The organism is Aeromonas mytilicola subsp. aquatica (assembly GCF_044336385.1).
GTDB classification, from domain to species: Bacteria; Pseudomonadota; Gammaproteobacteria; order Enterobacterales; family Aeromonadaceae; genus Aeromonas; species Aeromonas rivipollensis.
Map to the genome: position 1 here is coordinate 1,765,279 of NZ_CP172298.1, position 115,343 is coordinate 1,880,621.

78 protein-coding genes (2 of these 78 only partly in view) are annotated in these 115,343 nt (G+C 61.4%); 52 read left to right on the forward strand and 26 right to left on the reverse strand.

Annotated features, from left to right (window positions below; translation table 11 throughout):
* The 3 genes from ACFWHB_RS08350 to ACFWHB_RS08360 all read left to right on the forward strand — a co-directional run.
* Positions 1-687, forward strand: partial view of a substrate-binding periplasmic protein gene (locus ACFWHB_RS08350; RefSeq protein ID WP_395949926.1) — the 3' portion only. The gene continues 63 nt to the left of window position 1, outside the view; 687 of the gene's 750 nt are visible here — the last part of the coding sequence; the start codon falls outside the window, past its left edge; the stop codon is at positions 685-687.
* Positions 688-773: 86 nt separating this feature from the next.
* On the forward strand, positions 774-1,781 hold the full coding sequence (gene btuC / locus ACFWHB_RS08355; protein ID WP_371161391.1) for a vitamin B12 ABC transporter permease BtuC: 1,008 nt from the start codon (positions 774-776) through the stop codon (positions 1,779-1,781).
* Positions 1,768-2,553 (forward strand): ATP-binding cassette domain-containing protein, encoded by a 786-nt coding sequence (locus tag ACFWHB_RS08360; RefSeq protein ID WP_395949927.1) that lies wholly within the window; start codon positions 1,768-1,770, stop codon positions 2,551-2,553. Before btuC ends, ACFWHB_RS08360 begins: the two co-directional genes overlap by 14 nt.
* Positions 2,554-2,746: 193 nt before the next feature.
* Here the strand turns inward: ACFWHB_RS08360 and ACFWHB_RS08365 are convergent, their stop codons facing one another.
* On the reverse strand, positions 2,747-3,811 hold the full coding sequence (locus tag ACFWHB_RS08365; protein WP_106886447.1) for a 3-deoxy-7-phosphoheptulonate synthase: 1,065 nt from the start codon (positions 3,809-3,811) through the stop codon (positions 2,747-2,749).
* Positions 3,812-3,952: 141 nt separating this feature from the next.
* Between ACFWHB_RS08365 and ACFWHB_RS08370 the strand changes: the two genes are divergently transcribed.
* On the forward strand, positions 3,953-4,333 hold the full coding sequence (locus ACFWHB_RS08370; protein WP_106886448.1) for a diacylglycerol kinase: 381 nt from the start codon (positions 3,953-3,955) through the stop codon (positions 4,331-4,333).
* 211 nt (positions 4,334-4,544) lie between these two features.
* Here the strand turns inward: ACFWHB_RS08370 and serA are convergent, their stop codons facing one another.
* From serA to ACFWHB_RS08390, 4 genes are all read right to left on the reverse strand, one after another.
* Positions 4,545-5,777 carry a phosphoglycerate dehydrogenase gene (gene serA / locus ACFWHB_RS08375; RefSeq protein WP_025327397.1) on the reverse strand — a complete coding sequence of 411 codons (1,233 nt, stop codon included), beginning with the start codon at positions 5,775-5,777 and terminating at the stop codon, positions 4,545-4,547.
* A 456-nt stretch (positions 5,778-6,233) separates the two neighbouring features.
* Entirely contained in the window at positions 6,234-6,887 is a 654-nt protein-coding gene (rpiA, locus tag ACFWHB_RS08380) for a ribose-5-phosphate isomerase RpiA (RefSeq protein WP_163153787.1), read from the reverse strand.
* 171 nt (positions 6,888-7,058) lie between these two features.
* Positions 7,059-7,655 carry a 5-formyltetrahydrofolate cyclo-ligase gene (locus tag ACFWHB_RS08385; protein WP_163153789.1) on the reverse strand — a complete coding sequence of 199 codons (597 nt, stop codon included), beginning with the start codon at positions 7,653-7,655 and terminating at the stop codon, positions 7,059-7,061.
* 237 nt (positions 7,656-7,892) lie between these two features.
* Positions 7,893-9,239, reverse strand: coding sequence for a Na+/H+ antiporter NhaC family protein (locus ACFWHB_RS08390; RefSeq protein WP_395949928.1), 1,347 nt, complete (start codon positions 9,237-9,239; stop codon positions 7,893-7,895).
* Between the two features lie 321 nt (positions 9,240-9,560).
* On the opposite strand from ACFWHB_RS08390, the gene dapB reads away from it, so the two are divergent.
* From dapB to ACFWHB_RS08420, 6 genes are all read left to right on the forward strand, one after another.
* Positions 9,561-10,373 carry a 4-hydroxy-tetrahydrodipicolinate reductase gene (gene dapB, locus ACFWHB_RS08395; protein WP_139745168.1) on the forward strand — a complete coding sequence of 271 codons (813 nt, stop codon included), beginning with the start codon at positions 9,561-9,563 and terminating at the stop codon, positions 10,371-10,373.
* Between the two features lie 668 nt (positions 10,374-11,041).
* Positions 11,042-12,178 carry a glutamine-hydrolyzing carbamoyl-phosphate synthase small subunit gene (gene carA / locus ACFWHB_RS08400; RefSeq protein ID WP_163153793.1) on the forward strand — a complete coding sequence of 379 codons (1,137 nt, stop codon included), beginning with the start codon at positions 11,042-11,044 and terminating at the stop codon, positions 12,176-12,178.
* Positions 12,179-12,194: 16 nt separating this feature from the next.
* The gene (carB, locus tag ACFWHB_RS08405) at positions 12,195-15,419 is read left to right on the forward strand and encodes a carbamoyl-phosphate synthase large subunit (RefSeq protein WP_395949929.1); all 3,225 of its coding nucleotides are present in this window, start codon (positions 12,195-12,197) and stop codon (positions 15,417-15,419) included.
* 527 nt (positions 15,420-15,946) lie between these two features.
* On the forward strand, positions 15,947-17,605 hold the full coding sequence (gene leuA / locus ACFWHB_RS08410) for a 2-isopropylmalate synthase (protein ID WP_395949931.1): 1,659 nt from the start codon (positions 15,947-15,949) through the stop codon (positions 17,603-17,605).
* Positions 17,606-17,863: 258 nt separating this feature from the next.
* A complete protein-coding gene (locus ACFWHB_RS08415; protein ID WP_171273627.1) occupies positions 17,864-18,769 on the forward strand; it encodes a GGDEF domain-containing protein in 906 nt (301 codons plus the stop codon).
* Between the two features lie 142 nt (positions 18,770-18,911).
* Complete coding sequence (locus ACFWHB_RS08420) at positions 18,912-20,081, forward strand: DUF1615 domain-containing protein (RefSeq protein WP_395949932.1); 1,170 nt, start codon at positions 18,912-18,914, stop codon at positions 20,079-20,081.
* A gap of 75 nt (positions 20,082-20,156) precedes the next feature.
* On the opposite strand, the gene ACFWHB_RS08425 is transcribed toward ACFWHB_RS08420, so the two are convergent.
* Genes ACFWHB_RS08425 through ACFWHB_RS08435 form a run of 3 tightly spaced genes read right to left on the reverse strand, consistent with a single transcriptional unit; the run spans position 20,157 to position 23,604 of the window.
* Complete coding sequence (locus tag ACFWHB_RS08425) at positions 20,157-21,731, reverse strand: TIGR04141 family sporadically distributed protein (RefSeq protein WP_395949933.1); 1,575 nt, start codon at positions 21,729-21,731, stop codon at positions 20,157-20,159.
* Between the two features lie 50 nt (positions 21,732-21,781).
* The gene (locus tag ACFWHB_RS08430) at positions 21,782-22,633 is read right to left on the reverse strand and encodes a nuclease-related domain-containing protein (protein ID WP_395949934.1); all 852 of its coding nucleotides are present in this window, start codon (positions 22,631-22,633) and stop codon (positions 21,782-21,784) included.
* Between the two features lie 41 nt (positions 22,634-22,674).
* The gene (locus ACFWHB_RS08435) at positions 22,675-23,604 is read right to left on the reverse strand and encodes a hypothetical protein (protein WP_395949935.1); all 930 of its coding nucleotides are present in this window, start codon (positions 23,602-23,604) and stop codon (positions 22,675-22,677) included.
* 387 nt (positions 23,605-23,991) lie between these two features.
* Between ACFWHB_RS08435 and ACFWHB_RS08440 the strand changes: the two genes are divergently transcribed.
* From ACFWHB_RS08440 to ACFWHB_RS08450, 3 genes are all read left to right on the forward strand, one after another.
* Positions 23,992-24,642 (forward strand): DedA family protein, encoded by a 651-nt coding sequence (locus ACFWHB_RS08440; protein WP_106886458.1) that lies wholly within the window; start codon positions 23,992-23,994, stop codon positions 24,640-24,642.
* Between the two features lie 275 nt (positions 24,643-24,917).
* Positions 24,918-26,213, forward strand: a complete 1,296-nt coding sequence (locus ACFWHB_RS08445; RefSeq protein WP_162520135.1) for a DEAD/DEAH box helicase — start codon at positions 24,918-24,920, stop codon at positions 26,211-26,213.
* Between the two features lie 91 nt (positions 26,214-26,304).
* Positions 26,305-26,958, forward strand: coding sequence for a DUF2913 family protein (locus ACFWHB_RS08450; protein WP_395949936.1), 654 nt, complete (start codon positions 26,305-26,307; stop codon positions 26,956-26,958).
* 139 nt (positions 26,959-27,097) lie between these two features.
* On the opposite strand, the gene ACFWHB_RS08455 is transcribed toward ACFWHB_RS08450, so the two are convergent.
* Positions 27,098-28,084, reverse strand: a complete 987-nt coding sequence (locus tag ACFWHB_RS08455) for a questin oxidase family protein (protein WP_395949938.1) — start codon at positions 28,082-28,084, stop codon at positions 27,098-27,100.
* A 66-nt stretch (positions 28,085-28,150) separates the two neighbouring features.
* On the opposite strand from ACFWHB_RS08455, the gene soxR reads away from it, so the two are divergent.
* Both soxR and ACFWHB_RS08465 read left to right on the forward strand, forming a co-directional pair.
* On the forward strand, positions 28,151-28,615 hold the full coding sequence (soxR, locus tag ACFWHB_RS08460) for a redox-sensitive transcriptional activator SoxR (protein WP_395949940.1): 465 nt from the start codon (positions 28,151-28,153) through the stop codon (positions 28,613-28,615).
* Positions 28,616-28,671: 56 nt separating this feature from the next.
* Positions 28,672-29,250 (forward strand): O-methyltransferase, encoded by a 579-nt coding sequence (locus tag ACFWHB_RS08465; protein WP_395949941.1) that lies wholly within the window; start codon positions 28,672-28,674, stop codon positions 29,248-29,250.
* 86 nt (positions 29,251-29,336) lie between these two features.
* Here ACFWHB_RS08465 and ACFWHB_RS08470 read toward each other — a convergent pair whose 3' ends face one another.
* On the reverse strand, positions 29,337-30,752 hold the full coding sequence (locus tag ACFWHB_RS08470; RefSeq protein ID WP_106886465.1) for an FAD-dependent oxidoreductase: 1,416 nt from the start codon (positions 30,750-30,752) through the stop codon (positions 29,337-29,339).
* 12 nt (positions 30,753-30,764) lie between these two features.
* Positions 30,765-35,222, reverse strand: a complete 4,458-nt coding sequence (gltB, locus tag ACFWHB_RS08475; RefSeq protein WP_395949942.1) for a glutamate synthase large subunit — start codon at positions 35,220-35,222, stop codon at positions 30,765-30,767.
* A gap of 600 nt (positions 35,223-35,822) precedes the next feature.
* Here gltB and ACFWHB_RS08480 point away from each other — a divergent pair.
* The 9 genes from ACFWHB_RS08480 to ACFWHB_RS08520 all read left to right on the forward strand — a co-directional run bounded on the left by ACFWHB_RS08480 (position 35,823) and on the right by ACFWHB_RS08520 (position 63,031).
* Positions 35,823-36,767, forward strand: coding sequence for a TIGR01212 family radical SAM protein (locus ACFWHB_RS08480; protein WP_163149233.1), 945 nt, complete (start codon positions 35,823-35,825; stop codon positions 36,765-36,767).
* A gap of 362 nt (positions 36,768-37,129) precedes the next feature.
* Positions 37,130-39,274, forward strand: a complete 2,145-nt coding sequence (locus ACFWHB_RS08485; RefSeq protein WP_106886467.1) for a type I secretion system permease/ATPase — start codon at positions 37,130-37,132, stop codon at positions 39,272-39,274.
* Positions 39,267-40,682 carry an HlyD family type I secretion periplasmic adaptor subunit gene (locus ACFWHB_RS08490; RefSeq protein WP_025327371.1) on the forward strand — a complete coding sequence of 472 codons (1,416 nt, stop codon included), beginning with the start codon at positions 39,267-39,269 and terminating at the stop codon, positions 40,680-40,682. The genes ACFWHB_RS08485 and ACFWHB_RS08490 overlap by 8 nt, the downstream gene beginning before the upstream one ends.
* Before the next feature lie 35 nt (positions 40,683-40,717).
* Positions 40,718-42,049, forward strand: a complete 1,332-nt coding sequence (locus ACFWHB_RS08495) for a TolC family outer membrane protein (protein ID WP_139745157.1) — start codon at positions 40,718-40,720, stop codon at positions 42,047-42,049.
* A 99-nt stretch (positions 42,050-42,148) separates the two neighbouring features.
* Positions 42,149-42,919 (forward strand): transglutaminase-like cysteine peptidase, encoded by a 771-nt coding sequence (locus ACFWHB_RS08500; protein ID WP_393936867.1) that lies wholly within the window; start codon positions 42,149-42,151, stop codon positions 42,917-42,919.
* Between the two features lie 3 nt (positions 42,920-42,922).
* On the forward strand, positions 42,923-44,848 hold the full coding sequence (locus tag ACFWHB_RS08505; RefSeq protein ID WP_106886470.1) for an EAL domain-containing protein: 1,926 nt from the start codon (positions 42,923-42,925) through the stop codon (positions 44,846-44,848).
* Between the two features lie 268 nt (positions 44,849-45,116).
* Positions 45,117-61,628 (forward strand): retention module-containing protein, encoded by a 16,512-nt coding sequence (locus ACFWHB_RS08510; RefSeq protein ID WP_395949943.1) that lies wholly within the window; start codon positions 45,117-45,119, stop codon positions 61,626-61,628.
* 87 nt (positions 61,629-61,715) lie between these two features.
* Positions 61,716-62,273 carry a hypothetical protein gene (locus ACFWHB_RS08515; RefSeq protein WP_139744669.1) on the forward strand — a complete coding sequence of 186 codons (558 nt, stop codon included), beginning with the start codon at positions 61,716-61,718 and terminating at the stop codon, positions 62,271-62,273.
* A 56-nt stretch (positions 62,274-62,329) separates the two neighbouring features.
* Positions 62,330-63,031, forward strand: a complete 702-nt coding sequence (locus ACFWHB_RS08520) for an SIMPL domain-containing protein (RefSeq protein WP_139744668.1) — start codon at positions 62,330-62,332, stop codon at positions 63,029-63,031.
* A 227-nt stretch (positions 63,032-63,258) separates the two neighbouring features.
* On the opposite strand, the gene ACFWHB_RS08525 is transcribed toward ACFWHB_RS08520, so the two are convergent.
* The gene (locus ACFWHB_RS08525; protein WP_395949944.1) at positions 63,259-64,635 is read right to left on the reverse strand and encodes an amino acid permease; all 1,377 of its coding nucleotides are present in this window, start codon (positions 64,633-64,635) and stop codon (positions 63,259-63,261) included.
* Positions 64,636-64,990: 355 nt separating this feature from the next.
* Between ACFWHB_RS08525 and ACFWHB_RS08530 the strand changes: the two genes are divergently transcribed.
* Positions 64,991-65,284 (forward strand): hypothetical protein, encoded by a 294-nt coding sequence (locus ACFWHB_RS08530; protein WP_395949945.1) that lies wholly within the window; start codon positions 64,991-64,993, stop codon positions 65,282-65,284.
* Positions 65,285-65,393: 109 nt separating this feature from the next.
* On the opposite strand, the gene ACFWHB_RS08535 is transcribed toward ACFWHB_RS08530, so the two are convergent.
* The gene (locus tag ACFWHB_RS08535) at positions 65,394-66,206 is read right to left on the reverse strand and encodes a posphoenolpyruvate synthetase regulatory kinase/phosphorylase PpsR (protein WP_042649732.1); all 813 of its coding nucleotides are present in this window, start codon (positions 66,204-66,206) and stop codon (positions 65,394-65,396) included.
* A 308-nt stretch (positions 66,207-66,514) separates the two neighbouring features.
* Here ACFWHB_RS08535 and ppsA point away from each other — a divergent pair, with 308 nt between their 5' ends.
* Positions 66,515-68,887, forward strand: coding sequence for a phosphoenolpyruvate synthase (ppsA, locus tag ACFWHB_RS08540; RefSeq protein ID WP_395949946.1), 2,373 nt, complete (start codon positions 66,515-66,517; stop codon positions 68,885-68,887).
* Positions 68,888-69,134: 247 nt separating this feature from the next.
* On the opposite strand, the gene ACFWHB_RS08545 is transcribed toward ppsA, so the two are convergent.
* Both ACFWHB_RS08545 and ACFWHB_RS08550 read right to left on the reverse strand, forming a co-directional pair.
* Positions 69,135-69,596: a serine protease chaperone gene (locus tag ACFWHB_RS08545; RefSeq protein ID WP_234675761.1), complete on the reverse strand. Its 462-nt coding sequence runs from the start codon at positions 69,594-69,596 to the stop codon at positions 69,135-69,137.
* A gap of 18 nt (positions 69,597-69,614) precedes the next feature.
* The gene (locus ACFWHB_RS08550) at positions 69,615-71,489 is read right to left on the reverse strand and encodes a serine protease Asp (protein WP_395949947.1); all 1,875 of its coding nucleotides are present in this window, start codon (positions 71,487-71,489) and stop codon (positions 69,615-69,617) included.
* Between the two features lie 303 nt (positions 71,490-71,792).
* Here ACFWHB_RS08550 and modF point away from each other — a divergent pair, with 303 nt between their 5' ends.
* A complete protein-coding gene (gene modF / locus ACFWHB_RS08555) occupies positions 71,793-73,256 on the forward strand; it encodes a molybdate ABC transporter ATP-binding protein ModF (protein ID WP_395949949.1) in 1,464 nt (487 codons plus the stop codon).
* A gap of 2 nt (positions 73,257-73,258) precedes the next feature.
* Here the strand turns inward: modF and ACFWHB_RS08560 are convergent, their stop codons facing one another.
* Complete coding sequence (locus ACFWHB_RS08560) at positions 73,259-73,798, reverse strand: isochorismatase family protein (RefSeq protein ID WP_395949950.1); 540 nt, start codon at positions 73,796-73,798, stop codon at positions 73,259-73,261.
* Positions 73,799-73,882: 84 nt separating this feature from the next.
* Complete coding sequence (locus ACFWHB_RS08565) at positions 73,883-74,269, reverse strand: VOC family protein (protein WP_290029626.1); 387 nt, start codon at positions 74,267-74,269, stop codon at positions 73,883-73,885.
* 354 nt (positions 74,270-74,623) lie between these two features.
* On the opposite strand from ACFWHB_RS08565, the gene ACFWHB_RS08570 reads away from it, so the two are divergent.
* Complete coding sequence (locus ACFWHB_RS08570; RefSeq protein ID WP_289985894.1) at positions 74,624-75,445, forward strand: MetQ/NlpA family ABC transporter substrate-binding protein; 822 nt, start codon at positions 74,624-74,626, stop codon at positions 75,443-75,445.
* An 84-nt stretch (positions 75,446-75,529) separates the two neighbouring features.
* Here ACFWHB_RS08570 and ACFWHB_RS08575 read toward each other — a convergent pair whose 3' ends face one another.
* Positions 75,530-76,252, reverse strand: coding sequence for a phosphatase PAP2 family protein (locus ACFWHB_RS08575; protein WP_163157881.1), 723 nt, complete (start codon positions 76,250-76,252; stop codon positions 75,530-75,532).
* 292 nt (positions 76,253-76,544) lie between these two features.
* Here ACFWHB_RS08575 and ACFWHB_RS08580 point away from each other — a divergent pair, with 292 nt between their 5' ends.
* From ACFWHB_RS08580 to dedD, 7 genes are all read left to right on the forward strand, one after another.
* Entirely contained in the window at positions 76,545-77,666 is a 1,122-nt protein-coding gene (locus tag ACFWHB_RS08580; RefSeq protein ID WP_395949951.1) for a 4-phosphoerythronate dehydrogenase, read from the forward strand.
* 155 nt (positions 77,667-77,821) lie between these two features.
* Entirely contained in the window at positions 77,822-78,838 is a 1,017-nt protein-coding gene (locus tag ACFWHB_RS08585; RefSeq protein WP_111911552.1) for an aspartate-semialdehyde dehydrogenase, read from the forward strand.
* 315 nt (positions 78,839-79,153) lie between these two features.
* Positions 79,154-81,247 carry a FimV/HubP family polar landmark protein gene (locus ACFWHB_RS08590; RefSeq protein ID WP_395949952.1) on the forward strand — a complete coding sequence of 698 codons (2,094 nt, stop codon included), beginning with the start codon at positions 79,154-79,156 and terminating at the stop codon, positions 81,245-81,247.
* Positions 81,248-81,408: 161 nt separating this feature from the next.
* On the forward strand, positions 81,409-82,218 hold the full coding sequence (truA, locus tag ACFWHB_RS08595; RefSeq protein WP_163148640.1) for a tRNA pseudouridine(38-40) synthase TruA: 810 nt from the start codon (positions 81,409-81,411) through the stop codon (positions 82,216-82,218).
* 118 nt (positions 82,219-82,336) lie between these two features.
* Positions 82,337-83,200, forward strand: a complete 864-nt coding sequence (accD, locus tag ACFWHB_RS08600) for an acetyl-CoA carboxylase, carboxyltransferase subunit beta (protein WP_025327347.1) — start codon at positions 82,337-82,339, stop codon at positions 83,198-83,200.
* A gap of 2 nt (positions 83,201-83,202) precedes the next feature.
* Positions 83,203-84,459 carry a bifunctional tetrahydrofolate synthase/dihydrofolate synthase gene (gene folC, locus ACFWHB_RS08605; protein WP_395949953.1) on the forward strand — a complete coding sequence of 419 codons (1,257 nt, stop codon included), beginning with the start codon at positions 83,203-83,205 and terminating at the stop codon, positions 84,457-84,459.
* Positions 84,460-84,736: 277 nt separating this feature from the next.
* Positions 84,737-85,522 carry a cell division protein DedD gene (gene dedD / locus ACFWHB_RS08610; protein WP_395949954.1) on the forward strand — a complete coding sequence of 262 codons (786 nt, stop codon included), beginning with the start codon at positions 84,737-84,739 and terminating at the stop codon, positions 85,520-85,522.
* Positions 85,523-85,634: 112 nt separating this feature from the next.
* Here dedD and ACFWHB_RS08615 read toward each other — a convergent pair whose 3' ends face one another.
* The 3 genes from ACFWHB_RS08615 to ACFWHB_RS08625 all read right to left on the reverse strand — a co-directional run bounded on the left by ACFWHB_RS08615 (position 85,635) and on the right by ACFWHB_RS08625 (position 89,187).
* Positions 85,635-85,991: a TusE/DsrC/DsvC family sulfur relay protein gene (locus ACFWHB_RS08615; protein ID WP_041204294.1), complete on the reverse strand. Its 357-nt coding sequence runs from the start codon at positions 85,989-85,991 to the stop codon at positions 85,635-85,637.
* 154 nt (positions 85,992-86,145) lie between these two features.
* On the reverse strand, positions 86,146-88,281 hold the full coding sequence (gene yccS / locus ACFWHB_RS08620) for a YccS family putative transporter (protein WP_395949955.1): 2,136 nt from the start codon (positions 88,279-88,281) through the stop codon (positions 86,146-86,148).
* Positions 88,282-88,530: 249 nt separating this feature from the next.
* Entirely contained in the window at positions 88,531-89,187 is a 657-nt protein-coding gene (locus ACFWHB_RS08625) for a Bax inhibitor-1/YccA family protein (protein ID WP_290029636.1), read from the reverse strand.
* A 314-nt stretch (positions 89,188-89,501) separates the two neighbouring features.
* On the opposite strand from ACFWHB_RS08625, the gene ACFWHB_RS08630 reads away from it, so the two are divergent.
* From ACFWHB_RS08630 to ACFWHB_RS08685, 12 genes are all read left to right on the forward strand, one after another.
* Positions 89,502-89,663, forward strand: a complete 162-nt coding sequence (locus ACFWHB_RS08630; RefSeq protein WP_395949956.1) for a hypothetical protein — start codon at positions 89,502-89,504, stop codon at positions 89,661-89,663.
* 63 nt (positions 89,664-89,726) lie between these two features.
* Complete coding sequence (locus tag ACFWHB_RS08635) at positions 89,727-90,167, forward strand: hypothetical protein (RefSeq protein WP_395949957.1); 441 nt, start codon at positions 89,727-89,729, stop codon at positions 90,165-90,167.
* A gap of 1,133 nt (positions 90,168-91,300) precedes the next feature.
* A complete protein-coding gene (locus ACFWHB_RS08640) occupies positions 91,301-91,804 on the forward strand; it encodes a transcription termination/antitermination NusG family protein (protein ID WP_395949958.1) in 504 nt (167 codons plus the stop codon).
* An 85-nt stretch (positions 91,805-91,889) separates the two neighbouring features.
* Positions 91,890-92,180, forward strand: coding sequence for a FaeA/PapI family transcriptional regulator (locus ACFWHB_RS08645; RefSeq protein WP_395949959.1), 291 nt, complete (start codon positions 91,890-91,892; stop codon positions 92,178-92,180).
* Positions 92,181-92,511: 331 nt separating this feature from the next.
* Positions 92,512-93,066, forward strand: coding sequence for a fimbrial protein (locus ACFWHB_RS08650; RefSeq protein WP_111911536.1), 555 nt, complete (start codon positions 92,512-92,514; stop codon positions 93,064-93,066).
* A gap of 374 nt (positions 93,067-93,440) precedes the next feature.
* Positions 93,441-93,935: a fimbrial protein gene (locus tag ACFWHB_RS08655; RefSeq protein WP_111911534.1), complete on the forward strand. Its 495-nt coding sequence runs from the start codon at positions 93,441-93,443 to the stop codon at positions 93,933-93,935.
* 9 nt (positions 93,936-93,944) lie between these two features.
* On the forward strand, positions 93,945-94,637 hold the full coding sequence (locus ACFWHB_RS08660; protein ID WP_204356796.1) for a fimbrial biogenesis chaperone: 693 nt from the start codon (positions 93,945-93,947) through the stop codon (positions 94,635-94,637).
* 12 nt (positions 94,638-94,649) lie between these two features.
* The gene (locus ACFWHB_RS08665) at positions 94,650-97,211 is read left to right on the forward strand and encodes a fimbrial biogenesis usher protein (protein WP_395949960.1); all 2,562 of its coding nucleotides are present in this window, start codon (positions 94,650-94,652) and stop codon (positions 97,209-97,211) included.
* Positions 97,212-97,279: 68 nt separating this feature from the next.
* Positions 97,280-98,389: a fimbrial protein gene (locus tag ACFWHB_RS08670; RefSeq protein WP_395949961.1), complete on the forward strand. Its 1,110-nt coding sequence runs from the start codon at positions 97,280-97,282 to the stop codon at positions 98,387-98,389.
* A gap of 10 nt (positions 98,390-98,399) precedes the next feature.
* Positions 98,400-98,921 (forward strand): fimbrial protein, encoded by a 522-nt coding sequence (locus ACFWHB_RS08675; protein WP_106886499.1) that lies wholly within the window; start codon positions 98,400-98,402, stop codon positions 98,919-98,921.
* Between the two features lie 276 nt (positions 98,922-99,197).
* Positions 99,198-102,557 (forward strand): Ig-like domain-containing protein, encoded by a 3,360-nt coding sequence (locus ACFWHB_RS08680; RefSeq protein ID WP_395949962.1) that lies wholly within the window; start codon positions 99,198-99,200, stop codon positions 102,555-102,557.
* Between the two features lie 367 nt (positions 102,558-102,924).
* Positions 102,925-103,179, forward strand: coding sequence for a DUF6719 family protein (locus ACFWHB_RS08685; RefSeq protein WP_395949963.1), 255 nt, complete (start codon positions 102,925-102,927; stop codon positions 103,177-103,179).
* Between the two features lie 132 nt (positions 103,180-103,311).
* Here the strand turns inward: ACFWHB_RS08685 and prpF are convergent, their stop codons facing one another.
* From prpF to prpB, 5 genes are all read right to left on the reverse strand, one after another.
* The gene (prpF, locus tag ACFWHB_RS08690) at positions 103,312-104,514 is read right to left on the reverse strand and encodes a 2-methylaconitate cis-trans isomerase PrpF (RefSeq protein ID WP_395949964.1); all 1,203 of its coding nucleotides are present in this window, start codon (positions 104,512-104,514) and stop codon (positions 103,312-103,314) included.
* Between the two features lie 152 nt (positions 104,515-104,666).
* The gene (acnD, locus tag ACFWHB_RS08695) at positions 104,667-107,297 is read right to left on the reverse strand and encodes a Fe/S-dependent 2-methylisocitrate dehydratase AcnD (RefSeq protein WP_395949965.1); all 2,631 of its coding nucleotides are present in this window, start codon (positions 107,295-107,297) and stop codon (positions 104,667-104,669) included.
* Positions 107,297-107,449, reverse strand: coding sequence for a hypothetical protein (locus ACFWHB_RS08700; protein WP_162627285.1), 153 nt, complete (start codon positions 107,447-107,449; stop codon positions 107,297-107,299). The genes acnD and ACFWHB_RS08700 overlap by 1 nt, the downstream gene beginning before the upstream one ends.
* Positions 107,449-108,609, reverse strand: coding sequence for a bifunctional 2-methylcitrate synthase/citrate synthase (prpC, locus tag ACFWHB_RS08705; RefSeq protein WP_106886504.1), 1,161 nt, complete (start codon positions 108,607-108,609; stop codon positions 107,449-107,451). The genes ACFWHB_RS08700 and prpC overlap by 1 nt, the downstream gene beginning before the upstream one ends.
* A 64-nt stretch (positions 108,610-108,673) precedes the next feature.
* On the reverse strand, positions 108,674-109,573 hold the full coding sequence (prpB, locus tag ACFWHB_RS08710) for a methylisocitrate lyase (RefSeq protein WP_234676239.1): 900 nt from the start codon (positions 109,571-109,573) through the stop codon (positions 108,674-108,676).
* Between the two features lie 368 nt (positions 109,574-109,941).
* On the opposite strand from prpB, the gene ACFWHB_RS08715 reads away from it, so the two are divergent.
* The 5 genes from ACFWHB_RS08715 to ACFWHB_RS08735 form a co-directional block, all read left to right on the forward strand.
* Positions 109,942-110,922 (forward strand): quinone oxidoreductase family protein, encoded by a 981-nt coding sequence (locus tag ACFWHB_RS08715; protein WP_395949966.1) that lies wholly within the window; start codon positions 109,942-109,944, stop codon positions 110,920-110,922.
* Positions 110,923-110,995: 73 nt separating this feature from the next.
* On the forward strand, positions 110,996-111,844 hold the full coding sequence (locus ACFWHB_RS08720; RefSeq protein WP_395949967.1) for a TauD/TfdA dioxygenase family protein: 849 nt from the start codon (positions 110,996-110,998) through the stop codon (positions 111,842-111,844).
* Between the two features lie 81 nt (positions 111,845-111,925).
* Positions 111,926-112,978: a 3-keto-5-aminohexanoate cleavage protein gene (locus tag ACFWHB_RS08725; protein WP_106886508.1), complete on the forward strand. Its 1,053-nt coding sequence runs from the start codon at positions 111,926-111,928 to the stop codon at positions 112,976-112,978.
* A gap of 190 nt (positions 112,979-113,168) precedes the next feature.
* Complete coding sequence (locus tag ACFWHB_RS08730) at positions 113,169-114,494, forward strand: MFS transporter (protein WP_395949968.1); 1,326 nt, start codon at positions 113,169-113,171, stop codon at positions 114,492-114,494.
* Positions 114,491-115,343: the 5' portion of a DsbA family protein gene (locus tag ACFWHB_RS08735; RefSeq protein ID WP_395949969.1), read on the forward strand. Its footprint extends 131 nt past the window's final position; only the first 853 of its 984 coding nucleotides appear in the window; it begins with the start codon at positions 114,491-114,493; its stop codon lies off the right edge, out of view. The genes ACFWHB_RS08730 and ACFWHB_RS08735 overlap by 4 nt, the downstream gene beginning before the upstream one ends.

A 115,343-nucleotide genomic window follows, 5' to 3' on the forward strand; every position in this document is an offset into this window, starting at 1 on the left:
ATGGCAAACGGAGCGCCAACCCTGACGGTGGTGACCGATGTCTGGCCCCCGTTTCGCATGCTCGCGCAGAACGACGAGTTCCATGGTCTGGATATCGACATTCTGCGCCAGTTGCAGGCTCGCAGCGGCATAGCGCTCACCCTCAAGCGGGTGCCCTGGGGACGGGCACTCAAGCAGATGCAGACAGGTCAGGCGGACTTGATGATAGGGTTGGCCCACACCCCGGAGCGGGCGGCCTTCATCGATTACCTGCAACCTGCCTATTACCAGTGCCGGCCAGCCTTCTACGGCAAGGCGGCGGCGGTGGCCACCCTGAAAACCTACGAGGATCTGCGCGGCAGGGAGATAGGCTATGTGCTCAACTCCGCCTATTTCGCCCCCTTCGACGACGACGGCCAGCTCGACAAGCACGGGGTGCCCACCGAGGATCAGTTGCAGCGCATGGTGGAGCGGGGCCATCTGCCCCTGATGATAGGCACCGACTGCCAGGTGGATTACGCCCTGAGCCAGCGCAACGACGCCGGTCTCATCAAGGCGGACTATCGCCCGCCCCATCCTGTGGTGCTCTATCTGGGCATGAGCAAGCACTCACCTCACCATGATCTCGGGCCTGCACTGGCGCAGGCGTTGCAGACCATGGTGGAGAGCGGCGAGATAGAGGCGCTGGCACGGCCTTACCAGCCTTGACCTTGGGTGGTAACGCGCTGTTATCATGCAGCTTTCCTGCTGGCCCCCGGTTCGGGGCGGCACCTGTCTCATTTCGGGGATCCCGCGTGTATCTCGCTCTCATCCACCGCCAGCAGCGCTGGCAGCGCCACTGGCTGCTCGCCCTGTCGCTGCTGGTCCTGTCCCTCTTCCTGCTCTCCCTTGCTCTGGGGGAGTTCGTGCTGCTGCCCTGGCAGCCCCTGGGGGAGCTGGAGCTGCGTATCTTGCTGGAGCTGCGCCTGCCGCGGGCCCTGCTGGCCTTGCTGGCGGGGGCGGCGCTCGCCTGTGGCGGGGCCGTGCTGCAGGTGATGCTGCACAACCCTGTGGCCGAGCCCGGCCTGCTCGGTGTCTCGAGCGGGGCTGGCCTCGCCGCCATGGTGGCGATGGCGGTGGCCAAGTCCCTCGGCGTCTATCTGCCGGGCTGGGGGTTGTCCCTCGCGGCCTTTGGCGGCGCCCTGGTGGTGACCATGCTGCTCATCCACCTGGCGCGGCGGGCCGGGCTCGGCCATACCCGGTTGCTGCTGTTCGGGGTGGCCATCGGCATCCTCACCAATGCGGCCATGACCTGGCTGATGTACTTCGCCGACGACGGCTCCCTGCGGGAATTCATGTTCTGGATGATGGGCAGCCTCTCCTATGGCAGCCAGCAGCTAGCCTGGTGGTGGCTGGTGCTGCCGCTGACCCTCGGCTGGCTCTGCTGGCAGGGCAGGGCGCTGCAACAACTGCTGCTGGGGGAGACCCAGGCCCGGTTGATGGGGATGAACGTGGACAGGATGCGGGTGAGGCTGGTGCTGGCGGTCTGCCTGCTCACCGGGGTCGCGGTGTCCCTGTGCGGTGTCATCGGTTTCGTCGGCCTGGTGGTGCCTCACCTGCTGCGGCTGTGCGGCGGCAGCGATCAGCGCTTCCTGCTGCCCGCCTCGGCGCTGGGAGGGGGCGCCCTGCTGCTGGGCGCCGATCTGGTGGCGCGCTCGGCCCTTAGTGCCGGTGAGCTGCCCATTGGCGTCATCACCGCCTCGGTCGGGGCGCCGCTCTTTATCTACCTGCTGCTGAGGCAAGATGCCGATGTCTCCCGTTAAGTCCTCCCCCGATCCCCTCTGGCTGCTGGAGGCGCGGGCCCTCGGGATCCCCGCGCGGCTCGCGCCACTGGATCTCGCCTGGGCCGGGGGCCAGCTGGTCGCCCTGCTCGGCCCCAACGGCAGCGGTAAGTCGACCCTGCTCGGTGCCCTGGCGGGTATTCTGCCCGCCGAAGGCGCCGTGCTGCTGGGGGGGGAAGTGCTCACCGACCTGAGCTGGCCCGAGCTTGCCAGGCGCCGCGCCATGCTGCCCCAGCGCCAGCCCCAGCTGTTCCATATCCCGGTGTTCCAGGTGCTGAGCCTGGGACTGGATGAAGAGGGGTTGCCCGAGGTACAGGGCAGGGCGGTGGCCGAGATCTGCGCCGCGCTCGAGCTGGATGCCCTGCTGGCGCGGGACTTCAGCCGCCTCTCCGGCGGTGAGCAGCAGCGGGTGCTGATCGCCCGCACCCTGCTGCAACTGTGGCCCGGCCTCAACACTGATGGACGGGTGCTGCTGCTGGACGAGCCCCTGGCGGGGCTGGATCTGCACCATCAGCTGGCCCTGCTGCGGCTGCTCAAGCGCCTCTCCCGGCAAGGTCTGTTGGTGGTGATCGCCATCCACGACATCAACCTGGCCATCGACTGGGCGGATCGCATCCTCTGCCTGCAACAGGGTCGGGTGGTGAGCGAGGGGGGCGTCGATGTCATCGACGAAGCCTTGCTGGAGCGGGTGTTCCAGATAAGGACGGATCGCGTCGAGGCGGCCGGCCGCATCTGGTTTATGCCGAGCTTGTGAGGCGGGCTTCCCCCTCATCCCCAGCCCTTCTCCCGCAAGGGGAGAAGGGAGCCGCTCCGTATACAGCATTGATAACCTGCAGAGGCTGAGCGACGCCGAGAAGGGGCCGAGTGAGTCACTGTGAAAATGAAAAGAGCCAGGCATCTGTGATGCCTGGCTCTTTGAATTGGTAGATAGCGCGTTGAGCGGTTGCTCAGGCTTTCTGCTTGTCCAACCGCACCTGGGCCGCTTCGGCCAGCATGGCCAGCAGGGTTTCTGTGTCTTCCCACGACAGGCAGGCATCGGTGATGCTCTGACCAAAGGTGACGGCGCAGCCGTTCTCCACGTCCTGACGTCCTTCCACCAGGAAGCTCTCGGCCATGATGCCGGCGATGCCGGTGCGGCCGCGGCGCAGCTGATCGCAGATATCCTGCGCCACCAGCAGCTGGCGACGGTGATCCTTCATGCTGTTGCCGTGGCTGAAATCCACCACCAGCCGCTCGGGCAGGCCCACATCGGCCAGGGCCTCACAGGCCTCGTCTATGCTGGCGGTGTCGTAGTTGGGCCTGTGGCCGCCACGGAGGATCACGTGGCCATAGGGGTTGCCGGCGGTGCGGTAGATGGTCATCTTGCCGTCCTTGTCCGGGGAATAGAAGATGTGGCTGTGGCGGGCGGCGCGCACCGCATCGATGGCGATGCGGGTGTTGCCGTCGGTGCCGTTCTTGAAGCCCACCGGGCAGGAGAGGGCGGAGGCCATCTCGCGGTGTACCTGGGATTCTGTGGTGCGCGCCCCTATGGCGCCCCAGGTGATGAGGTCGCTGATGTACTGGCCGGTCACCATGTCGAGGAATTCGGTGGCGGTGGGCATGCCCATCTCGTTGATGTCCACCAGCAGCTGGCGGGCCAGCTTCAGCCCTTCATTCACGTCGAAACTGCCGTCGAGGCGCGGATCGTTGATGAGCCCCTTCCAGCCGACTATGGTGCGCGGCTTCTCGAAGTAGGTGCGCATCACTATGCACAGGCTCTCTTTATATTGCTCGCGCAGGGTGTTGAGGCGCTGGGCGTATTCGCGCGCGGCGGCCGGATCGTGGATGGAGCAGGGGCCGACGATGACCAGCAGGCGCTGATCCTCACCGGCCAGAATGGCTTCTACATCGTGGCGGGCATCCAGCAGATTCTGGGCGACGGTGTCGTTTAACGGGAAGGCGTGCGCCAGCTCGCTCGGAGTGATCAGAGACTCCAGGCGACGGGTGCGCAATTCATCGGTGTGAATGGACATACGACTCTATTCTCGAGTGAATAAGGGGGGCGGGATGCCAAAATGCAAGGGGATAAAATAAAGCAAAACTCCCCCGATGGAAACCTTGGGAGGCTCTGATAGGATGTGAGCCTAAAAGCCATTTCAAATGAGGTAGTTATCGTGGCAAAGCCAGGCGCGACCGGGGTCACCCGCATCATTAACGCAACCGGTTACAGCATGAAGGGTCTCAAATCGGCCTGGATTAACGAGGCGGCCTTCCGTCAGGAGCTGGTGCTTGTCTTGGCTCTGATGCCGCTGGCCGGCTGGCTCGGCGACTCCCTCAACGAGATCCTGCTGCTCATCTGCATCAGCTGGCTGGTGGTGATCGTCGAGGTGCTCAACTCCGCCATAGAGGCGGTGGTGGATCGCATCGGCTCAGAGCATCACGAGCTGTCGGGGCGCGCCAAGGATCTCGGCTCCGCCGCCGTCTTTATCGCCCTGGCCCTCAATGCCCTGGTGTGGGGCGCCTTGATTGGCCGTAATCTGCTGGGGTGGTGGTAGAGCACCTATCTTGTGGGTGAGTTTGCACCTTCTCCCTCTGGGAGAGGGCAGGGTGAGGGTTGTATCTTCTCGCCCCTCATCCCCAACCCTTCTCCCGCGAGGGGAGAAGGGGGCAAAGGAGCAAAGATGCGGACGTGCGTTGAGCATCGCGGCATAAAAAAGCCCGTCATCGAGACGGGCTTTTTGCTGGCCGAGCAACCGGCTCAGGGCATCAGTGCAGGATCCGGGCACGTATGGTGCCGTTGATCTCCTTGAGACGGGAGAGTGCCTTCTCGCTGTGCTCAGTCTCCACGTCGATCACCACATAGCCGATCTCGCTGCTGGTCTGCAGGTACTGACCGGCGATGTTGATCCCCTCGTCGGCGAAGATCTGGTTGATCTGGTTCATCACGCCCGGCTGGTTGCGGTGGATGTGTAGCAGACGGCTGGAGCCCTTGTGGCCCGGCAGTGAGACTTCCGGGAAGTTGACGGCGGAGAGGGTGGAGCCGTTGTCTGAGTATTTGACCAGCTTGTTGGCCACTTCCAGACCTATGTTCTCCTGGGCTTCCTGGGTGGAGCCGCCGATATGGGGGGTCAGGATGACGTTGTCCAGGCCACGCAGCGGGGTCAGGAACTCCTCGTCGTTGGACTTGGGCTCGCTCGGGAAGACGTCGATGGCGGCGCCGGAGAGGTGACCGCTCTTGATGACGTCGGCCAGGGCATCGATGTCCACTACGGTACCGCGGGAGGCGTTGATGAAGATGGCGCCCGGTTTCATCATGCGCAGCTGCTCGGCGCCGATGAGATCCTTGGTGGAGGCGGTCTCCGGCACGTGCAGGCTGATGACGTCAGACATGTTGAGCAGCTCCACCAGGTTCGGCACCTGGATGGCGTTGCCCAGCGACAGCTTGTTCTCGATGTCGTAGTAGTAGACCTTCATGCCGATCATCTCGGCGATGATGCCAAGCTGGGTACCGATGTGGCCGTAGCCTATGATGCCGAGCTTCTTGCCGCGGGCTTCCACCGAACGGTTGGCGAGCTTCTCCCAGACGCCGCGATGGCACTTGGCGTTCTTCTCGGGGATGCCGCGCAGCAGCAGCAGTATCTCCCCCAGCACCAGTTCGGCCACGGAGCGGGTGTTGGAGAAGGGGGCGTTGAAGACGGGAATGCCGCGCACGTGGGCGGCATCCAGGGAGACCTGGTTGGTGCCGATGCAGAAGCAGCCGATGGCGACCAGCTTGCCAGCGGCATCCAGCACCTTCTCGGTGATCTGGGTGCGTGAACGCAGGCCCACGAAATGCACGTCACGAATGCGCTCGATCAGCTCCTCTTCCGACAGTGAGGTCTTCAGATACTCAACATTGGTGTATCCGGCTGCCCGAAAGGTCTCTACCGTGTTGGGATGCACTCCCTCCAGCAGCAGTACTTTGATCTTATCCTTGTCCAGCGAAAACTTGGCTGTCATGACGTTCCCTCTATTGTTTGAAAATGCGTTCAGGCTTGCAGTGTGAAGAAAACCGTAAAGTAGCAAAAACGTTTGGGAGAGGGAATATTTGTGACGAAAGTCAAATTCTTTGAAGTTATCAACGTTTTTTGCAGCCTGCTTGGTGCAACCCATTGAGCCATAAATAGAAACGGCGCCATCAGGCGCCGTTGTCCATTCGCGGGGGCAATAATGGGGTCTGGTGACCCCGCGTGCCCTCCGACAGTCAGCCTTATTGCGTGACGACGCCCTCTGGCGTGCCAATCAATACCACGTCAGCGCCGCGATGGGCGGAAGATAGATCGTTGGTGACCACGCCGACCATGGCAGATGCCTTATTGGGTGACGACCCCATCCGGAGTACCGATCAGTACCACGTCAGCGCCGCGGTGGGCGGAAGATAGATCGTTGGTGACCACGCCGACCATGGCAGATGCCTTATTGGGTGACGACCCCATCCGGAGTACCGATCAGTACCACGTCAGCGCCGCGGTGGGCGAATAGGCCGTTGGTGACCACGCCAACGATGGCGTTGAGCTGCACTTCCAGCCCTTTGGCGTCTGTGATGGCCATGCCCTTGACGTCCAGAATGATGTTGCCGTTGTCGGTCACCACACCCTCACGCCAGACCGGGTTGCCACCAAGCGCGCGGATCTCGCGGGCCACGTATTCACGGGCCATGGGGATCACTTCGACCGGCAGCGGGAACTGGCCCAGCACCTCGACTGTCTTGGTGTTGTCGATGATGCAGATGAACTGGTCGGCCACGGCGGCGACTATCTTCTCGCGGGTCAGGGCGGCGCCACCGCCCTTGATCATGTCGCGGGTTCCGTTGATCTCGTCGGCACCATCCACGTAGACGGAGAGGGCATCGATGTCGTTGAGATCAAACACCGGGATGCCGAAACCCTTGAGGCGCTCGGTGGAGGCGATGGAGCTCGATACCGCGCCCTTGATCTCGTCCTTCATGGTCGCCAGTGCGTCGATGAAGTGATTGACGGTAGAGCCGGTGCCCACCCCGACTATGGTGCCGGGTACCACGTATTTGAGCGCAGCCCAACCGGCCGCCTTCTTCATTTCATCTTGAGTCATGATGGATCCTTATGGAAAAAGCGGGCGCATTATATCCAAGCATCCTGCCCAGAGCGACCATGGCGGTCACGTTCCGGGGCAAAAAGTCCCAAGATGTAAATCGTTTGCCTGTTTATTGAGCCAAGGGGCGGGGGAAGGGGAACCTGCCCCCCGGCAGCAGGGCAGAGCCTGCTAGGAGAAGCGCCAGCAACGGGCGGGGGTGATGATCTGGGGCAGCGGCACGTCCCACTGTGCCTGGGGCACGGACTCCACCTGCTGGCAGTCGTGGGCGAGCCCCAGGGGCCTTGGGCCCAGCCCGTGTTCGTGCCAGCAGGCCAGGGTGCGATCGTAATAGCCGCCCCCCATGCCGAGCCGGTTGCCCTCGGCATCGAAGGCCACCAGCGGGGTGCAGATAAGATCCAGCATGCTGTGGGGCAGCACCTGCTGCACATCGAGCTCGGGCTCGGCGATGCCATAGCGGTTGCGGGTCATGGGGCTGGTGGCGGTGTAGCGCAAGAAGAGCAGGTGACCCGGGGTGAAGGGGTGCAGCACCGGCAGGTAGACCTCTTTGCGCTGGCTCCAGAGCCAGTGAATGGCGGGCAGGGGATCGAGCTCGCCGTCATTGGCCAGATAGAGGGCGATGCGTCTGGCCCCCTGGATCTCGGGGTGTTCCTGAAAACGCGTGACCAGTTGCTGGGCCGCCGCCTGCTGCTCGGCCTGACTCAGGCTCTTTCTGCGTTGGCGGATGAGTTGGCGCAGGCTCTGCCGCTCGGGTTGGGTATCCGGCATGGGGGCTCCTGTGGTGGGGCTAAAGGGCTGGGTTACCTTAACAAGGGGCCATCGGGATGAAAAGCGGGGAAGGGACTGTGCCGGGATCTGGCCGAGGACGATGGGATCGTCCCCGGCCAGCGAGGGCTGTGACTCAGCTCTGGGGGGAGGGCTCGGCCGCCGTACGCAGCTGATGCTTGACGAACACCGCGATTATGGCGGCCAGCCCCATTGCCCATCAGCGGTAGAAGCTGATGATCAGGCGACCTGTCGACTATCGGCGCCGCCGCGTACCTGATGCTTGATAAAGACGGCGATTATGGCGGCCAGGGCCAGGGCCATGGGGTAGAAGCTCATGCTCACCACGGCCAGGGGGGAGAGGGCGAAGATGGATCCCAGCAGCAGCGCCTGGGCGCCCCAGGGGATCAAGCCCTGCACCACGCAGGAGAAGATATCCAGCATGGAGGCGGCGCGGCGCGGGGTGACCCCGTGATGCTCAGCCAGATCCCGGGCCACCTTGCTGGCGACTATGATGGCCACCGTATTGTTGGCGGTGCAGAGGTTGGTCAGCCCCACCACGCCGGCGATGCCGAGCTCGGCCGCCTTCTCGTTCTGCTCGCCGTCATGATGACGGGTGAAGCGCGCGATGAGGGCGGCGATGCGGGCGCTGATCCAGGCAAGGCCTCCCTGGCGCTCCATCAGGGCGCCGAGGCCGCCGATGAGCATGGAGAGCAGGAAGATCTCCTGCATGCTGGTGAAGCCCTGGTAGATGTCCTTGCTGAACTGGCCCAGGGGATAGCCTCCGATCATGCCAACGCCACCGGCGGCCAGTATGCCAAGGCCGAGCACCACGAAGACGTTCATGCCACCGAGTGCCAGCACCAGGATCAGCAGGTAGGGCATCACCTTGAGCAGGTCCGCGCTGGCGTTGGCGGCAGGGGCCTCACCGGTGGAGCCCAGCAGCAGGTAGAGCAGGATCACCAGCACGGCGGCGGGGGCGGCAATCTTGACGTTCTCGCGGAACTTGTCCTTCATCTCGCAGCCCTGGCTGCGGGTCGCCGCTATGGTGGTGTCCGAGATGATGGAGAGGTTATCGCCGAACATGGCACCGGAGAGAATGGTGCCCGCCATCAGCACGGGGTCTATGCCGGTGGCCTGGGCGACGCCGAGGGCCACGGGGGCCACGGCCCCTATGGTGCCCATTGAGGTACCCATGGCGGTGGCAATGAAGGCGGAGATGAGGAAGAGCCCCGGCAGCAGGAACCAGCCCGGGATCAGGGAGAGGCCGAGGGCGACGGTGGCATCCACCCCGCCGGTGGCCTTGGCCACGGTGGCGAAGGCGCCCGCCAGCAGATAGATGAGGCACATGGCCATGATGTTGCTGTCACCCACCCCCTTGAAGAAGGTCTCAAGGTTGCGGTTGAAGCCCTCTTTGCCCAGCATCAGCGCCAGCATGACGGCGGGCAGGGCGGCCACGGGGGCGGGCAACTGGTAGAAGGCGAACTCGACCCCCTGCAGGGTCAGCCAGGTGCCGGTACCGATGAAGAGAGCAAGAAAGACCAGAAGGGGCAGCAGGGCTCTGGCACTGGGTTGGGTCTGGATCATGTGTTCCTCGAAACTTGAACAATGACCTCCTGTCGCAGCCTGTGTTGGCCCGAGTATGCTCGGACACAGGGTAGGCATCCTGCCGCTATGGGGGGCTTACAGTAGTGAGTCGGGGGCACCTGGTCAAGATAGACGTCCAGATGGATAAGCCTTTTTCTCTTGCGATTCTGATGTGCTGATTTAATCCGTCAATTATTCGGAGTTAATAACTACTTGTTGTTGATATGGCGGCGTCGTGCGAGCGGCCACGGAAGGCTTTTCAAAGCCGGCGCGGGCTGGTAAAACGGTCTCTTTCCATAATAAAGAGATGAGAGGGTGGAGATGGACAATCCGATCCGTGTGGCCGTGATGGGCTGTAATGGTCGTATGGGCAAGGTGCTGCTGGAGGCCATCACCAACGCCGAGGGCGTGGTGGTGGGTGCGGCGCTGGAGCGACCCGGCTCTGCCGTGATAGGCCTGGATGCGGGTGAACTCAATGGCCTGGGCCGACTTGGGGTCATCATCAGCGACAGCCTGGACAAGGTGCGCGATGAGTTCGATCTCATCATCGACTTCACCCGTCCCGAGGTGACCCTGGCCAACCTGGCCTTCGCCCTGGCCCATGGCAAGCAGATGGTGATAGGCACCACCGGCTTTGATGAGGCAGGCAAGGCCGCGCTGCATGAGGCGGGCAAGCAGATCGGCATCGTCTTCGCGTCCAACTACTCGGTCGGCGTCAACCTGGTGTTCAAGCTGCTGGAGCAGGCCGCCAAGGTGATGGGGGATTACACCGACATCGAGATCATCGAGGGGCACCACAGGCACAAGGTGGATGCACCGTCCGGCACCGCGCTCTCCATGGGGGAAGTGGTGGCCAAGACCCTCGGACGTGACTTGAAAGAGTGCGCCGTCTATGGCCGCGAGGGGATCACCGGCGAGCGGGATCGCAACACCATCGGCTTTGCCACCATTCGCGCCGGGGATCTGGTGGGGGAGCACACCGTCATGTTTGCCGACATCGGCGAGCGGGTGGAGATAAGCCACAAGGCCTCGAGCCGTCTGACCTTTGCCAATGGCGCCGTGCGGGCGGGCAAGTGGCTCGGCCAGCAGGGGGCGGGTCTCTACGACATGCAGGACGTACTCGACCTGAAATAGTACACAGCGGGAGCCCGACCAGGGCTCTCCTCTCTACGTTCAGGTTGTCAGACCCCGGCTCGCCGGGGTTTTGTTTATGGTTTTTGTAAAAACAAGCGTTAAACACCGCTTTTGTGGTGAACCTGCCTAAATCTCCCCCTTCCCATTTCTTCGCCACACTCATGCGACAAAAATGTCATCAGAGGGTAACGGGATTGGGTCTCAATCTCCCCTGTAGTCCGCTTTTTTCACATCTAGTAAAACAGACTAAAAATGCAATCAAAGAAAAACGTTTTCTATTTTTCTTGGTCAGTTTTCTATCGCCAAATGGCGCTTTTTGGCTTTCGTTGTTTGTTTTTTAAATTCATATTCATCTGTTTATTAACGATAAAATATCGATTTTTGTCTGTTGGGTGGCATGGGTGCGTGCTTTTGTTTCGGGTTTTGGCTTTTCTTTTGGGGGAGGGGGTTGCAAAGCGCCTTAGTGCATAGATAATGGGTAATGTTGCTTGTTTATTGAATTTAGATGCATTTCAAACGAGAAAAGACGTTGAAATGCGATCGTTTTTAAGTAGAATGCGCCCAATTTGCCAGAAATCTGCCGGGTTTGAGCCCTGTTTCAAACAGCGTCCGGACCCGCAACACCCAGGTAAATTGCTGAATTTAAAGCTAAATAACTGGAGGTTGTCTTGAATCACACTGCATTGCTAGTGCTGGAAGATGGAACTGTGTTCAAAGGCGTGTCGATAGGCGCCGAGGGATGTTCCGTTGGTGAAGTGGTTTTCAATACGTCGATGACGGGCTATCAGGAAATCCTCACCGATCCCTCTTATTCCCGTCAGATAGTCACCCTCACTTACCCCCATATAGGCAACACCGGCACCAACAGCGAAGATGAAGAGTCCAGTCAAATCCACGCGCAGGGATTGATCATCCGGGACCTTCCGATACTTGCCTCCAATTTCCGCAATCAGCAATCCCTCTCCGATTACCTCAAGTCTCACAACATCGTTGGCATCGCCGACATCGACACCCGCAAACTGACCCGCATCTTGCGCGAAAAAGGTGCCCAGGCCGGTTGCATCCTGGCCGGCAAGCAGCTCGATGAAGCCCATGCCCTGAGCCAGGCCCGCGCCTTCCCCGGCCTCAAGGGGATGGATCTGGCCAAGGAAGTGACTGTGTCTGACGCCTACGCCTGGACCGAAGGCAGCTGGCAGCTCGGCAAGGGGCACGTTACCCCGGCGGCCGATGAACTCAAGTACCACGTGGTGGCCTACGACTTTGGCGTCAAGCGCAACATCTTGCGCATGCTGGTGGACCGTGGCTGCCGCCTGACAGTGGTGCCGGCCAAGACCCCGGCCGCCGAGGTGCTGGCGATGAACCCCGATGGCATCTTCCTCTCCAACGGCCCCGGTGACCCCGAGCCGTGCGACTACGCCATCGAGGCCATCAAGACCTTCCTCAATACCAACACCCCTGTGTTCGGCATCTGCCTGGGTCACCAGCTGCTGGGTCTGGCCTCCGGCGCCAAGACGGTCAAGATGAAGTTCGGCCACCACGGTGCCAACCACCCGGTGAAAAGCCTGGACGACAACACAGTGATGATCACCGCCCAGAACCACGGGTTTGCGGTGGACGAGAACAGCCTGCCGGAGTGCCTGCGTGCCACTCACGTCTCCCTGTTCGACGGCTCCCTGCAAGGCATACATCGCACCGATCGTCCGGCCTTCAGCTTCCAGGGTCACCCCGAAGCAAGCCCGGGCCCCCACGATTGTGCCGGTCTGTTCGACCACTTTATTGAATTGATTAAGCAGTATCGCGCCTAAGAGGATAAAGAGAGCCATGCCAAAACGTAACGACCTACAGAGCATCCTGATCCTCGGCGCCGGCCCCATCGTCATCGGTCAGGCCTGCGAATTCGACTACTCCGGCGCCCAGGCCTGCAAGGCCCTGCGCGAGGAGGGATACCGCGTCATCCTGGTGAACTCCAACCCGGCCACCATAATGACCGACCCCGAGATGGCGGACGCCACCTACATCGAGCCCATCACCTGGGAAGTGGTGCGCGAGATCATCAAGAAAGAGCGTCCGGATGCCGTACTGCCCACCATGGGTGGCCAGACCGCGCTCAACTGCGCGCTGGATCTGGAGAAGCACGGTGTGCTGGCGGAGTTCGGTGTGGAGATGATTGGTGCCACCGCCGATGCCATCGACAAGGCGGAAGATCGTCGTCGCTTCGACATCGCCATGAAGAGCATTGGCCTGGAGTGCCCGCGCGCCGGCATCGCCCACAACATGGAAGAGGCGTGGAAGGTGCAGCAGATGGTCGGCTTCCCCTGCATCATACGTCCCTCCTTCACCATGGGCGGCTCAGGTGGCGGCATCGCCTACAACACCGAAGAGTTCGTCGAGATCTGCGAGCGCGGCCTGGATCTCTCCCCGACCAAGGAGCTGCTCATCGATGAGTCCCTGATCGGCTGGAAAGAGTACGAGATGGAAGTGGTGCGGGATCGCAACGACAACTGCATCATCGTCTGCGCCATCGAAAACTTTGACCCCATGGGCATCCACACCGGTGACTCCATCACTGTCGCGCCAGCCCAGACGCTGACCGACAAGGAGTACCAGCTGATGCGCAACGCCTCCATGGCGGTGCTGCGCGAGATCGGTGTCGAGACCGGCGGCTCCAACGTCCAGTTCGGCATCAACCCGAAAGATGGCCGCATGGTCATCATAGAGATGAACCCGCGGGTCTCCCGCTCCTCCGCGCTGGCCTCCAAGGCGACCGGTTTCCCCATCGCCAAGATCGCCGCCAAGCTTGCCATAGGTTACACCCTGGACGAGCTGATGAACGACATCACCGGCGGTCGCACGCCGGCTTCCTTCGAGCCGGCGATTGACTACGTAGTCACCAAGATCCCGCGCTTCAACTTCGAGAAGTTTGCCGGTGCCAACGACCGTCTCACCACCCAGATGAAGTCCGTGGGCGAAGTGATGGCCATAGGCCGCAACTTCCAGGAGTCCCTGCACAAGGCGCTGCGCAGCCTCGAGACCGGCAAGACCGGCTTCGATCCCATGGTGGACCTCAATGCCCCCGACTCCCTGACCCGTATCCGCCACGAGCTGCAGGATGCCGGTTGTGACCGTATCTGGTACATCGCCGATGCGTTCCGCGCCGGCCTCTCCATGGACGGTATCTTCAAGCTGACCAAGATTGACCCCTGGTTCCTGGTGCAGATAGAAGAGCTGGTGAAGCTGGAAGAAGAGGTAAAAGAGCGCGGCATGGCCGGGCTCGATGCCGACTTCCTGCGCGCCCTGAAGCGCAAGGGCTTTGCCGACGCTCGTCTCGCCAAGATCCTCGGCGTGGCCGAGGGCGAGGTGCGCAAGACCCGTGCCCGTCACAACATCTTCCCGGTCTACAAGCGGGTCGATACCTGCGCCGCCGAGTTCGCCACCAACACCGCCTACATGTACTCCAGCTATGACGAGGAGTGCGAAGCGGCCCCGACAACTCGCGACAAGATCATGATCATCGGTGGCGGCCCGAACCGTATCGGTCAGGGCATCGAGTTTGACTACTGCTGCGTGCACGCGGCCCTGGCCCTGCGCGAAGACGGTTACGAGACCATCATGGTCAACTGCAACCCGGAAACCGTCTCCACCGATTACGACACCTCCGACCGTCTCTACTTCGAGCCGGTGACCCTGGAAGACGTGCTGGAAATCGTGCGGGTCGAGCAGCCCAAGGGCGTCATCGTCCAGTACGGCGGCCAGACCCCGCTCAAGCTTGCCCGTGCCCTGGAAGCGAACGGCGTGCCTGTCATCGGCACCAGCCCGGATGCCATCGACCGCGCCGAAGACCGCGAGCGTTTCCAGTCCGCCGTCGAGCGCCTCGGCCTCAAGCAGCCGGAAAACGGCACAGTCACTGCCCTGGAGCAGGCGGTGCAGGTAGCCGCCCGCATCACCTACCCCCTGGTGGTGCGCCCCTCCTACGTGCTGGGTGGCCGCGCCATGGAAATCGTCTATGACGAGCAGGACTTGCGCCGCTACTTCGCCGAAGCCGTGAGCGTCTCCAACGAGTCACCAGTACTGCTGGATCGCTTCCTCGACGACGCCACCGAGGTGGACGTGGACGCCATCTGCGACGGCGTGGACGTGGTCATCGGCGGCATCATGGAGCACATCGAGCAGGCCGGTATCCACTCCGGTGACTCCGCCTGCTCCCTGCCGCCCTACACCCTGTCCAAGGCCATCCAGGACGAGATGCGCGAGCAGGTACGGAAATTGGCGCTGGAGCTTGGCGTGGTGGGCTTGATGAACGTCCAGTTCGCGGTCAAGGACAACGAGATTTACCTCATCGAGGTGAACCCCCGTGCCGCCCGGACAGTACCCTTCGTCTCCAAGGCCACAGGTGCGCCGCTGGCCAAGATTGCCGCCCGCGTCATGGCCGGCCAGAGCCTGCAGGATCAAGGTTTCACCACCGAGATCATCCCGCCCTACTACTCGGTCAAAGAGGTGGTGCTGCCCTTTGCCAAGTTCCCGGGTGTCGACCCGCTGCTGGGGCCGGAAATGCGCTCCACCGGCGAGGTGATGGGGGTGGGCAGCAGCTTCGCCGAGGCCTATGCCAAGGCGCAGCTGGGGGCAGGTCACCAGGTGCCGAGCGAGGGTCGTGCCCTGCTCTCGGTGCGCCACGGCGACAAGGAGCGGGTGGTCAACCTGGCCGCCAAGCTGCTGGAGCTGGGTTATGACCTCGACGCCACTCACGGCACCGCCGTGACCCTGGGGGAGGCGAGCATCAACCCGCGTCTGGTGAACAAGGTGCATGAAGGCCGTCCGCACATTCTGGATCGCATCAAGAATGGCGAGTACACCTACATAGTCAACACCGCCGAGGGCCGTCAGGCGATTCAGGATTCCAAGCAGCTGCGCCGCGGCGCCCTGCAGCACAAGGTGGCCTACACCACCACGCTGCACGCGGCCTTCGCCACCTGCATGGCCATCAGTGTCGATGCCACCGCCAACGTGAACTCGGTGCAGGAGCTGCACCACAAGGTCAAGCACCGCTAAGGTGCGCGCAGTCAGGGCCGACTCTTCCGGCCCTGAAGCAAGCCTGTCAACACCCCGCCAGCGATGGCGGGGTGTTTCTTTTGGCGGGGGCGGCGGATCCCGAGCGCATGGGCCCCTTATGCACGAGGTGACGTAAATAGCGAGGGTGAAGGGTGATAAACGCCCTTAAATAGACTAAACGAAATCATAAATTGCCTATTAAGTGCCATTGGTAACAATCTTCGCAATCACTCACCCCGAACGCCTCCCTATACTGGTTTCTCATCACATGCGTGAGCAAACAAGGTCGTCCGCACCGGCAAGCATTCAGTGTCAGAGGGTTGCGAGAGGATCAGGGCCAGCGGCTTATCCAGCCAGCCTGGCCGGCCCCTTCCACCGATAGGGACCAATGGAAACCGGCTGTGGGGTAACCGCCGCACCGCCAGTCAGGGCCAGCGTTATCGCGCCAGCCCGCTCCCCCTCCTTGCCCCCTCTGTTACCTGCCCGGTCGCCTGGCACCTCAGCATATCTGCCAAGGGAATCTGAATATGAGCTTCGATCATCGCAAATACCGCCCTGCCCCCGTCATCGCTCTGGCGGACCGTCAATGGCCCAACCGGGTGATGACGCAGGCGCCGCTCTGGTGCGCCGTGGATCTGCGGGACGGCAACCAGGCGCTGGTCGAGCCCATGACGGTGGCCCAGAAGCTGCAAATGTGGGCCCTGATGACCCATGTCGGCTTCAAACACATCGAGGTCGGCTTCCCCGCCGCCTCCCAGCCGGACTTTGACTTCGTGCGGGAACTCATCGAGCGGGATCTTATCCCGGAGGACGTCACCATTCAGGTGCTGGTTCAGGCCAGGGAAGATCTCATCGCCCGCACCTTCGACTCCCTCAAGGGGGCCAAACGCGCCATCGTCCATGTCTACAACTCGGTCAACCCGACCCAGCGCAACTATGTGTTCAACACAGATCGCGAGGGGGTCAAGGCCATCGCCGTGCAGGGTGCGCGCTGGGTGCGGGAATACGCGGCCAGGAATCCCGGCACAGAGTGGAGCTTCCAGTATTCCCCCGAGAGCTTCAGCAGCACAGAGGTGGAGTTCGCGGTGGAGGTGTGTGACGCCGTCATCGACGAGTGGCGCGCTGCCTCCCGCCCCATGATCCTGAACCTCCCCGCCACGGTCGAGGTGAGCACCCCCAACGTGTTCGCGGATCAGGTGGAGTGGTTCTGCCGCCACCTCAAGGCGCGCCCCGAGGTGAGCATCTCCATCCACACCCACAACGATCGGGGCTGCGGGGTGGCCGCCGCCGAGCTGGCGGTGCTGGCGGGGGCCGATCGCATCGAGGGCACCCTGCTCGGCAACGGCGAGCGCACCGGCAACATGGACATAGTCACCATGGCCATGAACCTCTACAGCCAGGGGATAGATCCCGAGCTGGACTTGTCGGACATGGATGCCATAGTCGCGACCGTGGGGGCCTGCACCCAGATTGCCCTGCACCCGCGCCACCCCTATGCCGGTGAGCTGGTCTACACGGCGTTTTCCGGCAGCCACCAGGATGCCATTCGCAAGTCCCTGGCGGCCGAGAAGCCCGATGCCTACTGGGATGTAGCTTATCTGCCCATAGATCCTGCCGATCTGGGCCGCAGCTACGAGGCGGTGATCCGTATCAACAGTCAGTCCGGCAAGGGGGGGGTCACCTATCTGCTGGAGCGCGACCTTGGCCTGCAACTGCCGCGCTGGCTGCAGATCGACTTCAGCCGCCGGGTACAGGCGCAAGCCGAGGCAAGCAGCAGCGAGATCAGCCCGGAGCAGATCCGCGCCCTGTTCGAGCAGCACTACCTCGAGCCGCTGCACGGTTATCGCATCGGCCGCTTCCAGCTCGGCCACGACAGTCAGGAGACACTGCGCCTCGAGTTGCAGACCCCGGACGGCAGCTTGCAGCTCTGTGGTGAGGGGGAGGGGGCCATCACGGCCCTGGTCAACGGCTGGGAGCGCCAGACCGGCATGCACATTGACGTGCTCGACTACTCGGAACATGCCCTCTCTGCCGGCACCGAATCGCGCGCCGCCGCCTATGTGCTGCTGAGCGTCGACGGAATGCGCATGTGCGGGGTCGCCATAGGCCGCGACGTGGTCAACGCCTCCTTGCAGGCGGTGATCAATGGCGCCGCCCAGATCCGCGCCCTGCGCCAGAGTGCATGAGGGGCGGGCGGGCCAGCCCCTTGAAGGATGTCTTCCACACCGCCTGTGCCAGGGGGTAGCCGGCGGCAACAGGGCGGCGCACAGTGGAAAATGGTACCAGGATCCCTTCAGCACTGTGCTGAGGGGATTGTTTTTTATGGAAAAATCGGCTCACAATACGAGCGCCGTGCGGCCAGGATTGGCCTTGCGGTTCATTGGGTGCTGGCGGCTGAGTGCAGCCGCCAGGGATAGAGACAATGCAGGTTTGGAGCCATAACGATGATGAAGACTCCCCTCAGGTTATCCGTACACCCCGCCAGGTTCTTCTCGCTCTCCCCTGGTCGCCGCCTCGCCCTGCTGAGCCTGCTCTGCCTGTTGCTGCTGACGGGGGGCCTGGATGCCGCGAGCTTCGAGCGCCTGCCCGAGCATAACCTCTACACCATCGGCGCCCTGGCCGAGGCCATCAATGTGCTGACCCTGCTGTTCATGTTCTGGGTGGTGCAGTGTGCCCAGATCTCGAACCGGACCTACCTGTTTCTCTGCGCCGGTCTGGGGAGCTGGCTGGTGTCGGGGACCATAGATCTGGTTGACGAGGCCTACTTCCAGCCCTGGTGGCTCTCCACGGTGGAAGACAGCCTGCGCACCCTCGGCATGCTGGCCACGGCCTGGGGCGTGCTGCTGATGGTGCAACAGATGTATGGCGTCCAGACCCGGCTGGCCTCGCTCGCCATGTCCGACGAACTGACGGGTCTCTCCAATCGCCGCGCGTTTCGCGCCGTGCTGGAAACCCATGTGGATCAGGGGACGCCGCTGCTGCTGCTGGATCTCGATCACTTCAAGCAGATCAACGATCGCTACGGCCACGGCATAGGTGACAATGTGCTGCAGGAATTCAGCGCCTTGCTGTGTCAGCACTGCCCGCCGGATGGGGTGGTGGCGCGTCTGGGTGGCGAGGAGTTCGCCATCTGGCTGCCCGGCATGCTGAGCGACAAGGCCCAGGCACTGGCGGAGCAGATAAGAGCCGCCACCGAGGCTCTGGTCGCCTGCGAGGAGATAAGGTTTACCGTGAGCATCGCCGTCGGCATAGGCCAGGCGGGGGAGGCGGTCGAGGCGCTGGTCAAACGCACCGATCTCGCGCTCTACCGGGCCAAACACCTGGGGCGCAACCGGGTCGAGCTGGCGTGATGACGCCAGGGGATGCCGCAGCCCCGGGCCCTGGCCGCTCTGCCGCCTTCAGATTGCCCGCACCATCCACTACAATGGCCACCTGTTTGCATTCGGGGCCCGTCATCCGGCATGAGGGGCCCGCACTTTATCGGAAGCCCTCATGATCCCCTCTCGCCCTTTGTCTTTCTCCCCCTGGCGCCTCTGCGCACTGCTGGCTGCCGCCGTGCTGGCGGGCTGTGCCAGTGAACCGACACCCCCTTCTCCTACTGTCGAGGAGGCCGCCGCCATCGCCAAACAACCCAAGGCGATGCAGCCGCGCAAGCCTGCGGACATGAAGAGCCGCATAGTGCGCTTCCTGCCGCGTCAGGTACAAGACAAGCCGGGCTGGGCCAACGACGTGGTGACGGCGCTCAGCACCCAGGGGCTGACGGTGAACGATCACAATGTCTGCTCAGTGCTGGCGGTGGCGGAGCAGGAGGCCACCTATCAGGCCGATCCCGTGGTGCCCGGCCTTGGCAAGATAGCCTGGAAGGAGATCAACGCTCGGGCCGCCAAGCTGCTCATCCCCGAGTTCGTGGTGCGCACCGCCCTCTCCATCAAGTCCCCTACGGGCAAATCCTACGCCGCGCGCATAGATGCCCTTCGCACCGAGCGGGAGATGAGCGAGATCTTCGAGGATATGATAGGGGCCGTGCCCATGGGCAAGCAGCTCTTTGGCAACCTCAATCCGGTGCGTACCGGGGGCCCCATGCAGGTGAGCGTGGCCTTTGCCGAGGCCAACGCCCGCGGCTACCCCTATCCCGTCAAGGAGTCCATCCGCCACGAAGTCTTTACCCGCCGGGGCGGCATCTGGTTTGGCACCAAACACATCTTCGGCTATCCCGCCGACTACCCGGACACCCTCTACCGTTTCGCCGACTTCAATGCGGGCTGGTATGCCAGCCGCAACGCCGCCTTCCAGGCCGCGGTGAGCCGGGTCAGCGGCAAGCCCCTGGCCCTGGACGGGGATCTGGTCCGCTACGACTCCGACCAGCCCGGCAAGACGGAGCTCGCGGTGCACAGCATCGCCAGCCGCGTCAACATGAGCAAGCAGGCCATCCACCAGAGCCTGCTCAAGGGGGATAGTGCCGACTTTGCCCAGACCGACCTCTATCACAGGGTCTTTACCCTGGCCGACAAGCAGGCGGGCAAGCGCCAACCCCGCGCCGTGCTGCCCGGCATCCAGCTGAAAAGCCCCAAGATCACCCGCAACCTCACCACCGCCTGGTTTGCCAAGCGGGTGGATGACAGGGAGCAGGCCTGCGTCAGGAAGATGGCGACCATTCGCTGACAGTCAGAGATAACAAGGGCGGCCAAGTGGCCGCCTCGGTTTTTCATATTTCAAGGTTAAGGTTATGCACCATATTTATATTGATGTTTTAAGTCGGCTTCTACTTGAATGGATCTTTGCTATTTCAACCTTAAACCCCATGTTAGTTAATCTTCTTGCATGATGACGTAAATTTACTTTTGAAAAAAATGGTAAGTGTAGCTCACCAGGAGTACCCTGCATTATTGCTAATACCACCCTGTATTTTCTAGGTGAGTCCTCATTGTTAAATCTAAGGCTGAGATAAGTATCCTCTAAGTATTTGTTTACTTGAGGTTGAACTGATGGATCATTCATCAAACAGTCAATTGCAACTGATGCTTGCGCAAATAGATGGCTCAATACTGATGATGATGAATACTTTTTGACATGAATAAACGCATTACACTGTGAAAATAGATCGCAAAATTCAATTCTGTTACCTGTGTTTATTGGTCTGATTAATTTTCTGTCCAACAATGCAAAATTTTCTCCATCTGCCACAGTTATTAGGTACTCTGCCTCATTCATGCCATTAAAGTCAGGGAAGTCAATGTCTGCTCTGTCCATCCCCTCAAAGAAGCTATTTATTGACTCTGAGAAGTCACTATTAACCCTATACCAATACTCGTCATTAAGAATATATGTTTCATTGCCTAATAGTACCTCTGCATTCAAACAATGATAAACTGACCATGAGCCAACCTCTTGTTCGGAAGCATTGAATCTCTTTATTTTTCTTCGCTTCAGGGAATCCACGGATATTGGTTTCCGCATATGGGCTTCTTTGATTAAGATATTTAGATTTAACTCATTATGAAAGCAGGGTGAGTGATTCTTTGAAGAGCGATAGACGAATCCAGATAGGTCACTATAATCAATAACCTCAGGTGGGGAAATCCAAATATTTTCAAGAAGCCCATCATTTATAGATGACATAATATTATCATTTAACATACCAACTAACGTTGGGTCTGATATAGGTTGAATGAAATCAACCCATGGGTATTTCTCTTTATAAGTTTGCTCTTTATATGCTGAAATCAATCTATCTGCGATATCAGGTAGTGATGCTAATTCTACATCAGTATATAAAGATACAGCATCACTTCCTGATACAACTTCATTCATTTCATTGTCATTTTCTATAGATGCACATATAGACTTCAATATCTCCTGATCAAACTCAAAGTCGAAATCATTGACGTTGGTGCTTTTTGATGTTTGAGATTTTGTTTTTAATGAAACACGATCAAGAGTAGATTTATCTATAGATTTTATCTTTTCAGCGTCACCTATATTTAATGCTACTCGGAGACCAAAGCCTCTTTCTATCATATGGGAGTAGAGCATCGATTTACCATATCCAAAAGTGAATGCTAGATGCCTTTTCTCTGAAGGGATAATTAAAAGTCCTTTTAACGATTTTGTGCTGAAATTAAAATCTTCAATGCCTTCAATTGAGTTGAATAATTCAGCCCATTTAGGGGTATTAAATGACTCACTTAGATAAAGAACACACTCTCTCTCGGCAATGATGAATGTAATTCCTTTGGGAACCTTCTTGGGGTCAACAGCGTTTTTTGCATCTACGCCCTCCTTGATTAAATAAGCTATGGTGTTTAATTTCATAAGGCATTCCATATGAATGTGATGATTAAATTAGATATGTTTCTCTTAATCTAAAAACTGGAAATCCCTCGGCATGTGGGGTATCCGCTGCATCCCCAGAACTGATTGCCTCTGTTTTCTCCCCGGCTGGCGGTACGCAAGACCATGGCATTGCCACATCTGGGGCAAGTCGGACTTGGGTCACCGAGCGGTTGGGCGGTGACAGGGGAGGGCGCGGTCCTCTTTTCGTCAGGCACTGCCGGGGCGGAAAGCTGCTTGCGTGGCGCTTCGCTGTGACGCGCCTTCAGCTGGGCCACATGCTGCCTGTGGGTCTGCCAGTTGGCTGCCAGCCGTCCCTGCTGGATGGTCTCGACCACTTGCATGACCTCGGCAGGGGTCAATACCTGGGTGGTTTTTCCTTTGATATGGCGGATCAACCCGCGGTTCATCACATTGTCCGGCATGGGGGTCTTGAAGGTGCAGTCGCCAATAAAATAGATGACGGAGTGGAGTTGATGATCCGCCACCCCCAGCAGGGAGTTGAGGGTCATCATGTGCAGGTGGTTCTGGTGCAGGGGATTCTGGAAGCTATGTTTGCGGCGATAGATCTGCTGGGTCCAGCTTTTGTGGGCCGGATTGCCGAATATCCAGCCTTTCATGTTCTTGGTTTCAATCACGAAGATCCCGAAGCGGGAGACGATCACATGGTCGATCTGGGTGCTGCCCTGAGGGATGGGCAGGGTCACGTCCTTGAGCAGGTGATACTCCCGCTGGTCGAGAAAGAGCCGGATGCTGAGGTTGATAAACCACTCCCCGAGCATGCCCTTGAACCAGGGGCTTTTGACGAGGGTCGCCAGCAACAGCAGTGGCAACAGATACCAGAGCTGGCCGAGCAAGGGGTAAATAACGGCAAAGAAGTCCATTTCATGTCTCCATGATGCCAACTGTTCGAGTGACGGTATCGCTAGAAACTCATCGCCAGCCCGATGGAGTAGCCGCTGGTGTTGTGGCTGAACATATAGCGGGCCACCAGCCGGGTGCGGGTGATGAAGATGTCGTACTTGCTGCTGTCGAGCTCGAACCCGAGGCCCAGGGAGTTGAGGCTGTTGAAGCCGAGCAGGCCTCGTTGCTCTCCCAGGTATTCGGTTCTGGCCCCCTCCAGCACATAGCGCAGCGGGCGATCCAGCAGGGTCCAGGTGAAGAGCGGAGCCCGGCGACGCAGGTAGAGGCCGAGGTTCTCCGCCTCGGCCTGACCTGTGATGCTGTCGGCGGTGCCGGTGAAACTCTGCAGGTGCTGATAGGAGTAGCGCAGCTCGACATCTATGTCCTGTGGCTTGGAGAAGAGCTCGTAGTCGAGCATCAGGGATCCCCCCAGGCCATACACATTGAGCCGGCCGCCGTCGAGGAAGTCGAGGTTCCTGCCCGTTCTGTGCTGGATCAAGGCGGCGCCGATGCGCAGATCGCTCGCGACTGTGCCCAGGGTGAAGTTGGCGATGGGGCGCAGCACCAGGTTGCCGCCAAAGCGGTCACGGTGCAGGCTGAAGTCCCAGCCGATGCCGCCGGTGGCGCTCAGGCTGTTCCATTTGGTGGGGATGGTGCGGGTCTCGTTGCCATCGGTGAACACGAACTGGGGATCGTAGCGGCTGTAACCCAGGGTGCCCTCCAGATAGATGGGGAAGCCCTCGCTCATGGTGGCGCCGCCGCCGAGCTGGGTGATGGTCAGGGCCGAGCTTTCGTTGGTGCCACCCCCTATGTCCAGGTTGCTGGCGGTGATGTCCGGCACCACAGTGAAGCTCATCAGGGAGACGACCGCATTGGCCCGCTGCTGAACCAGGGTCCCGTCATTGGCCTGAGCGGCCTGGTTGAAGAGCCCGAGCCCGCTCAGCAGAAGCATGCTTACATGAAGATAAGAAGAGGGGGGATGCGCCATACCTAGCTCCGTGGACCTCCTCGTCCACTGAGGAGTCCTTACACTGTAACGGTTTTTCTGGCGCCATGGCAGCCCGGCTCAGTGCCAACTGACTATATTCTTTGCGGTTTTGCGGCTAAGGCCCAAGGGGACTCCCGGGGCGAGATCACCTTGCCGCCAGCGCACCGGGCTGGCGGGGCCGGATGACGGAGTATCCACATAAATGGCAGACATTAATTTATTGTTCAGTTCCCCGGGTGTATAACGGGCCTCCCGCAGGAGCTTATGGGGGTGGTACCAGGGAGGGGTGGCCAGACCGGGCCTTTGGGCCGTCATGACGGATGCGCATTACGTTGATGGGAGTCATACCAGATGCAGGACATGCTGCTTGCCATATGGCATCAGGACTTTGAGCAATTAATACAACTGCAGGCGGTCGGTCTGCTCGTCACCTGTCTGGTGGTGATCCTCTTTCTCGAATCGAGCTTCGTCTTTTTGCCGCTGCCGGGGGACAGCCTAGTGCTGCTGGCCGGTGGTCTGGTGGGTATGGGAGTGCTCGGGCCCGAGGTGGTGTTCCTCTATCTGCCCCTGGCCGCCGGCGTCGGCAGCGTGATGGCGTATTGGCAGGGCCATGCGCTCCATGGTACCCGCTTCATGGGCCAGGTGGAGCGGGTGATCCCGGAAGGCAGCCTGCCCCGCGCCTCCCGGCTGCTCGAACGCTATGGCTTCTGGGCCATGTTCGTCTCCCGTTTCATCCCCTTCGTCAGGGTACTGACGCCCATGCTGATGGGGATCTCCCGCCTGAACCTGCTGCGGGTGGCCATGACCAGCTTTGCCAGCGCCTTCCTCTGGGCCCTGGCCCTCAGCATGGTCGGCAAGTTCATGATGGCGACGCCGCTCTTGGCCGATCACCACGAGCTGTTGACCAAGTGCCTGCTGGTGACCTCCTTCGCCCTCTTCGTCATCGCCGTGGCCGCCATCGGCATGCGGCTGCTCAAGCGCTCGACCAAGAGAGCGCGCTAAGCACGAGGACATAGGGGGAGCGGCCTGCCCCCCGTCCCTTGTCCCCAAGCCGCCCGTGTCAGGCGGCTCGCCCCGGTGGCGTAAAAATACAGGCCATTTGAGGCGGAAATCCTGATGCCTATCTGTTACACTTCGCGCCCGCCATTTTCCGGCTCATCTTCTGACGTTATGTCAGACCCAGCCGTCCTTGGCCCCAAGCCTCGCCGAGGCCGTGCCACATGCCGGCCCAGGCCACTTAAGCCAACTACAGCTCAGCTGGAACACAGGAACCCATTATGAGATTTGAATCGTTCGATTTTGCCCCCGAGATTTTGCGTGCCGTCTCAGAGTGCGGTTATCAGGAGATGACCCCTGTGCAGCAGCAGGCGATCCCGACCATACGCCGTGGCAGCGACGTGCTGGCCAGCGCCCAGACCGGGACCGGCAAGACGGCGGCCTTTGCGCTGCCCATACTGCAACGTCTGGTGGATAACCCGGCCCCGGCCCAACCTTCCAACGCCCGGGTGCTGATCCTTACCCCGACCCGCGAGCTGGCCGCCCAGGTGGCGAGCAACATCAACGACTTCGCCAAGTATCTGGACATCAGCGTGCTGACCCTGGTCGGTGGTGGCAAGCAGGACGTGCAGGCCCGCAAACTCAAGGCCGGTGCGCACATCATAGTGGCGACTCCGGGCCGTCTGCTCGAGCACCTGACCGCCTGCAACCTCAGCCTCTCCGGTGTCGAGACCCTGGTGCTGGACGAAGCGGATCGCATCCTCGACATGGGCTTCAGTGCCGATGTGCAGCAGATCCTGCAGGCTGTGAACAAGACCCGTCAGAACCTGCTGTTCTCCGCCACCTTCTCCGACGCCGTGAAGAAGCTGGCCAACCTGATGCTCGACAGACCGCAGATCATCAGCGTCAACAAGCAGAACTCCACCGCCGATACCGTCAGCCACACCGTCTATCCGGTCGAGCAGAAGCGCAAGCGCGAGCTGCTCTCCGAACTCATCGGCAAGCAGAACTGGCAACAGGTGCTGGTGTTCGCCAGTACCCGCGAGAGCTGTGACGTGCTGGTGGAAGAGCTGAACCTCGACGGCATCAAGTCCGCCGTGGTCCATGGCGAGAAGGCTCAGGGCAGCCGTCGCCGCGCCCTGCGCGAGTTCATGGAAGGCAAGGTACGGGTGCTGGTCGCCACCGAAGTGGCCGCCCGTGGTCTGGACATCCCGGATCTGCAGTACGTGGTCAACTACGATCTGCCCTTCCTGGCGGAGGATTACGTCCACCGCATCGGCCGCACCGGCCGCGCCGGCAAGAGCGGCATGGCCGTCTCCTTCGTCAGCCGCGAAGAGGAGCGCACCCTGCTGGAGATCGAGGCGCTGATCGGCCAGAAGATCCGCCGCATCATGGTGCCGGGCTACGAGGTGAGCAGCCGTGACGAGCTGATCAAGCAGTTGCAGGAGCGCCGCCGTTTCGGCAAGCGCCCGCAGCGGGAAGACAACGCCGCCGCTCAGGTAATGGCCGAGGCCAAGCTGCAGGGCCAGCGCCTCAAGCGTCTGGCGGCCGCCAAGAAGCCTCGCCAGTCGAAGTAAGCGGACAAGATGATGCAGGGGAGCCTTGGCTCCCGACTCAAGGCGCCGTTGGCGCCTTGATGCTGTTTACCGATCACCCAGAGGACGTGCGATGATCCCGCCAGTCAAGAACCCGCAAGATTACAATCAGGCCCTGCTCGACATGGCCACCCAGAGCCTGGCCGAGCTGGCCCGTACCGCAGAGCAGAAGGCGGGCAAGCGCACCCCGGCGCAAGAGAGCCACTTCCTCTGCACCTGGATGGCGGACTCCCTCAAGGAGAAGCGCTTCTCCCGCCTGGTGATGGAGGACTTGAAAGCCTGGGTGCAGCTGGGTCGCACCCTGGGAGCCGGAGCAGATCTCAAGGGGCTGCTTTCGCGCATCGTCTGCCAGTACGGCCGGGCCATGGCCGAGCCCGGGCAGTTGGGCGCCAGGCTCACCACCCTGGTCGCCGAACTGGAGAGCGCGGGTTGGCTGGTGTTTACCGACAGCGAACTGAGCGCCAAACAGCGGCTGCTGAGCCAGGGTCAATCCAGCCTGGTCATCTCGGCCAGCGAGTATCAGGGCCATATCGAGGGGGGAGAGCTGGTGAAGCCTCTCACCCTCTATGTGCGCGGGGATGAAAAACAGTTGGCACAGGCGGCCTTCAAGCAGGGGCTGCTGCTGAGCCAGGGTGACAAGAAGGCCACCCTGGTCAAGCACCACAAGGCCTACCGTCTGGTGCCGGGCAATGCCCAGCCCGCCCTGGCGCTGCTGGCCGAGGGCTGAGCCTGATCGGCGCCATGGTGCTCATGCCTCTCTCACTACCCCGGCCCTGTGCCGGGGTTTTTTATGGCAGGCCGCCAGCGGGAATGGCGGCAGGGTGAGCTGACTCTGATCCAGGATCCGCCGCGACCTGTCGTCTGCGCTATGACGCGCCTTGGGGGAGGGGAGACGCCGCGCCGAGCAATCCCACAGCGCGGGCGGCGATCGCCAGATAATGGGGCGAGCGGGCCTGCTCCCGCCAGCAGCAGTGCACCAGCTTGATCACGTGGTCGTCCAGGCTCTCGATCGCCCGCGGCAACACCTGCGCCCAAGCCAGCCCAGTTGTATCCGGCCAGCGCTGGGCCTGCAGCCCTGGCGCCCCGACTGTGACGTAGGCAGCGGCCACCGCCTGCCACATCAGGCGCTGCCAGGCGTCTTTCAGCTCATCCGGCAGGTGACGGGTGACTATGGCGGCGGCCCGGCTGCCGGTCACCAGATGCAAGACGGTGAAGTTGCCGGTCTGCCAGTAGAGGGGCAGGGCGGCCTCGGCCTGCTGTGCCAGCACATCCTGCCCGTTATCGAGGCTTCGCGGCAGCGACTCCGGCCAGCGGGGATCGGCCGCCACCTGGCGCAGGCGGGCGGTGATCCAGTCTCCCTCCCAGCGTGACCCCTCCCAATGGGCCGCCAGCCCCGCCAGCAGGCGGGTGACGTCCCGGCTAGGGGCCCCCGTGCCAGCAGGCAGGATCAGGGCCTTGCACTGCCAGGCGGCCAGCGCCGCCGCCTGCTCTCCCAAGTGGCCGTTTTCCAGCGCACAGGCGAAGCGTATGAGGGGATGGAAGGCGCCTCCTGCCGGGGAGAAACGCTGCGCCAGCAGCTCTTCGAAGCATGGCAGCCAGCCCTCTTCGGCAAACCGGGTCCGCAGTTGCTGGCGCAGTGCCACGAACAGGGTCTCCTCCTCTTCGCCCTGGTTGTTCTCCCCGGCGGGCAGGGCTTGAGTGGTCTGCCAGTGGGTAAAGAAGCGCTGCAACTGCCGGGGGCTGGCCCCCATCTCGTGCAGGGCGTGCAACGCCATGGGACAGTGGTTGGTGGTGCCGCGACCATTGAGGGCGAAGGCCTGGTTGGCATCGAGCAGAGCGTAGAGATGATCCATTAGCGTTTGACTCCTTTTGTCAGGGGAGACAGGATTATGCAAGTTGAAGTTAACTTGAGATCAAGGATGAGATCGGATCGTAAGTGGCTGGTCATAGGCCAGATAGCCAAACGTGCCGGCGTGAACGCCAGCGCCCTGCGCTTCTACGAGCAGAAGGGGCTGATCCAGAGCCTGCGCAGCGAAGGCGGCCGACGTCTCTACCCGCAGGATGTCCTTCGTCGTATCGCCTTTATCCGGGTGGCGCAAGGGATGGGCTTAAGCCTCGAGGAGATAGCAGGGGCCCTCAGCGGGTTGCCCGATGGTCGCACGCCGGATCGCCACGACTGGGATCGGATCGCCGGTCAGTGGCAAACGCTGCTGGACAGCCGCATCGCCGCCCTGCAACTGATGAAGCGCAAGCTCAGCGCCTGCATCGGCTGTGGCTGCCTGTCGCTCGAGCATTGCGCCCTCTACAACCCGGAGGACAGGGCCGCAGGTCAGGGGAGCGGCCCTCGTTACTTGCTGGGGGATCTGCCGCCCGCCATCGATTGAACCGCGCAGGCCATGGGCAGTGCCGGGTCAGCCTGGATGACTTTCAAGGGGGAAACATGGATCTGGAGCAACTCAAACGGGAGCTGGAGCGATTTGGCAAACAGCATGACGAGGCGCAGCCATCCCGGGGCGGCAAGATGCTCAACATCACCCGTGACACCGGCGAACTGCTGGCGCTGCTGGTGCAGACGAGGGGCGCGCAGGCGGTGCTTGAGATAGGTACTTCAAACGGTTACTCCACCCTTTGGCTGGCGGAAGCGGTGAAGAGACTGGATGGCCGGGTCACCACCATAGAGCTGGGCGAGAGTAAACGGGCCATGGCCGCCCTCAACTTTGAGCACGCCGGACTCGAACCCTGGATTGATCAGCTGGCGGGGGAGGCCGGCAGCCTGTTACCCAGCCTGCCGACGGCGGGTTATCAGCTCATCTTCCTAGACTCTGATCGCCAGCACTATCAGGGATGGTGGCCTGAAATACAGCGCCTGCTCGCCCCTCGCGGCCTGCTGGTGGTGGACAATGCCATCTCCCATGAGAGCGAGATGCGGGACTGGATGGCGCAGGTGAGGCGCGATCCCGATTTTCTGACCTCGCTGGTGCCGGTGGGCAAGGGGGAGTTTCTGGTGGTGAGACGCTAGGGCGCATCACCGAGAGTCAAGCATAAAAAAACAGCCCCGCAGATGCGGGGCTGTTTGCTGGGAGGAGGTGAACCTTAGATGGCAGATTAAACGGCCAGGTAGTCCATTATCCCTTCGGCGGCCTTGCGGCCCTCGTAGATGGCAGTCACCACCAGATCCGAGCCGCGCACCGCATCGCCACCGGCAAACACCTTGGGATTGCTGGTCTGGAAGGCATGCTCGGCCTTCTCGGGGGCCTTGATCCTGTCCCGGCTGTCGAGCTCGATACCGTGATCACGCATCCAGGGCTGGGGGTTGGGCTGGAAGCCAAACGCCATCACCACCGCATCGGCTGCCAGCACCTGTTCGGAGCCCTCGATCACCACAGGATTGCGACGGCCATTGGCATCGGGCGCACTGAGCTCGGTGCTCACTACCTTGATGCCGCAGGTGCGGCCCTGGGCGTCCAGCTCCACGCCGACCGGCTGGAGGTTGAACATGAATTCCACCCCTTCCTCCTGGGCGTTCTTCACCTCCCGCTTGGAGCCCGGCATGTTCTCGGCATCGCGGCGGTAGGCGCAGATCACCCGATCGGCCCCCTGGCGGATGGCGGTGCGCACGCAGTCCATGGCGGTATCGCCACCGCCCAGCACCACCACCTGTTTGCCGGCGAAGTCGATGTAATCGGCCTGTGCCTTCTCAAAGCCCAGCAAGCGGTTAGCGTTGGAGATGAGGTAGGGCAGGGCGTCGTAGACTCCCGGCGCCTCTTCGTTGGCAAAGCCGCCCTTCATGTACTTGTAGGTGCCGACCCCGAGGAAGACGGCATCGAACTCGCCCAGGAGGTCGGCGAAGGTGACGTCACGACCCACTTCGGTCTCGAGACGGAACTCCACCCCCATGCCCTCGAAGATCTCGCGACGGCGCTGCATCACCTCTTTCTCAAGCTTGAAGGAGGGGATGCCGAAGGTCAGCAGGCCGCCGATCTCCGGATACTTGTCAAACACCACTGGGGTGACGCCATTGCGCGCCAGGACGTCGGCACAGGCGAGGCCGGCGGGGCCGGCGCCGATGACGGCGACCCGTTTGTCGGTCTTCACCACCTTGGAGAGATCCGGGCGCCAGCCCATCTCGAACGCCTTGTCGGTGATGTATTTTTCGATGTTGCCTATGGTCACGGCGCCGAATCTGTCGTTGAGGGTGCAGGCACCCTCACAGAGTCTGTCTTGCGGGCAGACCCGGCCGCACACCTCCGGCAGGCTGTTGGTCTGGTGGGAAAGCTCCACCGCCTCCAGGATGCGTCCCTCGTTGGCCAGTTTCAGCCAGTTGGGGATGTAGTTGTGCACCGGGCACTTCCACTCGCAATAGGGGTTGCCGCAGTCGAGGCAGCGATCCGCCTGCATGCCGACCTGGGCCTGGTTGAAGGGCTCGTAGATCTCCACAAACTGGATCTTGCGGATCTTGAGCGGCTTCTTGGGCGGGTCGACCCGCTGGACATCGATAAACTGGAATACGTTCTGGCTCATAGGGTTCCCTCCTTATTGCGCCTGGATTCTGAGTTCTGCACTAGAGCGGCTGGTGTGGCCAAGCAGGGACTTGACGTCGCTGGACTTGGGCTTGATCAGCCTGAACTTGGGCACATAGGAGTCGAAGTTGGCCAGGATCTCCTCGGCGCGCGAGCTGCCTGTCTCGTTGAGGTGCGCCGTGATGATGCCGCGCAGGTGCTCCTGATGGATGGCAAGATCCGCCACGTCCAGCAGTTCCACCAGCTCGGGGTTGGTGCGCTTGGCAAAGTTGCCGCACTCGTCGAGCACGTAGGCAAAGCCGCCTGTCATGCCCGCCGCGAAGTTGACGCCCGTGGTACCGAGTATGGTGACGATGCCGCCTGTCATGTATTCACAGCCGTTGTCGCCTATCCCCTCGACCACCGCGAGGGCCCCTGAGTTGCGCACCGCGAAGCGTTCGCCCGCGGTACCTGCGGCGTAGAGCTTGCCGCCGGTGGCGCCATAGAGGCAGGTGTTGCCTATGATGGCCGCCTCATGGGACTTGAAGGCCACGCCGACATGGGGTTTGACCACCAGCTTGCCGCCGGTCATCCCCTTGCCCACGTAGTCGTTGGCATCGCCGGTGAGTATCATCTCGAGGCCACCGGCGTTCCAGACGCCGAAGCTCTGGCCTGCGGTACCGTTGAAGTGGACCCGCACCGGATCGGCGGCCATGCCCTGGTTGCCGTGACGTTTGACTATCTCGCCGGACAGGCGCGCACCCACAGAGCGATCCGTGTTGCGGATGTCGTAGCGGAACTCGCCACCGCTCATGTTTTCCACCGCCTCCAGCAGGTCGTCCACCATCTTGAGGTTGAGCGGGCCCTTGTCGAAAGTCGGGTTGTGCTGCTGGCTGAACAGGCTGGAGCCTGCCGGTGCCACCGGGCTTGCCAGAATGCCGGACAAGTCCAGCTTGGCCTGACGGGCGGTGAGGCCGGGCAGGGCCTCCAGCAGATCGGTGCGACCGATGAGGTCGGTGAGCTGGGTGACGCCGAGCTCTGCCATCAGCTCGCGGGTCTCTTCGGCGATGAACTTGAAGTAGTTCATCACCATCTCCGGCAGGCCGGTGAAGTGCTCGCGACGCAGCTTCTCATCCTGGGTGGCGACGCCGGTGGCGCAATTGTTCAGGTGGCAGATACGCAGGTATTTGCAGCCGAGCGCCACCATGGGGCCGGTGCCGAAGCCGAAGCTTTCGGCGCCGAGGATGGCCGCCTTGATGATGTCCAGACCGGTTTTGAGACCGCCATCCACCTGCAGCCGCACCTTGTGGCGCAGGCCGTTGGCCACCAGGGCCTGTTGGGTCTCGGCCAGCCCCAGCTCCCAGGGAGAGCCGGCGTATTTGACCGAACTGAGCGGGCTGGCGCCTGTGCCACCGTCATAACCGGAGACGGTGATGAAGTCCGCATAGGCCTTGGCCACGCCGCAGGCGATGGTGCCGACGCCGGGCTCGGACACCAGCTTGACTGACACCAGGCAGTCCGGGTTGATCTGCTTGATGTCAAAGATGAGCTGGGCCAAGTCCTCGATGGAGTAGATGTCGTGGTGCGGCGGCGGGGAGATCAGGGTCACGCCGGGCACGGAATAACGCAGCTTGGCTATCTGGGCCGTCACCTTGTCACCGGGCAGCTGGCCACCTTCACCGGGCTTGGCGCCCTGGGCCACCTTGATCTGCACCACGTCCGCGTTCATCAGGTAGTGGGGGGTGACGCCGAAGCGCCCCGAGGCCACCTGCTTGATGCGCGAATTCTTCTCGGTGCCAAAGCGCTTGGGATCTTCACCGCCTTCGCCCGAGTTGCTCTGACCGCCGAGGCGGTTCATGGCCACCGCCAGCGCCTCGTGCGCCTCAGGGCCCAGCGCGCCTATGGACATGGCGGCGGAGTCGAAGCGGGGGAACAGCTTGGCGGCGGGCTCAACCTGCTCCAGCGCAACCGGCGTCGTTCCCTGCTTGAGGACGAGCAGATCGCGCAAGGTGGCGACGGGGCGTTCGTTCACCAGGCGGGCGTACTCCTTGTAATCGGCGTAGTTGCCGGAGCGCACCGCCACTTGCAGGGTCTGCACCACGTCCGGGTTGTAGGTGTGGTACTCGCCGCCGTGGACGAACTTGAGCAGCCCGCCCTGGGTCAGCGGCTTGCGGCCGAGCCAGGCCTGGCGCGCCAGATTGACCTGATCCTGCTGGATGTCGGTGAAATCGGCGCCCTGAATGCGGCTGGAGACGCCGCGGAAGCAGAGCTCGACCACGGAGCTGGACAGACCCACGGCTTCGAACAGCTGGGAGCAGCGGTAGCTTGCCACAGTGCTGATGCCCATCTTGGACATCACCTTGTAGAGGCCCTTGTTGATGCCGTTGCGGTAGTTGAGCATGGCCTGGCGCAGGCTCATCTTCAGCACCCCTTCCTCGACCTGTTTGGCCAGGGTCTCGTAGGCGAGATAGGGGTAGATGGCGGTGGCGCCAAAGCCCAGCAGCACGGCGAAGTGGTGCGGGTCGCGCACGCTTGCGGTCTCCACCAGGATATTGGCGTCGCAGCGCAGGTTGTTGTCCACCAGGGTGCGTTGCACCGCGCCCACCGCCATGGCAGCCGGAATGGGCAGGGTGCCGGCACTGATGTCTCTGTCAGACAGCACCAGCAGCACGGTGCCATTGCGCGCCTTGTCGGCCGCGTCGGCACAGAGCCGCTCCAGCGCTGCCTGCAGCCCCTCTTCGGGCTGGTAGTTGAGGCTCAGCACAGCATGGCGGTAGTGTTCCCCTTCCAGTGCCAGCAGCTGGTGGAAGTCGGAGTAGAGCAGGATAGGCGACTGGAACAGCACCCGGTGGGCGTGGCCGAAGGTCTCGTTGAACACGTTCTGCTCGCGACCTATACAGGTGGCCAGCGACATGACGTGATTCTCCCGCAGCGGATCTATGGGCGGGTTGGTCACCTGGGCGAACATCTGGCGGAAGTAGTCGTACAGGGTACGCTGGCTGGAGGAGAGCACTGCCATCGGGGTGTCATCCCCCATGGAGCCCACCGCCTCCTGGCCGTTCTCGCCGAGCACGCGGATGATTTGATCCAGCTCCTCGTAGGAGTAGCCGAACAGTTTCTGATAGGTCTTGAGCTGATCGTCAGGGAGCTCGCGGGCGCCTGTGCTGGCGTCATCCATCTGCTCGAACGGCACCAGTCGCTTGCAGTGCTTGTCCATCCACTGCTTGTAGGTGTGACGGCTCTTGAGATCGTCATCGATCTCGAAGCTGGTCCACACCTTGCCGTTGCTGGTATCCACCACGAACAGCTCGCCCGGGCCGACCCGGCCCTTCTCCAGCACTTCGTCCGGGGTGTAGTCCCAGGTGCCCACTTCGGAGGCCAGCGTGATGAACTTGTCCTTGGTGATGACGTAGCGGGCCGGGCGCAGGCCGTTGCGGTCCAGGGCGCAGGTGGCGTAGCGGCCGTCGGTCATGACGATGCCGGCGGGGCCATCCCAGGGCTCCATGTGCATGGAGTTGAAGTCATAGAAGGCGCGCAGGTCGTCATCCATGTTCGGGTGCTTCTGCCATGCAGGCGGGATCAGCAGGCGCATGGCCCGGAACAGGTCCATGCCACCGGCCAGGAAGAGATCCAGCATGTTGTCGAGGCTGGAGGAATCCGATCCCGTGGTGTTGACGAAGGGGGCCGCCTCTTGCAGATCCGGGATAAGCGGGGTGGCGAACTTGTAGCTGCGCGCCTTGGCCCACTGGCGGTTGCCGGCGATAGTGTTGATCTCGCCGTTGTGGGCGAGGTAGCGGAACGGCTGCGCCAACGGCCAGCGCGGGCTGGTGTTGGTGGAGAAGCGCTGGTGGAACACGCAGATGGCGGCCTGCATGCGGATGTCGGCGAGATCCAGATAGAAGCGCGGCAAATCCACCGGCATGCACAGCCCTTTATAGACGGTGACCAGGTTGGAGAGGCTGACCACATAGAAGTAGTCGTCGCTGATGCGCTTCTCGATGCGGCGGCGCACTATATAAAGGCGGCGCTCGAGATCCTTGTCGACCCAGCCTGGCGGCGCGTTGACAAAGACCTGTTCAATGCTTGGCAGGGACGCCTTGGCGATGGGACCGAGCACATTGGTATCGATGGGCACCTTGCGCCAACCGACCAGACTCAGGGTCTCTCTTTCCAGCTCCTCGTCGATGATGTCGCGGGTCTGCTGGGCCAATACGGGGTCCGGGTTCAGGAACAGCATGCCGACCGCATAGTTGCGGCCCAGGTGCCATCCCTTCTCTTCGGCGACAGCGCGATAGAAGCTGTCCGGTTTTTGCAGCAGCAGACCACAGCCATCGCCGGTCTTGCCGTCGGCGGAGATGCCGCCGCGGTGCTGCATGCGAGCCAAGGCTGACATCGCGAGACGGACAAGCTTGTGGCTGGCTTCCCCTTCCATGTGGGCCAACAGGCCGAAGCCACAGTTATCCCTCTCCAGCTTTGGATCATATAGTGACATTGCATTTCTCCCTTGCTCGGCCTTCCACCGCAAACTGCATAAATTGCGATTGGCTCTTGTGGTTCCGTCCGCCTGAGGTGGCGAATCTCCAAACTAATGGGATTTTCGGGCAAGGTCAATTGGACATCCCGCTTGTTTGCAATGTTACACCGCCATAACAAAATGTGGGTTTCAGAGACTCAATCCAGTTTTTGCTATACAAAAATCCATTAACTTTACTTTTTAAAGTTGATTGAACTGATAATGGTGGATTTGGTGGTTGACTGCTTTGCGGCGCTGAACTGTAGTAATTTTACCAATTCATCCCGACGGGGGTGGGCGGGGATCACATTTCAGGATCCTGCGTCTTGCATTTATCCGGATGCGGGCTAAGCGAGATTTTTGCAGTGCTAACAGCCGGTTAGAGGGGAGGCATAGTTCCACTTTTCCCTCTTTGTCGAAGGTCTGTGGTTTCCAAAAGTAACCTTAATACCCTGTCTGTGGGTATTTATCGCACGCAATGTGAATATTTATATGGTTTTTGGGGGCGGGACGGCTTGATCCAGCTCAGCCTGGCGGGGAGCCTCTGCCAGTACAATGACAGCTCATATCGGAGGTGTCATGCAGTTACACGAACTCATCAATACATTCGGCCAGGATCTCAAGCAGCGCCACGGCCAGAAGATCCACAAACTCTCCATTCACGGCGCCTTCACCTGCCCGAACCGGGACGGCACCCTGGGCCGCGGCGGCTGCACCTTCTGCAATGTCTCCTCTTTCGCCGACGAATCGACCCAGCAGCTTTCTGTCGTGCAACAACTGCTGGCGCGCCGGGACGAAGTGACCCGTGCCAAGCGCTATCTCGCCTACTTTCAGGCCTATACCAGCACCTATGCCGAGGTGGAATACCTGCAACGCATGTATGAGGAGGCGTTGTCGGTCAGCGACATGGTGGGGCTCTGTGTCGGGACCCGGCCCGATTGCGTGCCGGATGCGGTGCTGGATCTGCTGGCGGGCTATCAGGCCCGTGGCTACGAGGTGTGGCTGGAGCTGGGGCTGCAAAGTGCAAGCGACAAGACACTGCAGCGCATTAACCGGGGCCACGGCTACGCCGCCTATGCCGACGCGGTCGAGCGAGCCCATCGGCGCGGTATCAAGGTCTGTGCCCATCTGATTGTCGGTCTGCCCGGTGAGGTGCCCATGGATAGCCTCGATACCCTGCATCGCATCGTTGCGACCGGGGTCGAGGGGATCAAGCTGCATCCGCTCCACGTGGTGGAGGGGAGCACCCTCGGCAAGGCGTGGCAGGCAGGGCGGCTGGAGGTGCTGACGCTGGAACACTATGTGGAGGCGGCTGTGGCCATGATCCAGCACACGCCCCCCGAGGTGGTCTATCACCGCATCTCGGCGTCGGCACGCCGTCCGACCCTGCTGGCCCCAGCCTGGTGTGAGAATCGCTGGACCGCCATGGCAGAAATTGCCGCTGAACTGACTCGATCAGGCCCCCAGGGGGCTGCCCTGGGCCGACCCTTCTCGCTCGCTCCTTTTAATGAGTCACAACTCTAATTTCATTAAAAAAACAGAGGGTTATTAGATGAAATTCAGTCTTTGCAGTATAGTTTCGTTCAAGTCGCCTTGATAAGATGGTCGGCTTGAAAAAGATATTGTTATCAATAACTCTTTAGTAATTAATGGACCGGGCAGGATATCTCGCACTCCTTGCCGTCATCAGATGACGTGTGTGGCTCCTCTCTTCCCGGTTTGACGATGTGTGAGTCTGGCGATGGCATTGGATGTCACTGCCCAGTGCGCTAATTGGGTTGTCGGTTCGCGATGATGGGATCTGCTCTGCATTCACAGGTCGCCACCAGGTTCCGGGTGATGATTTCCCTGCGACAACCGTCTGAATCATGTTTTGACAGGATGCTATGCAAGCAGAAACCAGCCATATAGATGAACTATTGGAATGCCTGGTCTTTTTGACCCGTTTTTATGGCGTACCCAATAGTCAGGATGCCCTCACCACGGGCTTGCCACTGGTCTCGGGCCGTCTGAGTACGGCACTCTTCAGTCGCGCTGCCGAGCGTGGCGGTTTGTCCGCCCGTGAGGTGATCCAGCCACTCGAAAACATCTCTCCCCTGCTGTTGCCCTGCGTCTTGCAGACGCGGCAGGGCGGCGCCTGCATCCTGCTGGAGTGGAACAAGGACAGGAGCCAGGCCAAGGTCATCTTCCCCCAGGCCGGTGATGCGGCGCAGTGGGTCAGCACAGCCCAGCTGGGCGACGAGTACAATGGTCGGCTGTTCTTCGTCAAGAAGCAGTTCAAGTTCGATGAACGCTCCCCCAAGGTGCTGGAGACCCGGGACGGTCACTGGTTCTGGAGCACGCTGTTTGAATCTCGCGGCATCTATCGCGATGTGCTGATTGCCTCCATTCTCATCAACCTCTTTGCGGTGGCCAGCCCTCTGTTCACCATGAATGTCTACGACAAGATCGTGCCCAACCTGGCGTTCGACTCCCTCTGGGTGTTGGCGGTAGGGGCTATGGTGGTGTTCACCTTTGACTTCGTGATGCGCCAGTTGCGCAGCTACTTCATCGACATTGCCGGCAAGAAATCGGATGTGCTGCTGTCGGCCAAGATCTTTGCCAAGGTCATGGGGATGAAGATGGAGTCCCGTCCTGCCTCGACGGGGGCGTTCGCCAAGCATCTGCAGGAGTTTGAATCGGTACGGGAGTTCTTCACCTCCGCCACCGTATCGACCCTGATTGATCTGCCGTTTGCGGTGTTCTTCCTCTTCATCATCTGGCTGTTTGCCGGTGTCATGGTGGTGGTACCCATCGTCGCCATGCTGATCCTGGTGGCCTACAGCTTCTATATCCAGGCACCGCTCAAGCAGTCCATCGAGGAGGGCTCCCGCCTGGCCTCCCAGAAGAACGCCAACCTGATCGAAAGCATCTCCGGCCTCGAGACCGTCAAGATCTTCGGCGCCGAGAGCATGTTCCAGCACCGCTGGGAGCAGGCTGTGTCCCACATATCGACCTGGGGCGTGCAGACCCGTCGCATCACCAACTCCATGTCCTCTCTGGCGAGCTACATCCAGCAGGTGGTGACCGTGGGGCTGGTCATCGTCGGGGTCTACCAGATCTCCGAAGGGCTGGTGACCATGGGGGGCATGATCGCCGCCGTCATGCTGTCCAGCCGCGCCATCGCTCCCATGGTTCAGCTCTCCGTGCTGTCGACCCGCTACAACCAGGCCAAGTCTGCTTTGGAGATCCTGGAGAAGATCATGATGACGCCGGGCGAGCAGGAGGAGGGCAAGCAGTACATTCACCACCCCATCATCCAGGGCCGCATCGAGTTCGAAAACGTCTCCTTCAAATACCCGGGCATGGAAAGCAGCACACTGCACAACATCAACCTGCGCATCGAGCCGGGGGAGAAGGTGGCCATCATAGGGCGGATCGGGGCGGGCAAGACCACCCTTGAGAAGCTGCTGATGGGGCTCTACCGACCGACGGACGGTCTGGTGCGCCTCGATGGCTTCGAGCTGGATCAGCTGGCGCCGGCCGCCATCCGTCGCAACATCGGCTGTGTGCCGCAGGACGTGACTCTCTTCTTTGGCTCGGTGCGAGACAACATCATGCTGGGCAACCCGCTGGTGGATGATGCCCGGGTCGTGCGCGCCGCCAAGCGGGCCGGCGTCACCAACTTTACCAATCGGGATCCCAATGGGCTGGACCGGCAGATAGGCGAGGGAGGGCGTCAGCTCTCGGGTGGTCAGCGCCAGGCCATTTTGCTGGCTCGTGCCCTGCTCAACGATCCCCCCATCCTGGTGATGGATGAGCCAACGTCCAACATGGACAACCAGTCAGAGATGCATGTGAAGCAGGAGCTGGCAAGGCTGGGTCCTGAAACCACGCTGATCCTCATTACCCACAAGACCTCCATGCTGGATGTGGCCTCCCGGGTCATCGTCGTGGAACAGGGGAAGATAGTGGCTGACGGCCCCAAGGAGACGGTGCTGCAACAACTGAAGGAAGGCAAGGTGCGGGTGCAGGAGACGGCCAATGGCTAACAACTGGTTCAAGAAAACGGCACCAGACACAGTGTTGCCCGCCCCCGAGCACCTCGAGTATGTCGACGACGGTGCCGCCGCCGTCTTGCTGAGCACGCCAACCCGCGCCAAGGTGCTGCTCTGGGCCTGTTTCCTGTTCTTCATGAGTGCCATCATCTGGGCCGCCTGGGCCGAGCTTGACGAGGTCACCGTCGGCCAGGGCAAGGTCATTCCATCTCGCCAACTGCAGGTGATCCAGAACCTGGAAGGGGGGATCGTCAAGGAGATCTTCGTCAAGGAGGGGGACATAGTCGAGGAGGGGCAGCCTCTGCTGCGCATAGACGATACCCGCTTCAAGTCGGATTTTCGCGAGCGTGAACAGGAGCTGGTGATCCTCAAGGGCGACATCGCCCGTCTGCGTGCAGAGATCCGCAGTGTGGTGGTCAAGAGAGAACCCAACCTCGGCTGGCGTGAGCAGGTGGTCATCGACAAGCAGCCTATCGTCTTCCCCGAAGGGTTCGAGAACGTCTTTGCGGAATACGTGGCCCGTGAAAAGTCGGTACAGGACGAGCGGCTCAACAATTTGAACAACCAGCTCTACATTCTCGGTCAGCAGATCGAGCAGAAGGAGCAGGAGACCATAGAGCTCAATGCCAAGATACGGACAGTGAGTCGCAGCGTGGATCTGGCCCGCCAGGAGTTGAACATCAGCCGGCCTCTCGCAAAAGAGGGTATAGTTCCTCAAGTGGAGCTAATTAAACTGGAGCGGCAGGTCAACGAGATGCAGGGCGAGCTGGAAGCCAACCGCCTGCTCATCCCCAAACTCAACTCGGTGCTGCGGGAGACCATCTCCAAGCGCAATGACATCGCCTTGAAGTTCAGAGCGGACTCCCAGACCGAGCTCAATGAACGCCAGGGCAAGCTGAGCCAGTTGTCCGAAGGCCAGGTCGGTCTGCGGGACAGGGTCGATCGTACCAGCGTGATAGCGCCGCTCAAGGGCACCATCAAGAAGCTCAAGATCAATACCCTGGGAGGGGTCGTACAGCCTGGCATGGATCTGATGGAGATAGTGCCGCTGGAGGACACCCTGCTGGTGGAAGCCAAGGTATCACCCAAGGACATAGCCTTCCTGCGACCCGGGCTGGAGGCCGTGGTCAAGATAACCGCTTATGATTTCACTGTTTATGGAGGTTTACATGGCAAGGTTGAACAGATAAGTGCCGACTCGATCCAGGATGAGGAGGGCAACTCCTTCTATCTGGTTCGGGTGCGTACCGAGAAGAGTTATCTGGGCGATGAGCTTAACGCACTTCCCATCATCCCCGGTATGTTAGCCAGTGCAGATATCATTACTGGCAAAAAAAGTGTCCTAGACTACTTGCTCAAGCCCATCCTGCGGGCTAAGCAGTCGGCACTGAGAGAACGATAAGCCAACAATCTAAAAACAACATGACTGGAGATACCATGAAGAAGACGATTGTTGCCATGCTGGTTAGTGGCACCATACTGTTCCCGGGCCTGAGCCAGGCACAGACACTGGAACAGTCAGTGGCACAGTCACTGGCTACCCATCCGAAAATCAAGGAAGCTTTTGATCTCTATCAGGCACGACTGTACCAGCATGATGGAGCCAAGGGCGGCTACTATCCCACCATAGATCTGCGTGGCGGCGTTGGTTACGAGAAGACCGACAGCCCCTCGACCCGTGCGGCACCTGCCAACTCGCAGACGATCGATGATTCCATGACTCGTAAAGAGGCCGGGATCAGCCTGCGCCAGATGCTGTTTGACGGCTTCGATGTCAGCAGCAACGTGGCCCGGACCGATGCCGCAGCCCAGGCCCAACGTCTGGCCATGATCTCCGAGGCGGAGAACACGGCGCTGCGTGTGGCCGAGGTGTACCTCAACATGCTGCGTCAGCAGGAGATCCTGGAGCTGTCCAAGCAGAACCTGGAAACCCACGAGCAGATCCGCAGCGACATCCAGAAACGGACAGACTCAGGTTTGGGCTCGACCGCGGACCAGACCCAGATCGATGGTCGTGTGGCACGTGCCTACTCCAACCAGGCGGCCGCGGAGAACAACTATCGGGATGCCGAGAGCGAGTTCATCCGGGTCGTGAATGAGGTGCCCAAGGATCTGGTGCAGCCAGCTCCCAACAGCCAGTTGATCCCGGCCACTCTGGAGGACGCGCTGAAGACGGCCACCGAGGTTCACCCGACCCTGCTGTCCTCCCTGCAAGACATCGAAGAGGCCAAGTATCAGCATGAAGGATCCAAGTCCGGGTTCTACCCGAACGTGGCCTTCGAGGTGGATCAGAACTGGAACGAGGACATCGATGCGGTCAAAGGACGCAACGACGACCTCACCGCCATGGTCCGGATGCGTTACAACCTGTTCCGTGGCGGCTCCGATCTGGCTGAAAGCAAGGCCACCTCGGCACTCTATTCCCAGGCAAAAGACATTCACCTGAATGCCTTCCGTCAGGTGGAAGAGGGGACCCGCCTCGCCTGGAATGCCAAGGAGTCGCTGGCCAAGCAGAAAGTCTTCCTGAAAGAGCACGTGGACGCCAGCTACGACACCGTACAGGCGTACAAGAAGCAGTTTGGTCTGGGACAACGGACCTTGCTGGACGTGCTGAACACGGAGAACGAACTGTTCGAGGCTCGCCGCAGCTACATCACGGCCGAGTATGACTCCCTGCTGGCGGATTACCGTATCCTCAATGCCACCGGGGGACTGCTCAATGCCATGAATGTACAGCAGCCCGCTGATTGGCAGGCCAACAACAACTGATGGTCATCGTGCTGATGCCATATCAGTCAGAAGAAATGGCTGCAGCTTGCTGCAGTCATTCTTTTATGTATTTGGCTTTCAACTGAAGATTGCAATGGCATGCCGCAGGGGAAACATGTGACATCGTGGTGCAAGGCAGGGGGCCGCGGGCTCTTCTGGCCAGCATGGCTCATCCGCCCCGTGCAGCGTTGGCGGCTCCAGCTGTTGTGGCTGGTGCTGCTGTCTATCCCTCTGCTGCTCAGCGCCAGCCAGCCCTTGTCGTCGGAAGATCTGAAGCTGGTCAAGCGGGCGGAGGAGACCTATGGCCCTCGTGCAGGCAAGCGGGTCACCAGCTGGCGCACGCTGGCCATGCAGAACCGGGCTGCGGGTCTGACGGAGCGACAGAAGCTGGAAAAGGTGAACCAGTTTTTCAATCAGATGCGGTTTATCGATGACATCAAGCTGTGGCGCAAGAAGGATTACTGGGCGACCCCGCTGGAATTTTTGGGGGCGGCTGGCGGAGATTGTGAAGACTTCAGCATTTCCAAATACTTTACGCTGCTGGAGCTTGGCATCCCGGATGAAAAAATGCGGATGGTATATGTCAAGGCATTGGATTATAACCAGTTTCATATGGTTGTTGCCTATTATGAGACGCCCGCATCAGTGCCTCTCATTCTGGACAATCTCGTCGGCGCCATTCGCCCGGCCAGTCAGCGGGCGGATCTGGTGCCAATTTACAGCTTTAACGGTAGTCACTTGTGGTTGATGAAGGCGCGTGGTCAAGGGGAACTGGCCGGGCAATCATCCCGCTTGGGATTATGGACTGACTTACGCAATCGCATGACTTCAGGGCGATTGGCTCGGCCTGTGGTGAATTTGGATGATTAACCTATGACGCTCTACAGACAACTATTGGCAACCATGCTGTTACTGTTCGGATTGCTGTTTGCCGCCACCTACTGGGTACAGTTCAATTCGACCCGCAACTATCTGGCGCAACAGCAGGAGACCACAGTCATCAACACCTCCACCGCCCTGGGTCTGGCGTTGACGCCTTATCTGGAGAACGGGGACAAGGTGAGTGCCGAATCCGTCATGAAGGCCGTGTTCGACGGCGGCTACTATCGACTGGTCCGCCTCGATCTGCTGGCTTCCAAGGATGTCATCGAACTGGAAAACAGCAGCAACATACAGGGAGTGCCGCAGTGGTTCATCGAGCTGGGCCTCTTCCCTGAGGTATCCAACGAATCCATTCTGACCTCGGGCTGGTTGCAACTGGGCAAGCTGAAGATAGTGGGCCATCCGGGACAGGCCTACTACGAGCTCTGGAAGGGGATGAGCGAGCTGGCGACCTGGTTCCTGGTGGGCTTCCTGATCACCACCATTCTGCTGATGCGGGCACTCAACTACCTGCTCAAACCGCTCAAGCTCATCTGCGAGCAGGCGGTCGAGATAGAGCTGCACCACTTCGGACACACCATTCCCGAACCCAAGAGCCGCGAGTTGAAACAGGTGGTGCAGGCCATCAACACCCTCTCGAGCAAGCTGGCGGTGCAGTTCAAGGAGCAGGCCGATGAAGCCGAGAACCTGCGCGCCCGGGTCTATGTGGATGCGGTCTCCGGGCTCGGCAACCGCTCCTACTTCGTGGGACAGGTCAATGCCTGGATCGCCGAAGCGGGACAGGGGGGCGTCATGCTGGTGGCCGTCGACATGCTGGACGATCTCTATCGTGAGGAAGGCTATGCGGCGCGGGACAACATGGTCAAGTCCATCGCCCAGGTGCTCAGGGAGCTGCTGGACGGCTGGGATGGTGCGGCGCTGGCCCGGATCTCGGCCACCGAATACGCCCTGCTCTGTCCTACCGATGATCTGTCACAGCTCAAGGATCTGGCGGAGCTTATCAATAGCCGTATCGCCGATCTGGTGGTCAATCCCATGGGTGAGAGCGGTGCGCTCTCCGTGGTCGGGATCGCCGGCCGTGATGGCGATGATGACCTCTCCGCCCTGCTGACCAAGGCGGACAATGCGCTGGGCAAGGCGCGCAACGAGCGACGGGGTGCCGTCGTCATGGAAGGGGGCTCGGATCAGGGGTTGATGGGGCGCCTGGCCTGGCGTGATCTGGTACAGGATGCAATGGCCCGAAACCTGTGGCGCTTCAAGGCGCAGCCTGCCTGTCGCTTCGATGATGGTACGCGCCTGCATGCCGAGCTGTTCGCTTCCATCTCGCGGGATGGGACCGACTATTTCGCAGGCCAGTTCTTGCCCGCCATAGAGCAGTTCCAGATGGGGGCCGAGTTTGACAAGGCCGTTCTGGAAGCTTGCGTGCCCCTGTTCAAGCAGCAATCCGAGCTGGTGCTCGCGGTCAACATCACCGCAGGGTCGCTCTGTTCGGATGAGTTCCTGACCTGGCTGAGCGGCTATCTGGCTGTGAATGGCGAGTTGAAGGAGAGACTGCTGTTCGAGATCCCTGAGGCTGCCATCATGAAACACAAGCAGCATGTGACCAACCTGGTCGAGGTGCTGCGAGAGCAGGGCTTCCTGTGGGGGGTCGATCACTATGGTCGCCACTTCCAGTCCCTCGGATATCTGGAGGAACTGGCCCCTGCCTACGTCAAGGTGGATCATGGCTATACCAGCCAGGTCATGGAGCCGGGAGCCGATACCTCCTTCCTGGCTGCGGTCTGTCGGGCAGCCCACAATGCGGGTGTCACGACCATCGCCACCCGAGTGGAGGATCAGCAGCAGGTCGAGGTGCTGGCCAGTCTGCACATAGACGGTTATCAAGGCTTCGTTCATCCGGCATTCCCACTGCCGTGAATTACGCTATCATATTGAAAGGGCCCCAATGAGGGCCCTTTTTTATATCCATTTAGAATATATGAAGGTGCTTTGCTGCGATGAACATGCAGAAGGGCTGAAAGGCGAGTTGTTAGTGTATTGATTTGTCTGTGTAAAAAATATTCATTCGATTCGCTGCATCGGATGAAGCCAAACAGATTCAATGTTGTACATTTTTGCAACTGAAGCTCGATGGGCGCGCATCTAGAGTGTAGGCATCAAGATCTGTCACCCTGGAGCAATGGATATGCGCACCCAAATCATCGACAAAACCGTCGTCGTCTCTTCCGTGGAAGGCAATGTTCAGATCCTGCTTGCCGATGGCAGCAGCCGTCCTCTCCAGCCTGGCGAGATATTGCAACCGGGCGCCAAGCTCAATATTGCCGACGATGCGAAATTGATGTTGGCACCCTACGATGACAACCCCGGGCAGGCCGCAGCTGCCCCCGCCGAGACAGATACACCGGCCGAAGGGCAACCCTCATCATCGGCCGAGAACAGCAACCTCCCTCCAGAAATTGCGGCCTTGCAAGAATCCATCCTGCAAGGGGTCGACCCGACCAAGGACTTTGAAGCCGCCGCAGCCGGCGGGGCGCCTGCCGCTGGTGGGGGTGGCGGCATCGGCGGGGTCGCGGGGGCCAGTGGCAACGGCGGCTTTGTCGTCATCGATCGTGTCGGTGATGCGACCATAGCCGAGGCCGGATTTGATACCAGTTATGACGCCTTGCTCGATCAGAATGTGCTGCAGGAAGACGATCTTCTGCCAGAGAATGAGCTCGATGATCTGGATGAATCTGAAGTCACCCAGGAAGACCAAGCCATCAGTGGCAACCTGCTGCTCAACAGCAGCAACTCGGATGGCCCTCAAGACACATCGATTGTTTCCTATAGCTGGGGCAGCAACATCGGCATTCTGGCCGGTGTCGAGAGCTCATTGGACGGGATAGGCACCCTCATCATCAATGCCGACGGCTCCTACACCTTCACTCCGGCACTCAATTACACAGGCCCTGTGCCGCCAGCCAACTACATAGTGACAGATGGCGACGATACCAATAACTCCATTCTGACCATTACCATTACCCCCACGGATGAAACAGTCTCCTTGGGCGGGCTGCAGGTCGAAGGGGGCGAGCTTGTTCTGAATGAAGCGGCACTGGCCGATGGCAGCAGCCCGGATGCTGCTGGCCTGACCAAGAGCGGCGCCTTCACCTTCAACGCGGCAGATGGCATCCAGAGCCTGGCTCTGGGTGGCGTGGTACTCATCAGTAACGGTCAGGTCATCAGCAGTTTCCCGCAGGCGATCCCGAGCCCTCTGGGCAATCAGCTGTTGGTGACAGGCATCAGCTACAACCCGGTGACAGGCGCCGGCACTGTGACCTACAGCTACACCCTGAGCGATAACGAGGCTCACACCCAGCCTGCCAATGACACTGCCCTGACCGAGAGTTTCAACGTCGCGCTGACGGACAGCGACGGTGACAGCACCAGCGCCAGTCTGGATGTGGTGATACTGGATGACGTACCCAGCGTGCGCCTGCTCCCTGGGGCCGGTGAGCTGGGTGTGGTCAGCGTGGATGAGAGCTTGCCTGCCTTGGATGGTGCAGACAGCGATGGCATAGGTAGTGCGACCCTGGCGGCAGCCGTGGTGCAAGCCCAGTTCAGCCATGCCTTCGGTGCGGACGGGGCGGGCAGCATCGGCTACAATCTGGCCCTCAGCGGCAGCAATGTGGCGAGCGGCCTCTATGCGGTTGATCCGCAGGCCGCCAATGGCCAGGGCACTCAGATAGTGCTCAATCAAGTGGGCAATGTCATCACCGGCAGCGCCAACGGGGTGAGCTACTTCACCCTCACCATAGATCCGGCCACTGGCGCCGTGACCCTGAACCTGCTGGACAATGTCTGGCACGGCAATACCGGCAATCACGATGACAGCGTCAGCCTGACGTTGAACAGCGGTGTGTTGACCCTGGTGCAGACAGTGACCGATGCCGATGGCGACAACGCCAAGGCCAGCATCGATCTGGGGACCGGCGGCGTGTTCCGCTTCGAGGACGATGGCCCGGCTTCAGGCTTGGCCGTCGAGTTCCAACGTCCAGGCTCCATTGTGGTGGATGAGAGCCTACCAGTCCTGGATGGGGCAGGTAGTGATGGTATTGCAAGCGCGGTGTTGAGTGGTGCCGCCGTACAGTCCCAATTTACTCATGCCTTCGGTGCGGACGGGGCGGGCAATATCGGCTACAACCTGGCCCTCAATGGCAGCAATGTGGCAAGCGGCCTCTATGCGGTTGACCCGCTGGCCGCCAATGGTCAGGGCACTCAGATAGTGCTCAATCAAGTGGGCAATGTCATCACCGGCAGCGCCAACGGGGTGAGCTACTTCACCCTCACCATAGATCCGGCCACTGGCGCCGTGACCCTGAACCTGCTGGACAATGTCTGGCACGGCAATACCGGCAACCACGATGACAGCGTTAGCCTGACCCTGAACAGCGGTGTACTGACCCTGGTGCAGACAGTGACCGATGCCGATGGCGACAACGCCAAGGCCAGCATCGATCTGGGCGTCAACGGGACGTTCCGCTTCGAGGACGATGGCCCGACCGCAGGACTGGCCGGTGAGGCCCCGAGTCTGGGGTCGGTGAAGGTGGATGAGAGCCTGCCGGCGCTGGGCGGTGTGGGCGGTGACGGTATCGTCAGCGCGACCCTGGCTGCCGCTACGGTGCAAGCCCAGTTCAGCCATGCCTTCGGTGCGGACGGGGCGGGCAGCATCGGCTACAACCTGGCCCTCAATGGCAGCAATGTGGCGAGCGGCCTCTATGCGGTTGATCCGCAGGCCGCCAATGGTCAGGGCACTCAGATAGTGCTCAATCAAGTGGGCAATGTCATCACCGGCAGCGCCAACGGGGTGAGCTACTTCACCCTCACCATAGATCCGGCCACTGGCGCCGTGACCCTGAACCTGCTGGACAATGTCTGGCACGGCAATACCGGCAACCACGATGACAGCGTCAGCCTGACCCTGAACAGCGGTGTGCTGACCCTGGTGCAGACAGTGACCGATGCCGATGGCGACAACGCCAAGGCCAGTATCGATCTGGGCGTCAACGGGACGTTCCGCTTCGAGGACGATGGCCCGACCGCAGGACTGGCCGGTGAGGCCCCGAGTCTGGGGTCGGTGAAGGTGGATGAGAGCCTGCCGGCGCTGGGCGGTGTGGGCGGTGACGGTATCGTCAGCGCGACCCTGGCCGCCGCTACGGTGCAAGCCCAGTTCAGCCATGCCTTCGGTGCGGACGGGGCGGGCAGCATCGGCTACAACCTGGCCCTCAATGGCAACAATGTGGCGAGCGGCCTCTATGCGGTTGATCCGCTGGCCGCCAATGGTCAGGGCACTCAGATAGTGCTCAACCAAGTGGGCAATGTTATTACTGGCAGCGCCAACGGAGTGAGCTACTTCACCCTCACCATAGATCCGGCCACCGGTGCCGTGACCCTGAACCTGCTGGACAATGTCTGGCACGGCAATACCGGCAGTCACGATGACGGTGTCAGCCTGACCCTGAACAGCGGTGTGCTGACCCTGGTGCAGACAGTGACCGATGCCGATGGCGACAACGCCAAGGCCAGCATCGATCTGGGCGTCAACGGGACGTTCCGCTTCGAGGACGATGGCCCGACCGCAGGACTGGCCGGTGAGGCCCCGAGTCTGGGGTCGGTGAAGGTGGATGAGAGTCTGCCGGCGCTGGGCGGCGTGGGCGGTGACGGTATCGTCAGCGCGACCCTGGCCGCCGCTACGGTGCAAGCCCAGTTCAGCCATGCCTTCGGTGCGGACGGGGCGGGCAACATCGGCTACAACCTGGCCCTCAATGGCAGCAATGTGGCGAGCGGCCTCTATGCGGTTGATCCACTGGCCGCCAATGGCCAGGGCACTCAGATAGTGCTCAACCAAGTGGGCAATGTCATCACCGGCAGCGCCAACGGGGTGAGCTACTTCACCCTCACCATAGATCCGGCCACGGGCGCCGTGACCCTGAACCTGCTGGACAATGTCTGGCACGGCAATACCGGCAACCATGATGACAGCGTCAGCCTGACCCTGAACAGCGGTGTGCTGACCCTGGTGCAGACAGTGACCGATGCCGATGGCGACAACGCCAAGGCCAGCATCGATCTGGGGACCGGCGGCGTGTTCCGCTTCGAGGACGATGGCCCGACCGCAGGGCTGGCAACTCAGGCCCCGAGTCTGGGGTCGGTGAAGGTGGACGAGAGTCTGCCGGCGCTGGGTGGCGTGGGCGGTGACGGTATCGTCAGCGCGACCCTGGCCGCCGCTACGGTGCAAGCCCAGTTCAGCCACGCCTTCGGTGCGGACGGGGCGGGCAACATCGGCTACAACCTGGCCCTCAATGGCAGCAATGTGGCGAGCGGCCTCTATGCGGTTGATCCGCTGGCCGCCAATGGTCAGGGCACTCAGATAGTGCTCAACCAAGTGGGCAATGTCATCACCGGCAGCGCCAACGGGGTGAGCTACTTCACCCTCACCATAGATCCGACCACGGGCGCCGTGACCCTGAACCTGCTGGACAATGTCTGGCACGGCAATACCGGCAATCACGATGACAGCGTCAGCCTGACCCTGAACAGCGGTGTGCTGACCCTGGTGCAGACAGTGACCGATGCCGATGGCGACAACGCCAAGGCCAGCATCGATCTGGGCGTCAACGGGACGTTCCGCTTCGAGGACGATGGCCCGACCGCAGGACTGGCCGGTGAGGCCCCGAGTCTGGGGTCGGTGAAGGTGGATGAGAGTCTGCCGGCGCTGGGCGGCGTGGGCGGTGACGGTATCGTCAGCGCGACCCTGGCCGCCGCTACGGTGCAAGCCCAGTTCAGCCACGCCTTCGGTGCGGACGGGGCGGGCAATATCGGCTACAACCTGGCCCTCACTGGCAGCAATGTGGCGAGCGGCCTCTATGCGGTTGATCCGCTGGCCGCCAATGGCCAGGGCACTCAGATAGTGCTCAATCAAGTGGGCAATGTCATCACCGGCAGCGCCAACGGGGTGAGCTACTTCACCCTCACCATAGATCCGACCACGGGCGCCGTGACCCTGAAGCTGCTGGACAATGTCTGGCACGGCAATACCGGCAATCACGATGACAGCGTCAGCCTGACCCTGAACAGCGGTGTGCTGACCCTGGTGCAGACCGTCACCGATGCCGATGGCGACAATGCCAAGGCCAGCATCGATCTGGGCGTCAACGGGACGTTCCGCTTCGAGGATGATGGTCCGACCGCAGGACTGGCCGGTGAGGCCCCGAGTCTGGGGTCGGTGAAGGTGGACGAGAGCCTGCCGGCACTGGGCGGTGTGGGCGGTGACGGTATCGTCAGCGCGACCCTGGCCGCCGCTACGGTGCAAGCCCAGTTCAGCCACGCCTTCGGTGCGGACGGGGCCGGCAACATCGGCTACAACCTGGCCCTCAATGGCAGCAATGTGGCGAGCGGCCTCTATGCGGTTGATCCGCTGGCCGCCAATGGCCAGGGCACTCAGATAGTGCTCAATCAAGTGGGCAATGTCATCACCGGCAGCGCCAACGGGGTGAGCTACTTCACCCTCACCATAGATCCGGCAACGGGTGCCGTGACCCTGAACCTGCTGGACAATGTCTGGCACGGCAATACCGGCAGTCACGATGACAGCGTCAGCCTGACCCTGAACAGCGGTGTGCTGACCCTGGTGCAGACAGTGACCGATGCCGATGGCGACAATGCCAAGGCCAGCATCGATCTGGGGACCGGCGGCGTGTTCCGCTTCGAGGACGATGGTCCGACCGCAGGGCTGGCAACTCAGGCCCCGAGTCTGGGGTCGGTGAAGGTGGATGAGAGTCTGCCGGCGCTGGGCGGCGTGGGCGGTGACGGTATCGTCAGCGCGACCCTGGCCGCCGCTACGGTGCAAGCCCAGTTCAGCCATGCGTTCGGTGCGGACGGGGCGGGTAACATCGGCTACAACCTGGCCCTCACTGGCAGCAATGTGGCGAGCGGCCTCTATGCGGTTGATCCGCTGGCCGCCAATGGCCAGGGCACTCAGATAGTGCTCAACCAAGTGGGCAATGTCATTACCGGCAGCGCCAACGGGGTGAGCTACTTCACCCTCACCATAGATCCGGCCACTGGCGCCGTGACCCTGAAGCTGCTGGACAATGTCTGGCACGGTAATACCGGCAGCCATGATGACAGCGTCAGCCTGACCCTGAACAGCGGTGTGCTGACCCTGGTGCAGACAGTGACCGATGCCGATGGCGATAACGCCAAGGCCAGCATCGATCTCGGGACCGGCGGCGTGTTCCGCTTCGAGGACGATGGCCCGACGGCCGGGTTGGCAACTCAGGCCCCGAGTCTGGGGTCGGTGAAGGTGGACGAGAGCCTGCCGGCGCTGGGCGGCGTGGGTGGTGACGGTATCGTCAGCGCGACCCTGGCCGCCGCTACGGTGCAAGCCCAGTTCAGCCATGCGTTCGGGGCGGACGGGGCGGGCAGTATCGGCTACAACCTGGCCCTCACTGGCAGCAATGTGGCGAGCGGCCTCTATGCGGTTGATCCGCTGGCCGCCAATGGTCAGGGCACTCAGATAGTGCTCAACCAAGTGGGCAATGTCATTACCGGCAGCGCCAACGGGGTGAGCTACTTCACCCTCACCATAGATCCGGCCACGGGCGCCGTGACCCTGAAGCTGCTGGACAATGTCTGGCACGGTAATGCCGGCAGCCATGATGACAGCGTCAGCCTGACCCTGAACAGCGGTGTGCTGACCCTGGTGCAGACGGTGACCGATGCCGATGGCGACAACGCCAAGGCCAGCATCGATCTGGGGACCGGCGGCGTGTTCCGCTTTGAGGACGATGGTCCAACGGCCGGGTTGGCAACTCAGGCCCCGAGTCTGGGGTCGGTGAAGGTGGACGAGAGCCTGCCGGCGCTGGGCGGCGTGGGTGGTGACGGTATCGTCAGCGCGACCCTGGCCGCCGCTACGGTGCAAGCCCAGTTCAGCCATGCGTTCGGGGCGGACGGGGCGGGCAGTATCGGCTACAACCTGGCCCTCACTGGCAGCAATGTGGCGAGCGGTCTCTATGCGGTTGATCCGCTGGCCGCCAATGGCCAGGGCACTCAGATAGTGCTCAACCAAGTGGGCAATGTCATCACCGGCAGCGCCAACGGGGTGAGCTACTTCACCCTCACCATAGATCCGGCCACTGGCGCCGTGACCCTGAAGCTGCTGGACAATGTCTGGCACGGTAATACCGGCAGCCATGATGACAGCGTCAGCCTGACCCTGAACAGCGGTGTGCTGACCCTGGTGCAGACAGTGACCGATGCCGATGGCGATAACGCCAAGGCCAGCATCGATCTGGGGACCGGCGGCGTGTTCCGCTTCGAGGACGATGGCCCGACGGCCGGGTTGGCAACTCAGGCCCCGAGTCTGGGGTCGGTGAAGGTGGACGAGAGCCTGCCGGCGCTGGGCGGCGTGGGTGGTGACGGTATCGTCAGCGCGACCCTGGCCGCCGCTACGGTGCAAGCCCAGTTCAGCCATGCGTTCGGGGCGGACGGGGCGGGCAGTATCGGCTACAACCTGGCCCTCACTGGCAGCAATGTGGCGAGCGGCCTCTATGCGGTTGATCCGCTGGCCGCCAATGGTCAGGGCACTCAGATAGTGCTCAATCAAGTGGGCAATGTCATTACCGGCAGCGCCAACGGGGTGAGCTACTTCACCCTCACCATAGATCCGGCCACGGGCGCCGTGACCCTGAAGCTGCTGGACAATGTCTGGCACGGTAATACCGGCAGCCATGATGACAGCGTCAGCCTGACCCTGAACAGCGGTGTGCTGACCCTGGTGCAGACAGTGACCGATGCCGATGGCGACAACGCCAAGGCCAGCATCGATCTGGGGACCGGCGGCGTGTTCCGCTTCGAGGACGATGGCCCCGTGCAGTCTGGTAATGGGCAAGGCCCCACTGTGCATGGCTCGGTACAGGAGGATGCCCTGACACTGGCTGGCGGTGCTCCCCATGAGGGCAACCATGAAGGGCCCGGGCAGACCACCACGGTCAGTGATACTTCGGGCTCTCTGAATACCTTGGTGGAATTCGGGGCCGATGGTCCTGGCGTATTCAGTCTGTCGAATAACGTCAGTTCACTGGTCTCACAAGGGCTGAGCAGCGGTGGCGTGGCGCTGAGTTATAGCGTGGCGGGCAATGTGTTGACAGCAACCGCAGGCGGGACAGTGATCTTCACCTTGACCGTGGCTGCTGACGGTGATTACTCCTTCACCCTGAAGGGACCGCTGGATCATCCTGTCAAGGAAGGGTTGCCGAATGGCGATAATGAGTTGCTGCCGGTACCTATCGACTTCTCGGGTGTCCTGGTTGCTACCGATGGGGATGGTGATCGGGTCCAGGGCTTCACGAAAGGGTCATTCGTCATCGATGTGCAGGATGATATTCCTGTGGCCCAAGATGACTACGCTACCGTGCTTGCCGGTCAGTCTCAGAACATCAATATGGTATTCGTGCTCGACTTCAGCGGCAGTATCGACAATAGCGAGCTGAACATCATGCTGGATGCAGTACGTACTGCAGGACAGGCGCTGTTCAATACCTCTGGTGGCCAAGTCAAGATCCAGATCGTGGCATTTTCCGGCGATTCTATTGCTTATCTGCCAACCGATAATGTCACCGCGTTCACTAATCTGGTTAATTCGTTGAACCCACAGGAGCCCGGCGGTATACGTCCATTCAATGGCAGCACCGACTTCACCGATGCCATTGAGCAGACCATGATCTCTTACACGCCCATCCCGGGTTGGAGTAACCAGGTGGTCTTCATCAGCGATGGTGACCCCAATGAACAAACCGGCCCAGGTGGTGCTTCACTCACCAACACGGTGGCAACCAACTGGAACAATTTCGTCGATACCAACCTAGTCAATGTCACCACCATAGGCATTGGCAATGGGATCAATGATGTCCGCCTGCAAGAAGTCGACCTGGATGCCGGCCCGAACAACATGCCGCTGCGGGTTAATAACTTCAGTGACCTAGTCAACACCCTGCTCAATCAGGTGATAGGCGGCCTGGTGCAAGGCAATGTGCTCAGCGGCTCAAACAATGTCGTGGGTGGTGGGGACGATGATGCCTATGGCGCTGATGGTCCAGGTTATATCCAGTCCATCAAGATTGGCGCGACCACCTACAGCTGGGACGGGGTGCTCGATGGCGATCAGCAGCTGACGGCCGTCACTACTCCCGCGGGTGGCAAGCTGAGCTTCAACTTCTCCACTGGGGCATGGAGTTATCAAGCTCCCGCCAATGTGAATGGTGATCTCACCGAAGACTTCCAATACATCCTGATCGATAAGGACGGCGATCCGGCCACGGCCACCCTGCATCTGTATGTCGAAGATGTGGGCTCGGTGCAGGCTTATGTCGATGAGGATGAGTTGCCAAGTGGGATCACCGATAGTGACAGCGTCACCAATAGCGTCAGTGGCACCGTTGCCCCCTTGATTGTCGGCCCGGACAATTCCGCGACCATCAGCCTCAACACTAATACCAGTGGTGTAACCCCGGCCAGTTCGGGTGGCGTGGCGCTGGTCTATACGGTAGTGGGTGATACCCTGACTGCCACGGCCAATGGGGCGACTGTGTTCACACTTCAGGTCGGTTCAAATGGCAGCTATCAGTTCAACTTGGTCAAGTCGCTGGATCATCCGCTGGGTAATGGCGATGACAACGAACTGCTGACCCTGGATTTCACCAGCATCCTGAAGGCCACAGGCGGCACTGGCACCTTGGCCGGCAGCTTCCTGATCCATGTCGAAGACGATGTGCCAATGGCCAACAACGATGCGGACAGCGCCGTCGAAGGGGTGTTCACCCCGGTCACCGGCAACGTCATCACCGGGCTGGGTACCACGGGCGGTGCCGGTGGTGCGGGGGCTGACGTCAAAGGGGCAGACGACGCGGCGGTCAGCCAGGTCGTCGGCTTCAATGGCAGCACCGACAGCAACGCATCGGGTGGCTTCACGGTCACGGGCCAGTACGGCAACCTGACCATGGGCCCGGATGGCGAGTACAGCTACACGCTGACCGCGACCTCAGTCCCGGTCGGGGCAACAGACGTGTTCACCTACACACTCAAGGATGGTGACAACGACACAGACCCGGCGACCCTGACCATCAACATCGGTCAGGATACCCGTACGCCAGTGCTGACCATCGGCAATGCAACGGTGGATGAAGAGGGTCTGCCGGTACGTGGCAGCGAGCCGGCCGGTTCGGCGGCCGTAGGCAACTCCGAGATATTCACCGGCAGTTTCACCGTCAATACGCAAGGTGAGAACCTCACTGCACTGACCATTGGTGGTGGGATCTACAACCTGGTCAGCGGCGGCAGCCAGACGCTGGTAGACAACGCGCAGGGGACGCTGGTCGTGACCGGGGTGACCGGTCCGAGCGGTGGGCCGTTCTCGGTGAACTACACCTACACGCTCAAGGACAATGTGCTCACGCACAGCGTGCAAGGGGATGATGACACGGTCAATGGCCCGCTGTTCGTGGTGTCAGCCACGGATGCCACGGGGGATGTTGGTACCGGTAATCTCCAGGTGGTCATCAGCGATGATGCCCCGACAGCCAACAACGATGCGGACAGCGCCGTCGAAGGGGTGTTCACCCCGGTTACCGGCAACGTCATCACCGGGCTGGGTACCACGGGCGGTGCCGGTGGTGCGGGGGCTGACGTCAAGGGGGCAGACGACGCGGCGGTCAGCCAGGTCGTCGGCTTCAATGGCAGCACCGACAGCAACCCGTCGGGTGGCTTCACGGTCACGGGCCAGTACGGCAACCTGACCATGGGCCCGGATGGCGAGTACAGCTACACGCTGACCGCGACCTCAGTCCCGGTCGGGGCAACAGACGTGTTCACCTACACACTCAAGGATGGTGACAACGACACAGACCCGGCGACCCTGACCATCAACATCGGTCAGGATACCCGTACGCCAGTGCTGACCATCGGCAATGCAACGGTGGATGAAGAGGGTCTGCCGGTACGTGGCAGCGAGCCGGCCGGTTCGGCGGCCGTAGGCAACTCCGAGATATTCACCGGCAGTTTCACCGTCAATACGCAAGGTGAGAACCTCACTGCACTGACCATTGGTGGTGGGGTCTACAACCTGGTCAGCGGCGGCAGCCAGACGCTGGTAGACAACGCGCAGGGGACGCTGGTCGTGACCGGGGTAACCGGTCCGAGCGGTGGGCCGTTCTCGGTGAACTACACCTACACGCTCAAGGACAATGTGCTCACGCACAGCGTGCAAGGGGATGATGACACGGTCAATGGCCCGCTGTTCGTGGTGTCAGCCACGGATGCCACGGGGGATGTTGGTACCGGTAATCTCCAGGTGGTCATCAGCGATGATGCCCCGACAGCCAACAACGATGCGGACAGCGCCGTCGAAGGGGTGTTCACCCCGGTCACCGGCAACGTCATCACCGGGCTGGGTACCACGGGCGGTGCCGGTGGTGCGGGGGCTGACGTCAAGGGGGCAGACGACGCGGCGGTCAGCCAGGTCGTCGGCTTCAATGGCAGCACCGACAGCAACGCATCGGGTGGCTTCACGGTCACGGGCCAGTACGGCAACCTGACCATGGGCCCGGATGGCGAGTACAGCTACACGCTGACCGCGACCTCAGTCCCGGTCGGGGCAACAGACGTGTTCACCTACACACTCAAGGATGGTGACAACGACACAGACCCGGCGACCCTGACCATCAACATCGGCCAAGATACCCGTACGCCAGTGCTGACCATCGGCAATGCAACGGTGGATGAAGAGGGTCTGCCGGTCCGTGGCAGCGAGCCGGCCGGTTCGGCGGCCGTAGGCAATTCCGAGATATTCACCGGCAGTTTCACCGTCAATACGCAAGGTGAGAACCTCACTGCACTGACCATTGGTGGTGGGGTCTACAACCTGGTCAGCGGTGGCAGCCAGACGCTGGTAGACAACGCGCAGGGAACGCTGGTCGTGACCGGGGTGACCGGTCCGAGCGGTGGGCCGTTCTCGGTGAACTACACCTACACGCTCAAGGACAATGTGCTCACGCACAGCGTGCAAGGGGATGATGACACGGTCAATGGCCCGCTGTTCGTGGTGTCAGCCACGGATGCCACGGGGGATGTTGGTACCGGTAATCTCCAGGTGGTCATCAGCGATGATGCCCCGACAGCCAACAACGATGCGGACAGCGCCGTCGAAGGGGTGTTCACCCCGGTCACCGGCAACGTCATCACCGGGCTGGGTACCACGGGCGGTGCCGGTGGTGCGGGGGCTGACGTCAAAGGGGCAGACGACGCGGCGGTCAGCCAGGTCGTCGGCTTCAATGGCAGCACCGACAGCAACGCATCGGGTGGCTTCACGGTCACGGGCCAGTACGGCAACCTGACCATGGGCCCGGATGGCGAGTACAGCTACACGCTGACCGCGACCTCAGTCCCGGTCGGGGCAACAGACGTGTTCACCTACACACTCAAGGATGGTGACAACGACACAGACCCGGCGACCCTGACCATCAACATCGGTCAGGATACCCGTACGCCAGTGCTGACCATCGGCAATGCAACGGTGGATGAAGAGGGTCTGCCGGTACGTGGCAGCGAGCCGGCCGGTTCGGCGGCCGTAGGCAACTCCGAGATATTCACCGGCAGTTTCACCGTCAATACGCAAGGTGAGAACCTCACTGCACTGACCATTGGTGGTGGGATCTACAACCTGGTCAGCGGCGGCAGCCAGACGCTGGTAGACAACGCGCAGGGGACGCTGGTCGTGACCGGGGTGACCGGTCCGAGCGGTGGGCCGTTCTCGGTGAACTACACCTACACGCTCAAGGACAATGTGCTCACGCACAGCGTGCAAGGGGATGATGACACGGTCAATGGCCCGCTGTTCGTGGTGTCAGCCACGGATGCCACGGGGGATGTTGGTACCGGTAATCTCCAGGTGGTCATCAGCGATGATGCCCCGACAGCCAACAACGATGCGGACAGCGCCGTCGAAGGGGTGTTCACCCCGGTCACCGGCAACGTCATCACCGGGCTGGGTACCACGGGCGGTGCCGGTGGTGCGGGGGCTGACGTCAAGGGGGCAGACGACGCGGCGGTCAGCCAGGTCGTCGGCTTCAATGGCAGCACCGACAGCAACGCATCGGGTGGCTTCACGGTCACGGGCCAGTACGGCAACCTGACCATGGGCCCGGATGGCGAGTACAGCTACACGCTGACCGCGACCTCAGTCCCGGTCGGGGCAACAGACGTGTTCACCTACACACTCAAGGATGGTGACAACGACACAGACCCGGCGACCCTGACCATCAACATCGGTCAGGATACCCGTACGCCAGTGCTGACCATCGGCAATGCAACGGTGGATGAAGAGGGTCTGCCGGTACGTGGCAGCGAGCCGGCCGGTTCGGCGGCCGTAGGCAACTCCGAGATATTCACCGGCAGTTTCACCGTCAATACGCAAGGTGAGAACCTCACTGCACTGACCATTGGTGGTGGGATCTACAACCTGGTCAGCGGCGGCAGCCAGACGCTGGTAGACAACGCGCAGGGGACGCTGGTCGTGACCGGGGTAACCGGTCCGAGCGGTGGGCCGTTCTCGGTGAACTACACCTACACGCTCAAGGACAATGTGCTCACGCACAGCGTGCAAGGGGATGATGACACGGTCAATGGCCCGCTGTTCGTGGTGTCAGCCACGGATGCCACGGGGGATGTTGGTACCGGTAATCTCCAGGTGGTCATCAGCGATGATGCCCCGACAGCCAACAACGATGCGGACAGCGTCGTCGAAGGGGTGTTCACCCCGGTCACCGGCAACGTCATCACCGGGCTGGGTACCACGGGCGGTGCCGGTGGTGCGGGGGCTGACGTCAAGGGGGCAGACGACGCGGCGGTCAGCCAGGTCGTCGGCTTCAATGGCAGCACCGACAGCAACCCGTCGGGTGGCTTCACGGTCACGGGCCAGTACGGCAACCTGACCATGGGCCCGGATGGCGAGTACAGCTACACGCTGACCGCGACCTCGGTCCCGGTCGGGGCAACAGACGTGTTCACCTACACACTCAAGGATGGTGACAACGACACAGACCCGGCGACCCTGACCATCAACATCGGTCAGGATACCCGTACGCCAGTGCTGACCATCGGCAATGCAACGGTGGATGAAGAGGGTCTGCCGGTCCGTGGCAGCGAGCCGGCCGGTTCGGCGGCCGTAGGCAACTCCGAGATATTCACCGGCAGTTTCACTGTCAACACGCAAGGCGAGAACCTCACTGCACTGACCATTGGTGGTGGGGTCTACAACCTGGTCAGCGGTGGCAGCCAGACGCTGGTAGACAACGCGCAGGGAACGCTGGTCGTGACCGGGGTAACTGGTCCGAGCGGTGGGCCGTTCTCGGTGAACTACACCTACACGCTCAAGGACAATGTGCTCACGCACAGCGTGCAAGGGGATGATGACACGGTCAATGGCCCGCTGTTCGTGGTGTCAGCCACGGATGCCACGGGGGATGTTGGTACCGGTAATCTCCAGGTGGTCATCAGCGATGATGCCCCGACGGCGAATGCCGTGACCAATGCCGGTCAGGCTACTCAGGTGCAAAACACCAACCTGATGCTGATCCTCGATATCTCCGGCAGTATGGATGAATCATCTGGGTATCAGGGCATGAGTCGGTTGCAGGTCATGCAGAAGTCGGCACTGGAGCTGCTCGATAAATACAGTGCCTACGGCAATGTGATGGTTAACATCATCACCTTTGCTACCTTGGCATCCAATCCCACAGGGACCTGGGTGAGCGTCGATGCGGCCAAGACGATCATTCTTGGCCTGTCGTCGACAGATTCGACAAACTACGATGATGCACTGAACGATGCCATCAACGCCTTTGCGGCGAGCAACAAGATAGTCGGAGCGCAAAACGTCTCCTACTTCATGTCGGATGGCTTGCCCAACGCGAGCAACGTCAGCAACCCAGCCACTGTTCCGGATGGTGCCAACAGCTTGGGTGATGGTGATGGGATCAGTGCCGCGAACGAGAAAGATTGGACTGACTTCCTGACGGCGAACAACATCAACTCCTTTGCGCTTGGGATGGGGTCTGGGGCTACTCAGTCGGCGCTCAATCCCATCGCCTACAACGGTGTCAGTGGTGCTAGCCCGGCGAACACCACAGCGGTGGTGGTGACGGACTTCAGCCAGCTGGCAGCCACGCTGCTCAGCACAGTTGTGGCGCCCCCCCTGTCCGGACAACTGATCGATGGGATAACAGCGAGTACCGGGGCTGACGGTGGCTGGGTCAATTCCATCACAGTTGCGGGCGTCACTTACACCTACAACCAGAAGACTGACTCAGCTAGCTCAAACACTGCAGCCGGTACCTTTAATACGACGACCAACGAATGGTCAATCACGGTTGCCGGGGGCATCCTCAAGGTGGACATGGACAACGGTGTATATACCTATACTCCGCCATCATCCATACCGGTTGGTGGTATCAATCAGAGCTTTGGCTACAGCGTGATCGATAACGATGGGGATACTGCGTCCAGCACCTTGTCCATCATCGTCAATCCGGCGGTAGGTCCTACCGTGGTGCGTGATGACTTCATCATCACCAATCAGGATCCGTCTACCATCCCGGATTGGGCCCTGCTGGTGAACGATACGGGGCCGCTGGCGGCTACCCAGACGATCATAGGGGTCTCGGGCGCGGTCAGTGGTACGGTAACCGACAATGTGGGCTCGGTGACCTTCGATGATACCTCGGGCAATATCACACCCAACACTTACCAAGGGTCCTTCAACTACACCAACAGCACGACCTCGGATACTGCCAAGGTGTTTGTGGATGTGCAGGGCGGGACGCTCACCGGGAGCTATCTCGACGAGATCCTGATTGGTGGATCTGGTGATGAGACGCTCAACGGCAATGCCGGCAACGACATCCTGCTCGGTGGTGGCGGCAACGATGGGTTGAACGGTGGAGATGGCAACGACATCCTCGTCGGCGGCGCAGGCAACGATACCTTGAACGGTGGTGCTGGCAACGACACTGCCAGTTACATCGACATCACAGGTGGCGTCGGTGTCACTGTGATAGTCAATGGCAACAACCAGGCTACCGGTGGCGCCGGCGCCGACAGTCTGAGCAACATGGAGAACCTGGTCGGCTCGATGTTTGGTGACACTCTGACAGGTGATGGCAGTGCCAACATCCTCAGCGGTCTGGCCGGCAATGACTCCTTGATAGGAGGCGGTGGCGACGACTTGCTAATAGGTGGTATGGGCAGTGACACCCTGACAGGCAATGCTGGCAAGGATACCTTCAAGTGGCAGGCGGGAGATGCCGGTGGTACCGACACCATCATGGACTTCACCACAGGGGCCAATGGGGATGTACTGGATCTGAGCGAACTGCTCAGTGGCGAGCACGCCAATGCAGCGTCCTTGGATCAGTACCTGAACTTTGCATCAGGTCCGGGGGTGAATAAATCGACCTTGACGATCGATCTGGATGGTTCGGGGAGTGGTACCACGACTCACAGTATCTTCTTTGACAATGTGGATCTGACGGCCAATTCGACACGGACCGATCTGCAAATCATTCAGGACCTGTTGAACCAAGGCAATCTCAAGGTCGATCCTTAATCAAACCATGGGGGCCGGGTTTGCCCGACCCCTGTTATTTGATGAAGTGGACGGCTAAGATAGCGGCAGTATCAGGAGAGGGTCACCATGCAGTCATTCAACTGGGTCGACATCGATGGCATTCGCTATAGCTGGGATGGGCAGGACAACATCGTCTGCTCCGGCCGCTTTGGCTATCAGGCCGCGATGACGGGTGACAAGCTCAATGGTCTGGAGCTGGAGAGTGAGGATGGCGATGTGGCGGGGCTGCTCAATGTGGACTTTGCCGCCTCCAGCATCAGCTTTACGCCGGCAGAGGATGCTCCCTTGCCTCACATGGTGGTGCTGGTTGGCCATGAGTGGGGGCAGCAGGAGTACTCGCTGCAGAGCTTGAGCGACAGCTCCTTGCAGGGGCTGCTCAGCCATGGTGAAGAGCTTGACTGGAGTAGTCTGGCGGTGGTGACGGCTTCCGAGCCGAGCATGCCATCCCAGGGTCACGTTCTGTCGTGGGATTCATTCCATTTCGAGGATGAGTCTCTGCTCGGGGCCGAAGTTCCGTCGTCCGTGATCGCGAGCCATGGCAATCCCCTTGGAGGAGAGATCAGCATCAATATCGACATGACCAATCAGGTGCTGGAGCAGATCCCTCCATTGCACGATATATGAATCCCAATCGACGACGTGCATAATGACCTCCATCTAATCGATGGAGGTTTTTTTCTATGTGGCGTCCCCTTCTTACCCTGTCTGCGCTCGTTGTCAGTGCCCCGCTGCTTGCCATCGAGGTGCCCCAGGCTCCCCATCTGGTGGTCAGCGGTTACGCGGAGCAGAAGGCAGAGCCCGACATGCTGACGCTCAACGTCGCCGTGACCGCCCTGGAGAAACAGGGCATCAAGGCCAAGCAGCAGGTGGATACCAAGGTTGCCGCCTTCTTTGGTCAATTGGAGAGCCTCGGCATCAAGCGCAGCGATGTGGAGGCCGGCAATCTGGTGATCTCCCCCGAGTACCAGTATCCGCAGAACAAGCAGCCAGAGATGGTGGGCTATCGTGCCCAGCGCCAGCTGGCGGTCAAACTCTACCAGCTCGACAAGCTGAGCCAGCTGATGGACACCGCCCTCAAGGCGGGTCTGGAGTCCGTCTCCCAGATTGAGTACGGCCTCAAGTCACCACAGGTCATCAAGGAGCAGGCGCGTCTTGGTGCTGTGGCAGATGCCACCAGCAAGGCGGAATCCCTGGCCAAGGCCTTTGGCATGAAGCTTGGCAAGGTGTACAGCGTCGAGTATCGCAACAGCTCGCCCATGCCGGTCTATAGCCGAGCCATGAAGGCTGCCGCAGCACCCGCCGCCGACATGGCGGAGAACAGCTACCAACAGCAGCAGATCAGCATCACGGACAACGTGGAAGCCGTCTTCCTGCTGGAATGATGGACCCTTCAACCGACCCTGATCTCTCCAAACCCGAGGCTTCAGCCTCGGGTTTGTCGTTATGGAGGCCCTGATCATGGAAGCTGAATGGCAACGCCCAGAGGACGCTCTTATCTGGGCAGGTCCGGGGCAGGGGAGTGATGGACGACTTCGCCCATGCCAGGGGATCTGGCGCATAAAAAAATGCCGGTCACTGACCGGCATTTTTGCAAGAGGAGCAGGGAGGCTTAGCCCAGATTGGCGGCGACCCGTTCCTGGCGCTTCTGCTTGAACAGATAGCCCAGACCCAGCACCAGTACCCAGGCCGGGATCAGCTCGACCGAGATGCGGGTGCCGTCGTTCATGTACATGATCACCAGGATGGCGGCCATGAAGGCGAGGCAGAGGTAGTTGCCAAAGGGGCTCCAGAGCGCCTTGAACTTGGTAGTCACCCCTTCGGCAGCCTTGACCTTGCGGAACTTGAGGTGGGCGAGGCTGATCATGGCCCAGTTGATGACCAGGGCGGAAACCACCAGCGACATCAAGAGGCCGAAAGCCTTGCCCGGGATCAGGTAGTTGATCAGCACGCAGAGCAAGGTGGCTGCTGCAGAGATGGTGATGGCGGTCAGGGGAACACCGCTCTTGTTAGTCTTGAGCAGGGCCTTGGGACCGTTGCCCTGCTTGGCCAGGCCAAACAGCATGCGGCTGTTGCAGTAGACACAGCTGTTGTAGACGGAGAGCGCCGCAGTCAGCACCACCAGGTTGAGCACGTTGGCCACCAGGTTGCTGTCGAGAGCATGGAAGATCATCACGAAGGGACTGCCGCCTTCGACCACCTTGCCCCAGGGGTAGAGGGAAAGCAGCACGGTCAGAGCGCCGATATAGAAGATGAGGATACGGTAGATCACCTGATTGGTGGCCTTGGGAATGCTCTTCTCGGGATTGTCCGCTTCTGCCGCCGTGATGCCGACCAGCTCCAGACCACCGAAGGAGAACATGATGAAGGCCATGGCCATCACCAGGCCGCCCACCCCGTTGGGGAAGAAGCCGCCCTGGGCCCAGAGGTTGCTGACCGTGGCCTCGGGACCGCCGGTGCCGGAGAACAGCAGGTAACCACCGAAGCCTATCATGCCGAGGATGGCCACGACCTTGATGATGGCGAACCAGAACTCCATCTCGCCAAACGCCTTGACGTTGGAGAGGTTGATGGCGTTGATCAGCACGAAGAAGAAGGCCGCCGACATCCAGGTCGGGATATCGGGCCACCAGTACTGCACGTAGATGCCGACTGCCGTCAGCTCCGCCATGCTCACCAGCACGTAGAGCACCCAGTAGTTCCAGCCGGAGGCGAAACCGGCGAAGTCACCCCAGTACTTGTAGGCGAAGTGACTGAAGGAGCCGGCCACCGGCTCTTCCACCACCATCTCGCCGAGCTGGCGCATGATGAGGAAGGCGATGAAGCCGCCGATGGCGTAACCAAGCAGTACCGAGGGGCCTGCCATCTTGATGGTGTCGGCAATGCCGAGGAACAGGCCGGTACCTATGGCACCGCCCAGTGCGATGAGCTGGATGTGGCGGTTTTTCAGGCCGCGCTTGAGCTCTTCGCCGTCTTGTTGAAGATCCATTCTTCCTTCCTTACGTCGCTGAATTCACTCGTCTCGCGCCTCGTCTGCCATGGCACCTCCTGTGCCCGGCGCGGCATCTTGTGCCGAAAACGTGACGAAATCCGTATTAATATCGTTACGGTTTGCCGCGCACTGTTTTTTATGGCGGCTACCAACCCGAGCAGAATAGTGATAATCGACCGCTCGTGCACCTTTTTTCCTCATCATTGGTTTGCTTTGTGGCCAATGTTCAGGTTTTTCATGATCTGGGAAGGGGTTTTGGAAGTGATTGCTGGTTTTATGGTCAGTTGGTTTTGGTGCTATTGACCTGGTGGTGGTTTGATGAGCTAGTAGCCCTTTTCAAGGAAGGACTCATATGATCGAAGGTATTGTCGGTGGCTTGCTGCTCGCCACGCTCTGGCTGGGGATCTGGCTCTCCCCTATGTTGTTGACCATGGCAGCGGCCTGCTTGATGGTCTGGGGATGGCAGGGGGCGGATTATCTGGTGAACAACGTCGCCATGGTGCTGACGCTCGCCGCCGGGCTTGGCCTGCTACCCGCCTGCTGGTTGAGCGATCGGGTACGCAAACGTCACGGTTTGCTGCGTTTTCATGGCATCTTGATGAACAATCGGGAGCTCAACAAGCCCGGCTCCCGTCCTCGCCCCTGATCCTCATGACGCCGACGGTTCCACCGGCGTCATTTCTCCCTGTCTTGCTGTCTTATTATCTTGCCACTCGCCAATCTGATAGTGCTTGATATGGCTATTTTCATGCGGGCTAGCAGAGTTGGCGGCGAAGGCCGGTTGCCTCCAGGATCTTGGCGCTGATCTCCTCCACCGAGTGGGAGCTGGTGTCGAGGAAGCGGATCGCCTCCTGGCGGAACAGCCGCTCCACGCTTGCCAGCTCCTGCTCGCACTGCTCGAGAGAGGAGTAGCGACTGTTGGCGCGGCGCTGGTTGCGGATCTCGTGCAGCCGCTGGGGGGCTATGGTGAGACCGAACAGCTTGTGGCGGTTGGCCTTGAGCGGGGCGGGCAGCTCCAGCGAGCCCATGTCCTGCTCGATAAAGGGGTAGTTGGCGGCACGAATGCCAAACTGCAGTGCCAGATAGAGGCTGGTCGGCGTCTTGCCGCAGCGGGAGACCCCGATGAGGATGATGTCGGCTTCGTCATACTCCTTGGTGGTGATGCCGTCGTCGTTGCTGAGGGCGAAGTTGACTGCCTCGATGCGATCGTCATAGAGCTTGCGGTTCTCCATGCCGTGGGTGCGATGGAGCCTGGGCTCGGCCTTGATCCCGAGCTCCTGCTCGAGGGGGCTCACGAAGGTGTTGAGAAAATCGTGGCTGCTGGCCTGGGCCTTGAGCACCTCTTCCCGCACCTGGGGGTCGACTATGGTGTGAAACAGTATGGGTCGCACCCCGGTCTGGCGAAATTGTTCATCGATGCGGGCCCGCACCTGGCGCGCCTTTTCCTGGGTCTCCACGAAGGGGATGGTGACCTGTTCGAAGACCAGCGGAAACTGGCTCAACACGGCATGACCGAACACCTCGGCGGTGATGGCGGTGCCGTCGGATACATAGAATACGGTGTGCACAGCGGACTCCTGTGGTGTGCTCCTGGGGGGTTGCGAGCAATCAGTATCTCTCGAAACCATATCTCTTTTGTCAACAGGTCTGCCATTCCCAAGTTGTGAACTCGCTTGCAAACCTGAGTCGTTACCTTTTTGTGTCGGTATTGTAGAATGCCTGTGTCAAACGGCCATCCCCAACTCTTGCTCGGGGATTTTTTTGACAATAAGTAGAAAACGTTTTCATGGTCGTTGGCAACAGACACTAACAAAAACACACGACTTGGCACAGCTGGTGCGTTGACACCCTGGCCCACCAACCTGGAGACATGCAAATGCAACAGTACGTACTCTGGTACGAACAGCTCGGTATGCAGGACGTAGAGCGCGTCGGCGGCAAGAATGCATCCCTTGGCGAGATGATCAGCAACCTCTCCGGTGCCGGCGTGTCCGTGCCGGGCGGCTTTGCGACCACCGCCTTTGCGTTTAACGAGTTTCTGGAGTTAAGCGGCCTCAACGGCAAGATCCACGACCTGCTCGACAGCCTGGATGTGGATGACATCGCCGCCCTCAACCGGGCTGGTCAGCAGATCCGTGACTGGGTGGTGGACGCCCCCTTCCAGCCTGCGCTGGAGCAGGCGGTGCGCGAGGCCTATGACAAGCTGAGCGCTGGCCTCGAGGCTTCCTTTGCTGTGCGCTCCTCCGCCACCGCCGAAGACATGCCGGACGCCTCCTTCGCCGGTCAGCAGGAGACCTTCCTCAACGTGCGCGGCATAGACTCTGTCATGACCGCCATCAAGCATGTGTTTGCGTCGCTCTTCAACGATCGCGCCATCTCCTACCGGGTGCATCAGGGCTATGACCACAAGGGCGTTGCGCTCTCGGCCGGGGTGCAGCGCATGGTGCGCTCGGACTTGGCCGCCTCCGGCGTCATGTTCACCCTGGACACCGAATCCGGCTTCAACGACGTGGTCTTCATCACTGGCGCCCAGGGTCTCGGTGAGATGGTGGTGCAGGGGGCCGTCAACCCGGACGAGTTCTATGTGCACAAGCCGACCCTGAAATCGGGTCGCCCCGCCGTGGTGCGCAAGACGCTGGGCTCCAAGCTCATCAAGATGACCTACTCCGAGGACGCCGGTCACGGCCGTCAGGTGAAGATAGTCGACACCCTGGATGCCGAGCGCAACCGCTTCTGCATCACGGATGAGGAAGTGATGGCGCTGGCGAAGCAGGCCCTCATCATAGAGCAGCACTACGGCCGCCCGATGGACATCGAGTGGGCCAAGGATGGTCAGGACGGTCAGCTCTATATCGTTCAGGCCCGTCCGGAAACCGTGCGCAGTCGCCAGGAGGCGAATACGCTGGAGCGTTTTGCACTCAAGCAATCCGGCAAGGTGCTGATCGAGGGGCGTGCCATCGGCCACAAGATTGGCTCTGGCCCGGCGCGGGTCATCTCCTCCATCAGCCAGATGGACGAGGTGCAGCCCGGCGACGTGCTGGTCACCGACATGACGGATCCGGACTGGGAGCCCATCATGAAGCGGGCCTCCGCCATCGTCACCAATCGGGGCGGCCGCACCTGCCACGCCGCCATCATAGCTCGTGAGCTCGGCATCCCGGCCGTGGTCGGCTGTGGCGATGCCACCGACCGCATCGAGGCGGGTCAGCTCATCACCGTCTCCTGCGCGGAAGGGGATACCGGCTTCATCTACGACGGCGAGCTCGACTTCGACGTGGCGGTGACCGAGGTGGGCAACATGCCGCGCCTGCCCATCAAGATCATGATGAACGTCGGCAACCCGGACAGGGCCTTTGATTTTGCCCAGTTGCCCAATGCCGGCGTGGGTCTGGCCCGTCTCGAGTTCATCATCAACCGCATGATAGGGGTGCACCCCAAGGCGCTGCTGGAGTTCGACAAGCAGAGCCCTGAGCTGCAGGCCACCATAGCCAAGATGATCGCCGGTTACGACAGCCCCCGTGAATACTACGTGGCCAAGCTGAGTGAAGGGATCGCTACCCTGGCCGCCGCCTTCTGGCCGGAGCGGGTCATAGTGCGGATGTCGGACTTCAAGTCCAACGAATACGCCAACCTGGTGGGGGGCCGTGGCTACGAGCCCCACGAAGAGAACCCCATGATCGGCTTCCGGGGCGCGTCGCGCTACATCGCCGACAGCTTCCGCCCCTGCTTCGCCCTCGAATGCGAGGCGATGAAACGGGTGCGCGACGTCATGGGCCTGACCAACGTCGAGGTGATGATCCCCTTCGTGCGCACCGTGGGCGAGGCGGAGCAGGTGGTGGAGATCCTGGCGGAGAACGGCCTGCGCCGCGGCGAGCGGGGGCTGAAAGTCATCATGATGTGCGAGCTGCCCTCCAACGCCCTGCTGGCGGATCAGTTCCTGCAACATTTCGATGGTTTCTCCATCGGCTCCAACGATATGACCCAGTTGACCCTGGGGCTGGACCGGGATTCGGGCCTCATCGCCCACCTGTTCGATGAGCGCAACGAGGCGGTCAAGGCGCTGCTGGCGATGGCCATCGCCGCGGCCCGCAAGGCTGGCAAGTACGTCGGCATCTGCGGCCAGGGCCCGTCCGATCACCCGGACTTCGCCGCCTGGCTGGTCGAGCAGGGCATAGATTCTGTGTCGCTGAATCCGGATACCGTGGTCGACACCTGGCTCTATCTGGCCGAGCAGAATAAGGCTGGCTGAGCCAGCACAGGCAGCTCCCTACCATAATCCATGACGGCACCTTCTCGGTGCCGTTTTTTATTACCAACATGGTGCTGTGTTGATGATGCGTTCATGCAAGATGAAATGGACCTGATCTCTCTCGCTCTATATGGGAGTGTTATCGCCGGGTGGGCATTGGAGGATGGGGTTGCGGCGGTGTAGTGGATAAAGACGAGGGGGCCAATGGCCCCCTCGATGACATGACGCCTTCAGTGCGAGGCGTGCTTCACCTGGGCTGCTGCTCGGCGCCGGCCAGTTCGATCTGCACCTTCACGCCTTCCTGCTGGAGCCGGGCGCTGATGGCGTTCAGATCGGTGCCGGGTTTGGCCTCCAGCAGGGCGATGCCGCCACTGCTCTGCTTGAAGCTCAGACCGTGGCGCTTGGCCAGTGCCCTGGCCTGAGGCTCGTCGGCTTCGATCAGCAGGGTTCCGCTGACGGTGAGCTCGGGGCTGGCGACCCCTTGCAGCAAGACGTCACCGCTGCGCAGGCCAGGTTGTGCCGCCTTGCCATCCAGGCTGCGGGCGACGCGCTTCTTGCTGCCGTTGTCTGGCGTGAGGTAGGTCTGACCGTTCACCTCTATGGTGCTGTACTGCTTGCCCTCGATAACCACCGACTCTTCGGCCGTGGCCTGAGCGGAAACCGAGGCCAGCAGGCTTGCCAGGGCAAGGCTGAGTAAGCTGTGTTTCATGTTGTGACTCCTGTGCGATTAGAGGGAAGCTGCTTCATGGCCGATCACCCGCAGGGACCAGTTGAGCAGTTGACCCGGCTGGCTGTTGTTGCGCTCGGTCAGTGTTGTGCGGGCGTTGGTGCTGCGATTGAGCAGCGAGACCTGACGAGTGCCGCTGGCGACGTCGGTCACCGCCAGTTGCCACTCGCCCTGGGCCGATTCACCGTAGAACTTGTGGGAGAGCATGCGCATGTCGCGCAGCCCCTTGGTGCGCACATAGCCCAGTTGCTGCCGGTCGAGTGATTGACCCACCAGGCTGTTGTTGGGGTTGAGCAGCACGCTGCGGGTGCCGGAGGGCGAGATGAGCTCGATCAGCAGATCGGGCAGTCGCTGGTGATCCAGGCTGACCTGCACCTGCACAGCTTCCACCGTGAGCGCCTGCTCGACCCGGGTGCTGGAGGTGGTCGGGCTGCTGCCCAGATCCGGGATGGCGCCCTGGGCATTGCCCTGCACAGTGACCTTCTGCCACGGCAGCTGTACCAGCGCCGGCAAGGGGTTGTGGGTGGCGGCGCTCGCCAGGGCCTTGTTCACATCGATGAGGCCAAAGCCGTAGGTCGGGTTGAACCAGATCCCGGCGGCGTTGCGCTCCCAGCCTTCCAGCCCTGTCACCCGGCGTTGCTGACCATTGGATGCCGTGTAGCTCAGCGTGACCGCTGCCTGATTGGCATCGATGCGGGTGGCGTTGCGTGCCAGCAGATCCCGCAGATCCCGCACCGACAGGTCCGGATAGGCTGACATCAGCAGCGCCATGGCGCCAGCGGTATTCGGGGTGGCCGAAGAGGTGCCGTTCATGGTGCCGTTGTAGTCACAGCCGGCATCCAGCGCCAGGTTGCCGTGCAGCCGGTTGGTGCTCTGACGATCGGTGCGGTTGTAGCCCAGGTCGCAGCCGGGCAGATCCGTGGTGACCATGGCCGGTGAGGCGGTGCCATACTCGCCGCCCGGGGCCGTCAGGAAGACGTTGCTGCCGACGCTGGAGTAGGAGGAGCGCACGCCGTCCGCGTTGCTGGCACTGACCACCAGGTTCCAGAAGTTGCTGTTGGAAGGATCTATATTGCTGTTTTCAAACGGTAGTCTGAGCTCGCCGCCGGTGCGGTTGAGCACATAGTTGCCGGCGGCAATGCGGCTGAAGCCGTTGCCCGCGGCCTTGATGTAAGCGGCCCCTTGCGTCTGGGTCATCTGCTCGAACAGGCGATCCAGTTGCACCTGGTTGAGCCCGCCGGCCCCCTGGGGGTCGACCAGGCTCATGCCGTAGCTCTGGTTGAAGACGCGGTTGTCGCGGCTGGCCTGGCTGTTGCCGAGGGCATAGAGCCAGTCTTGCTGCAACTGCTGGCTATTGTCGTCTAGCAGGTTGAAGCCTTGCAGCTGGGCACGGGGGGCCACGCCCCGGGTGCCGATGACGTTGTCGACCGCGGCTATGATGCCGGAGACAGAGGTGCCGTGGGCACTGTCCGGATCGGTCGGCGTCGGATCGTCGCTGCCGGTCACCACGTTACGTGAACCTGGCCGGACGTTGTCGGCGAGATCCGGGTGGGCTATGGCCAGACCGTCGTCCACGACGGCCACATTGATCCCCTGGCCGAGCACCTCTGTGCGGTGGGCCCACCAGAGGTTGAGGTCATTGCCCGGCACACCGCCACGGGCACTGAAGGCATGCTGGCCACTGTTGAGCAGGTGCCACTGCTGGTCCTGCAAGGGGTTGATGCCGGGCAGGCAGCGCTGTGCGCTGGTGCGGCCGGTATCCATGTCGACTTCTCTGCCGGTGAGGGGGGTACAACTCTCGGCAGCCTGAGCCGAGACGACAGGCAGGGCCGAGAGCAGGGCCGTGATTGCCAATGCTAACGATGTTTTTCTCATTGATAAACTCCATCTTAAGGGCGCACCGTCCGAGGTGCGACGGGCATCTATACATGAGAAAAGACGATTCAAAAGGCTCTCATTTCGGAGTTGAGAGGGGGCTCAAAGAAATCTCATTCGAGCCCATATGGGGGTATCAATGGGGCAGATTACGTGTTTCATTGAGAGTCATTCGCATTCATCGCTAATGATCTTTTTGTCGATAAAAGGGCCTGTTGTCAAGCGCCCCTCACCACCTGCCAAGGCTGCCGCTGGTCGCTATCCCTGTTAAGGTAAGGGCAAAACAGCACTCAGGACGGATCCATGACTCTTTTGCAGTGGCAATCAGCCAGCTTGGCTCTTCACGGCGACCAGACCCTCTTCATCCCCGACCTCACCCTGGCGCCTCAGGCGTGCTGGGCCTTCGTCGGCAGCAACGGCAGCGGCAAGACGGCGCTGGCTTCTGCCCTGTGCGGCGAGCTGGCCGTCCGTGCAGGGGGGGTGACTGGCCGGGTGAGGGCCGAGCGCCTCTCGTTTGAGTCGCAACAGCGGCTGGGGGAGCTGGACTGGCAGCGGCGCAACACCGACATGCTGGGGGAAGAGGAGGAGGCGGGCTATCGGGTGTCGACCCTGATGCTGGAGGAGGGGGGAGAGGAAACCCGGGCACGCGCACTGCTGGCGCGCTTCGGCATCGAGTCCCTGTGGGATCGCCCCTATCGCCATCTTTCGAGTGGGGAGGGGCGCAAGCTGCTGCTGGCCCGCGCCCTGCTGGGGCAACCTGAACTGCTGGTGCTGGACGAGCCCTTCGATGGCCTGGATCAGGGCTCGCGCAGGGATCTGATGTCGCTGCTGGCGCAATTGGTGGCGCAGGGGCAACGTCTGGTGGTGATCGTCAACCGCTTCGACGAGATCCCCCCCTTCGCCAGCCACCTCGGCCTGCTCGGGGAGCGCCGCCTGTTGCTGGCAGGGGAGCGTGACGCCGTGCTAGGCAGCCAGGAGGTGGCCCAGCTGGCGCGGGCCGAGGGGCAGAGCCCGCAGTTGCCCCCACCGCTCCAGGCTCCCACGCCCCTGCCCCCCGGCCCCCGGGTGCAGATGCGCAACCTGCGCGTCGCCTACGGGGAGCAAGTCATCATCGACGGGCTCGACTGGACCATTGCCGAGGGGGAGCACTGGCAACTGGTGGGGCCCAACGGCGCCGGCAAGTCGACCCTGCTCGCCCTTATCACAGGGGATCATCCGCAGGGGTACAGCAATGATCTGCGCCTGTTCGGGGTGCGCCGGGGCAGTGGCGAGAGCATCTGGGAGATCAAGCGCCACATCGGCCTGGTCAGCCCGGCCCTGCACCTGGACTATCGCGTCAGTTGTTCGGTGCAGACGGTGATCCTCTCCGGCTTTTATGACTCCATCGGCCTCTATACCCGCCCGGGGGATCGCCAGCTGGCGCTCGCCAACCAGTGGCTGGCACTGCTGGGGCTAAAGGATCAGGGGGCGCTGCCCTTCCACGCCCTCTCCTTTGGTCAGCAGCGCCTGGTGCTGATTGTCCGAGCCCTGGTCAAGCATCCGCCGCTGCTCATTTTGGATGAGCCCCTGCAGGGGCTGGATCCTTTGAACCGCCACCTGGTGCGGGAGATGGTGGTGCGCCTCATAGGGGAAGGCACCCAGTTGCTGTTCGTCTCCCACCACCCCGAGGATGCACCCCCTGGCCTCAGCCACCGGCTGAGTTTCGTGCCGGACGGCGCCGGGGGCTATCGCTATCTGCAGGAGAAGCTGGGGAAGGGGTCTGCCTAGGCCTATTTGACGAGTGCCAGTATCTGGCGAAATGCCGGATGGCGGCAATCTCCCATCAGATCAAAGAGGCACATCTCCACCGAGGTGAGGGCTGCGCCTCGGGCCGCCAGCTGGCTGATGGCGAGATCCCGGTTGGCGGCGGTGCGGGATGACGTTGCATCCACCACCAAAGAGACCCGGGCGCCGCTGGCCAGAAGCCCCAGCACGCTCTGGTAGACGCAGATATGGGCTTCGATGCCGCATACCAGCCAGTGACTGACCCCGGTTCCGGCCAGGGCGGCGGCGACCGTCGGCTCCCCCAGGGCGCCGAAGCTGAACTTCGGCAGCACAAGGGCGCCTGCCTGCTGCGGCTGCAACTCGGGCACTGTGGCCCCGAGCTTGTCCGGGTTCTGCTCCAGCCAGACAACCGGCAACCCCAGTGCCTTGGCTCCCTGCCCCAGTCGGGCCGTGTTGGCGATGAGCGACTCGCTCCCCTCGACCAGACGGGCCAGTTTGCCCTGGATATCGACGACCAGCAGGCCAGTGCTGCGGCGTTCAAGCATGATTTTCTCCTTAGTTTGTGGCGAGTTTTCTGGCACCGAGGTCAAAGACACCGGGCTTCTGCTGACAAGCTGCACGGCGCCTCTTCACGGGCTCGCCATGCCAGGGGATTCAAGGTAGGCCAGCACCTCTATGTTGTTGCCGTCCGGATCGCGCAGGAAGGCGGCGTAGTAGTTGGGGGCATAGTGGGGGCGCAGCCCCGGCTGCCCATTGCAGGCAAAACCAGCCCTGACACCGACCTGATAGAACTCATCCACCTGCGCAGCGCTGCTGGCTGTGAAAGCGAGATGACAGGGGGCACCCGGTCCGCCCCGCTCTATCAGGAAGCCCACCTTGTCGTGACCAAGCCGGCCGAAACCTGCGGCGTCTTTGTCTGCCCATTTGAGTTCTATCAAGAGGGGCACCAGCACGGTTTCGTAGAAGCGTCGGCAGTCGTCGAAGCACACCACCTTGATTTCAACATGATCGAACACAACCACTCCTTGTGCTGTCTGGATGAAGGGGAGAGGCAATATGGTCCCCTAGGTGCCACCAGCCGTATCCCCGGGATGATGGGTATCGAATGACCACAATAGGCCAGTTGTGCCTCAAGCGGGGAGGGGGCAAACGCGATAACTGCGTGCGTTATCAAAGATTTTCAGCTCGAGGCCGGAGGGACTTCACCGTCATCTGGCCAAGCTTGCCCGGTTTTGTTGCTTGGCGAAGGGGAAAAGCTCTGTTATGGTGTTGTCTATTAGCCGTTTGGATGGCTGGATGGTTGTGGTGTCGGCCTTGATGATGACAGCGCAGCCCCACCACTTTGATGACCATTTTGACAGGGAGTTTCTATGCAGCGTCGTTCCTTCTTCACCCTCTCCGCCCTCGCGCTGCTCGCCAGCAGCCTGCCGCTGTCAGCCTTTGCCATCGATGAGGCGAAGAAAGAGATAGTGATTGGCACCACTGTCGGGGACTTTGCCGACATGGTGACCGACTCCATCAAGCCGCAGCTGGAGGCCAAGGGCTACAAGGTCAAACTGGTGGAGTTCACCGACTACGTGACCCCCAACATCGCCCTGGCGGACGGCTCGCTGGATGTGAACTGCTTCCAGCACAAACCCTATCTGGAGAGCTTCTCCAAAGACAGGGGCCTCTCCCTGGCCCCCATAACCCAGGTGCCGACCGGCCCCATGGGGATCTATGCCGGCAAGCTGGGGGATCTCAAGGCCCTGAAAGAGGGGAGCACAGTCGCCATTCCCAACGACCCCACCAACCAGGCGCGGGCCCTGCTGATGCTGCAGGACTTGGGCTGGCTCACCCTGAAAGAGGGGATAAACCCCCTCAAGGCGAGCGAGTTCGATGTGGTGAGCAATCCCCACGACATCAAGCTGGTGCTGCTGGAGGCGGCGCAACTGCCCCGCTCCCGTGAAGACGTGGACTTCTCCGTCATCAATGGCAACTTCGCCGCCTCGAGCGGGATCCCCTTCAGCACCGGTCTCTTCCTCGAGCGCAGCTATGACTTCATCAACTGGGTGGTGGTCAAAGGGGCCGATGCGGACAAGCCGTTCGCCAAGGATGTGGCGGCCGCCTACAACTCCCCCGAGTTCAAGGCCTATGCCGCCAAGCGCTTCGTCGGCTACAAGTACCCTCAGGGCTGGCAGAGCCAGGGCTGAGAGCAGAGCCAGGGCTGAGGGCTGAAAGCAGCACCTGCGATAAAAAAACGGGCACCTTGGTGCCCGTTTTTTTATCTGGGAGAATCAGTAGTGGTGCAGCCACCAGCGGGCGGCGACGAGGGCGGTGAGGCTGCCAAGCAGGGCGCTCGCCAGCACGTCCAGGGGCCAGTGCATGCCGATCAGGGTGCGCGACAGGCCGATGCCGATGGCCCAGAGCGGCAGCAGCCAGACCCCGGTGGGGGCCCGGGCCAGCCAGATCAGCCCGAAGAACTGGGCCAGGCTCATGGCGGCTATGCTGTGGCCGGAGGGGAAGGCGTAGTTCACTTCCGTCTGCCAGTGGTGGCCTAGCCAGGCGGGCAGCGCCAGCAACTGGGTTGCGGCGTGGACCTGTTCACTGCGAAGCGTACTGCTGCCGGCATAGAACTGGCGGATGGCGGGGATAAGCTCCTGGCTCTCCAGCCAGAGCAGATAGGGCCTTGGCTCCTCGGTCAGCTGCTTGATGAGGCTCTTGATGAGCCAGTCGCTCGCCAGCGCGGCAAAGAGAGCGCCCGCGAGGGCCAGCAGGGCGGTGTGGCCGAGCGTCAGCTTGTGTCGGGTCAGCAGCAAGAGGGCGGCGATGGTGATGGCAAGGCCGGGCAGGTCCACCATGCGGGTGAGGGCATAGGGCCACCAGAGCCAGTCCGATTGCAGGGCACTCGTCATGAAGGGTTGCCAGGGCAGGCAGACGAGCAGCAACAGCGGCAGCAGCAGTATGGCGTTGAAACCTAGCACCTGACGGCGTGGCAACGAAGAGGCATGAGTCGGCATGAGAGGGCTCGTAACAGGTGCGCATGACTGGGGCGGATGATAAAGAGGCGTCATTGTGCCAGCCCGGCCCCCCTGGTCAAGCTGGGGGGCGCGAGGGCAACATGTTGTTACATATGAGTGCCGCGCCCCAGCTGTGGATGCTCGGGAACCCGCTTCGATGCTCTGGCAACCTGTGGCCCCAAGAAAGTGTGCTTCCTTCATCTATGGCAGCCCGAGAACAAGTCTCTGAAAATTCGGCCCGCTTGGGCTAGAATGGCGCGCCTGTGGCCGGTTGTGGATGAGAAGAGAGCCGATGAAGATCGTCGTTGATGAAAATATGCCCCATGCCTGCGAGCTGTTTGCCGAATTTGGCGAGGTCGTCCCCCTGCCCGGGCGGCAGATAGGGGCGGCGGATCTGCGGGATGCCGACGTGCTGCTGGTGCGCTCGGTGACCCGGGTCGATGCCGGGCTGCTCGCCGACTGCCCGCGGCTGGCCTTCGTCGGTACCGCCACCATAGGCACGGATCACATCAACACCGCCCTCCTGGCCGAGCGGGGCATCCCCTTCTTCAGCGCCCCCGGCTGCAATAAGTATTCGGTCGGCGACTATGTGCTCTCGGCCCTGCTGGTGCTGGCGGAGCGCCATGAGCTCAGCCCCGATCAGATGAGCCTCGCCGTCATCGGCGCCGGCAACACAGGGGAGTGCGTGGCGGGCAAGGCAGAGGCGCTCGGCATGCGGGTGCTGCGCTGCGATCCGCCGCGGGCCCGCCTGGAAGACGCCGCCGGCTTCGTTGACTACCCCACGGCGCTCGGCGCCGACATCGTCAGCTTCCATGTGCCCCTGACCCGCGAGGGGCCGGAGGCGACCTTCCACTTGCTGGGGGAGCGCGAGATAGCCGCCCGTCCGGCCGGGCAGATCCTTATCAATGCCTCCCGGGGCGAGGTGTGGGACAACCAGGCCCTGCTGGCGCGCCAGCAGAGCGATCAGCCATTGCGGCTGGTGATGGACGTGTGGGAAGGGGAGCCTGAGCCGCTCAAGGCCCTGGTGCCCCATACCGAGCTCGCGACCCCGCACATCGCGGGCTACAGCCTGGAGGGCAAGGCCCGCGGCACCTGGATGCTCTATCAGGCGCTCTGCCAGCAGCTTGGGCGTATGCCGCGCCAGGATCTGCAATCCCTGCTGCCCGCCCCCGAGGTGCGCGAGCTGACGCCGGGTCAGCCCGCCGATCAGCGGTTGATCAAGCAGCTGGTCCACCTCATCTATGACGTGCGCCGGGACGATGCCCGCTTTCGCAACCGGATTGGGGTGCCTGGCAGCTTCGATGGGCAGCGCAAGGACTATCCGGAGCGGCGCGAGCTCTCCTCCTTGCAGGTCAGCGGCCCCTTCGCCTGCGACAGGCTGGCCCGGCTGGGCTTTGCCATCTCGCAAAAATAAACCGGAATTCATGCGGATGACTCCGATCGCCGGATCGGGGTCATCCGTTTCGGCCAGGCACCCTGCCGGCCGACCATCAGACAGATCACGCTTGCCACCCCTGATGCCGACCCGGTCGGCCTCATCGGCGGGCAATATCACAGGAGAGAACATCAGTGAGTCAACAATTCAACGTAGCTGTACTGGGCGCGAGCGGCGCCGTGGGTCAGGCCATGATCGAGATCCTGGAGGAGCGTGCCTTCCCGGTCGCCACCCTCTATCCTCTGGCCTCCAGCCGCAGCGCCGGTGATACCGTGCGCTTTGGCGGCAAGAACATCGAGATCAAGGATGTCGAGGAGTTTGACTGGAGCCAGGTGCAGATCGCCCTCTTCTCCGCCGGGGCCGAGGTCTCTGCCAAGTGGGCGCCCATCGCGGCCGAGCAGGGCTGCATCGTCATCGACAACACCTCCTGCTTCCGTTACGACGAAGACATCCCCCTGGTGATCCCGGAAGTGAACCCGGATGCCCTGGCGGATTTTCGCAATCGCAACATCATCGCCAACCCCAACTGCTCCACCATACAGATGCTGGTTGCCCTGAAGCCGCTGCAGGACGAGGTGGGCATAGCCCGCATCAACGTGGCGACCTACCAGTCCGTCTCCGGCTCCGGCAAGGAAGGGGTGAGCGAGCTGGCCGGTCAGACTGCCCATCTGCTCAACGGCCGTCCGGTGGAACCGACCCTCTACCCGCAGCAGATCGCCTTCAACCTGATCCCGCAGATCGACAGCTTCACCGACAACGGTTACACCCGTGAAGAGATGAAGATGGTGTGGGAGACCCAGAAGATCCTGGGGGATGCCAGCATAGCCGTGAACCCCACCTGCGTGCGGGTGCCCGTCTTCTACGGTCACGCCGAGGCGGTCCACGTCGAGCTGCACCAGCCGCTGGATGCCGAGCAGGTCAAGGAGCTGCTGCGCAATGCCCCGGGTGTCACCCTGTTCGAAGACGATGCCGACTACCCGACCCCGGTGCGTGACGGCACCGGCAAGGACGAGGTGCTGGTCGGCCGGGTGCGCCAGGATATTTCTCACCCGAGCGGTATCAATATGTGGATCGTGGCCGATAACGTTCGTAAGGGCGCGGCGACCAACAGCGTGCAGATCGCCGAACTGCTGGTGCGCGATTACCTCTGAGGCTGCTTTGCGGCCTGTGGCGGGGAGGGAACCCCGCCCTAGGAGGTGACTGAGAGGCTAGGGATGTGACCGGGGGCGCACTCTCCGGGTTTAAGAATGTCGCGTGATATCAGTGAGCTAGGTTTTTTTCTACACTCGGGTTCAGATCTGGGACTCATGTCTGGCCTGGATCGGGCTCGCATCTGATAGGCGCCGGACGGGAAATATGTCGGATCGCTGGCTTGAGACCGGCGGCTGATTTATATTGAGCCGATTGTTTTGGGGTAACTATCCAGATTTTTCAATGTGATAGGGCCATCATACGAAGGAACGAATATGGGACATTCCCGCATAACGCTGGCAACGCTACTCGCATTGGGTCTTCTGGGCACGGCTCAGGCCGATGAGGCGGGGCGAGAGCCTTTCTTTGTCGAGCTCAAGGGCCCGGACGGTGCCGCGCCTCCTGTCGTTCAACCTCAGGCCCAGCCCGTGGCACCGGCCCAGCCGGCTCCCAGGGCCCAGCCCATGGTGCGTCAGGCGCCCAGCGCGGCGGCAGGCAGCTATGGCCCTGTCCGTTCTACCGATACCCTTTGGAGTCTGGCGAGCAAGCATCGCCCCTCCAGCCGGGTGACCGTCTACCAGACCATGGTGGCGATCTATGACAAGAATCCCAAGAGCTTTGCCGACGGCAACATCAACCACATCCTGGTGGGATCCCGCATTCTGCTGCCCAGCGCCGCCGAGGCGGGCCGCATCACGGACGCCGAGGCCCGTCGCCGCTTCAACAGCGACAACGCCAGCTGGAAGGGGCTGAGCCCCAAATACCTGGCCGAGAAGCAGCCCCATCCGGTGGCGACCAAGCCGGCGGCCAGCGCGCCGGTCAAGGCCGTGGCCAAGGCGGCCCCCATTCCGACGGCCGCCCCAAAGGTGAGCGCGCCCCAGGCGGCCACCGAGGTGACCACGATCGCCAAGGCACTCGAGCCTGCCCCGGCGGCGAGTGCCGCCGCGCCAACCGCTGCCCCGGCCCCCTTGCCGGTCAGTGCCGCGACCGTGGTGGGCAAACCCTCCACCGAAATGGCGCTGGCGCTGGAAGATGCCAACGCCCAGCTCGGTCAGGTCACCGAGATGAACCACAGGCTCAAGCTGCGCCTGCAGTCCCTGACCGAAGAGGTGGAGACCCTCAAGGCCCAGTTGCAGGATCAGACCGCGCTGCAAAAAGAGGTGGCGGAGCTCAAGGCCAAGCCGGTGCCGCCCGTGGTGGCCCCCGAACCCAAGCAGAACTGGGTGATGGAGCTGCTCGCCTCGCCGCTGAACCTCGCCATGATCATACTGCTGCCCGTACTGCTGGTGCTGGCGCTGGTGACGCTCTGGCTGCGGGCCCGCGCCCGCCGCGAGCTGGAAGAGCAGGAGAAGAGCCTGTCGGAGTCCACCTCCATGGTGATGGGGGAGGAGAGCAGCGAGTTTGACCAGCTGATGACGGTCGGCATCGCCGATGACGAGCCCATGCACCCCATGCCGGATCTCAATGAGCCGGGCGGCAATGGTAGCCAGGAGGGGGCCAAGGCCCCGACTGACGTCATCTTCAGCGATGATGAGATGGCCCTGTCCGCCTTCGATGTGGAGCCTGCGGTGACGACGGCCAACCGGGATCCGGATCTGGTGCCCGAGCTCGATCTGGCCCACGAGGGGGACTTCGGTCTGCCCCTGGCCCCTGAGCTGGATCTCTCCGGCGAGTCCGAGGCCAAGGCCCGGGCCAGCGACGAGATCATGAGCGAGGAGGAGCTGCAAGCGGCCCTGTTCGCCGAGCTGGATGCCGATCTCGAGGCCGATCTCAGCCAGGCGCAGAGCAGAAGCCAGCGCGATGCGGCCCTCGCCAACTTTGATCTCAGCGATCTCGAGACCGACTTCCACGAGCCTGCCACCGACTCCCGAGGCGACGACGCCTATGGCAAGGATGATATCGATGACATGCTGGCCGAGCTCGGACTCGAACCGACGCAGGCCAAGGGCGCTGCCCAACCGCCGGCCTGGGATCCCAACGAGCTGGCCCTGGCCGACTTCGAGGATGCCTTCACCGAGGTGGAGTCCCATCAGGGCGATCTGAAACCCCGTGAGCAGGCGCAGGCGAACGACTACGTGGAGATAGACAAGCTCCTGGCCGAGGCCAACGCCAGCAGCACTGAGCAGGAGCCCTACCAGGGCTTCTCCCTGGACGTGGGGCTGGATGGCTTCCCCGAGGTGTTGCCCCAGTCTACCGGATTTGACGTGGATGCCGATGACGGCGGCGTGGGGGCCAAGCTGGATCTGGCCCGGGCCTACCTCGAGATCGACGACAAGGAGAGCGCCCGCGAGCTGCTGCAAGAGGCGGCGGCCCAGGGCAGCGAGCACCAGCGCAGCGAAGCCGAGAAGCTGCTCAGGCGCCTGGGGTGATCCCCCTTTGCCGGTGATGAACACAGAGGGCAGCCCGCGGGCTGCCCTCTTTCATTTTGGTCGCCGGCACGGGATGCCGGCCCGAACTGGGACTTTTGGGCCCAAGGGCGTATAATCCGGCCCGTTTCTTTCATCCTTTCCCCACAAGACAAGATTCATCCATGCGAATTGCCCTAGGTATTGAATACGACGGCAGCCGGTACTTCGGCTGGCAGCGTCAGCGCGAAGTGATCAGCGTGCAGGCCGAACTGGAAAAAGCCCTCAGCCGCATCGCCAACCACCCCGTCTCCATCCAGTGCGCCGGCCGTACCGATGCCGGGGTGCACGCCACAGGTCAGGTGATCCACTTCGATACCGAGGCCAACCGCGCCGAGGGCGCCTGGACCCTGGGGCTCAACTCCAACCTGCCCCCTGACATCGCCGTGCGCTGGGTCAAGGAGGTGGACGAGAGCTTCCACGCCCGCTTCAGCGCCACCGCCCGTCGCTACCGTTATGTGATCTACAACCATAACTTCCGCCCGGCCATTCTCGGCAGCGGCGTCAGCCACTACCACGAGACCATAGACGCCGACCTGATGCACCAGGCGGGCCAGAGCCTGCTCGGGGAGCACGACTTCAGCACCTTCCGTGCCATCGCCTGCCAGTCCAACACCCCCTGGCGCAATGTGACGCATCTGTGCGTCAGCCGCTCCGGCCCCTACATAGTGCTCGACATCAAGGCCAACGCCTTCCTGCACCACATGGTGCGCAACATCACCGGCTCCCTGCTGCTGGTGGGGCAGGGCCTCAAACCGGTGGAGTGGATAGCCGAGGTGCTGGCGGCAAAGGATCGCAATCTGGCGGGGCCGACCGCCAAGGCGGGGGGGCTCTATCTGGTGGACGTGGATTACCCGGCAGAGTTTGGCCTGCCGCAGTTGCCGCTCGGCCCGCTGTGGCTGCCGGACTCGGCACCGGGTACGACCAGTTTTTAGTAACTGGGCCCGAAAATTTGTGGTTTAATGATCCGTCATTTATTGCCATCGAGCCGTAAGTCATTGAACAATCAAGGCCCGATGCGTTTTGTCAGGCACAAAAGCATTAAGGAATTCCATGAGCTGGCTTGAGAAGATCCTTCCCAAGAGCAAGATCACTACACCGCGTCGTCACAACATTCCGGAAGGGGTGTGGACCAAGTGTACCGCTTGCGAACAGGTGCTCTACCGGGCAGAACTGGAGCGCAATCTCGAAGTGTGCCCCAAGTGTGATCATCATATGCGGATCAGCGCCCGTGCCCGCCTCGAGAGCTTCCTCGACGAGCAGGGCCGCACCGAAGTCGGTGCCGAGCTGGAGCCGCAGGACATCTTGAAATTCAAGGATTCCAAGCGCTACAAGGATCGTTTGTCTGCCGCTCAGAAAGAGACGGGAGAAAAAGATGCGCTGGTGGTGATGAAGGGGACCCTCAAGGGGGTGCCGGTCGTCGCCTGTTCATTCGAGTTCTCCTTCATCGGTGGCTCCATGTCCTCCGTGGTCGGTGCCCGCTTCGTGCGCGCCGTCGAGGAGTGCATCAAGGAAGGCCGCGGCCTGGTCTGCTTCTCCACCTCTGGTGGGGCGCGGATGCAGGAAGCGCTCTTCTCCCTGATGCAGATGGCCAAGACCAGTGCGGCGCTCGATCGCCTCACTAAGGCGGGCCTGCCCTTCATCTCTGTGCTGACCGACCCCACCATGGGGGGCGTCTCCGCCAGTCTGGCCATGCTGGGTGACATCAACGTGGGCGAGCCCAAGGCGCTGATCGGCTTCGCCGGTCCCCGCGTCATCGAGCAGACAGTGCGCGAGAAGCTGCCGGAAGGCTTCCAGCGCTCCGAGTTCCTGCTGGAGAAGGGCGCCATCGATCTCATCATCGACAGGCGCGAAATGCGCAACCGTCTGGCCGGCCTGCTGGCCAAGCTGATGAACACTCAGGTCATCGAAGACTGAACATGAGTTCGCACATGCAACAATCTCAAAGCCGGTCGCTGGTCGACTGGCTTTCTTATTTGGAACAGATCCACCCGGTCAATATCGACATGGGGCTGGAGCGGGTCGGCGCCGTCGCCCGGCGCATGGGTCTCACCCGGTTGCCGTTCAAGGTGATCACTGTGGCGGGCACCAACGGCAAGGGCTCCTCCTGTGCCATGGCCGCCAGCATACTGATGGCCGCCGGTTACAAGGTAGGGGTCTACTCCTCGCCGCACCTGCTGCGCTTTACCGAGCGGGTGCGTATCGACGGGGCCGAGCTCTCTGACAGCGAGCACTGCGCCGCCTTTGCCGAGGTGGAAGCCGCTCGCGGCGAGATAGCGCTCACCTTCTTCGAGTTCGCCACCCTGGCGGGCCTGTGGCTCTTCTGCCGCGCCGCCCCCGATGTGCTGCTGCTGGAAGTGGGGCTGGGCGGCCGGCTCGACGCCACCAATGTGGTGGAGTCCGATGTGGCCATGATTACCTCCATTGCGCTCGATCACTGCGACTGGCTCGGGGATACCCGAGAAGCTGTGGCGGTGGAAAAAGCCGGCGTCTACCGCGCAGGCAAACCTGCCATCAGCGGCGAGCCCAATCCCCCAGCGACCATAGCGAGCGAAGCGGCACGCATCGGCGCCTCTTTGCGTCAGGTCGGCCGCGACTTCCACGGCGATGAGCACGACACCGGTTGGGATTATCACGGCCTGAATCACTGGCTGGGGCTGCCCAAACCGGCCTTGCCGCTGATGAACGCGGTCACAGTGTTGGCGGCGCTGGAATCCCTCGGTTTGCCATTGGCGGAGTCCGCCATCCGTGAAGGGCTGGCCAGTGCCCGGCTGGCGGGGCGGATGCAGCGTCTGCAAAGCGAGCCGCTGGTCATCGTCGATGTGGCCCACAATCCCCATTCGGCGGCCTATCTGGCGAGCCAGCTGCGCAAGATGCCCTGCTCGGGTGTGCGCCGCGCCGTGGTCGGCATGCTGAAAGACAAGGACATGGCGGGGTCGCTCGCCGAACTTGATGGCCTCATCGACCAGTGGTTCCTGGCCAGCCTCACAGGCCCGCGCGCCGCCACTGCTGAGCAGCTTGCCGCCGCCCTCGGGGACGGGCAGGGCCCGGCGGCGACCTTTGACGGCGTGAGCGTTGCTTATCGGGCTGCCCTGACCGCATCGAGTCCTGATGATATGGTCATCGTCTTTGGTTCGTTTTACACTGTCGCCGACGTGCTGGCGGCGAGCGTCTGAGCTGCCCGACCTGCTCTTCGCATCGTCGATGTCCGCAAGATTGCAGTTGAGTTTAAGTGACATGGGTGGAAATTAACTTGGCTGCGAGGTTGCAAAACAGCATGGCTGCTGGGGACCGTTCATCGTGGATGTCCGCAAGATTGCAGTTGAGTTTAAGTAACATGGGTGGAAATTAACTTGGCTGCGAGGTTGCAAAACAGCATGGCTGCTGGGGACCGTTCATCGTGGATGTCCGCAAGATTGCAGTTGAGTTTAAGTAACATGGGTGGAAATTAACTTGGCTTCGAAGTTTCAAAACAGATTAGTGGGGACCGTCATCCTGGTCGCCCTGGTTGTCATCTTTCTGCCGGACCTGATGGACGGCAACAAGCTGGAGCAGAAGGAAGAGGCGTTTGCCAAGATCCCACTGCGCCCTGAGCTTGAGCCAGCCAAGCCCGCCTTGCAGGTCTCTGCCGCCAGCACCCTGCCGGCCGATCACTTGGCGAGCCAGCAGCAGGCCTCTGCCGCCACCCAGTGGCAGGTAGAAGAGATTGGGGATACGGTGACCCTGGCCGCCAATCAGGCCACTGCTGCCGCCCAGGCACAGCCAGCGACCCAGGTTGCAGCCAAGCCTGAACCCAAACCCGTGCCCAAGCCCGAGGTGGTGGCCAAGAAACCGGTGGAGCAACCCAAGCCCAAGCCGGTGCCCCCCAAGCCGGTCGAGGTGAAGAAGCCGGTGGAGAGCAAGCCGCAGGTGGGTCAGATCAAGTCCATGGACGATCTCATCGCGAGCAAGATGACGACCCAGGCGGCGATCCCGGCACCCGCGGCGGCAGCCCCGGCCCAGGGCAGCTGGATCCTGCAGCTCGGCGCCTTCAAGAATGCTGACAGCGTCAATGCCCTGGTGGGCAAGCTGAGGGCGGCCGGCTACTCGGCCCAGACCTCGCCGAGAACCCCGGTGCAGGGGCAGATCAACCGGGTCTTTATCGGGCCGGATGTCTCCAAGGCCAAGCTGCAGGGCATGCAGAGCAGGATAAGCCAGATGACGGGGCTGAGCGGCTCAGTGGTGGCCTACAACCCCTGATGCGGGTTTGACGAACGCCGAACAAAAAAATACCGCGCCTCATTTCACAGATGGGCGCGGTATTTTTTTGCACCCGTTCAGGGTCTCTCGTGGCGAGAGGCCGGGCGGGTTTTTAGATGCACTTCACCGGCTTGGGCAGGCCGGCAATCTTGGTGGCCTGCTTGGCAGGCCCCTCGGGGAACAGTTTGTAGAGGTAGCGGCTGTTGCCCTTCTCCGGGCCGTACTGCTTCTCCATCGCCTTGACCAGGGCACGGATGGCGGGGGAGGTGTTGAACTCCAGATAGAAGGCCCGCACGAAGCGCACCACTTCCCAGTGCGGCTCCTCCAGCACTATGCCCTCCTGCTCGGCCAATACCAGCGCCAGCGCCTCGCTCCACTCTTCGCTGTGGCGCAGATAGCCCTTGGCATCGGTCTCGATGAGTTGGCCGTTGAAATGCAGCTGATGTTGTTCGGACGGGTGCTCGGACATGGAGGCTCCTCGGGCTGTCGGGATTGGGCGGGCATGGTAGCGTCTTGATCTTCGGCGAGCAACCGGCCAAGGCGCGCCAAGGCACAGAATTCACCAAGCGGGGCAGTCGCCCCGCCAGGTGAACGTTCTCTGGACTGTTGTCTTCCTTCAGCCGTCAGGCGTTGCCTTGCCGGGTGAGCAGTTGGCCGTCGTTGGCCAGCATCAGCAACTCATCCGCCAGCTGGCTGATGAGATTGAGCTGCTGGGTCAGCATCAGCTGTTCCTCGCTGCTGTCCGGGGCTATGGCCGGGCATGAGCCCTCGAGCTGGGCCGGCATCTCCCCCGCCAGATGGCCGGCGGCCCGCTCCAGGGTATGGCTGATGTGGCGGCTGATCTCATCAAGGCCCTCGATGGGCTCCAGCCTGTCGCGATGGGCCCCTAGGGCCGAGATGTAGGAGAGCAGGGCGTGGTTGCGCCAGGTGAGGGTGAAGCAGAGATCGAGGAAGCGGCGGCGTTTGCTCGGCTCAACCAGCATGCTCTGCCAGGCCATGGCCAGCTCGCTGTCGGCCAGGTGGGCGCACTTGCGGGCCACCCGGTAGTCGAGGGACTCGTCGCGCTGGCGGTGCAGGCTGGCGAGCACAGCCGACAGGTAGCGGGCGTTGGCGGAGAGGGAGTTGGCAATCAGGGTCGGCAGCCGCTTGTATTGCCAGTCCGGCCAGAGCCAGGCCACCAGCGCATAGGAGAGCAGGCAGCCGAGCAGGGTATCGAGCAGGCGCGGCCCCAGGATGGCGAAGCCGATGCCGTCCAGCAGGTTGAACGCCATCAGCACATAGAGGGTGATGAAGCAGACGGCGGCGCTGTAGTTGCTGCGCACCTGGGTGAAGAACAGGAAGGCGGCCAGCCCCATGATCCCCAGTTGCAGGTGCAGCTCGGGGAAGAGCCAGAGCACGGGTACGCCTATCAAGATGCCGGCGAAGGTACCGAGCATCCGCTGTACCAGACGGCGCCGGGTGGCGCTGTAGCTCGGCTGGCAGACGAACAGCACCGTCAGCAGTATCCAGTAGCCCTTGTCCAGACTGAACGCCTGCAGGATGCCGTAACCCACCACCAGGCCCAGCGACAGCCGCAGGGCGTGGCGAAACACCATGGAGTTCGGGGTCAGGTGCTGCTTTAGCAGGGTCAGCAGCGGCAAGGAGGCTGGCCTCGCCAGGGGCGGCAGGCTGGCGGGAGAGGAGGCGGGGTTTTGCAGCTCCTCGGCACTGGCCAGCAGCTCGTTGATGCTGGCCAGGTTCCGGCGCAGGAACTTCATCGGCGTCAGCAGGGTCTTGGGATAGTGCTGCTTGAGATGGGTGAACTCCAGCTGATCGCCGAGGGCCTCCAGGGTCCAGTGGATGCGCTTGTGATGGGCATAGGGCTTGTGTACCAGGATGGCGTAACCGAGCCGCTGACACGCTTCTGAGAGCTGCAGGAACACCTCCTGGAAGCCGTCCAGCACTATGCCCTGCTTGAGCTCTTCCTCCAGCTTGCTGTAGGGGTAGTGGCTGGAGGTGGCCCGCTCCTGGATCTCCAGCGCCAGCAGGTAGAGCCGCAGCAGGCTCGCGAGCTCGGGCGCCGCCTGATGGCGGGTGCTGAGGCGGGCGTTGAGCGCCGTCTTGGTCAGGTTCAGGGCATTGACCAGGTTGATGTTGAGCTGGGCCAGGTTGTGGCGAATGGCCTGTGCGCCGTGCTCGTCCGCCGGGAAGAAGCGGGATTTTTCCAGCAGGTAGCGGCCGAGGGCGAAATAGCTCTGGGCGAGCTGCTCGTGCAGTGTCTTGTAGGGCAGCAGCCAGAGCCAGACCAGCGACACCAGGCCGTACCAGAGGGCGCCGGCACCGAGCGCCAGCGGCTGGTAGAAGAGATCCGGCGCCTTGGCGGCCCCCAGCATGGTGTAGATGGCGATAAGCAGGGAGCCGAAGCTGATGGTGGCGTAGCGCTGCCCCAGCGCCCCCACCATCACGAAGATAAAGGTGGATCCCGCGAGCCCCAGGGCAAACAGCCAGGGGGTGGGGAAGAGGTACTGCACGCACAGGGAGGCAAACAGGAAACAGACCAGCGTCATGGCGAGGTTCTTGACCCGGCCCCACAGGCTGTCATCGGTTTCGGCGATGGCCCCCGCCACTACCCCGAGGGAGAGCAGCACGGTGAGCTGGATGTCCCCTGTGACCAGGGCGAAGGCGAGCAGCCCCAGGATGGCCAGCAGCACCTTGAGAGCGAAGTAGATGTGGCTGTCGGTCAGCAGACGGCGCAATAAACCTGAGAAATCCATGGGCATGCTAGGCACCACCCTTGAGCGAAATGAAATGGATGTGGCTATCTGTCAGCAGCCAGTGCAGCCAGCTTGAGAAATCCATGGGCATGGGATGAAGGCAACCCTTGAGCGAAACGAAAGCGACAGCATAACCCGTCGACAACGAAGTGGCCCTGATTTGGATCAGGGCCACTTAGCTTCATATCCTTGATTTGCAACTTATCCTGACAGAAACAGGTGCCAATAAAAACCCCGCCGAAGCGGGGTTTTTCATCAGTTGCGGTTGCCGCCAAGCAGGCTCAGCAGACTCAGGAAGATGTTGTAGATGGAGACATAGAGCGTCACTGTGGCGGAGATGTAGTTGGTCTCGCCGCCGCGCACTATCTGCTGGGTGGTCAGCAGGATGGCACCGGAGGAGAACAGCATGAACATGGCGGACAGGGCCAGGCTCAGGGCGCTCATCTGCAGGAAGATGTTGGCGACCATGGCCACCAGCAGTACCCAGAAACCGACGAACAGCATGCCGCCGATGAAGGAGAGGTCACGCTTGGTGGTCAGGGCATAGGCCGACAGACCGAAGAAGGTGAGCGCCGTGCCGCCGAGCGCGGTCATCACTATCTCGCCACCACCGTTGTTCATGTACATGTTGATGATGGGACCCAGGCTGTAGCCCAGCAGGCCGGTCAGGGCGAAGGTGAACACCAGCCCCATGCCGTTGTCACGGTTCTTCTCGGTCAGGAACATCAGACCATAGACACCGATGAGGAACACGGCCCAGTGCAGAGGCGGCATGTTCATCACGGTGGCAACCCCGGCCACCACGGCAGAGAAGCCAAGAGTGAGGGAGAGCAGCATATAGGTGTTGCGCAGCACCTTGTTGGTGTCACGTGTGGCACTCTGGGTGCCAGTGTAGATAGAACGGGTATCCATCTTGGTGTCCTCTTGATTTCCGGGGTGAGGCGGCAGATTCCGCTTCGTTAACGCATTGTATGCACTGAATGTGTGGATGACGAGCGCTGATTTCAAGCGCCCCCCAACTGTGTCGGCCTCTACTATTCCAGAGCAAAGATGTATTGCGCATGAACAAGAGGGTGAAGCAGCGCGAGCGGCAAGGGGCGGATGGATGTGCAGACCTTGGTGCCGGCTGGCTGCGGCGGCTACTCAGTGTGTGCCCGCCCGTGCCGGGAGACCTGTCTGGGCGAATAGCCAAACAGCTTGCGAAACGCCGTGATGAAGTTCGCGACATGGCTTTAACCAGCGTGCTCGGCGGCCTCCTGCAGCGAGATGCTGCGCTTATCGAGCGGGACTATGGCACCGCCTCGCCGGCCCTGCTGGTGGGCCACTCCCTCGGGGGCCTGCTGACGCTGGATGCGGTGGCCAGAGACAGCGGCCAGTTCCAGGGCTAGATCGCCATCGATGCCAGCCTGTGGTTCGATTATCCGGCCAACTACCAACGCATCGAGCGGGCCTTGCTTGCCCCGCTCAAGCACCCCGCCTCGCTGTTTGTGGCTGTGGCCAACAACCCCTTCACGCCGGGATTTGGTCGATCCGAGTTTCACCGGGATCAGTTGCGGCAGTTTGCCCTAAGCGTGGCGGCACGCCCCGGTCACAACCTGCACGTCACCAGCCGCTACTTCGAGGAAGAAGACCACCACTCTGTCTATCACCTGGCGGTCTATCAGGGGTTGCAGCAGCCGTTTCGGGGCTACCGGCAGGATCTGACCCCGGGCCTCTTCAGCCGGCAGGCTGTCATCACCCACTACGTGGCCCTGAACCGGCGGCTTGGCAGCCAGCTTCGCCCCCAGAAGAAGAGCCTGCAGGCTATCAGGGAGAAGGGCGAGCGCTGGCCCCAGATGCAGATCTCCGTGGCCGACGCCGACGCGCTGCTGGAACACTATTACGGGCAATGAGCAGGGGATGGGCAATCAATAAGGGTAATGAAGGCGGGCAGTTAAGGTGGAGAGTGGAGGCGAAGAGTGAAGGTGAAGAGTGGAGGCGGACAGCGACGCCCTGCGGGGCTGGGCCCGGCCATTTTCGGGTGGCCGTTTGTACGCAACCGGGCGCGGGATCCGGCCTTCTTGTCTTGTCGGATGGCGCCAGGACAGGCGCCGCTTCACTCATAGACCCGGCCGAGGTTGTCCGGGCTTTGCTGTGTCCGCCGCTCCCCGCATAGGCCGCTTGGCCTGCTGCGCAGACAGACCCGCAAAGGGCCTTTTTCTTGTCGGCGCCCATCACCCAGGTGCAACCGACGTGTAAATGCAGAGCGATGAGGGTCCTGATCTCTCACGCCATGGTCTCGTTCGATCGCCCAATCTCGCCTCACCGCTCCCCCAGTGGATGTCGCCTGAAGCCGTTTTAGTACGAACCGCTGTATGGCGTCATGCATGGAAGAAACTCGCCAGCCGGCCCCGGATATGGATGACAAGAACAGCTGCAAGCGATGGAGAAAGGAAAATGGGCGGTGGTGCAGGTTATTGAGTCTGTCGAATTAAGGCCTCAAATGCTCCCTCATTCTGAGGCGATATATTTCATTAGCAAATTGTTATTTTAATGTTAACTAATCACAAACTAATTATTATATCCATGAGCCAGCTTCTGAATACCTTAATTTAAATTTCATTAAGTCAGAGTTCAGTTATTACTTATAAAAAACAGCTTTTTTCTGATCGTAAACGTTTTTTTATCGGCTAATCTCGATCGAATGTATCGAGGGATCGTTCCCATAGAAAGATTATCTGTTGCTATCAATGTCTTGTTTGGACTTTAATGCTGTTTTTATTGTCTTTGTGGTTTTTTGATCTGCTCGATTGCCTTTTAATTCATCTATTTGATGGATATTATGTGGGTGTCAGAGTTTAATTCTGTTTACGAGCCTCGATTGGAATTATTTCAATCGAGGTGAGGGCATGAATTGGAACTCTCATATTGTCACCGAATTCATGTCGTCTAGATTGTGCTCCCGGGTACGATTTTGGCGGAGCTTACCCCTTGTTGCCGGTTTTCGGTGCGCATCCATCGATAATGGGTATGGGAACGAATCACTGTGGAGCGATGGTATCTGGCCTGTCACAAGACAGGAAAACATAATGCACTCAGGGTTAAAGCATTTCTGGCACATCTGAATATTGAGGTGCTGATACCCCAGATTCGCATGCATCAGCCGAGGCTGGATCGCCCTGGTCAAATAAGGTCCGTTTGGGAGCCATTATTTCCAGGCTATCTCTTTATTCACTTCGATCCTGAGACACACCATACGTCGAAAGTGTCGGCTTGCCCTGGCTTGAGCCACCTTGTGCGGTTTGGCGGGGTGATAAATCCTCTGCACGAGGCCGTGGTCGATGAGGTCCTGCAGTTGGTGTTGACGGTAAATGTGGAGGCAGACGAGTCGATAAAGCAGCTCGTGAGCCCTGAGCCCCAGGCTCAAAAAGCACCAACCTTGACGGAGTCACAACGCAGGCAGATAAGGCGGGTGATGGCGGAAAAAAATGGGGTGACACGTTCGGCACTGTTTTATGCATTTGTCGAGGCGAGTCGATGCTGCCCCTGACAATTGAAGTTATATAGCTGATTAGGTGAGTCTGTATTTGATACCCAGAACATCAGCCATCAAGAACCTGGTAATCGAGCATATTGTGAAAAAGAGTGACGTCAAAAAACAGAAGATTTATGGTGCGTTGCTGGCGTTATGCCCTGCGGTGGAAGGAAATATCCCGCCTTATGATGACTGGCCCAAGACGCGGGAAATTGCAGATGCGTGCAATGAGACCATCTATTCAGCGAGGCTCTACTTGCTGGCACTGGCAGATGAGGGGGCAGTTTATTGTTCATATCAAAACGTGAATAACTCCCTGCGCTGGTATCCTATATTGTGCAAGGACGAACTGCCTGATATAGAGCCTGTCATTCTAACGCCACTAGCATGATCCATATATGACAGCATCCAATATGTGGATGCCGTGATGATGTCTCTACTCTCCATTATATGTTCATTCTCCCCCCGAGAGGGAGGCTTCTTGCTGGTATTGATAACCTACTGCCGCGGCGCTGATTAATGGCGCCATGGAGCAAAATAATGATTACAGTTTAATAAAACAAGATATATCAGGGAGATATATTTTCAGGGTGACTTTTGTCAGTGACATAGACGTTTATTTACTGCTAGGTACTTGCCAGATGTATATCAATGCTCAGGATGTATTTTTCTGAGAGATAGACTTTGGCGCTTATTAATTTACACATTCATTTGAGGTTTTTATGAAAAAGTCCCTGTTGGCCATGGCCGTTGTGCTCTCCTCTGGTATGAGCCTGAATGCATTCGCTGCCGAACCGGCGACAATCGTGACCGGTGGTACCGTTTATTTCAACGGTGAGGTTGTCAATGCGGCCTGCGCGGTGAGCTCCGACTCCCTGGATCAAACTGTTTATCTGGATCAGGTACGCACTGCCGCCTTTAACGGCGCGGCGGATGCGCCTGCAAATCAACCGGAAAATTTCGAAATCAAACTGGTTGACTGCGATACGAGTGTACAGGCCACGGCCGCAGTGTCATTCACGGGCACCACAGCCCCTGGCAAGACCTCTGTGCTGGCCAACTCGGCGGGTTCTGGTGCTGCACAAGGGGTGGGTTTGGTGCTGATGGGGCCGGACAGCGAGGTGCTGGAGATCAATACCGGTGTACCCTCCAGCAAGGTGACCCTCGTAGATGGCACCACAGTCATACCGTTGTCGGTCGACTATATCTCCACCAGCACTGTGGTCACACCGGGCCCCGTCAGCAGCGTGGCCAATTTCAACGTGCATTACGAGTAAGGGAATTGGCTGGGTGGCTCCTTGTCGGAGCCACCCATTCCGTTATGTCCCAACGTTAGATTGCAGGGTGTCTCGGTATCGGGGGGGCAGTCGTACAGGCACTTGCTGTCACGCAATGACACTCCTCTTTTTGTTTACCCGCGGTACTTCCGTCTTCCGAGAAGGCAATGGGGTACTGGTATCACCGGCAGCCTTCTTGATTGATGAATGCCCATGGTCGGTTGACGGTCTGGGGTCGAGAGAGCTGGCAGCAGGGGAGCCGGGTGCAGGAGTCGAGGCACCTTTTTGGTGAGTAGGGCTCTGCAATCTATTGGGTCATCGCCTTGTTATCGATCGTTTCGAAGGGGCCGTCGGTGCTAAGAGCATTGCAAGGGATGTCGCTGTCCATTCTGGTCGCCATGACGCCATTGGGTGTCGCGGCAGAGGGGGGCAAGCGAGTACGAACTGCCGGCGATGTGAACCTTGAGGGGCGCGTCGTTTATTCAACCTGTGCCATTGGCGCACCCGAAACAGCGCAGCTGATATCGTGGCAAGAGGGGCGAATCACGTCCACAGAGTGGACCGATGCCAAGTTGTTTGATATTCGGCTGAGCGAATGCACCTCTGCGGTCAGTCAGAATGTGAGTGTCCGTTTTAGCGGTGTCGAGGATGAGGGCACAGATGATGTCGGGAGATCGAATGAGGTTGAAGAGGGGGCCTGGAATTGGTCCGATGGTCGGGTGGTCATTCAGGTTGCCCATGATCCAACACTCTTGCGTTTCGTAAATGGTCCCGTATTCCGGTTCCACTCCAAATTCAAATTTTTGGTGCCCATGTCCAGTGAGTCACCGGTCAGCGTTCCAGTATATTTTTTAGTCGCCTATCCTTGAGAGGTATTTATGATAGCGCACAAAAGCATGCATTCACTTTTTATAGGGGCTGCCCTCTATTTCATCAGCACTGCCATTCATGCGGGTGGTGTGGTGCTGGGTGCCACTCGCGTTATATATCCTCAAGGCAATAAACAGGTTTCGTTGGCCGTGACCAACACCGATGAGAAGGCGCTTTTTTTGATTCAGTCCTGGTTCACGGATAGTGAGGGAAAAAAAAGCAATGACTTTGTGGTCACGCCACCATTGTTTAAATTGATGCCGAAAAAAGAGAACACCTTAAGAATTATTTATGTGGGGGCAAATCCGCTGCCCGCCGATCGTGAAAGTGTTTATTATCTCAATGCCAAGGCCATCCCTGCTGTTTCAGAGGCGGCTCAGAATAGTAATACCCTGCAAATTGCCACCCAGAGTGTCATCAAGTTGTTTTATCGACCCCAAGGGCTGGCCGTGCCACCGATAGAGGCGCCCGCCATGCTGCGTTGCAATCTCGAGGGCAGCATGCTGACGGTTCGCAACCCGTCGCCCTATTTTGTCACCATGGTCAATCTGCAGGTAGGAAAGACAAGAGTCGCCAACATGATGGTCCCACCATTGGCGACTGAGCGTGTCGACGTCGACAACTTGACGGGGGATGTGACATTTCAATCAATCAATGATTACGGTTCTCAAACCAAGCCGTCCATTTGCCCTAAATCGTAATGGATGCAAGCCATGTCGTATTCGAAGTCACTGGCCGTATTATTGGCGGGATGGGGCCTGCTCTCTGATGCTCAGGCCGATGTCCAGTTTAATCCTGCATTCTTGTCAGGTGATCCGTCCTCGGTGGCGGATCTGGCTGCATTTGAACAAAACGAACAGCTACCGGGAACCTACCGGGTCGATATATTTCTGAACGATCAGTTTGTGGATACCAGAGATGTGGTGTTCGCCGTCAGCACATCCAAAAAGGATGGCGATGGTTTGCGGCCAGTGCTCTCCGTCGATGATCTGGTTGCCTTCGGCGTCGATGCGCAAGCGCTGTCAGAGGGGCAGCCCGCCGTGGGGGAGGAGATGGCCGGGCCTGTCGATATTCGGGAGCTGATCCCCGGTGCCGATTATGTCTTCTACTTTGAGCGTTTGCGGCTCGATGTGAGTATTCCGCAGGCTGCCATGAGTCGGCGCGTGCTGGGTGAAGTCTCGGAAGAGCTGTGGGATGAAGGTATCAACGCGCTGATGCTGAACTACATGTTCAGTGGCAGCAACAGCGTAGGCAAGGAAGATATAGGTGATGACAGCTTTGTTGCACTCAACACCGGTATCAATATGGGGGCGTGGCGGTTTAGAAATTACTCGACCTGGAACAAGGGTGATGAATCGAGCGAATTGCAGAGTGTGAGCAATCATATTACGCGGGCCATCATCCCATTGAAGAGTGAACTCGTCATAGGTGATAGCAGCACCCTGTCCGACATATTTGACAGCGTGGGTTTTCGTGGCGTGCAGCTGGCATCAGATGAACAGATGTACCCCAGCAGCTTGCAGGGATATGCACCCACGGTACATGGCATTGCGAAGAGCAATGCCAGCGTCACCATCAAGCAGAATGGCTATGTGATTTACCAGACCCATGTTCCTCCGGGTCCATTTCTGATTGAGGATCTGTTTGCGACCTCGGCCAACGGCGACCTTGATGTGGAAGTGAAGGAGAATGATGGCAGCATCAGCCATTATGTTGTGCCTTTTGCATCCATTCCAACCTTGCTCCGTGAAGGTCGGGTGAAATATGACGTGACGTTAGGGAAATATCGTTCTGGCAGCGATATGCAGGAAGAGCCTGAGTTTATTCAGGGTTCCCTCGCCATGGGGGTTCAGGAAACGGTGACGCTCTTTGGCGGAACACAATTATCGTCGGATTATTACTCCTTTGCGGTGGGGATTGGCAAAAACATGGGGGACTTCGGTGCCATCTCGGCCGAGTTATCCTATGCAAATACGGTACTGCCGGATGAAAGCGAGACACAAGGACAATCCTTCAGCCTGCTTTATGCCAAATCACTGGTGGACCTTGGCACTGATGTGCAGCTACTGGGGGCCCATTATTCTACGCAGGGATATTACACCTTCGCCGATAGCACCTATAAATCCATGTCTGGTGATCTGGATGACGGTAATAATGAGTCGGACGATTCTGGCCATGATGATGAGCCAGTCAGCCGCTATGACCTCAATTATGCCAAGCGCGGCAGGTTGGAGGGCAGCATATCCCAGCAGATAGGGGATGCCGAGTCGGTCTATTTGAGTGCGCGAGTGCAAAATTATTGGGAAACCGATGAAGAGGACAGATATCTGCAACTCGGTTATTCCGGTGTGTGGAAAGACATCACTTACTCACTCGCATACAGCTATAACCAGAGCGCCTTTGAACCTGAAGAAGACAAGGTCATCTCGCTGAATATTTCCCTCCCCGTCGGGCGATGGCTGGCAACCTCGGATGATTACGCCTCTGCCTACGCTGATTATGGTGTCAGCTACGATGCGGATGGACGGACGACGAACCGGATTGGGCTGAGCGGGACCGCCTTGGAAAATAAGAACCTGAATTACAGCGTTCAGCAGGGATATACCAACCAGGACGTGGGATCCAGTGGCAATGCACAGATCCAGTATCAAGGCGCCAGAGGCGATATTGAGCTCGGATATAACTACAGCGAGGACAAGCAGCAGGTGACCTATGGCGGAACTGGCGGTGTTGTGGTGCATGCGGGCGGCGTGACCTTCAGCCAGCCACTTGGCAACACCAATATTCTGGTGGCGGCACCGGGTGCCGAGGGGGTCGAGATTGAGAACACCATAGGCACTGTCACCGACACCGATGGCTATGCCGTCATCCCTTATGCCTCTAGCTATCGCCTGAACCGCGTCGCGCTGGATGTGAATTCGTTGCAGGACGACGTGGAGGTGGATGAAGCCGTCGCCATGGTGGTGCCGACCGATGGCGCTCTGGTGCGTGCAACGCTTGAGACCAGGAAAGGGATCAGAGCGCTGTTTGCGCTGACTTTCGATGGCAACCCCGTTCCCTTTGGCGCGCGTGTTGTCAGCGAGCAGGAGGGCGTATCGGGCATTGTGAGTGAGGAGGGGGTGGTGTACCTGGCTGGTCTGGCTCCCACAGGATCCCTGGATATCCGATGGGGTGCCGGGCAGGATCAGCGCTGCGGGGCCGATTACCTGCTGCCGGAACCGGCGAAGCAGGCACCCATCACCCGGTTAGCCATAGCCTGTCATCAGAATAAATAGACGCATCGTCAGTGTTTCTCCTGAATGCTTGATAAATATTCCTGTTATTTAAATGAAAGGTGTGAGTAATGAGGGTGTGTCATTATTTTTCAGGTGACCAGTGGGCCTATATGGGTGGCAAGAGTGCATTCACCGGGTTGATACGTTTGGCCATGATTTCTGGAATATGGGGAAGCATGATGGCGAGTGTATTTCATGTATCCACCGTCTCGGCCAAGACATATCTGGGGCCACCCAGTGGTCAAATAACCATAACGGCACCAGAGAATAATTCCGAGGCTTATCTGGTGGCGAATGCAGGATTGACAGCCGCCAATGTCTGCCACCCAAGTGATCCCACGGTCAAAGATAGAGAGGGGAGTTTTTTCAGCTATACCGCGGCCACGGCTCATACCGTCGAATTTAATGGAAAAGTACATACCCTCATGTCAACGGGTAATCCCTATTTCGGGGTCATAGTCCCGACCAGGGATACCTCAGCCCCAGACAGTGATGCCGTCCCCCTTGCCTGGACGTTCACGACCTGGTATCCGACTCCCAACGCCACGCGGGCACCTGGCACCGATGCCATTGATGCAAGATTTCGTTATGTCTTGTATGCCATGCCCGGTGAGTTGCCAGCAGGCAGTTATGTGATTCCGCAAATGGAGGCGTTTTTGGGTGTTGATTGCCGAGATGAGGAAGGGAGGACATATCAGGATCGCGTCGGGCAGCGGGCCTTTACTGTCAATGTCGCCGCCCGGGGGTGCGACGTGACCTCTCCGGCGCATACCTACATCGACTTCGGCGAGCTGAGTTCCCGTGATTTCTCCGCCGTTGGCAGTACCACCAGCACTATCCCCACCATGATCAGCTTGCAGTGCGATCCCAATGTCGAGATCCACTTCACACTCTCGGATCAGACCAACCCGAGCAACAGAACCAGCATCGTAGAGCTGACTGGCGACAGTACCGCCCGTGGGTTGGGGGTTCAAGTGGTCAATCCAGGGAGCGGCAAGTTCTATTCGCTGGGGCCCGATGACGCCAGCAACCACGGCATCAATCAAGTCTGGCTGGGGCAGAGTGGTCCCCAGGGTGGCACATTCAACTTCCCCCTCGGCTTTCGCTATATCCGGACCGGGGAGATGACGGCCGGTACGGCGACGGCCCTAGTGGGTGTCACTTTATCCTATCAATGAGGCGGACGTGATGAACAGCAAGATAGCCGCGAGCATCGGCCTTGCCCTGTGCGGCGCCGTCTTCTTCGCCGGGGCGGCGGATGTGACTATTGAGGTGCGCGCTACCCTGATCCAGCCGGGTTGCGTCATCAACAACAATGCGGCCGAAATCGTGGACTTCGGCACCTTCCCGTCCAGCAGCATCAGACTGGGGGCGCCCCCCTCTCAACCTGGTTTGATCCAGACGGTTTCTATGCCCATCAGCTGTGTGGACATGGGCACAGGAGTGACGCTGAGTGTCAACGCGGCGGCCTCTGCGGAAAACCCCGCGCTGATAGAGACCGGCAAGGCGGGGCTGGGGGTGGCTCTCTCGACCCAGAGTGACGTGGCCGACAGCGGTGACTGGATAGTGCCCAATACCGGAAAACTGTCGGTGCCTCTGCTCAATGGGGAGGGGACAGTGCTCTTCTATGCGGCCCCTGTGGGTACAGGCGCCCTGCCACAACCCGGGGTGTTCAGCGCCCAGGCCGTCTTGAATGTGGAATACCCATAACACCGGTGGCTGCCCGGATCCGGCCAGAGGAATCCTGGCGATGGCGCGCCCTCTGATGGTCTCTGTCTGACCCCATGCCCGCGTTGGCAGCCACAGCTCGCCCTGCTCGATAGCCCGGTGAATCCGGTTCTCTCGTTTTCATGTGCCCTTGTGATGACCTGATCCCGGTGATTCTGGCTGGCCTCTGCAGGGTCGCAATAGGGCGCTTGCCCAGCCGCAAAAACGACAGGGCAGGGGGGCAAGGTATACAAGTTGAACAGCTTATTAGGACATACGATGAAACAACTATTCATGTGGATATGCGCGTCCATGGCGGCCTTGTTGCTGACCGCCTGTGGCGGGGGAGATGAGGACTCGTCATCACAGCCGGAGTCCGGGAGCGGCGCGACGTCCATGGTCTCGCTGCAGGTAACCCCGCCCCAGGGACGCATACCTGTGATGCTGGGGCTGCAATATGTGGCGCAGGCGGTGATGAGCGATGGCAAGGTGCAGGATGTGACGGCGCTCGGCGATCTTCAGTGGCGCAGCAGCGACAGCGCCATCGCAACCATCACGAGCACTGGGCTGGCGACCGGAGTGGCGCCGGGCAAGGTCACCATCACGGCGTCAGGAGTGGGGGCCAATGGCACTCCTGTCGAGGCGAGGGCGCAGCTGGAGGTCAGCAATGCCCAGGCCATAGGGCTGCAGGTGGCACCCCCTGCAACCCTGGTGGCGGCGGGCTTGAGCAAGCGCTTTACCGCCACCCTGCAGCTCTCCGACGGTACCACCCTGGATGTGACCCCTGAGGTGAGCTGGGCCAGCGATGATGCGGGTACCGCCACAGTCGCGCACGGGTTGGCGACCGGGATAGGGTCGGGCGTGGCCAGCCTGAGTGCGAGCGGCCTCTTCCAGGGCAAGAGCGTCAGTAGCGCGGCGCAGCTCACGGTGAACGACGCCACAGTCACCGCCTTGCAGGTGACCCCGGCAGCGAGCACGACGGCGGTCGGCCTGGCACTGCCCCTGGTTGCCACCGCTGTGCTCTCTGATGGCACCAGTCAGGTGGTGACGGACATAGTGAGCTGGAGCAGTGGTGACAGCGCCATCGCCACCGTCAGCAATGAGCAGGATCTCTGGGGGCAGGGGAAGGGGGTGAGTGCCGGCACCACGACCATCACGGCCGCTGGCACCTTCAATGGTCAGCCCATCGCTGGCTCGGCGCAGCTGAAGGTGAGCGACGCCACAGTGACAGCACTGCAGCTGACCCCCCCCAGCCTGAGGGCGCCGATAGGTTTGCCCCAGCAGTACAGCGCAACCGCCATGCTGTCCGATGGCAGCAGCCAGCCTGTGCTGGATGCCAGCTGGAGCAGCAGCGATCCCGGCATGGCTACCATCAGTGCCGCCGGCCTGGCCACGGGGGCCCGGGCCGGTAGCGCCACCCTCAGCGCCAGCACCAGGGTCAACGGCCAGCTCTTGAGCGGTCACGCGCAGCTGACCGTGACCGACGCGACCGTGACCGCCTTGCAGGTGACCCCGGCCAGGGGCTCGGTATCTATTGGCACTAGCCAGCGTTATGAAGCCACGGCCCTGATGTCGGACGGCACCAGTTTGCCGATGAGCAGCAGCGCCAGCTGGGTGAGCGATCCCCTTGTTGCCATCCTCAATGGAAGCACGGCCACCGGGACGGGGGCGGGTACGACGGACATCAGTGCCACCGCCGTCGTCAATGGCGTCACCGTCAGCAACAGCGCGTCCCTGACGGTGAGCGGCGCCAAGGTGACCAGCCTGGAGGTGAGCCCGGGCATCGAGACGGTGTCGACGGGCCTGAGCAAGCCGTTCACTGTGCGCGCCTGGATGTCGGATGGCTCCAGCCAGGAGCTGACCGGCAACGACAATATCAGCTGGAGCAGCGACGACAGCGGCGTCGCCACCGTCGATGGCAGCACCGGGGTGGCAACCGGGGTGGCGCAGGGCTCGGCCTACATCAGCGCGGCGGGCAGCATCAATGGCCAGTTTCTGAGTGACAGCGCCTCACTGGCGGTGGGCGACGCCGCCGTGATGGGGGTGATTGTTACACCGGATCCGGCCACTGTGCCGGTTGGGCTCAGCATGCAGCTCACCGCGACCGCCCAGCTGTCCGACAACAGCACTCAGGACATCACAGACACCGCCAGCTGGGGCAGCGACGCCACCGGGGTAGCCACCGTCATCGGCGGACTGACGACCGGCGTCAGCGTGGGTGGCGCCAATATTACGGCCACCGATAGCGCCAGCGGTCAGTCCGGCAGCGCGGCCCTGAATGTGACCAATGCCGTCATGACAGAGCTGGCCGTGACCCCTGAGAGCGCCACTGTCGCGGTGGGGCAGAACCAACAGTTTGGCGCCACGGCGACCCTGTCCGATGGCAGCAGCCAGGATATGACCAGCTCGGTCAGCTGGAGCAGCGGGGATCTCGCCATTGCCACCATCGGCAGCAACAGCGGCCTGGCGACCGGGGTGGCGGTGGGCAGCAGCACCATCACGGCGATGACGCTGGATGGCTCCTCGCTTAGCGACACGGCCGAGCTGACGGTGACGGGGGCCGGTTGTGCCACGGATACTCTGGTCGATGGGGCAGGCAAGACCTGGACCTGTCCGCTGACCCAGTCGAAGGCCGATGCCGAGGGTATTGCTTACGGTATGACCTATAGCGAGAACGGCATTATCTATGCCCTGTTGAATTGGCCGCAGGCAGACGCCTACTGCACCGGCCTGGGGGATGGGTATTACCTGCCGAGCCAGAATGAGTTGCAGGGACTGTACGACGAGTTTGGTAGCCTGGAAAACCATGCGGGCTGGCCGGGCGAGAGAGCCTACTGGTCGTCGACCATGGGGACTAATGCGGGCTCCCACTATCGCTTCTATTTGGGGAATGGCACCAGCGGTGGTACGGCACACGATGCCAACAACTACGAGAACGTGACCTGTACGAAGTTGCCTCCGACAACGGTCTCCCTGGTCGTGACGCCGGCTGATAGCTCGTTCCTGATAGGGGAAACCAAGCAGTTCACCGCCATGGCTACTCTGTCCGATGGGAGCGTCGTGGATGCGAGTGCCAGCGTCGCCTGGAGCAGCGGCAACAGCGCCATTGCCACCATCAATGGCGACGGCCTGGCCACGGGGATTGCTGGTGGTGCCACCACCATTGCTGCGACGATGCAGGATAGTTCAGGGGTCAGTGCCACTACGCAGCTAACCGTGTATTACCCCCTGCCAGCTTATGGTACTGGCTGTGTTATAGGCATATTGGTCGACAGTTTTGGTGCCGAATGGACTTGTCCGCCGCTGCAAAGCGAGGTGGATGCCGCGGGGATCCCATATGACGGCACAATTAAACACAATGGAAAGACCTACGTCACGATGACATGGCCTAACGGAAACAACTATTGCACTTACCTGGGGCAAGGTTTTCGCCTGCCAACCCTGGCTGAGTACCAGGGACTCTTTGCGGAGTTCGGTGACTTGTCGATAGCTGCCGGTTGGCCGACTAGCTCCTATCACTGGACGGGCGATTATAGCAGTGGCAGCAATCACTATGCGTTCAGCACTATGTATGGCGGCCATAGTTCGATTCCCGACGCTTACTACCATTTTGTGTCGTGCCGGCGGGCAGCAGAGTAATTTGTGCTGGTGACCAACGCTCACCCTCAAGCGCAGGGGGCATGGCGAGGAGGGATAGCGAGTCTGGCGGCAGCCGGCGTGCGGACAGCCTGGGTATATGGGCTGTCCGCCTCGGTGCCATAACGGTGTCAGCCGCAGATCCTGACAGGATGTGACAGGTAGCATCCTGCTTGTCTGCCTTTATGACGTAATGGAGTACAAAGCCCGAGTGACCCTGTCACTTGGGCTTTTTTTGTTGTGTCTGGATCCGTCGGTGCGCCGCCCGGGGAGGCTATCGGGCAGCCATGAAGGGTGACTACACTGCCTGGGTTGGTATGAGGAGATGCACAGTTTGGTGCAGATTCCGCCGCACACAGGGGAGTGGTCTATGGCTGTCATATGGAAGAGCGCGCTGTTGTCAGGGGGGGGGTTGCTGGTGGGCCTGGTGTCGGGGTGCACCCATTTCGCGCCGACCCCCATCAGCTATCTGAGTCAGGATCCCGCGCCGGGCAAGCTCCCTTATGGGAAGCTTGCCTATGTGGACGACGGCCAATGCCCGGATGGTCAGGTGAAGCGGCTGATCGGTGGCGATGCGAAGAAGAGCATACCGCGCCATGTAGAGTGCGTGGCGCGCCCGCAATAACGGGTGGATAAGCAGGGGAGTAGCCTTGCGTGCGAGGAGGGGGAGAGCAGCCCCAATACGAAGGTCACCACAAGAAGGCCCGGGCAATTGCCCGGGCCTTTTCATTTCGGTGGTGTGCAGGCTTGCTGCGGGCTAGAAGGCATCCCCCGGCACCCGCACCCAGCCTTCCATCAGGATGCGGGCGGAGCGGGACATGACCGCCTTGGTGACAGTCCACTCGCCATTCACCTGCCGCGCCTCGGCGCCCACCCGCAGGGTGCCGGACGGATGGCCGAAGCGCACCGCCTCGCGCTCGTCGCCACCGGCCGCCAGATTCACCAGGGTGCCGGGAATGGCCGCCGCTGTGCCTATGGCCACCGCGCAGGTGCCCATCATGGCGTGGTGCAGCTTGCCCATGGAGAGGGCCCGTACCAGCAGGTCGATCTCGTTCGCCTGCACCTGTTTGCCGCTGGAGGTGCGGTACTCCCTGGCCGGCGCGACAAAGGCAATCTTGGGGGTGTGCTGGCGGGTGGCCGCCTCGGCGGGGCTCTTGATGAGGCCCATGCGAAGGGCACCGGCAACCCGGATGGCCTCGAAGCGCGCCAGCGCCTCGGGGTCTGTGTTGATCGCTTCGCGCAGCTCGGTGCCCTGATAGCCGATCTCCTCGGCGTTGACGAAGACGGTGGGGATGCCGGCGCTGATCAGGGTGGCCTTGATGTTTCCTATGCCTGGCACCTCGAGATCGTCGATCAGGTTGCCGGTGGGGAAGAGGGCGCCGCCGTCCTCCCCATCGTCGGACGGGTCGAGGAACTCCAGCACCACTTCGGCGGCGGGGAAGCTGACCCCGTCCAGCTCGAAGTCACCGGTCTCCTGCACCTGACCGTTGCTCACCGGCACCTGGGCGATGATGGTCTTGCCGATATTGGCCTGCCAGACTCGCACCACGCAGGTGCCGTCTTGGGGAATGCGGGCGGGATCCACCAGCCCGGCGTGGATGGCGAAGGCGCCGGCGGCGGTGGAGAGGTTGCCGCAGTTGCCGCTCCAGTCGACGAAGGGCTTGTCGATGGCAACCTGGCCGTAGAGGTAGTCCACGTCGTGATCGGGCTGCTGGCTCTTGGAGAGGATCACGCACTTGGAGGTGGAGGAGGTGGCGCCCCCCATGCCGTCCATGTGGGCAGAGTAGGGATCAGGGCTGCCGATGACGCGCATGAAGAGCGCGTCGCGGGCCGGGCCCGGTTGCTGGCAGCGTTCTGGCAGATCACCTAAGCGAAAGAAGACGCCCTTGCTGGTGCCGCCGCGCATATAGGTGGCCGGGATCCTGACTTGAGGTGTGTGAGTCGAAGAGAGTGGGGCCATGAATCTTGTCCTGAAAAGAGTGACGGATCCTTCTTCCTCGGGGAGAAGGTGCCCTAAGGGGGGATGAGGGGAGATCCCCTCACCCCAACCCTCTCCCAAAGGGAGAGGGAGCACATCATGCCTCTCCCGGTGAAGGGGAGGAATACCATATATCAGCTGGCGGCCTTGTGGGTGGTCGCTTCCAGGAAGTCCTGGGCGAAGCGCTGCAGCACGCCGCCGGCCTCATAGACCGAGACCTCCTCGGCGGTGTCGAGGCGGCAGGTCATCGGCACCTCGAGCGTCTCGCCGTTGCGCCTGTGAATGACCAGCACGAGATCGGTGCGCGGGGTGCGCGCACCCTTGACGTCATAGGTCTCGGTGCCGTCCAGCCCCAAGGTCAAACGGCTGGTGCCCGGTTTGAACTCCAGCGGCAGCACCCCCATGCCGATCAGGTTGGTGCGGTGAATGCGCTCGAAGCCTTCCGCCGCTATCACCTCCACCCCTGCCAGTCGCACGCCTTTCGCCGCCCAGTCACGGGACGAGCCCTGACCGTAGTCGGCGCCCGCCACTATGATCAGCGGCTGCTTGCGGGCCATGTAGGTTTCGATGGCTTCCCACATCCGCATGACCCGGCCCTCCGGCTCGACCCGGGCGAGGGAGCCCTTCTTCACTGCGCCGTTCACCACCGCCATCTCGTTCACCAGCTGGGGGTTGGCGAAGGTGGCGCGCTGGGCGGTCAGGTGATCGCCACGGTGGGTGGCGTAGGAGTTAAAGTCCTCCTCCGGCAGCCCCATCTTCGCCAGGTATTCACCGGCCGCGCTGCTGCGCATGATGGCGTTGGAGGGGGAGAGGTGATCCGTGGTGATGTTGTCCGGCAGTACCGCCAGCGGCCTCATGCCCTTGAGGGTTCGTTCCCCCGCCAGCGCCCCTTCCCCCTCTTTATCCCAATAAGGCGGGCGACGGATATAGGTGCTCATGGGACGCCAGTCGTACAAAGGCGCCACCTTGGGGCCATGGTCTTCTTCTATGGTGAACATGGGGATATAGACCTGACGGAACTGCTCCGGCTTCACCGAGGCCCTGACTACGGCATCAATCTCGTCATCCGATGGCCAGATGTCTTTCAGGCGAATTTCCTTACCGTTCACCACTCCCAGCACATCCTTCTCTATGTCGAAGCGGATGGTGCCCGCGATGGCGTAGGCCACCACCAGCGGCGGCGAGGCGAGGAAGGCCTGCTTGGCGTAGGGGTGGATGCGACCGTCGAAGTTGCGGTTGCCCGACAGCACGGCGGTGGCATAGAGATCGCGGTCGATGATCTCCTGCTGGATGGCGGGATCCAGTGCGCCTGACATGCCGTTGCAGGTGGTACAGGCGAAGGCCACCACGCCAAAGCCGAGCCGCTCCAGCTCGCTGTCCAGTCCCGCCTCTTTCAGGTACAAGGCCACCGTCTTGGAGCCCGGTGCCAGCGACGATTTGACCCAGGGTTTGCGGGTCAGGCCGAGCTGGTTGGCGTTGCGCGCCAGGAGACCCGCCGCAATCACGTTGCGCGGGTTGCTGGTGTTGGTGCAGCTGGTGATGGCGGCGATGATCACGGCCCCATCCGGCAGCAGGCCGTCGGCCTCCTGGGCGCGGGCCTTGTCCAGATCCACCGCTATGCCGCGCGCGGCGAGATCGGCCACCGGCAGGCGGCGGTGGGGGTTGGAGGGGCCCGCCAGGGTGCGCACCACGGTCGATAAATCAAAGTGCAGCACGCGCTCGTACTCGGCGCTCGCCAGGCAGTCGGCCCAGAGACCCGCCTCCTTGGCATAGGTCTCCACCAGCTTGACCTGCTCACTATCACGGCCGGTGAGGCGCAGGTAGTCGATGGTTTGGCTGTCGATGAAGAACATGGCCGCGGTGGCGCCGTACTCAGGTGCCATGTTGGAGATGGTGGCGCGATCGCCCAGGGTGAGGGCGGCGGCGCCTTCCCCATGAAACTCCAGGTAGGCGCCGACTACCTTCTCCTTGCGCAGGAACTCGGTCAGCGACAGCACCAGATCCGTGGCGGTGATGCCGGGTTGCGGCTTGCCACTGAGCTCGACGCCGACGATCTCCGGCAGGCGCATCCAGGAGGCGCGCCCCAGCATCACGTTCTCCGCTTCCAGCCCGCCCACCCCCACTGCTATCACCCCGAGGGCGTCCACGTGGGGGGTGTGGCTGTCGGTGCCGACACAGGTGTCCGGGTAGGCGATGCCCCTGTCGCTGTGAATGACAGGGGACATCTTCTCTAGGTTGATCTGGTGCATGATGCCGTTGCCCGGCTGGATCACCTCTATGTTCTTGAACGCCTGCTTGGTCCAGTTGATGAAGTGGAAGCGATCCTCGTTGCGGCGATCCTCGATGGCGCGGTTCTTGGCAAAGGCATCCGGGTCGAAGCCGCCGCACTCCACGGCCAGCGAGTGATCGACGATGAGCTGCACCGGCACCACAGGGTTCACCTGGGCGGGGTCGCCGCCCTGATCGGCGATGGCATCGCGCAGGCCGGCCAAGTCCACCAGGGCGGTCTGGCCCAGGATGTCGTGGCACACCACCCGGGCCGGGAACCAGGGGAAGTCGCGATCGCGCTTATTTAAGGCGATCTGGCCGAGGCACTCGCCGAGGATGGCCGGATCGCACTTGCGAACCAGGTTCTCAGCGTGGACGCGGGCTGTGTAGGAGAGTCTGTCCCAGGCGCCGGGGGCGATGGCGTTCACCGCCTCCCGGGCGTCGAAGTAGTCCAGTGCCGTACCGGGCAGGGGCTTGCGGTATTGTGCGTTGGTCATCACTTGCGCTCCTGATTCTGCTCGGCGTGGACGCGGGCTGTGTAGGAGAGTCTGTCCCAGGCGCCGGGGGCGATGGCGTTCACCGCCTCCCGGGCGTCGAAGTAGTCCAGTGCCGTACCGGGCAGGGGCTTGCGATATTGAGTGTTGGTCATCACTTGCGCTCCTTGAGCGGCACGAAGGTCAGATCCTCCGGGCCCACGTAGTTGGCGCTCGGGCGGATGATCTTGCCGTCGATGCGCTGCTCGATGACGTGGGCCGACCAGCCGGAGGTGCGGGCGATCACGAACAGCGGGGTGAACATGGCGGTGGGCACGCCCATCATGTGGTAGCTGACGGCGCTGAACCAGTCGAGGTTCGGGAACATCTTCTTGGCTTCCCACATGGTGGACTCCAGGCGCTCGGCGATGTCGAACATCTTGGTGTTGTGCTGCTCCAGGCTGAGCTCGCGAGCCACCTCTTTTATCACCTTGTTGCGGGGATCCGAGACGGTGTAGACGGGGTGGCCGAAGCCGATGACCACTTCCTTCTTCTCGATGCGGGCGCGGATGTCGGCCTCGGCTTCATCGGGATTGTCGTAACGCTTCTGGATCTCGAAGGCCACCTCGTTGGCGCCGCCGTGCTTGGGCCCGCGCAGGGCACCTATGGCACCTGTGATGCAAGAGAACATGTCGGAGCCGGTGCCGGCGATCACCCGACCGGTGAAGGTGGAGGCGTTGAACTCGTGCTCGGCGTAGAGGATGAGGGAGGTGTGCATGGCGCGCACCCAGGAGTCGCGGGGCTTCTCACCGTGCAGCAGGTGCAGGAAGTGGCCGCCGATGGAGTCGTCGTCGGTCTCCACATGAATGCGCTTGCCGTTGTGGCTGAAGTGATACCAGTAGAGCAGCACCGAGCCGAGGCAGGCCATCAGCTTGTCGGCGATGTCGCGAGCACCCGGGTGGTTGTGATCCTCCTTCTCAGGCGACAGACACCCCAGCACAGAGGTGGCGGTGCGCATCACATCCATGGGATGGGCGCTTGGGGGCAATTGCTCCAGCGCCACCTTGACCCCGGCGGGCAGGCCGCGCAGGGACTTGAGCTTGGCCTTGTAGCCGGCTAATTCTGCGGCATTGGGCAGCTTGCCGTGCACCAGCAGGTGGGCTATCTCCTCGAATTCGCAGCTGGTGGCCACATCCAGGATGTCATAGCCACGGTAGTGCAGATCGTTGCCGGAAAGGCCCACAGTACAGAGGGCGGTGTTGCCGGCGGCGGTGCCGGAGAGGGCGACGGATTTCTTCGGCTTGAAGCCGGGGGTGGTTTCCACAAGTGCGCTCATCACAGGTTTCCTCATTCAGTCCGTTGAAGCGCCGGCTGCCAGCATGAGGCGGCCGGTCGGCATGTTATTCCTTGGTAGACAGGTCCTTGGTGAACAGCCTGTCCAGGGTCTGCTCGTAGTGGTGGTAGCCGAGGAAGTCGTAGAGGGACTCTCGGGTCTGCATGGTGTCGACCACGGCACGCTGGTGGCCGTCGCGGCGAAGCTGCTGATAGACGTTGAGGGCGGCCTGGTTGGCGGCGCGGGCGGCGCTCAGGGGGTAGAGCACCATGTCGACGCCGTGGGCAGCGAGGGCCTCCTTGTCAAACAGCTCCGTCTTGCCGAATTCGGTCATGTTGGCGAGGATGGGCACCCCAGCCGCCTGCTTGAAGCTGTCGTACTGGTGAAGTTCGGTGACCGCCTCGGCGAAGATCATGTCGGCCCCGGCGGCGGCGTAGGCCGCGGCGCGCTCCAGGGCCGAGCCCAGCCCTTCCACCGCCAGGGCGTCGGTGCGGGCCATGATGACGAAGTTCTCGTCCTGGCGGGCATCCACCGCCGCCTTGATCCTGTCCACCATCTCGGAGAGGGAGACCACGGCCTTGTTGGGCCTGTGGCCGCAGCGTTTCTGGGCGACCTGATCCTCCATGTGAACGGCGGCGACCCCGCCGCGCTCGAAGGCACGAATGGTGCGGGCTATGTTGAAGGCGCCGCCCCAGCCGGTGTCGATGTCCACCAGCAGTGGCACCTGGGTGGCGGCGGTGATGCGCTCGGCATCGATGAGCACGTCGTTCATGGAGGTCATGCCGAGATCCGGCAGGCCATAGGAGGCGTTGGCCACCCCGGCACCGGACAGATAGAGGGCCTTGAAGCCGCTGCGTTCGGCCATCAGCGCCATGTAGGCGTTGATGGTGCCGACGATCTGCAGGGGTTTCTCATTGGCCAGCGCGGTGCGAAAACGCGCCCCGGCCGAGGGGGACAAGTTAGACATAGTGACTCCTTTCATGCTGCTCATGTTTTGCTGTGAATAGAACCATCTCACACTACGTTGACGTTAACGTCAATTATGCTTAGGTCCAAGGCCCGTCACTGAGCGGGCACAGGCGGCTGCTTCCTGGAAAAATCCCTGTAATTCAATTAAATACCTTCAGGCTCCAACACCTGCCCGGCCATGTCGCCTCGCCGTCATGGGGGAACAGGGCCGATTCTGTCGTCTTCCCCGAGGGCGGGCAACGAATTCGAAGGGGGGTGTCATGAGATGAAAAGTGGCTGTCGCCCGATGAAAAGCGGCCATTCACCCAACCCCCTAGATTCAATCCGGACGATGCATTTCATTCACGAACGGATTGGAGAACAGAGATGGCCAACGCCATACGCTTTTATGAAACCGGGGGCCCGGACGTGCTGCGCTACGAAGAGGTGGCGGTGGGCGAGCCCGGTCCCGGCCAGGTGCGCCTGCGCCATGCCGCGGTCGGCCTGAACTATGCCGACACCTATTTTCGCAATGGCACCTACCCCATCCCCATGCCCAATGGCCTCGGTGTCGAGGCAGCCGGGGTGGTGGAGGCGGTGGGCGAGGGGGTCAGCAATGTGGCGGTGGGCGATCGCGTCACCTACACCGGCTTTATCAACACCCTAGGCGCTTATTCTACCGAGCGCCTGATCCCGGCCGCCCCCCTCATCCGGCTGCCGGACAGCATCAGATGCGAGACCGCCGCCGCCATGACAATGCGGGGCCTGACGTCTGCCTACCTGATGCGCCGCATCCATGACTTCAAGCCCGGTGACAGCATCTTGCTGCACGCGGCGGCGGGGGGCGTCGGCCTCATCGTCGCCCAGTGGGCCAAGCTGCTCGGGCTGACGGTGATAGGCACCGTCTCGAGCGACGCCAAGGCCGAGCTGGCCCGCGCCCACGGCTGCGACTTCACCATCGACTACAGCCGCGAAGATGTGGCCACCCGGGTGCGCGCCCTGACCGGCGGCGCCGGGGTCGACGTGGTGTTTGACAGCGTCGGCAAGAGTACCTTCATGGGCTCGCTCGATTCCCTCAAACGCCGTGGCCTCATGGTCTGCGTCGGCACCGCCTCCGGTCCCATCGAGGGCTTCAATCCGCAGCTGCTGGCCATGAAGGGCTCCCTCTACCTGACCCGTCCGGCGCTCGCCGACTACATCGCCGATCCCGCCGAGAAGGAGGCCCTGGCCGGCGAGCTGTTCGATCACGTGGCCAGCGGTCGGATCAAGATAGAGATCAACCAGCGTTACGCGCTGCAGGACGCAGCGCAGGCTCACCGCGATCTCGAGTCGCGCCAGACCACGGGCTCCTCCGTGTTCATCATCTAGGCCAAGGATCCCAGGCCAGCCCGCACTGGAGGGCGGCGCCTGCAGCACTGACTTGTCATTCAGGGAGAGAGACATGCGTGTAGAACAACTGACCTGCCACATAGGCGCCGAACTGAGCGGCGTCAACCTGGCGGACGCCGTTCACGATGAGGGGCTGTTCGCCGAGATCCGTACCCTCTTGCTCAGGCACAGGGTGCTGTTTTTGCGCAAGCAGGATATCAGCCGCGCCGATCACGTGGCCTTCGCCCGCCGCTTCGGCGAGCTGGAGGATCACCCGGTGGCGGGCAGCGACCCGGAGAATCCCGGTCTGGTGCGCATCTACAAGTCCCCGGAGGTACCCAACGATCGCTACGAGAATGCCTGGCACACCGACGCCACCTGGCGCACCCAACCGCCCATGGGGTGCGTGCTGCGCTGCGTGGAGTGTCCGCCCGTGGGGGGCGACACCCTCTGGGCCAACATGGTGGTGGCCTACGAGCAGCTGCCGGAAGAGGTCAAAGAGAAAATCGACGGCCTGCGTGCCCGTCACAGCATAGAGGCGAGCTTCGGGGCGGCCATGCCCATCGAGAAGCGACTCGCCCTCAAGGCCCAGTTCCCGGATGCGGAGCACCCCGTGGTGCGCACCCACCCGGAGACCGACGAGAAGATCCTCTTCGTCAACGCCTTCGCCACCCATCTCACCAATTTCCACACCCCGGCCCACGTGCGTGTCGGCCAGGACTACAGCATGGGGGGCAGCGATCTGCTGCGCTACCTCATCAGCCAGGCCTATATCCCCGAGTATCAGGTGCGCTGGCGCTGGCAGCCGGGCAGCATCGCCATCTGGGACAACCGCAGCACCCAGCACTATGCCGCCATGGACTACCCCCCCAGCCATCGCAAGATGGAGCGGGCCGGGATCATGGGAGATACCCCCTTCTGATCAAACCCCGGGCCCCGCGCCCGGGAGATATCACCACGCCCGGCTCTTCATGGAAGGCCAGCCAATTTAAGGAATGAACAGATGCAATTTTTTGACGATTCCCTGCACCCGGAAAACATGGAAAAGGTGGTCATCACAGTGGCCCCCTACGGCCCAGAGTGGGCCCCCGGCGACTTCCCGGAAGACATTCCGGTGACCATGGAGGAGCAAGTCCAGAAGGCGGTGGAGTGCTTTGATGCCGGCGCCACAGTGCTGCACCTGCACGTGCGCGAGCTGGACGGCACCGGCTCCAAGCGGCTGTCCAAGTTCAACGAGCTGATCGCCGGGGTGCGCAAGGCGGTGCCCGACATGATCATCCAGGTCGGCGGCTCCATCTCCTTCGCGCCGGAAGGGGAGGGGGAGGCGGCCAAGTGGCTCTCCGATGACACCCGCCACATGCTGGCCGAGCTGACCCCGAAGCCGGATCAGGTCACGGTCGCCATCAACACCACCCAGATGAACATCATGGAGCTGCTCTACCCCGAGTACCTGGCGGGCACCTCGCTGGCGAACCCCGCCTACCAGGCGGCCTACAGCGAGATGACGGTACCGGCCGGCCCGGCCTGGGTGGCGGAGCACCTCAAGCGGCTGATGGCGAATGGCATCCAGCCCCACTTCCAGCTGACCGGCATGCACGCCCTCGAGACCCTGGAGCGGCTGGTGCGCCGGGGTGTCTACATGGGCCCGCTCAACCTCACCTGGATCGGCATCGGCGGCGGCTTTGACGGCCCCAACCCGTTCAACTTCATGAACTTCGTCCACCGTGCGCCGGACGGGGCCTGCGTCACCGCCGAGTCGCTGCTGAAAAACGTGCTGCCCTTCAACATGATGGCCATGGCCATGGGGCTGCACCCTCGCTGCGGCATAGAGGACACCATCATAGGCCAGCACGGCCAGCGCATGAGCTCGGTGGAGCAGATCCGCCAGTGCGTGCGGGTCGCTCACGAGCTGGGTCGCGAGGTAGCCAACGGCAAGGAGGCGCGCGCCATCTACCGCATCGGCGTGCAGTACGACAGCGTGGAGGAGACGCTGCTGGCCAACGGCATGGCGCCGAACCGGACCCCGGGTCAGAAAGGGGTGCCACAACGGTCCTGAGCCAGATGGGTCGCCGCAAAAATAGCGGGGCGGCGACCCCCCAACACTGTTTGCCAAACGGCCTTGCGCCTTGCACTATGCAGCACGCAGGGTAACTGAGTGATGAATCAATATTGTCTGGCCGGGGGCCTCTGCCGCCGGTCCGTTGACCGAAAAACCCAACCCAATTTGCAGTAGCGCGAGGGATTGTATGGCTACGTATCATATCGATGACGACCCAGAGGCCGGCAAGGTTGCCGTGCCCCGTCGTTATGCCTGGATAGTGTTTGCGCTGACCTTCGGTCTGCTCATCTCCGATTACATGTCGCGTCAGGTGCTCAATGCCGTCTTCCCCATGCTCAAGGGGGAGTGGGCGCTCTCGGACACCCAGCTGGGCCTGCTCAGCGGCATAGTGGCGCTCATGGTCGGGCTCTTGACCTTTCCGCTCTCCCTGCTCGCCGATCGTTTCGGCCGTGTCAAGAGCCTGGCCATGATGGCCGCGCTCTGGAGCCTGGCGACCCTGGGCTGCGCCCTGGCCCAGGACTATGAGCAGATGTTCATCGCCCGCTTCCTGGTGGGAGTGGGGGAGGCCGCCTACGGCAGCGTCGGCATCGCAGTGGTGGTCTCCGTGTTCCCGCGGGAGATGCGGGCCACCCTCTCCGGCGCCTTCATCTCCGGCGGCATGTTCGGCTCTGTGCTTGGCATGGCCACCGGGGGCGTGCTGGCTCACTTCCTCGGCTGGCGCTGGGCCTTCGCCGGCATGGCCCTGTTCGGCCTGGTGCTGGCGGCCATCTATCCCCTCATCGTCAAGGAGGCGCGGATCTCCCAGACCAGCCGGGCGGCACGAGGGAACACAGAGGCGGGCCGCAATCCCCTGCGCAGCCTCTATTCCAGCCGCTCGGTGATCTCGGCCTATGTGGGCAGCGGCCTGCAACTGTTCGTCGGCGGCACCGTCATCGTCTGGATGCCGAGCTATTTCAACCGCTACTACGGGCTGGACACGGACAAGGCGGGGCTCATGGCCGCCATCATAGTGCTGTGCAGCGGCGCCGGCATGATCCTCTGCGGCATGCTGAGCGATCGGCTGTGCCGCAACCGGCCGGATCGCAAGATAAGCCTCGCCATCGCCTATTGCCTCGGGAGCTGTCTGCTGCTCTCCCTGGCGTTTGCCCTGCCGGCCGGGCTGCCCCAGCTGCTGCTGATAGGTCTGGGGATGTTCATCGCCACCGGCACCTCGGGTCCCGCCGGTGCCATGGTGGCCAACCTCACCCACGCCAGCGTGCACGGCACGGCCTTTGCCACCCTGACCCTTGCCAACAACCTGCTCGGGCTGGCCCCAGGCCCCTTCATCACCGGCAAGGTGTCCGACCACATAGGCCTGGACAACGCCTTCCAGCTGGTGCCCCTCATCAGCGTCGCGGCGGCTGCCGTCTTCTTCTACGGCAAGCGCCACTACCACAAGGACGTGGCCCGGCTCGACGGTGACGCCGGCCGCCAGATCATCACAGGTCCCCAGGGCTCGGAGGTGAGGGCATGAGGATCTGCATCGAGGTCTATGTCGATTTCATCTGCCCCTGGTGCCTCATCGGCAAACGCCAGCTGGCGCAGGCCCTGACCCAACTGCGGGCAGAGCGGCCCGAGGTGCAGGTCGATGTACGCTGGCGCGGGGTGCAGCTGCTGCCCGCGCTGCCGGTGCAGGGGGAGGATTTTCACGACTTCTACCTGCGGCGCCTTGGCAGCGAACAGGCCATGGGCCTGCGTCAGGCCCAGGTGCGGCAGGCGGCGGCCAGCGTCGGCGTAGAGCTGGACTTTGGCAATATCCCCCGCATGCCGAACACGGCCGATGCCCACCGCCTGTGGCAACGGGCCTGCCAGCTGGGATCGCCGGCGCAGCTGGACGAGTTGCTGGAATGGCTGTTTGCCTGCCACTTCCTGCACGGCGGGGATCTGGGGGATGGTGCTACCTTGCTGGGGCTGGCCGAGGCGGCGGGCTTTGGGTCCGCCGATCTGGTGAACAGCCTGCAGGGGGACGGGACTCCCTTCCACTGCGATCTGCCCGGGGCGGCCCAGCAGGGGGTGCCCAGCTTCGTGATGGGGAAGGGCCTGACTCTCAGCGGGGCCCAGCCGGTGGCGAAGCTGCTGGCCAGCCTGCGCCAGGCGCTGGATGCGGCGGCCGGGGCGACGGCTGCGCGGATCTTGGTGCCAGCCGAGCGGGTGCCTGAACCGGGCAACCGTATCCTCATCGAGGCCCAGGGCAAGAGCCTGGTGCTGTTCAACGTCGATGGCCGCTTCCACGCCATCGACGACAGCTGCCCCCACCAGGGGGCCTCATTGTGCGGCGGCCGGCTGGAGGGGGAGGTGATCCAGTGCCTGGCCCACGGCCTGC

Coding starts and splice junctions, on each gene's coding strand:
- ACFWHB_RS08470 (WP_106886465.1), bottom strand. CDS start 30,752: ATGAGCCAGAACGTATTCCAGTTTATCGATGTCCAGCGGGTCGACCCG.
- ACFWHB_RS08490 (WP_025327371.1), top strand. CDS start 39,267: ATGGCTAACAACTGGTTCAAGAAAACGGCACCAGACACAGTGTTGCCC.
- ACFWHB_RS08560 (WP_395949950.1), bottom strand. CDS start 73,798: ATGCTTGAACGCCGCAGCACTGGCCTGCTGGTCGTCGATATCCAGGGC.
- ACFWHB_RS08465 (WP_395949941.1), top strand. CDS start 28,672: ATGGATCTGGAGCAACTCAAACGGGAGCTGGAGCGATTTGGCAAACAG.
- ACFWHB_RS08430 (WP_395949934.1), bottom strand. CDS start 22,633: ATGGACTTCTTTGCCGTTATTTACCCCTTGCTCGGCCAGCTCTGGTAT.
- ACFWHB_RS08675 (WP_106886499.1), top strand. CDS start 98,400: ATGAACAGCAAGATAGCCGCGAGCATCGGCCTTGCCCTGTGCGGCGCC.
- ACFWHB_RS08650 (WP_111911536.1), top strand. CDS start 92,512: ATGAAAAAGTCCCTGTTGGCCATGGCCGTTGTGCTCTCCTCTGGTATG.
- ACFWHB_RS08390 (WP_395949928.1), bottom strand. CDS start 9,239: ATGATCCAGACCCAACCCAGTGCCAGAGCCCTGCTGCCCCTTCTGGTC.
- ACFWHB_RS08550 (WP_395949947.1), bottom strand. CDS start 71,489: ATGAGAAAAACATCGTTAGCATTGGCAATCACGGCCCTGCTCTCGGCC.
- dapB (WP_139745168.1), top strand. CDS start 9,561: ATGGACAATCCGATCCGTGTGGCCGTGATGGGCTGTAATGGTCGTATG.
- ACFWHB_RS08670 (WP_395949961.1), top strand. CDS start 97,280: ATGAGGGTGTGTCATTATTTTTCAGGTGACCAGTGGGCCTATATGGGT.
- ACFWHB_RS08715 (WP_395949966.1), top strand. CDS start 109,942: ATGGCCAACGCCATACGCTTTTATGAAACCGGGGGCCCGGACGTGCTG.
- ACFWHB_RS08720 (WP_395949967.1), top strand. CDS start 110,996: ATGCGTGTAGAACAACTGACCTGCCACATAGGCGCCGAACTGAGCGGC.
- ACFWHB_RS08525 (WP_395949944.1), bottom strand. CDS start 64,635: ATGGATCTTCAACAAGACGGCGAAGAGCTCAAGCGCGGCCTGAAAAAC.
- soxR (WP_395949940.1), top strand. CDS start 28,151: ATGAGATCGGATCGTAAGTGGCTGGTCATAGGCCAGATAGCCAAACGT.
- ACFWHB_RS08480 (WP_163149233.1), top strand. CDS start 35,823: ATGCAGTTACACGAACTCATCAATACATTCGGCCAGGATCTCAAGCAG.
- ACFWHB_RS08630 (WP_395949956.1), top strand. CDS start 89,502: ATGGCTTTAACCAGCGTGCTCGGCGGCCTCCTGCAGCGAGATGCTGCG.
- accD (WP_025327347.1), top strand. CDS start 82,337: ATGAGCTGGCTTGAGAAGATCCTTCCCAAGAGCAAGATCACTACACCG.
- ACFWHB_RS08660 (WP_204356796.1), top strand. CDS start 93,945: ATGATAGCGCACAAAAGCATGCATTCACTTTTTATAGGGGCTGCCCTC.
- ACFWHB_RS08420 (WP_395949932.1), top strand. CDS start 18,912: ATGATCCCCTCTCGCCCTTTGTCTTTCTCCCCCTGGCGCCTCTGCGCA.
- yccS (WP_395949955.1), bottom strand. CDS start 88,281: ATGCCCATGGATTTCTCAGGTTTATTGCGCCGTCTGCTGACCGACAGC.
- carB (WP_395949929.1), top strand. CDS start 12,195: ATGCCAAAACGTAACGACCTACAGAGCATCCTGATCCTCGGCGCCGGC.
- ACFWHB_RS08440 (WP_106886458.1), top strand. CDS start 23,992: ATGCAGGACATGCTGCTTGCCATATGGCATCAGGACTTTGAGCAATTA.
- modF (WP_395949949.1), top strand. CDS start 71,793: ATGACTCTTTTGCAGTGGCAATCAGCCAGCTTGGCTCTTCACGGCGAC.
- ACFWHB_RS08575 (WP_163157881.1), bottom strand. CDS start 76,252: ATGCCGACTCATGCCTCTTCGTTGCCACGCCGTCAGGTGCTAGGTTTC.
- serA (WP_025327397.1), bottom strand. CDS start 5,777: ATGACAGCCAAGTTTTCGCTGGACAAGGATAAGATCAAAGTACTGCTG.
- ACFWHB_RS08425 (WP_395949933.1), bottom strand. CDS start 21,731: ATGAAATTAAACACCATAGCTTATTTAATCAAGGAGGGCGTAGATGCA.
- ACFWHB_RS08450 (WP_395949936.1), top strand. CDS start 26,305: ATGATCCCGCCAGTCAAGAACCCGCAAGATTACAATCAGGCCCTGCTC.
- ACFWHB_RS08700 (WP_162627285.1), bottom strand. CDS start 107,449: ATGACCAACACTCAATATCGCAAGCCCCTGCCCGGTACGGCACTGGAC.
- ACFWHB_RS08485 (WP_106886467.1), top strand. CDS start 37,130: ATGCAAGCAGAAACCAGCCATATAGATGAACTATTGGAATGCCTGGTC.
- ACFWHB_RS08360 (WP_395949927.1), top strand. CDS start 1,768: ATGTCTCCCGTTAAGTCCTCCCCCGATCCCCTCTGGCTGCTGGAGGCG.
- acnD (WP_395949965.1), bottom strand. CDS start 107,297: ATGACCAACGCACAATACCGCAAGCCCCTGCCCGGTACGGCACTGGAC.
- ACFWHB_RS08415 (WP_171273627.1), top strand. CDS start 17,864: ATGATGAAGACTCCCCTCAGGTTATCCGTACACCCCGCCAGGTTCTTC.
- ACFWHB_RS08615 (WP_041204294.1), bottom strand. CDS start 85,991: ATGTCCGAGCACCCGTCCGAACAACATCAGCTGCATTTCAACGGCCAA.
- gltB (WP_395949942.1), bottom strand. CDS start 35,222: ATGTCACTATATGATCCAAAGCTGGAGAGGGATAACTGTGGCTTCGGC.
- ACFWHB_RS08530 (WP_395949945.1), top strand. CDS start 64,991: ATGATCGAAGGTATTGTCGGTGGCTTGCTGCTCGCCACGCTCTGGCTG.
- ACFWHB_RS08725 (WP_106886508.1), top strand. CDS start 111,926: ATGCAATTTTTTGACGATTCCCTGCACCCGGAAAACATGGAAAAGGTG.
- ACFWHB_RS08580 (WP_395949951.1), top strand. CDS start 76,545: ATGAAGATCGTCGTTGATGAAAATATGCCCCATGCCTGCGAGCTGTTT.
- ACFWHB_RS08385 (WP_163153789.1), bottom strand. CDS start 7,655: ATGCCGGATACCCAACCCGAGCGGCAGAGCCTGCGCCAACTCATCCGC.
- ACFWHB_RS08625 (WP_290029636.1), bottom strand. CDS start 89,187: ATGGATACCCGTTCTATCTACACTGGCACCCAGAGTGCCACACGTGAC.
- prpF (WP_395949964.1), bottom strand. CDS start 104,514: ATGGCCCCACTCTCTTCGACTCACACACCTCAAGTCAGGATCCCGGCC.
- prpB (WP_234676239.1), bottom strand. CDS start 109,573: ATGTCTAACTTGTCCCCCTCGGCCGGGGCGCGTTTTCGCACCGCGCTG.
- ACFWHB_RS08685 (WP_395949963.1), top strand. CDS start 102,925: ATGGCTGTCATATGGAAGAGCGCGCTGTTGTCAGGGGGGGGGTTGCTG.
- ACFWHB_RS08500 (WP_393936867.1), top strand. CDS start 42,149: ATGCCGCAGGGGAAACATGTGACATCGTGGTGCAAGGCAGGGGGCCGC.
- ACFWHB_RS08365 (WP_106886447.1), bottom strand. CDS start 3,811: ATGTCCATTCACACCGATGAATTGCGCACCCGTCGCCTGGAGTCTCTG.
- ACFWHB_RS08665 (WP_395949960.1), top strand. CDS start 94,650: ATGTCGTATTCGAAGTCACTGGCCGTATTATTGGCGGGATGGGGCCTG.
- ACFWHB_RS08655 (WP_111911534.1), top strand. CDS start 93,441: ATGTCGCTGTCCATTCTGGTCGCCATGACGCCATTGGGTGTCGCGGCA.
- ACFWHB_RS08515 (WP_139744669.1), top strand. CDS start 61,716: ATGCAGTCATTCAACTGGGTCGACATCGATGGCATTCGCTATAGCTGG.
- ACFWHB_RS08520 (WP_139744668.1), top strand. CDS start 62,330: ATGTGGCGTCCCCTTCTTACCCTGTCTGCGCTCGTTGTCAGTGCCCCG.
- ACFWHB_RS08510 (WP_395949943.1), top strand. CDS start 45,117: ATGCGCACCCAAATCATCGACAAAACCGTCGTCGTCTCTTCCGTGGAA.
- truA (WP_163148640.1), top strand. CDS start 81,409: ATGCGAATTGCCCTAGGTATTGAATACGACGGCAGCCGGTACTTCGGC.
- ACFWHB_RS08435 (WP_395949935.1), bottom strand. CDS start 23,604: ATGCTTCTGCTGAGCGGGCTCGGGCTCTTCAACCAGGCCGCTCAGGCC.
- folC (WP_395949953.1), top strand. CDS start 83,203: ATGAGTTCGCACATGCAACAATCTCAAAGCCGGTCGCTGGTCGACTGG.
- ACFWHB_RS08455 (WP_395949938.1), bottom strand. CDS start 28,084: ATGGATCATCTCTACGCTCTGCTCGATGCCAACCAGGCCTTCGCCCTC.
- prpC (WP_106886504.1), bottom strand. CDS start 108,609: ATGAGCGCACTTGTGGAAACCACCCCCGGCTTCAAGCCGAAGAAATCC.
- ACFWHB_RS08505 (WP_106886470.1), top strand. CDS start 42,923: ATGACGCTCTACAGACAACTATTGGCAACCATGCTGTTACTGTTCGGA.
- ACFWHB_RS08570 (WP_289985894.1), top strand. CDS start 74,624: ATGCAGCGTCGTTCCTTCTTCACCCTCTCCGCCCTCGCGCTGCTCGCC.
- ACFWHB_RS08680 (WP_395949962.1), top strand. CDS start 99,198: ATGAAACAACTATTCATGTGGATATGCGCGTCCATGGCGGCCTTGTTG.
- ACFWHB_RS08545 (WP_234675761.1), bottom strand. CDS start 69,596: ATGAAACACAGCTTACTCAGCCTTGCCCTGGCAAGCCTGCTGGCCTCG.
- ppsA (WP_395949946.1), top strand. CDS start 66,515: ATGCAACAGTACGTACTCTGGTACGAACAGCTCGGTATGCAGGACGTA.
- rpiA (WP_163153787.1), bottom strand. CDS start 6,887: ATGACTCAAGATGAAATGAAGAAGGCGGCCGGTTGGGCTGCGCTCAAA.
- ACFWHB_RS08445 (WP_162520135.1), top strand. CDS start 24,918: ATGAGATTTGAATCGTTCGATTTTGCCCCCGAGATTTTGCGTGCCGTC.
- ACFWHB_RS08590 (WP_395949952.1), top strand. CDS start 79,154: ATGGGACATTCCCGCATAACGCTGGCAACGCTACTCGCATTGGGTCTT.
- ACFWHB_RS08495 (WP_139745157.1), top strand. CDS start 40,718: ATGAAGAAGACGATTGTTGCCATGCTGGTTAGTGGCACCATACTGTTC.
- leuA (WP_395949931.1), top strand. CDS start 15,947: ATGAGCTTCGATCATCGCAAATACCGCCCTGCCCCCGTCATCGCTCTG.
- ACFWHB_RS08730 (WP_395949968.1), top strand. CDS start 113,169: ATGGCTACGTATCATATCGATGACGACCCAGAGGCCGGCAAGGTTGCC.